Genomic DNA, 115,343 nt, shown 5'->3' on the forward strand with positions numbered 1-115,343 from the left:
TATGAAATGTCAGAATTACCACAGATGGGAATTGCTGTGACACAGTCTGACTGTGAATAGGCCATTTGGGCTATCAATAAAATAAAAAGAAGTAATATTTTTTTCATTGTTAAAACTTTTTTGTTAAACAAACTTGAAATCAATAAATTTTTATCATTATTTGTAAAAGAAAAAGCCGCCAAAGCGGCTTTTTTTATTGTGGAGTTTTTATTCTCTGTTTTTTACAACAATCCAACCTGAAAACTTGAAAGGAGTGTTCTTCTTGTCATTCTCATTCCATGTTACAGAATACCAGTAGGTACCTGTTGGAATATTCTTGCCACCAATTTTGCCATCCCATTTGTAACCGTTGGATTTGTCTCCCTGGTGGATTTTTGTTCCATATCTGTCAAAGATACTCAAAATAAGATTCTGTTTGTCTGCCATAGCAGAATAATCTACTACATCATTCACACCATCTCCGTTTGGAGTAATCATATTGATAAGGTTAGGAACTACTACGTTCACTTCAATAGGCTCGCAGTCGTAAGCATCTTTTACATACACTTTATAAGTTCCTCTTGCTACATTGGAGAATACATTAGACGGCTGCCATAAAATTTTATCCATTGAATACTGATAATCAGGAGTTCCTCCAATAACATTGATTGTCAATGTAGTATTGTTAATATCGATATTGGTTACAACTGGCTGCTCAGAAGGATAAACGGTTACTTTTTGAGTGGCAACACATTCTCCCGTTTTTAATTTTACCCAGTAAACGCCTACTCCTACGTCTTTGATAGACTGTGTTGTAGCTCCGGTACTCCATTCATAGCTTTTGAATCCTGGTCCGGCATCTAAAGTAGTAGTGTCTTCCATACAGATGATTTTGTCTTTCAGAACATTGGATGTTACCGGAGCAATTACTGTTAAGCCGATTTTTACCACAACATAACATCCTCTAGTGTCTGATACTCTTACATATACCAAACCGCTTGGTGCAATATAATTAGCATTTAGGATCTCGTTGGTTCCATCCACTGCGTCAGTCAATGAAGGGAAGTATTTTTTTGTAATACCTGCCTGCGGAGTTATTACAGCAGCATTATCAAGGTTGAATAAAGCTGTGGAAGGATTCGCTTCAATAAAGCATGATCTTAATTCTGCATCTTTTGCAATGATCTGTGGATAGAATTTAAGCGTAATTTCTGCAATATCACTACATCCGAACACAGAAGTTACCTTTACATATATTTTACCTTCAGCAGAAACAAACTGATAGATGTTGGTAATCTCATTAATTGAGTTATTCAGATCATATAAAGTATAATAGTATTTTTTAGTTGCCGTAGGGTCAGCAAAAACCGCTGCAGTGGTAAGGTCGTATGTTGCTGTACCTGCATTGTTATTATTACAGCTTGTTAGTGTAACGTTGGTAGCTTTGATGGTACCATCTTTAAACTTAAATTTACCTGTCTGTCTGCATTTGTTAATCGGGCTGTCAGGATTAGTAGGATCAGTATAGTTGATACTGTAGAAATAAACACCAACAGGAGTAACTGTTTGAGGGCCAACAAGAGGGTTGTTACCGGTTAAAGCATCATTCTGACTTGTGTGGTAGCTAATGTTGAAGTTAGGGTTCCCATTAAGAATTCCTGCAGATAATGATGCAAAATCAAAAGTTGCAGGATTTGAACAGATCACAACTTCTCTCGGGTCAGCAGGGTTAGCGCCCGGAATTCCCGGAGGGATAAATGGATGAGGCTGTATATTCGGATCGGTAAACGGGGATGACAGCGTAGCCGTTCCGCCCCAGGACAATTTAAATCCATTCGCTGTTTCTCTGTGGTTGTTTACGATGATATAGTAAGTCTGGCCAGGCAGTACATCCATGTATTTTACCCATTTGTCTCCTGTAGCGTCTTCACTAAGATCTGTAGCGGTCATATTAAGACCTGTGTTTCCACTTTGTCCTGAGTAAGAACAACGAATCGGAGTTCCCAGGTTTCCACAAGATTTGTTCGGACCATAAACCCCAAAGTCATAATCGTCAGTCTGGTCATTGGGAATAATCTCAAAAGTAAGGGTTCCACCTGTGGCAATGGTAAAAGAATACCATACAGAGTATTTCTCGTCCGAAGTTAAACATCCGCCCAGATCTTCTGCAATGTCTCCATGCCCACCTGGTGTATATGAAATATCAGAGTTACCGCAAACTGCCATTGCGGTACCGCAATCTGATTGTGCAAATAAAATATGTGAAAATATGATTAAGAAAACAAGTAATGTTTTTTTCATGAGAATTAATTTTAAAGACAAATAGTAAAAGTTTTTTTATTACTAAAAAATGCTGCTTGTTATCGATACAAAATAATGTTGCTCTCAACATCAATGAATTTTTGTTTCATATCAAAAAAAAACTGATCGCCCCAATATACTGGGAGATCATGCATTTTCTTACTGTTAATTTGTTCCGATCAGCTGTTTCCCCCAATGAGGTGAAGTGGATGAAGCGTCTGATGTTTCAAATTCTTTGGCTGCTTTTTGATAGAACTTTATAGCTTCTGTCTTGTTTCCTTGCTTTTCAGCTATTTCAGCTTTTAAAAAAGAAAGTCTTGGATTGTTCTTTAAAGTTGTTTCTGCTTTTGCCATAAAACCCGTAGCTGTTTTTAACTCTTTTTGAGGGTCTGCAGCTGTTTTTATCCTTATTTTTTGAAAATGAATAAGAGCAAGAAGAACATTTACTTCTCCGTTATTCTTTTCTGAAGCAAGGGCCTGCATTGCCAGTTTTCTTGCAGACTCATTAGATTCTCCAAGGGGACTGTTCGGGCTGTTCTTTAAAAGAAAATTGGTTTTAAGGTATAAGGCAGCTGCGGCATAATAATTAGCCTGCCATTTTTCTGAAGTTTTAGCTTCTGAAAACTTAGAAAAAAGCATATCATAGTCATTTTCTGTTTGAGCATTATTGAGCTGCAAAACAGTTTGTTGTAGGGTTTGATCTGAAAAAAATTGAGCATTCATCAGAGAACCTGTCATGAGAAAGCTCAAAATTAGTAAAAGTTTAGTCATAGGGGGATATTTTATGAAGCAAATATAAAAAATTATTAACGTTAAATTAAAGATTTTGAGATATATTTAATGAAAGTAATGTATTGGTTTTAAATATTGTATTTTCTTATTTTGGTTGTATTATGTGGAGATCGTAAAGATATTGGTGCTTTTGATGAATATTTAAGGTTTAATTCTTTTATAAATTTTTAAAAAACAGTTATAAAACAAAAATCAGAATAGAAAACGTTCTATTCTGATTTTAAGTATTTCGAATTCTGATTTTTTTTTGTGTCAGATTTTAAATAGGCTGATAAGCAATGAGTTAATATTGCATCTTTCTCAGTTTAGGATTGGTGCTTCCAACAACAAGGGCCACTAAAACGGTCATACAGCCTCCAAATACTACAGAGCGTACAACTCCCAGTAGTTTAGCCATCAGCCCACTTTCGAATTGTCCCATTTCATTGCTGGACATGATGAAAATTGAATTTACACTCAGAACACGCCCTCTGATGTGGTCAGGGGTTTTTAGCTGTACAATGGTGCCCCGGATAACTACGGAAATTCCATCCAGCATTCCGCTCATCACAAGGAACATAAAAGACAGCCAGTATAATTTTGAGAGTCCGAATCCAATAATGCATAGACCGAATCCGGTAACAACAACAAGAAGTATTTTTCCCTGATTTTTGCGAAGCGGAACAATGGATAAAATAGTGATGATACACATGGAGCCGATGTCCGAAGCAGCATTCAGTAAACCGAAACCTTCAGCTCCTGAATTCAGGATGTCTGTTGCAAATACAGGGATCATAGCTACTGCTCCGCCAAAAAGTACTGCAAACATATCAAGGCATAATGCTCCCAGAATTTCTTTGGTTTTAAAAATATAAGAAATTCCTTCGCGCATACTTTCTACTACTTTTACCGTTTCCTTTTTGTATTCTGAATGCTGTTTGTGCAGCTGCCAGAAAAATAATGAAGCAACAAATATTAATGTTAAGATAGCAACCAGAGTCCATTTTACACCGATAAATCCAATAAGAACCCCTCCAATGGCATGTCCGCAAACAGAAGAGATCAGGAAAGTCGCCTGGTTCAGTGTTACGGCATTCGGAAGGTTTTCCTTCTTTACAATTTTAGGAATCATGGAAGGAACAATAGGACCGATAAAGGCTCTTGCTATCCCTGTGAAAAAAATAACTCCATAAATATAATAGGTAATCTGATGACCTGTAAAATGCATTTCCACATTAAAGAATGCGGGAATCAGCAGAAGCCCGATCAGAAAAATATACGCATAATTACAGATAAGGAGCAGTCTCTTTTTTTCATTCATATCAATAACATGCCCGGCATACAGCGCACAGCTTACCGCAGGAATTACCTCTGAAAGTCCGATAAGGCCTATGGAAAAAGGATCTTTTGTTAATTGATATACCCACCATCCAAGTAAAGTGGCAAGCATTCTGAAAGCTAAAACAATAAAAAATCTCCCGGTGAGAAGATTTCTGAACTCAACATTTTGTAATGTTTGTAACGGGGTAAAGGAAATCATGAACAAAAATAGCCCTAAAAATTTATTTAGGGCTATTCATATGACAATTTCTGAAAGATATATTAAATATATTTCAAAAGATAAAATCTATTTTAGTCAGCTCTTGAAGAACTCAACACGATAGCTGCAACACCTGCCGCTCCGATAATCGTAGCTCCTGCTGCAATTCTTGCTTTTCTTCTGTCTTTTACAGCAGCTACATTGGCTTTAGGAATAATTACTTCTGTACTGTCTTTTTTACCGGCTGTGCCTACAATATTTTCACCAACGACGTTTCTGAATAAGATGGTTTGCTTCGGAGACCCGTCTCTCATAGTTACTTTATATATTTTTCCGGCTTCAAGATTAGAGTAGTTGTTTTTTGAAATATCTTCGCTGTATTTTGTAGTAGCACAAGATGTAATAACAAATAAAGATGTTAGTAAAGACGATTTCAACAGTACAGATGCTTTCATTATTTTCTTTTAGTTTTTCAAATTTATAATTTTTTTCGAATATACGTTTTCGGAATTGAAAAAATGTGATTAAAGTTTGTAAATTTCTAAGAGATTTGCAATCTTTCTGTCGTTAGCCAATCTGGGAATCTTGTTTTGGCCTCCCAGTTTTCCCTGGGATTTCGCATATTCATGATAGGCATTTTTTTTAAGCCTTATGATCTGTAGCTTTTGTAAAATATTTCCCGAAATCAGATCATCGTAGTACGTATTTCTTGCCCGAAGCTGTTGATCCAGTTCATCTCTGAATGTTTCCAGATGCTCAGGTTCTTTTTCAAATTCAACCAGCCATTCATGGTAAGGGAGTCCTTCAGCCGGATTTACCTGCGGAGCCAGATGGAATTCTGTAATCTGAGCGGGGTATTTTTCAAGAGTCGCTTTCATAGCTTCCTCCACTTCAAAAGCAATCACGTGTTCTCCAAATGCAGAGGTGAAATGTTTGGTTCTCCCGCTTACCAAAACCCTGTACGGACCTTTACTGATAAATCTTACAACATCTCCAATAGAATAAGCCCATAACCCGGAATTGGTGGTAAGAACCAATGCGTAATCTTTATGAAGCTCTATTTCTCGTAACGTTAATCTTTTTGCATGAGGCTTACCATATTCTTCCAAAGGAATGAATTCGTAGAAAATTCCATGATTGGTCAATAACAGTAATCCTTCTTGAGTATAATCATCCTGGAAAGCAAAAAAACCTTCAGAAGCAGGGAAAGTCTGAACAATATCTACTTTAGCTCCCAATAGCTCCTCCATTTTATCACGGTAAGGTTCGTAATTGACACCTCCGGTAACAATAAGCTGAAGATTGGGAAATAGCTGCTTGATCTTTTTACCGTGCTTTTCTGTCAATTTCTCAAAATACATGATCAGCCATGGGGGAATTCCTGAGATCAGCGTCATGTTTTCATGTTCCGTTTCTTCAATAATTTTATCTACTTTGGCTTCCCAGTCTTCCATAATATTGGTTTCCCAGCTTGGCAGACGGTTTTTCTGAAGATAATTAGGAATATGATGGGCTACAATACCGGAAAGTCTTCCGGTTTTTATCCCAAATACTTCTTCCAGTTCCGGACTGCCCTGAAGGAAAATCATTTTTCCATTCACAAAATCTGCGTTATTCTTTTTACTGATATAATGAAATAAAGCACTTTGAGCTCCCGCAATCTGAAAAGGCATTCCCTCCTTGGAAATCGGAATATATTTAGATCCTGAAGTGGTTCCCGAAGTTTTGGCAAAATACTCCGGAGTTTCTGTCCATAGAATATTGGCCTGTCCTTTTTTTACTCTTTCAATATAAGGTTTCAGATCTTCATAATCGGCTACAGGAACTTTGTCCTGAAATTCCTTTACAGAATGAATGTTTTCAAAATCATGTTCCCGCCCAAAAAGTGTTTTTTGAGCTGTATTCACCAGAGAAAGTAGTAAGTCCTCCTGGTTTTTCTCCGCATTTTTTTTGAAATCCTCTGCTTTTTGAACATGTTTTTTTGCCCAGATCAGCGCTGCATTTTTCTTGAAGAAGTTTAACATGGGTCAAATTTATAAATAAGTAAAGAATCTGGAATCATTTTTTACGAAGCTTCACATAAAAAAACCGATGGAACAGGTTCCACCGGCTTTTCGAAATTTGATTATGAAAATAACAACTATATGTTAATGTTATGCTTATTTGTTGGCTTTGTACCTTTTATCAGGAGTACCGTCTTTTTTCAGATGTTTGTTTTCTTTATATCTCTTATCCGGAGTGCCGTCTTTTTTCATTTTGGCAGCCGGTTGTGCAGGTTTTGCTGCTTTAGCATCCATTGCCGGTTTTGCAGCTTTCACTTCAGCTGGTTTAGCAGCTTTTGCTGTAGTTGCTTTTACAGGCGGGTGTGCAGTAGCACCTGTAGCGGGAGCAGTCTGCTGAGCAGTGGCAAGTCCTAATCCAAGAATCAGAGACATTGCAGATAAGAATTTTTTCATAAGAAGTATTGTTTGTTTTTTGTTGAATAAAGATATACAAAAAGCAGGCTAAAAAAATGGGATTTTCAAACTTAACTAAAGTTTATTACAGCTTAAAAAAAAATTAAAACCGCTTCAGTGCCAATGAAAAAGCCTGTCTCCGGAAAGGGAAACAGGCTTGCATAATATATAAATAGACATGGCTAGCGCGTACAATTGGCTGTCCACGTTTTGCCATCCTTAACGTATAGAATTTTTAAGACATTATTGTCAATTCTGATATAAGAGGTTGCTGTAGAACCAATCATCACCAGCGTATGATCTCCTTCCTGATTAAACTCTATTCCGTTGAGATCCGGTATACTGTTGGAGAATGCGAAATTATATTTGGTGCCGCTGGCAATCTTTGTTACAAACACACTTCCGTCATCTGTGCTGATGTTGGTAGAACCACCATCATTATAAGAAACCTTTCCTTTGTAGGTTCCGGCAAAAAATTCATTGTTTACAGGGTCGTCATCTTTGCTGCATGACGAAAAAGATAATGCTGTGAATACTAACAGCATCATAACTCCTAAGATTTTAATTGCTTTTTTCATAATACTATTCTTAAATGTTTGGTTATGGGTAAATGCCAAACATTATGCCATGGGGAAATAGTTGATTTTTTTTAACAAGTTATTAGATAAAATTGTAAAAAATTAAGAATTATAGTGCTAAGTGCTTCATTTTAAACCTTCAGTCTTTCCCTTTTTCTGAGGAAGAGAAAAATATCCGTACCTTTGTATATCATCAACGGTTTCGGAAAACTCCCGAAATCGCTTTTGTCGTTTATACCTTTACTATTTATGCAGTTAAAATCCATCAATGAAAAGTTCCTTCCAGACCTTATGCAGAAAGAGTTTGGGAAAGAGATTTTTACCCGTTTAGAAAACAATCAGCATATTGCTGTGAAAGGAAGTGCCGGATCCTCAGTTTCTATTTTTGTGGCTGAGCTTTTTTTGGTTCAGAAGAAGAATATTCTTTATCTGGTAGATGATAAGGAAGACGCATTGTACGCCAATACAGAGATGGAAGACCTCTTGGGTAAGGAGAAGGTGCTGTATTTTCCGGCCACCCATCTTGAGCCCTATCAGGTGGAGAAGACTCAAAATGCCAATCTGGTTTTAAGGACGGAGGTTCTTAATAAAATCAATTCCGGAAGATCACCGAAAGTCATTGTGGCTTATGCCGGTGCTTTATCTGAAAAGGTTTTGAAAAAAGAAGATTTTAAAGCAATTTCCCATCATATTAAAGTGGGAGATCAGCTGGATTTTGATTTTGTGGATGAACTGCTTAATCATTATCATTTCCAGCAGGCTGATTTCGTTTCCGAACCGGGAGAGTTTTCTGTGAGAGGGGGAATTGTAGACGTATTTTCCTATTCACACGAAAAGCCATACAGAATTACCTTCTTCGGTAATGAAGTGGAAAGTATTAAAACTTTTGATATCGAAACACAGCTTTCGGTAGATAAAGTAAAAGATTTCCAGCTGGTTTCCAACATGAATTTTTCAGTAACAGGAACAAGGGTTTCTCTGTTGCAGCTATTGCCAGCGGAAAGTTTTGTAGTCTCTAAAAACGGAATGGTCGGAATGCAGAAGATCAGAACATTCTACGAAAAGGCTTTGGAAAAATATGATACATTAAGTAAAGATATTGCCCACAGGACTCCGCAGGAACTTTTTATTTCTGATCAGGAGTTTTTGTTTGATTATAAAAAATTCAAAACAGTTGATTTTGGAGGAGTGATCATTGAAGGGTTGAAAGAAGTAACTGAAGTAAAAATGGAACAGCTTCCGCAACCTTCTTTTCATAAAAACTTTGAACTGCTGATTGAAGATATTGAAGAAAAGCAGAATGGAGGATTTGATACCTGGATTTCTTTTTCAACAGAAAAACAGAAAGAAAGGCTTGAGTCTATCTTTGAAGAGCTTGAACATGAGCTTCCATTTAAGAGCTTTAAATCTGAACTTCATGAAGGATTTGTAGATAATGGGCACAAACTGCTGGTCTATACAGATCATCAGATCTTTGACCGCTATCAAAGATATAAAGCGAAAAATACTTTTGCGAAATCTGAACAGCTTACCCTGAAAGACCTGATGTCTCTGAAAATAGGAGACTATATTGCCCACATCGATCATGGAATAGGGAAGTTTATGGGGCTGGTGAAAGTGAATAATGACGGAAAGATTCAGGAATGTTTCAAACTGACCTATAAAAACGGAGACTTATTATATGTAAGTATTCACTCTTTACATAAAATATCGAAATACAACGGTCCGGATGGAAGAGAGATTGTTCTGAGTAAACTCGGATCACCAACATGGAAATCTTTAAAACAGAAAACCAAAGCGAAGGTTAAACAGATTGCTTTTGACCTTATTCAATTATATGCTCAGAGGAAAACGGCAAAAGGGTTTGCCTATACTCCGGATTCCTACCTGCAGAACGAATTGGAGGCCAGCTTTATTTATGAAGATACTCCGGATCAGGAAAAGGCTACCGTAGATGTAAAGAGAGATATGGAGGCGGATACGGTAATGGACAGGCTTGTTTGCGGTGACGTAGGTTTCGGTAAAACGGAAGTTGCGATCAGAGCGGCATTTAAAGCTGCTACAGATGGAAAGCAGGTTGCCGTATTGGTTCCTACTACTATTCTTGCTTTTCAGCATTACAGAAGTTTTAAAGAAAGACTTAAAGATTTTCCTGTCAATGTCGCTTATGTCAATAGATTCAGAACGACTAAGCAGAAATCAGAAACTTTAGAGGCTTTAAAGAACGGAAAAGTAGATATTATCATTGGAACTCATCAACTGGTAAGCAGTTCTGTGAAGTTTAAAGATCTTGGTTTATTGATTATTGATGAAGAGCATAAGTTCGGGGTTTCAGTAAAAGATAAGTTGAAAACCTTGAAAAATAATGTGGATACCCTTACGCTTACGGCGACTCCTATTCCGAGGACTTTACAGTTCTCGTTAATGGCTGCAAGGGATTTATCCGTTATCAAGACACCACCGCCAAACAGACAGCCTGTAGATACACAGTTAATAGGATTCAATGAAGAAACTCTTCGTGATGCAGTTTCTTATGAGCTTCAGAGAGACGGGCAGGTATATTTTATCAATAACAGAATTGAAAACCTGAAAGATATTGCAGGACTTATCCAGCGATTAGTGCCCGATGCAAGAGTGATTACAGGACATGGGCAAATGGAAGGAAAACAGCTTGAAAAGAATGTTCTGGATTTTATGGAAGGGAAATATGACGTTCTTGTATCCACTACCATAGTAGAAAGTGGGGTAGATGTTCCGAATGCGAATACTATTTTTATCAATGATGCCCAAAGATTCGGGATGGCAGACCTGCATCAGATGAGAGGAAGGGTAGGACGTAGTAACAGAAAAGCATTTTGTTATCTGATTACTCCGCCATATGATATGATGACTTCCGATGCGAGAAAGCGTTTGGAAGCCATTGAGCAGTTTTCAGATCTTGGAAGCGGTTTCCAGATTGCGATGAAAGATCTGGAGATCCGGGGTGCCGGTGATCTTTTGGGTGCTGAACAAAGTGGATTTATCAATGAAATGGGGTTTGAAACCTATCAGAAACTAATGCAGGAAGCTTTAGAAGAGCTAAAAGATGATGCAGATTTTGAAAGCCTTTTTGAAAATGAAGAAGACAGACAGAAGCTTTTCAAATCTGTGAAGGATGTAAATATTGATACTGATTTAGAGTTGATGTTACCGGATTTCTATATTTCCAATACGGAAGAAAGATTATTGCTGTATCAGAAAATTGCTGAAATCACTAATGAAGCAGATCTTCATCAGTTTGAACTTGAGCTGATTGATCGTTTCGGAGCATTGCCGAAAGAAGCTGTCAATCTTTTGAAGAGTGTCTCCTTGAAGTGGCTTGCCGCTGATATTGGCTTTGAAAAGATTGTGATGAAAAACGGTGTGTTTTTAGGATACTTCCCGGGAAATCCTCAGGATAAGTTCTATCAGACAGACAGATTCAGGCATATTATTAATTATCTGACCCGAAATCCGGCTGAAGCCCAGCTTAAAGAAAAGTCAGGAAAAGAAGGTAATCAATTGATGATGAGGAAAGAAAGAGTGAAAAATGTGGATGAGGTGAATCTATTATTAAAGGCAATTATTCATGATTAAATTTTAATTCCTTTTTTATGGAAATAATATCATAAAATTTATTAGAAACGTGTAAAAAGATTAATTTTTACACGTTTTTTTTGTGATTGTTATCATGTTTTTCTTTTGTAATATTCCTGTTGAAGAGAATTAAGGCTGTTTTTGAAGGGCTAAAATCACTTTCCGATGATAAAAAAAAATCTGTAAAACCCCGTACAGTAAGGGTTTGAGACGTTGTATTGTTTTTTTTATAAGTCGAAAGTAGAGTTATGTAGTAATAATTCTACTTTTTGGTATTATTAATTCTATGTTGTAATGTGTTTATTTCTATAGGTTTATAGATGTATAACTGGAATTTTTTGAACTTCGTTGTGTAACTTTGCAGTCCTTAATTATGAAAACAATTATACATTGCTGCGTGGCTGGACTTTTTTCGTTCTACGCCAACGCACAGGTGGGAATAGGTACTGCAAAACCCAAATCTGTTCTTGATGTGAACGGAAAAACCACCTTAAGAAAAGAACTTAGAGTAGGCGGTACGTCAACTCAGGCTGGAGATGCCGGGTTGAATGGCCAGGTGTTGGTTTCCCAGGGCGAGGGTTTGCCTCCTGTATGGAAATCTTTGAATGTTTCCTTTATGGAAGAGGGACAGTATAAGTTGATTAATTCTTATCTGTCATCGGATCAAACGGGTATTATATCACTTACAGATGGTGTTGCCGGTGATGGTATCTATACCAATAAAGTTGGAGATGCTATGACTGATATCACAAAAGGAAATTGGAAAAAGATAGGCGGGCTCGACAATACTTTTACCATCAAAAATGGAAAGAATAGACTTACCTATCAGTTCCAGACCGGAATTGAAATGAAAGCATCCACATCTACCACAATACAAAGTGTCAGATTTGCGTGTGGTGTTTTCAGAAACGGAGCACTGGTAGCGGTACGCCCGGACAGAATTGCTTCCAACAACAACAGTGGAAAAGCTGGTCTTCAGGATTATATCTTTACTCTTAATTATACGGAACAGAACGTTCCTGTAGGAGTTCACAATATTGAAATCGCGTGCAGAAAAATTGACACTTCAAGTTCTACCTCACAATTTTCCATCGGACGTAATGTAGAAGCTTCCAATGGTGCTTCCAGTGCATTTACTCTGGAATCTACGATGAAGATGGATGTTATCGAATACGTGAGCTATAAAAACAACTAATGATGAAAAAACTATTATCAACGCTGCTTCTTAGCATAGGTCTTTTGGCGACAGCTCAGGTAGGAATAAAAACAGAAACTCCCAATGCAAAACTTGATGTAAACGGAGATGTGAATTTCAGAAATAAAATTGCTGTCCTTAATGCTACTGATAACAGCATATTTCAGGGAAATAATGACCAGCTTCTTGTTTCTCAGGGAGAAGGTTTTGCTCCGATCTGGAAATCACTCCGTATTCCTGAATATGAACCCAATAAATTTTATCTGATCTACAACAACTCCTTTTCTGATAAACTGGGAATTACCTTTTCGTCCTCAGAAAACTCTTCAGTAAGCATGACTTCGAGAGGAGGAACCTTTACAAAAGGGAAGGAGTATAGCACCCTTACAAATTTTAAGAAAATAAACGGACTTTCACAAATCATCACCGTTTACAGTACCCAAAGTAAGGCTTATTTTCAGTTTGAAACTGTGGTACAGGCAGATTTTGGGGGAGCAGGAAGTACAGACAATTCCATAGATTATGCATGTGGCATCTTTGTGGATGATAAGCTGGTCAACCTGAGACAGAGAAACCTAAAGGCTATCACCACTTCATATCCTTTCCTTACTCATACCCAGATCGGGATTGTAGATAATCTTTCCCAGGGAAATCATTCGGTTTACGTTGCCTGTACAAGACTGGGCTCTTATGGTGCTTCGGGTGCGGGAAATACCCTTACTATCGGTACTAATGTGTATAGCAATATCAATAGCTTTATATCACAGTCTTCTCTTAAAGTTGATGTATATGAAGTTCCAGAAGTATTTAATACCATTATAAACTAAGACGGATTATGAAAAAAATATTATTTGTAACATCGTTTTTATTAGCTGTTGCAACAAATGCCCAAGTGGGTATTAATACTCCTAATCCGACTAATATGCTGGATGTAAACGGAGATCTTAATATAAGAAAAGAATTAAGAACAGGAGGTACTGATGTACTCAAAGGATCTGCCGGAACAGCGGGAGATATATTTCACAATAACACGGATTTAGGTGCTAATGACTGGAAAGCCATCAAAATTGCCGACGGGCAGGGAAGTATGTCTGTATTTTCCATTAACACCGTTTCAGACAAAACCGGAGTAAGTTTTTCTGGAAGTAGCGGGGCAACTAATCCTTATACTGATGGGGAAGCCCTGACTGGTGGCTGGACTGTAATTCCCGGAACTGTGGATACATTCTCCGTAACCAATGGTACCAATAAGGCCACTTTCTCATTTCAGACAACGATTCAGAAAACAGGAACCAATTCTGCGAGTTTTGCCTGTGGAGTTTTTGTAGATAATGCCCTTAGAGCAGTGAGAACGGATGTATTACTGGGAGACAGTGGTGCGTACAAGATTTTCAATCTTAATGCTACTCTTACAAATCTTACTCCTAAAAATCAATATTCTGTTAAAGTTGCCTGTATAAAAAGAGCCATTGCAGGAACAACTCTCGGGATAGGAAGAGCAGTGGATAGTGCTTTTCTCAACAGTGATATGTCACAGTCTGTTTTGACAACATCTATATTACAACCTTATTAATTTTCGTCATCATACAATAATAGGAAATCTAAAAACGTTATGTTTTTAGATTTTTTTTGTTTATTAACTCTATTTCTTGTGAATTTGTTCAGATAAAGTAAAGTGTATTATCGAAAATTGAATTATATTTGGACAAGCTAAAAAAATTCTATATGGTAAAAAACTATTTTTTAAAAATGTTTGCCGGTATTGCTTTTCTTGGGCTGCTGACAGCATGCACTACTACCTCAGATCCCACAGAATCCATCCCAAATCCGGATGACGGACCACCTCCCAAAAAGATTTTATCAAAGGTTAGTTCGAATAATGTTTCTCAGGAAGAATATGTTACAACAGCTGTAACAGGAGATCTGCAGAGTGCAGTGTCTAAAGACGAGTCTTTTTCCGGGAGTGCTTATTATACGGGAACGGTTACCTATACCAACAAAAATATTACTAAAGTTAAATATGTAAGTTCAGCAGCATCCAGCCTTAGTTATGAATTTAATATTGTTCCTGATGCTACAGGTAAAAAGATTTACAACGCCACTTCTACAGCTACGGGGGCAACTCCATCCGCATCTGTGGTAAGTGACTATGCATTTACCTATGATCCGGTTAACAGTAGACTTAGTAAAATTCTAGAGAAGAGGAAAGAAGGAGGAATCAGTGCTTATAACAGGTTTATTGATTATTCTTTTGTATATAACGGAGAAAATATCATTCAGGTTGTTTGTTCCAAAGGTCTCCTGGATATCAACGGAAACCCGAATATGAGTACGGCAGTAATAAGCAAGTATAGTTTTCAGAACTATGATGCTCAGAAAAGCCCTTATTCTACACTTCCATCAGTATATTTCATCACGCGAAGCCTGATCAATCCTGCTCAATTTTATAAAGTGTCTCCGAACAATCCTACTTCTATGTTTATAGAATTGCCAGCACCAGCGACTCCTGTTAATACTTCTCAAAGTTATTCTTATGATAATCAGGGGTATGTGGTTGCTGAAAAAAATCAGAATGTAACTTTTACCTATAAAAATTTATAGAAGAAATATAGTTATTAATCTTACCGGAATATAAATAATAATATACTTTTTAGGCAAAAAAAAATTATATTTGTCAAAAAAATAATCAATTACAAGGAAATGAAGCAAATTTTCTATTTTATTTTACTCATCGCAGGTTTTTCCTCAATACATTCGTGCAAGGATATGCTGGATGAGGATGGAAATCCATTGTTGGATCTTAACAATACAGGAGGTTTAAGCGGCCCCAGAGCATTATACAGAGAAATTACAGATAAAGATACGATCGCAGAATACCAGTACAGCGGACTTCTTGTGACGAAAGTAATTACAGACAGTGCTTCCATCACAGATATTATGTACAGTGGTGATAAAATCAGCCAGATCAATTTCAATGGTTTCCTTGATCTTGACGGAAACGGAAAACTGGATAAAGACAGTGTATCTTACACACAGTTGTTTACTTATGCAAATAATAACAGACTGCAGCTGATTTCTGAAAACCGTTCTATTTTCAGAAGAACTCCGCCTGTAATACCGGGAGATCCTCCTGGACCACAGACATTACTGAAAAAAGAGAAAACAGCTTATCAGGTTAAATACAGTACTGCTACAGGAAAACTGGATTCAATCATTATGAGAAACGGACCAGATGTTCCGGGAGCTCCTCTTACTTTCACAGATTATTCTAAAACAGCTTATACTTATGTAGGAGACAATGTATCTAAAGTGGTAAGACACTACGGAACAATGACAGGGGGAACCTTTGGTGCTGTTACAGGGAAATACAGCTACGAATATTATGCCTATGATGAGCAGGTAAGCCCGTTCACATTGCTGCCGCATGTATATAAAATTTCAAGACTATTATCTACAGTAATCAATGATAAAGAAAGTCTTATCTTATCTCCGAACAACCCTAAGAGATGGTCGGTAACAGATCTTACACCACCTATTCCAACACCGGTTGTGAAGAGTACCAATTACGTTTATGATCCTCAGACTTACATGACAAAAGGATATGGCGTTAATTACATCTATAAACCACAATAGAAGAATTTTTTTAACAATAATCAAACTCAATCTTTCATAAGATTGAGTTTTTTATTTTTTATACCTTAATTTTGCAAAAAATTTCTGATGAAATATTTAATTGTCGGGCTTGGTAACAAAGGCTCTGAATATGAAAATACACGACATAATATAGGCTTTAAAGTAGCTGAGAAAATAGCGGAAACTCTGGAAGTATCATTCAACACCTCCAATTTTGGCTGGCTGGCTGAAGGAAAGCACAAAGGCAGAAAAGTTTTTATTCTGAAACCGGATACTTACATGAACCTTTCCGGTAATGCAGTGAAATACTGGATGCAGAAAGAAAATATTCCTTTGGAGAATGTTCTTATTATAACTGACGATCTTGCTTTGCCTTTCGGGACTTTAAGATTGAAAGGAAAAGGTTCAGATGCAGGGCATAACGGACTTAAAAATATCAATGAAGTATTACAGACTCAAAATTATGCAAGGCTTCGCTTCGGAATCTCTGCTGATTTTACGGCAGGAAGACAGGTAGATTATGTATTAGGAACGTGGAACGAAGAAGAATCAGAAAAGCTTACAGAAAGAATTGAAACTTTTGCTAAGGCCGGTCTTTCTTTTGTTTTTGCAGGATTGAATAACACAATGTCCACTTTTAACGGGAAATAATTTCAGAAGGGAAAAAACTGCAATTACCATATAGTTTATAGAATAAATGACTGCCTTAAAAATAAGGCAGTCATTTATTTATATGTCTTTTAAAGTTTTTCTGCTGGTTTTATAATTAATTTATCGTCTTTCCTGATAAATAATACCCATATCCAGGGAATGAATGATAATATAAAAGATAGAATACTATTCTTCATAAATATTTCATTTGCTGAGGGGTTGTTTTGAAACTCAAATATCGCTTGATTAATGGTGAGGCCTTGTTTTACCAATAAAGCAATTACCGTGATAACATTGGCTACAAATATGCTTACAATATTTGTGAAGAAGATAATATATCTTGTTAGTTTTCCACGAAATCCTTTGAAATAATCATAGCCTAAAAAACCAACAAGAGCAATGGCAAATGCCATTCCTGAAGAAATTTCTCCTAAATATACAGCAAGTAAGACCCAAAGTATAATGGCAGGAATTGAAAACATAATGGCTCCTAAAAATCCTGTCAGATAGTTTTTCTCTTTTGAAATTCTTTCTAATTCAATTTTATTGAACTTATTATCTATCTGTTTAAAACAATCATCACAAAGGAGTACACCAGTATGGTTCAGGTCGTAATAGGTGATTTTTTCATTTGTTTCACAACTATGACATCTGTTTTGCTCCGGTATGTTTAGTTTTTTTAATAAATCAACCACAAAATCAAAAAGAGCATAAACAGTCTTTATCTTAGTAGGCATTAAATTTTCAGTGAATTTAAAATAAATGGTATTTTCTCTGATTTCGAAGAGAGTGAATTTTAGCCGTTTTTTATTGATGGTTAGTTCTGTTTTGATTTGCTGCCTTTGCTCCTCCGTTACATAGCCGGTTGTTACCGAAACATATTTGAATTGTGGAGTGTGTATGATACTTGCGTCTGAAACGTTGAAAAAATAACCTTTGTAAAGACCAAACACCTTATGATTTGTTTTATACCATCCAAGGTCTCTGCCTATTTTTTTTGCTTTGGGAAAAATCATATTCTTTTGAATTTGTGGTCATGGTTTATTGAATATATTATTTGAATTGCGCCAATATATAATTATTTTCCAATAATGAAAACAAACTCTTTTTAAAATAAATATACTAACTGTTTAAGCCAGTTTATTAACAAGATAGGTTTATAATTATCTTATTTTATGATGATATACGATAAAAAATAAATGCCATCGAAATCCGATGGCATTTTGTGTAAATTATAATTGAATTTTAAAGAGTTGTACTTTTATAACCAGGTTACTGCACCAGTTTCAACATCGTAATTTGCTCCAACGATTTTAATTTTACCCTCGGCTTCCAGGTTTTTAAGTGTTGAACTTTGTTTACGGATATCTTCAATCGCACTTTTTACGTTTTGGTGGTTAAGTCTTTCAAGAAGTGAGCTGTTTTTTGATGAACGTTCTTCATTCTCTTCAATGATCTCATTGATGATCGGGTTGAAGTGATTGATAAGGTGGTTCAAGTTATCCATTCCCAGTCCTTCAATTTGTGCTGCGTCAAGACCTCCTTTCAAGGCTCCGCATTTGGTGTGTCCTAAAACGACAATAAGCTTGGAACCTGCAACATTACAGCCGAATTCCATAGATCCAAGAATGTCCTGGTTCACAAAATTACCGGCAATTCTTATACTGAAAACGTCTCCTAATCCCTGGTCAAAGATAAGTTCTGCTGAAGTGCGGCTGTCTATACAGCTTAAAACTACTGCAAAAGGCCATTGTCCTTCGCGGGTTGCATTCACCTGTTCAAGAAGGTCTCTGTTTGCTTTAAGGTTGTTAACAAATCTCTGGTTTCCCTCTTTTAAGAATTCCAAAGCTTTCTCAGGAGTAATAGTTGACTGTGTTTCGTATGTATGTGCTTTCATATTTTTATTATTTTCGAATTTAAAGTTAAAAAAATTAATTAATTATTGAGATTACATGGCTCTTTTGTGAGTCACCAAAATGTGGGAATCTTCACTTCTTTCGTAATCTCTATATGAAGTTTTAAAGCCTGTAAGCTCTACATTGATATCCTGTTCCTTTGCACGGATATTGGCAAAGTCCTGAATCATTTCCAGTACATCGGTTGCAATGTAGGATGTGTTTCTTGCATCAATGATCACTGTAGAGTTGGGTTTTATATTTTTAAGAGTTTTTTTGATGGCTGCCTTATTTAAAAATGATACTTCTTCAGCAAGCTTGATATTGATTCCATCAGCATCGTCCAGCCTTTCCCTGCTTAAATAATAAGCTCTTTTCATATTTCCCTGAAGAATATAGAAAACGGAGATGGTAAGACCAATTCCTACACCCTTTAACAAATCAGTGGCCACTACCGCTACAACAGTTGCTACAAACGGAATAAACTGGAATTTTCCCAAGTGCCAGAAATGTTTGAACGTAGCCGGCTTTGCCAGTTTATATCCTACTAAAATTAATACCGCAGCCAGTGTCGCTAATGGAATTAAATTGAGAACAACAGGGATAGAAAGAACACAGATCAATAAGAAGACTCCATGAATGATTGCCGAGATTTTTGAGGTGGCCCCCGCATTGGCATTGGCAGAACTTCTTACCACAACAGAAGTCATTGGAAGTCCTCCGATAAAAGAACTTACAAGATTCCCGATTCCCTGGGCCTTAAGCTCAAGATTGGTATCTGTAATTCTTCTCTGTCTGTCTAACCGGTCTGAGGCTTCAATACAAAGTAATGTTTCAATAGAGGCCACAATCGCAATTGTTGCTCCTACAATCCATACTTTTGGATTAGTGAAACCATTAAAGTCCGGAGTCGTGATCAGATTTTTAAAATCATCAAAAGACTGTGGAACCGGCAGAGAAACCAAATGCTGGGTTTCGATAGCCAAAGAGCTTCCGGACATCTTAAAGAGTTGATTCAAAAGAATGCTTACAATAACGGCAACCAACGCTCCCGGAAGCATTTTCATTCTTTTCAGTACGTGGATTTTGTCCCATGCGATAAGGATCGCTACAGAAACCAGCGTAATAACAATGGCTCCCGGATGGATAGCTCCCAATAATTCCGTAAAGTATCCGAAGTTTAAACCATTATCAAAAATAGATTCATGACCTTCATAATCTTTATCGAATCCTAAAGCATGAGGAATCTGTTTTAAAATAATAATGATTCCAATGGCTGCCAGCATTCCTTCAATAACGTTATTCGGGAAATAGTTGGAAATACTTCCGGCTCTTACAAACCCTAAAACCAATTGAATAAGCCCTGCAATAATCCCTGCACAAAGGAAGAGTTCAAATGCGCCAAGATCTGTTATTGCTGTTAAAACGATAGCTGTCAGACCTGCAGCAGGCCCGGAAACTGAAATATTGGAATTACTGATTGTTCCTACTACCAGGCCGCCTACGATACCGGCAATAATACCGGATAATGGTGGAGCACCTGATGCTAAAGCAATTCCTAAACACAACGGAAGTGCTACTAAAAATACCACGAGTCCTGAAGGAAAATTTTCCTTGATTCCTCCTATTAATGATGTCTTTTTCATAATGTGAAGCTGTAAGGTATAGCCGGCTTATTTGTTTTTAAATAAGTCAGTTATAAAAAGTTGAGAAAAAATAATTTTTAATGTACATGAGTCTCCGATATCAAAAAATGATATGGAAATGGTATCAAAAAAATCTAACTATAGGAGTTACGCTTCCGGAGGAGGAGAAAATATAGTAAGTAATGGTGAAAGATGAAAAGAATCATCAATCAGAACAAAAGACATGCCCTGAACATCAGGTTCTGAAAACTTCAGATAATCGAATACATCTAAAGGTTTCGGAATGGTCTTTTCGTAAACAATGAATGAGGATGGGTGAGAATGAGGTTCTTCTTCATTGATTATTACATTCGTTCTTGCAATATCCCAGCCCGCAACCGCAGCAATGCCCGGCAGCGCTGTAAAATTCAGAAAAAACGTTAATACAATAATACTCCAGAATTTCATTTTACCTTCTTTTTAGAAAAACTATTTCGTCTTTCTGCTCATTACCCAATCTGAACCTGTAAGATTATAGATCTTTTGGATGTCTTTTAAGATTTTCTCAAAATCAATTTCCAGATCAATGATTTTACCTGTCCTAAGGTCAAATACCCAGCCGTGAACAATAGGATACTCTTCTAAAATGTATCTTTCCTGTACACAGGCCATTTTGATCACGTTGATGCACTGCTCCTGAACATTAAGTTCTACAAGTCTGTCATAACGCTTGTTTTCGTCCTGAATAGAATCCAGCTCTGCCTGGTGTAATCTGTACACATCACGAATGGTTCTCAGCCATGGATTCAGTAATCCCAGGTCCTGAGGAGTCATCGCTGCTTTTACACCACCACAGTTGTAATGTCCGCAGACAATAATGTGTTTTACTTTCAGATGTTCTACAGCGTATTGAATAACTGCAGTAGAACTCATATCTAAAGTATTGACAACATTGGCAATATTTCTGTAAACAAAGACTTCACCGGGTTTTGCTCCCATTAATTCTTCTGCGGTAGCTCTGCTGTCTGAACATCCTATATACAGATAATCCGGATGCTGAGTTTTGGCAAGTTCATGGAAGAAATTCGGATCTTCAGCTACTTTGGACTCTACCCATTTTTTATTGTTTTCAAAAATAACTTTGTACGATTGTGACATAATTTTTAACTATATAATTATTTATTTCGTTTAAATTATTTCCGAAATCAATAGACTAAATCAATAATTATACAAAAATATAATTTTTGTCAAAGAATTAATCACTTTTAACAAAGTTTAATATTAAAATATGCTTAAAATCATATTTGAGATTCCAATATTCTTTGTATACCATCTATTGAGGAAATCCAAAACGTTTAAAAGATCAGGATAAAATTACGAAGTATAAATCAAAATTTGAGATTCGTGAATTAAAATATTCTTAATTTTTTGCAGTAAAAAGTAAATCCTCCCGGAATCGCCTGAGGATAAACAGTTTCATTATTCCGGAACCTCATCATATTCCATACTTCTCATATTCAGGTTTAAGTATTTATTTTCCTCGTTTTTATAATGCTGAGGAGTCTCAAGACCCATATATTTCATGATCAGAGGATAGATGTAAGTGGTTTGGGTTTGTTTGGATTCATGCCCTGTAATTCTGTAGTTTGCAGGTACTTGATCTCCAAACCAGACAAAAAACGGTACCTGAGTAGATTCTTTAGAGTCTATATGCAGTAATTTGTCGCCCTGTATTTTAAGCCCATGATCTGAGGCATAGATGACAACGGAGTTGGTGTTTTTCAGTGTATTGAAAATATTCTTGAAAACATAATCGGTATATTTGATAGAGCTGTCATAGCAATTCAAACCACCCGAATTCCAGTTGGGAGGAAGTCTGTTACATGGATTAGGGTGGCTTCCCATGATATGAAGAACCACAAATTTATTTTCCCTCTTCTGAATAACATTTTTAAGCTCAGGAACAATTACTTCATCGTAGCCATTGATCCATTTTTTATTTTTAGACATGGAAGCTATGGCGGTAATTCCTCTTGCACTTGCCTGGGTACTCAGCCAGAAAGAATTGTAACCGCTTTGATTTGCCATATTAATGATATTGTAAGACAATTTATCATAACGATATCTGAACTCATCCGGATGGATACTGGATAACATCAGCGGGACACTCAGATTGGTAATTCCTGCGGGAGAAATAGCATGATCAAAAATCATCATATTTCCGGCCTGCTCATCTGTATATGGCGTTGTTTTCTTGTTATAGCCGTATAATGACATATTTTGCTTTCTCTCAGATTCTCCAATGATGAGAATTACATTTTCTATTCCCGGCTGTATTTTTTTGATATTGAAAACCGGAACATTCTTTTTTATTTCATTAATGTCTCTCTGTATATTCAAAGCGGTATTGAAATCGGATAAATGGTAGTACACATTTTTGATCATCCTGCCTCCACCTTTATTGCTTACATAGGTGTGTTTAAGATGGTATCCGAAAGGTAAAATAAGCCACAGTAAGGCAATAAAGATAAATTTGGCATCGGCTTTTACTCCATTTTTCTTAAGGTAATTCACAGAGTACAATACCATTCCCAGAAAAATAAAAAACAAAATGCCCGGAAGAATAAACATATAAGACATGCTCATTGCCTCATCAGGATTGGATTCAAGAATACTGATGGCCATTCCTACATTAAATCCGGAATGATAAATAAGGAAACAGGATACTGATATCAGAAAGTTAATACTTAATAATAAGCAAAGAATGACAGCAATTACAGAGGTATACCTGTTCTTAAAAAGAAGTGCATTGAATACGAGAAAAGAACAAAACATAATTCCATACTCAAAAATATTCCGGATACTATCCAGTTTTTCAGGCCCGAAAAGATTATCAAAGATATAGGGGAATGAAACCAAAAAACCTGTCAGGTATATTATAATGAGGAGGATGGGAACTATTTTTTTGAACATGTTCGTAGATACTTGTGCTGTTAAAATAAATTTTATATCATTTTCTTTACAGTTTTCTGAGTAAGAGCCAACGGACTATCAGAACCGTCGATTGCATGAAAAGAATTAGTAATTCTCCCATGGTAAGGTCAACTCAAAAAAACTTTTGAAGCTAAATTGTTGCGGGTAGCAGCGGTCGTGTTTCCTTTTTATAGAGTTGACTGCGTAGGTAGGAATGGAGATGGTTGGGTTTGTGTTTTTTTCATCAAAATTATTTTTTAATTAATAATAGGCTGGAGTTGTGTTTTTAATATTAAGCGATTTCTTTCAGATCAAGTGTATTGAATTCTGGGATATCATCCGGATATAAAATATGGTATTTTATATAAAATTGAATGATTGTGAAGTTTAAACAATACAATTTTTCAAATGTACAGGAAATTACCGATAAATACAAGTAGAATTTTTACGATAACTGTTGGGTTTACTACACTTTACGGTTGATATAATCTTGTGTTGCATTTTCAGTAGGGATGATTTTTGCGGGATTTCCTATAACGACAGAACCGGAGGGAACATCAAAATTGACATAAGAATTCGGAACAATCAAAACATCATTTCCAATTGTGATATTTCCTACAATAACGGCATTGGTTCCTATCCAGACCTCGTCGCCAATTACAGGATACCCTTCATTTTTTCCGCGGTTTTGCTGGCCTATGGTGACTCCATGAGCAATATTGCAGTTTTTCCCGATCACTGTTTTAGGATTGATGACAAGGCTTCCAAAATGTCCTAAATAAAAACCTTCACCAATCTGGGTTTCAGGATAAATCTGAAAACCGTATTTGATCTGATAATGTCTCAGGACGATTCTCCAGAAAGTATTCAAAAGAGGAGTGTTCTGATACTTCTGCGCTTTTCTCAGAATGTAAACAAAGTGGAGATTGGGATTAATGCATTTTTTCCAGATCTGAAATGTTGAAAGCCACTTTCCGCTTTCCCGGTAAAAGTCTTTTTGAATGATAGAATAATCGGCCATCGTCAATAGGTTTATACTTCGTCAATTATTTTCTGAAGGTGTTCTACAGATTTTTCCAGAACAAACGGAAGCTCTGTTTCCGAGATCTGCTTTTTGTATTCTTCGGTGATATTTTTATCGGTAAGGAACTTTTTCATTCCTTCATAAATCCCTTCTTCGGAATTGGGAGTGATATTCCCGAGTTTTCCATCCTGCAGAAGATCTCTGATGCCGGAAATATCCGTTGCAGAAATAGGTTTATTCAGAATAAGCGCTTCGGCAATAATGGTAGGAAATCCTTCATGGCGTGAAGACATTATATAGAAATCCGCCTTTTTCATATAGGGGTAGGGATTACTGCTGAAACCAAGCATTTTTGCAGTATCCTGAAGACCAAGTGTATTGAGTTGATCCTGAATATTATTAAAATCATACCCGTCGCCGATGATCAGAAGCTGATGTTTCAACCCTTCATCAATAAGTTTTTTATGCACATTAAGCAATCTGTCATATCCTTTCTGAGGATATACGGTTCCTACTGTTACAAAAGTGGGAAGATCACTGTTGAAAGGATAGTCATCTACTTCAATATCCGCCTTTCTTAGCGTATCATTTTTGTCAATCGGATTGAAGATCTTAATTACCGATGCTTTTTCAGCTTCATTTTTAGCCAAATCATGCATTCCTTCCTGAAGTTTATTGGAAATTACCAGAATTCTGTCGAATCTGAAAAACTGTCTGATGACTTCAGGAGTATATTCTTTTAAATTGAAAATATCATTCTGTACCCAAATGATCTTTTTCGAATCTTTTTGAGGACTGGAGAGAATTTCCTGATGCATCGCATGGATGGCAGCAATCTCTACATCGTATTTTTTATTCTTTAAAACAAATTTATAAAGAAGGGAGGGGAACCAAAGAAACATTTTCTGATAGAGAACCCTGTAGGCTTTCACAGGAATATCCTGCGGCCTGTTGGTGGTTATCATTTCTCCTTTTGTCAAATAGTACAGCTTCACCCATGAAGGAACCTCTTTAATGTACAATCCTGAGTAGAGATTTACCAGAAGGTCAACTTCATATTTGTCAGCAGGCAGATTCTTCAAAAAGTTGATTAATACTTTCTCAGCACCACCATGACGTAATGAACCTATACGAATGAGGAGTTTTTTCTTTTTCAATTTGTTTTTTTCTTTTTTATGATTTTACAAGATTAAATTTATTTAATTTTTCTTGCTTTTTTATACTTGTGAGGAAGATTTTCTTTGATATAAGCATCCAGCTTTTTTCTGTCTTTCTCCAATTCACGGGGATATTCCGGGTTGTTTTTAAGAACAATATCTCCATAGTCTTCAATAGTACACAGAAATTGTGCCGGGTTTCCGATAAAGACCGTATTATCCGGCATAGATTGTGACAATACAGAGTTGGCACCCAGAATACAGTTGTTTCCAATTTGTACATCCTGCATAATAACAGCATTCAGTCCAATGGTACAGTTATTTCCGATTTTTATTCTTCCCAGGATTCTTGCATCTTCATAACCGGGAAGTTTTCTAAGCAGCGTGGTTGTTCCACCGTGGTTAACAAACCTTACATCTCCTGCGATATTCACATTATCACCAATTTCAATAAGGTATGGCTCGGTTCCGAAATACACTTTATCAGGCATATTAAAGTTTTTTCCTACTTTCATACCTCTATATTTAGCCACTTCAAGACTGCCCCTGTTCAAAAAAGTATGATAGAGGGAGTCTATTTTTAATAGGATTCTGAATATAAAAATCATCACAAGTGTAAATTTGTTTTCGTTACTTTTGCAAAGAAAGAGAATTTATTAATATGATGAAAATTTCAAAAATAGAATATTATCTGCCTCAGCAGGTGCTCACTAACGAGGACCTTGAAAAGCAGTTCCCTGAGTGGAGTTCCGAACGTATCCAGGAGAAAGTGGGGATTTCCCAGCGCCATATTTCTTCTGACAGCGAAACCGTACTGGATATGGCTGTACAATCTTCAGAAAAAATTTTCGAAAATTATGACAGAAACAGGGTAGATTTTATTTTGTTCTGTACCCAGAGTCCGGAGTATTTTCTTCCTACAACGGCCTGTATTTTGCAGGACAGATTGGGGCTCAGAAAAAATATCGGAGCTATAGATTTCAATCTTGGCTGTTCAGGATTTGTGTATGGATTGGCTTTTGCAAAAGGACTGATTGCCGGTGGAATTGCAAAGAGTATTCTTTTGGTGACTTCAGAAACGTACACCAAACATATTCATCCTGATGATAAGGGAAACCGAAGCATATTCGGAGATGCGTCCGCCTCTGCTATTATTGAAAAAGCTGAAGGTAATGATTATCAGTTCTGTCTGGGAACGGACGGAAGCGGTGCAGAAAATCTTATCGTGAAAAAAGGAGCTTTCAAAAAAGACTTTGAACTGAATCCTGAACACAAATTCAGCCCTGAAAATATTTATATGAATGGCCCTGAAATTTTTAATTTTACGATTGAAAATATTCCGGGACTGGTAAAAGAAACATTGGAGGTGAACGGATTGACTATGGATGATATTGATCACTTTGTCTTTCACCAGGCCAATTCTTTTATGCTGAATTATTTAAGAAAGAAAACAAAAATACCGGCAGAAAACTTTTATATTGACATGGAAAAAACAGGGAATACGGTTTCTGCAACGATTCCTATTGCTCTTAAAAATATGATGGATAAAGGAATGCTGAAAGAAGGAGATAAGGTTTTAATGGCAGGATTCGGTGTTGGATATTCATGGGGAGCTACCATAATGGAAATTTAAAAAACAAACATTTAAAATTATAAAATATGAAAACATCCGTTTTTTTAGAAAAACTACAGGAAGAATTGGAAGAAGATGAAACATTGACTACTGAAACGAACCTGAAATCTTTAGAAAGCTATGACTCTATCAGCCTACTTTCTGTTATTGCGTTTGTAGACGAAAATTTCAGTAAAAAAATTGATACCAAGCATTTTAAGGATGTGGAAACCGTTGCAGATCTGATGAATGTTATAGGAAAAGAAAATTTTGAAGATTAATGGATGCTTTCTCATTAAAAAATAAAATTATTCTCATTACAGGCGCTTCTTCCGGAATCGGGAGAAGCTGTTCTGTAGAATGCAGCCATAGCGGTGCTGATCTGATTCTCGTAGGAAGAAACCAGGAAGAACTGATGAAAACCATTTCTATGCTCAATCCGGAAACAAAAGTTCAAACCATTACTGAAGATATTACCCAATCTGAAAACCTTGAAGCAATGATTGCAGATAAAGTATCAGCTTTAGGGAAAATATCAGGATTTATTCACTGCGCCGGTATTGAAAAAACCTTACCACTAAAAAAGCACAATCCTCAGCTCTATCAGGACATATTTGCTGTAAATGTCATTGCAGGACTTGAAATTGCTAAAATTTTATCTTTAAAGAAATACAAAGACGAAAACTCCAGTTTCGTATTTATTTCTTCTGTTGCAGGAATGGTAGGAGAGGCCGGGAAGGCTGCTTATTCCGCCAGTAAAGGTGCTGTAATTTCCGGAGCCCGTTCTTTGGCTGTGGAGCTTTCACGAAGTAATATTCGGGTCAACAGCATTAGTCCGGCAATGGTTAATACCCCGATTTTAGAGAAAATGTTTGAAAATATCGGAGAAGAAGCTTCTTCAGAAATCATAAAAAAGCATCCGCTGGGAATAGGTGAACCTAAAGATGTAGCGAATGCCTGTATTTTTTTACTGTCTGATGCCTCGAAATGGGTAACAGGGAGCAACCTTGTGATTGACGGTGGATATTCTGCTCAGTAACTTACTTTTTGTGCAGCGTTTCTATAATATTTTCTACGCTGTCAAATATTTTCTTATTATCAAACTGACTTTCAATTGATTTAAGATTCTCTCTGATGTGGAGAACAAGGTCGGGATCGGTAAGGAATGTCTTCATGGCTGAATACATTTGATCTACTTCATAACTGATGAGGTATCCTGTCTCACGGTCTTTGATCATCAATCCTACATCTCCTACTTCTGTGGCAATAATAGGTTTCTGAAGAATTAAAGCTTCAGCAATCACCAATGGCCATGCTTCAGACTCCGAAGGCAGAACAAAATAATCCGCTTTTTTGATATAAGGATAAGGATTCATTTGGTTTCCTACCAGAATAAATGTCTTTTCCACTTTATTAGCGGCTGCCTGATCCTTAAGGTTTTTCATTTCACCACCATCACCTATGACTATGATAGTATGATGGAAACCATCATTGATAAGCCTTGTGTGAGCTTCTATAAGTTTATGATATCCTTTTCTTGAATGAAGCCTTCCTATAGATACAAAGACAGGTCCTTCCGGAAAATCTTCAAGTTTTTCTTCTGCTTTGCGCTTAATTTCTTCGATAGGAATAGGATTGATAATGACACTCTCCGCCGGATAACTGAGATTCGGGTAGTATTCATGCATCATATCCTTTATTTTATGAGAACAGTAGACCATATGATCAAACTGTGGGAAACTTTTTAAAATATTGGGCACCAAAGGCTGAAATTGAGGAACATTGACTTCTGAGTGAAACCATCCGATTTTTTTTGAATTCTTATTGGTTGAATTCAGAATGGCATCATAGTCTCTGTAATCCATCCCGATCTCAACATCAAAAGTATCATTGATAAGATGATCTGCAATGGCAGGTGTATTTTTCAGTTTTCTCAGCTTTATTCTTCTTTTAACGAGCTGAAGTTTCTGTAAGATAGAATTGTGGGAAAAATCTTCTTTTCCGTCTGTAAGGTATATTTTTCTTACATGCTTCGGAAGCTCATCACGCAGTTTCCCCTGATTCAGGGTAAGACATACCGTCATTTCAAATTTGTCAGGATCAAGGTTGTTGAGAAGTCCTAATAGTACTTTTTCTACACCTCCCATTTCCATGGAACGGTGCCTGAACAAAATTTTTATTTTTTTTTCTAACATTATCCGAAGATTGATTGTAACGTAATTTTTATTTTTTTCATGATACGGAAAGGCAACTGATGCTGATACTGCAGCAGACCGAATATTTCATCTGCACCGGTATACTTTTCCGGAACTTTTTTTCCATTGATGGTAGTAAGTCCTCTGCGCTTCATAGTATTGAAAATCACCTGAGCAAAATATTCGTGGGATTTCTTTTTATTGTCATTCTGAGAAATTCCGCCCTGATGCGTTCTGTAAAGATAGTTCGTTTCATTTATAAACTGAACGTTTCCTTTTTCATACATTTTAAGATATAAATCCTGATCTTCCCCTATTTTCAGATTGGGATTCATTTTTTCCGTCTGTTCATAAACTGCTTTTCTGAAGGTTACAAAATGAGCAATCTGAATCGGGAAATTGAAAAAACAAGGATCCCCATTCGGTACCTGCATAGCCGATCTGAACGGCGCTATAGGCTTTAGATTCTGATCACAGGTCATAAACCTTGAATAGGTAAGGACTGTATTTTTTTTAGCCTGAAAAATCTCCATACCTTTTTGAATTGCGGTAGGGGAAATAGCATCATCCGGATCCAGAAAACCACAGATTTCACCTTCGGCCAGTTCAATCAACTTACTTTTTGTAACTCCTACACCGGAATTTTTTTCATTTTCAAAAAACCTGAATCTTTTGTCCTTTGAAATCATTTCCTGTATTATTTTCTTCTCATTTTCAGAAGAGCCATCGTCTAAAATTACAGCTTCCCAGTCTGTATAGGTCTGTTGAAGAATACTTTCAAAGCAATCTTTAAAAAAAATGGCGTTGTTGTAATGGGCAATAAGGATAGAAAACTTCATGAACGTCCCTTGAATATTAGATCCTGATGATTGATAACAGTAGTATCAGACGGAATATCTTTATGAATGACACATCCTGCACCGATGATACAGTTGTCTCCAATAGTAACTCCTTTTAAGACGGTCACATTACTTCCAAGCCAGCAGTTGCTTCCTATTTTGATAGGAGCTGTAGTGAACTCGGAGGAGAACAGCTTAAATTCCGGCTGAGTCTGGTAAGCGTGATTGTGGTCATACAGCTTTACCCCTTCTCCGAATAATGTATTGTCTCCTATTGAAATCCTGTCGAGACAATTGATAGAGCAGAAATTATTCATGAAAAAATGATCTCCGATTTCTAAAGTGGCATTCTGCTGTACAAGAATATGTACATAATTTCTGAAACTCATGGAGTTCCCGAGTGTAACGTTTTTTAGATTTTCGTGCAGAACAAAATGATTGCTGATCCCAAGCTTTATCCCTTTAAAAGAAACATTAGGGTGTTTTTTGAGACGAGAAATCTGGCTTTTCCGTTGAATTTTTGCTAAAATTTCATCAAGCATACCTGAATTTATTTTCACATTTGTAGTTTACAAATATAATTTGTTTTAAATAATTATAATAATAAATCTTATTTTTGTGCCTTAAAAATTAATACTTTATACTTAATACAACAACTTTTCAGGTTGAGGTTGCTGAGTTTAGATAAAGTAAATCATTTGGTGTTCTGTGAAGATAAGTCAGATTACATTTACCCGGTTTGTTGCCGCAATGGCTATTGTAATTTCTCATTTCAATAAAGATCTGTTTTTATATAAGATAGATTATATTTCCAATCTTTTTCTGAGGGCTAACGTAGGAGTAAGCTATTTTTTTATTCTTTCAGGATTTATCATGATCATTGCTTATCACAAGAAAGATAAAATTGATTACCTGGAATTTTACAAAAACAGGTTTGCCAGGATTTATCCACTTTATATGCTGGGACTTTTGCTCTATTTTATCACAAGATATGAGATGTTCGATGGGTATAAACTGCTTTTATATGGATTGGGCATCCAGAGCTGGATACCGGGAGAAGCCATGATCCTGAATTTTCCGGGATGGTCGATTTCTGTAGAGTTCTTCTTTTACCTGCTTTTTCCGTTTTTGTATAATTATTTTTATGCCAGGAAAAACAAAATGATCTGGGTGTTTGCCATTGGTCTCTGGCTGATTACACAGGTGTTTTCTAATCTTTACCCGGTGTATGGAGCTTATGAAGGACCTCATACGAAAAGCCATGAGTTTCTTTACTATTTCCCATTCTGGCATCTTAATGAATTCCTTATCGGAAATCTTGCAGGGATGTTTTTCGTGAAAAATTACAGGCAGAAAAATTATGACCGCCAGGTTATCGTCGTGTTCTTACTGATCCTTGTGTCTCTGATGTTTGTCCCACTTTTCTATCACAATGGGTTAATGGCATTGCTATTTGTCCCGGCTATTCTTTTGATTTCTGCTAATAATGGGAAGATTTCTCGGTTCTTTTCAATGAAGCCACTGGAGTACTTGGGAGAAATAAGTTATGGAATATACATCACCCATATTCCTGTGCTTTACCTTGTAAGGGAGTTTTTGAAATGGCAGGAGTATACCTTCAGCATAGATATCGTATTTTTAATTTATATTATTGTAATGCTGTTGAGTTCCGCCGTTTTTTACCAGTTTATTGAAAAGCCGATGCGAAATCTTTTGAGAAAGATCCATTTTGTAAAGCGTTGATAGATAGGTTTTATTTTGAACTGAATATTTAGTTTGTCGTTAGAATAACTCATTTCTGAAGTTGATATTGTACAACCCTGAGCGTATGCTTTTATAGTCCGTCAACAAATACTTTGTGATCATTCCCCATTTTTTCAGGAGGGGAGCATTGGCAATCTGGAAACTTCTGTATACCCGTTTGATGTGAAGCTTAATATCCTCAGGAATGGTATTTTCATTTTCTGCCCAGTGGTTAACTTCCTTCCACAATACCACTCGTGTGGAAGCCGGTTTCACTTCTCCGGAATCTACTTTGGTAATTCTGTTATTCTCGTGAACACCTCTCACAGCTACAGCTTTGTCAAGGATTCCCGGATACAGATTGAGATAGTAGGAGAGTCTGAACAGGAATTCTGTATCCTGGTGAAGTTTTAAATGGGTTTTGAAAAAATATTCCATATTCTGTAAAGAACTCTTACGGATCGTTAAAGCATCAATACTGAAAAGTCCGAAAGTTCCTCTCATATTCAGCTGTCCCGGAAATACATCTTTAGGCGGATGTTCTTTATAAACGGTGGTAAGGCGGTCTCCAAATACTTTATAATACTGCTCCTTTGCCTTTTCAGAATAATAGTGAACCCCAATAGCGCCATACACTCCATCTACTTCATGATTGATGAAAAGTTTTTTTTCTGCATCAAAACGGTTGGGAAGATAGTAGTCATCTGCATCAAGGAAAGCAATAAAATCTCCTTCAGCTTTTTCCATTCCAAGATTTCTGCTGGCACCTGCCCCATGATTTCCTTTGTCCGGATGCTGAAAGAGTTTTACCCTGGCATTTTTTTCAGCAAGTTCCCGGCATACCTGCAAGGCATTGTCCGGTGATTTGTCTTCTACCAATACCACTTCATATACCTCTTCAAACTGGAGAGCGGATTCTACAGCCTGAGCAACATATTTTTCGGCATTGTAGACGGGAATGATGACTGAAATTTTCATTTTTCGGATTATGCTTTTAATTTAATTTTCAAATAACGGGTAACTCTTTTCTCTACTAAATAGTATAGAAGTGAAGCTACAATAATAACTAAAACAATTTTAAGAAGAAAAAAAGGAATGTTTAAGTAGCCTTCAACTTTAAATCTTTTTAAAATAATTCCTACAAAAGGATGTGACAGGTACAACGAATAGGAAATGTCTCCAAGAAATATTAAGAACTTGTTTCCTTTACAATGGAATATATAGTCAAAAGTGAGGAAGGAAAATACAAACGCGGAGATAATTGCCAGTTTTATCCAATCATTATCTATCGGAATGATACTAAGCAAAACAAGTATAAAGGATGTAATTCCTATTACAGAAATTATCGCTGCCCATTTCTTTGGAACTGTATATTGGTTCAGTAAGAGAGCAAAGAGAATTCCTACAATGAAGTAAAGATTCAGCGAATGGGTTACCATCTTCAGATAAGGGCTTTCAAAATGCATACAATATCCCAAAATGGCAGTCAGAACGAAAAATCCAACGATGAAATAATACCTTTTTTCTTTAAAAAATAATGAGAGACCGAATATGAGATAAAAGAACATCTCAAAATTTAAAGACCAGCCCAGGAAAAGCACTGGAAATTCCTTTTGTGTAGGGAGGAATAATAGTGAATGAATAAGCTCATAAAGTCCCTCCCCATGAAAGTATATGAATAAACCACCACCCGGTATTATGGCAGCAAAGGTCAAAAGATAATAGAGCGGAACAATTCTGATCACCCTTCTTTTATAAAATAAAGTAATCTGCTGAAAAGAATCCTTACTGAAATTTATTTTTTGAGTGGTAAAAGCCATGATAAACCCACTGATAATAAAAAATACGGGAACACCGATACTTCCTTTTTTAAAAAGAATATCACCAAGATTCAGCCCGGGTAAGTTGATCGTTTCACGAAAGTGAAAGCAGCATACCAGTAATGCTGAAATTCCTCTTAATATCTGGAGATTATTAAGCTTCATTACGAATATCTCACTTTATCTTTTAAAAACTTTTTTCAGAATAAGTCCCATTACAAAGGGTACTCTGGCAATATTATGCTGAAGTGTTTTGAAGCGGTCTATTGTAAATTTTGTGTCTTCAGTCATTCCATATTCTGAAAAATCAACCTCAGGAACAGCTTTATGTTTAAAGGTAACATTCATCAGATTGTATTGGTGGATAATCTGTATATACATTTCCTTGCTGTCTTCCACAGAGAAATCCGGATAGTGACGATAACTATTGTGAGCTCTTTCTTTTAACATGGTTTTGAAGTTATCCACACTTTCTGCGAGGCTTACAAATGGATTTACGACCGCATTATATACATTTACGACCGCTTTACGATCAGGAAGCATTGTCAGCTGATATCCTCTTCTTAAGTCAATCACAAGATCATGAATCGGTTTAAAATGTTCCTGAACTGTTTTTACATAGTCCTGATGAAGCATGTCATCATTATCAAGCTCACTGGTGATAACAAATTTTGTGTCAGGAGTGAAGAATTGAGGAATTACTTCTACCGCTTTGGTTTTCATTACATCAAAATCCTCTACGAAAACGGCTCTGAAAACAGGATATTCTGCTTCGATTTCTTTGATGATTTTTCTGAACTTATCAGACGTATTTACATCAAAAAAAGTTAGCCAGATATAGTTTTGATTGGTTTGGTTTTTATAGGAAGGAAGTACGTAAGTTCTGAATAACTTGAACCGGTCATCCAGCCATTCTTCCGTTAGAGGTTTATATCCTGAACGTGTTTCGTTCCAACCTTTTGTGGGAACATTGAATCTTGTCATGATCACGTGTACAAACTGACTCATCTAAATAAATTTTTTAAAAAGTTAAATATTCTGTAAGGTTTACTGTTGTATATATTCTCCAGTTTTTTTTCATAAAATGTTTTTCTGTTTAAAAGGGCTATATAACTGGGGAAAAACTCATGAAACAGTGCTTTGTGTTTTTCATAAACGGCATGGTAGATAAACTCTTTTTTATCATTGCTGCCGGTGATATCTTTTATCATGGAAGTGTCGGGGTGAGACCTGTAATTGAAAACAACGTAATCAATTTTTGTGATGGGCTGGTTTCTGTGTGAAGATATAAGCTGTATCCAAAACTCCCAGTCTTCAAATCCATGTCTTAATTTTTCGTCATAAATAATGCCTTCATCAAAATACTTTTTGGCAAACATGGAGGTACAGTATAATTTATTTCCCAAAAGCAATTCCTTAAGGGTGAATGTTTCCTGTAAATTTGATTTTTTGCTGGTATGCCCAAAAGTAACCGTATCTGAAAAAACGATTAAAGTAGCAGGGTTCTGATCAAATACAGCCACCATCTTTTCTAAAGCAAGCGGATTAAGCGTATCATCTGCATCCAGAGGCAGAATATAATCTCCTATAGCATTTCTGATTCCTGTATTTCTGGCTCCGGAAAGACCTTTGTTTTCCTGATAAACATAGCGTATTTTATCATTTTCAAGTTTTCTGGATACTATTGCAGTATCATCAGTAGAACCGTCATCTACAATAATGCATTCCCAATTGGTGTAAGACTGGCTCATCACAGACTGTATGCATTCTTCCAGATATTTTGCATGATTAAAACAAGGAACAATAATGGAAACTTTATTTGTCATTCGATACGTTTTACTTTATAAATAGGCTGAAAATAATTTTTTTAAATAATCCTCAGAAGAAATTCCCGTGAAAAAAGATTCTGTACGGGGATTGAATTCTATATTATAATAAGAACCTTCGTCAATATTTTCAAATACTGCTTTTTTTCCCAAATGCTGTTCCAGCTGAAACAAAATTTCAGGAAGAGAATACTGATAAGGGTAGGTGAGATTAATAATTTCATTGTTCAGTACATCCATATACTGTTTGGTAAACAGAGCAATATCATCAGTACCAATGAGAATTCTCTTTGCATTGTTGTGTATTGTGAATTGAGTTCCGGCCAGAATTGAGTTCTTAAGGAAGTTAATCAATGTGTTTGGATTTCCCCCACGCCCTACTGCATTTCCAATTCTGAAAATGACAAAGTTTTTGCAGTGTTCTGTAATGAATTTTTCAGCGTTAAGCTTATGATTAACGTATGGACTATCCTTTTTTGTAGGATCATAAATACTGCAGGTTGAAAAGTAAACCAGTTTTTTCTCAGGAAATTCTTCTGTCACTTTTGTTAACAGAGAAATCTCTCTTTCAAATTCTGCAGGGTTCTTTTCCAGAGAATTGGAAACCCCCGATGCAAAAAAAAGGATATCTTCTCTGTCATAAGGTCTTACGGCTGCTGCTAAAATTCCATTGCCAATAATCATATATTTTTATCTAAACGGTTTAAAAAATCTTACAGGTACCTGAAGATTTTAAATAGTCCAAGTTTATTTCCCAGTTTTGCCCATCGTGAATTCTTCACACGGTCCAGTTTATCAAGGGCATATTTGTATTTGTTTTTCGGAATATAGTTTTCCAGAAAAAGATCTTCAATATTGATGTTTCGCCTTTCTGCCATTTTAATAATGGCTACCCAATGCCAGAAGAGTGCTTTTTCTGTATTTTTTGTGGTAGATATTCCATTTTGGTGAATTCTGTACAGGTACAAATCTTCGTCGATATACTGTACCGGAGCTACCTCGCACATTTTCATGTACCAGTCTTTATCTTCAGCTATTTTTAGAAACGGGTCAATACCGGAAGTTTTCTCGTATATCTTTTTTTTGAAAGTAGCAAAATGTGAAATTTCTCCATTAAAGTTATAGTAAGAATGGTCCAACTCTGTAATCTGCTTCGCTTTATGTACTGATTTCGGATTAAGATGTTCATCACAAAATACCAGATTGGAATACACCATACCTGCTTCGGGATATTCGGCATGAGTTTTAATAACAAGCTCCAAGGCATGTTTTGTTAACGCATCATCAGGATCTAAAAAACCGCAAATTTCAGATTCAGCAAGCTGTATTAATCTCTTTTTGGTATATCCGATTCCTCGGTTCTGATCATTTTGATTGATTTTAACCCGCTGATCATTGCCTATAATTTTTCTTATGACTTCAAGAGAATCATCAGTAGAGCCATCGTCCAAAATGACTGCTTCCCAGTCTGTTTCAGTCTGAGCCATTAAACTCTGGTAACACTTTTCAAAAAAGTGACCATTATTATAATTGGCAATAAGTACACTGAATTTACTCATTTCTACTGTGTTTATTCAAGATTTTTTTTAATGCATTCAAATAGCCGAAGCCATTTTTTCTGTCCGGCTCCAGGATGTTTCCTTCTGCCCACTCATTCCAGGATTTAACAATAAGAAACTGCTCTGGATAATTTTTTTTATCTTCGAGATATTCTACCGCTTTCTCAACCTGCTTTTCGAATAGTTCTGGAGAATTATTAGCCAATATGATGCCTCTGTATCCGCTTCTTGGGGTATTGTCCCAATTAGGCAGTATACATGGATAGGTAGGAACATTGCTTTCTTCAAACTTCAAGTCATTTACGACCTCTTGAGCATCCTGAATTCTGACTTTAGGCTGTTCTTTTTTCTTAAATCCGATTAATCCCTTTATTCTATTTTTATAATATTGAGAATGTGAAATGTATTCCTTTTTATTAATATGCGGTACCCAGGCTTTCTGAAAAGCATTGGAAATTTTACTGTCGTATCCCATAGATTGAAAATCAATGGCATCAGAAAGTTTATTGGAAGCCATCACGTACAATCCGTCAAATCCGTTTTCTCTTGCAAGCTCTCTGAACTTTGAGATATAATGGGGATCGCCTTCATTTAAATGGTTGGGATCATAGATGATAAAAAGAGGCTTATTATCCACTTTGATATACCTTTCATCTTTAAAGAAAGGAAGCAGATATTCGAAATGAGCAATTAAATCCTGTTCGTCAGGATAGGTCTGTTCTGCCAGTATTTTCTCTGACAATCCATGCCATATCCCTGACCATGTTTCATTGGCCCAGCAGAAACAGAAAGGGAAATCCGGTTTCCCTGATTTCAGTACATCATTGGCAACGCGTTCCAGCAATTGTTTGCCGCTGCCAAACCAGTAATGATAAAAGATAAACCCATGTACTCCATAATCTTTTGCCATTTGCGCCTGCTGTTCTCTTACTTCAGGAACACGGAGATCATAATATCCAAGATCTGCGGGAAATATGGGCTGTTCATGTCCTTCGAATAAAGGCTTGGCTTTACTTACATTGGTCCATTCTGTAAATCCTTTTCCCCACCATTCGTCATTTTCCGGAACGGGGTGGTATTGAGGGAGATAAAATGCAAGGGGCTTTATTTTTTTCATAATTGATTCAAAAATAGTTTTTTTACAGATTCCAGATATTGTGTTCCAAATTTCTGATCAGGTTCTAAGTGATTTCCTTCAGCCCATTCATTCCATGCATTAATGAAAATAAAATTCTCATCTTCAGAATAAGGATTGAAATCTGACTTAATTTTTGAAAGCCAGTCTCCAAAATACTCAGGTGTAGAGTTCTCAAGTATCAGAGTAGGATTCGTACCTCTTCTGGATGTATTATCCCATCCTGGAACAAGAGAAGGATAAAGTTTGAAATCAAAATCCTTCAGATGCTTTAAATGCTCTCCCATCCATTTATAGGGGACTTTATTGTGGATGTTCTCTATCTTTTTTTCAGTGAAAGTATTCTTTACACGGTCTATAATACCTGGTTTAGGTTTTCTTTTCCTTTCCTGAATCTCTTTGAACACGCTTTTTCTGCGTACACCAAAAGGTTCAAAATCAATTGCAGCATCAAAACCTTCAACTAATTGATCCCAGTCTTTTTGATATGAAAAAACCATATGGCATATATACAGTTCCAAGCCCACTGTTTTTGCTTTTTCCCGCCAACATTTGATTGTTTCCTGTACATTGGGCAAAATATTAGGTTTATAAATGACAATGATAGGTTTATTGTTTACTTTGATATATCTTTCATCCATGAAGATTGGAAGCAAAAAATCGATATGATCTTCGTTGTCATGAACGGAATATTTCTGCTCAATTAAAACTTCCTGATCATTCCCATCCCAGCGTCTGGTCCAGTTTTCATTTGCCCAGCAAAGCATAAAAGGAAGATCTTCTTTAGGATTTTTTAATTTTCTGTCGATAGGTTCATTCATTAATCTTTTACCATTAAACCAGTAATGGTAGTAACAAAACCCATAAATTCCGTATTGCTTAGCCAATAATTCTTGCGCTATTCTTGCCTCTTCAAGTCTTAGATCGTAAAAACCGAGATCTGAAGGCAGGTGCGGCTGATAATGGTTTTCAAATAGTGGTTTTGCTTTTGTGACGTTAGTCCACTCTGTAAAACCTTTTCCCCACCATTCATCATTTTCAGGGAACGGATGAAATTGTGGTAAATGAATGGCGATTGGTCTTATTTTCATATTGATGTGCTTAAATTATCTATTAAATAAATATTTTATCGTTTGTTTCCAGGGTTGAATTTTTACCCATGAGGGATTATCAAAAGATAATGCTATGACTTTTAATTTTGAAAAAAATCCTAGCCGGTTTGTATACGAATAATGATTGGTTAGTTTTGACTCAATAACTGATACTAATTCTTCATCTCTACCATCCACATACTTTTCGTCGTTAGGGAGAGTTCGGATATTATGTTGTTTGTTTTTACAAGAATCCTTAATCTCTGTTAGTTTTTTGTTCCAACCTTGTGATGAATAGTTCTCCTGTAAATATGTTAATTGTTGTCTGGTGATGAGGTTCCTGTAATTTTTATCTGAGATCATCATCTCTACTTCTAACTCCCAGTTTTTCAAATCTTTCGGGTAGAATATTCCTTTTTCCTTATTATCATCAAAAACCTTATATACACTTGCCGGATTATAATGCAGTACAAAAGGAACTCCTGCCATTGCTGGTTCCAGAAGTGATGTGAAAGATGGTATAGGAAAACCTTCTAAATATAAGTCTGCATTTTCAATATATTGGTTAATCTCTCTTGTAGGATGAATGAAAATTAATCGTTCGTGTACATAAATTTTCCTGTTGGGATTATGGAGTTCAATACCTACGATAGTAAAGATAACATGTTCAAATTTTTCTACAATTTTTAATGCTTCCTGATAGAAATTATATTCCTGATTAGGCTCATATTTCGATTCTCTGCCGATTGAAATAATATTGAATGTATTTTTCTCCGTCTTTTTTAATGAATATGATTCATCTACAGGTATTGGCAAGAAGAACTGGTCTTGCACAGGAATATTTCTGTTTTTAGAATCTTTTAAAATATTTGATTCTCTTATCTGAAGCAAAAAATCTGTAACAGGTGCACCCAGCCAATAAGTATGCTCAGCATGATTGAGAAAAAAAACAGGACTTTTTAATTTATTGGAAGAAAAGATCATTGACGGAATTACATCATGCGGATGAATATGCAGAATAATTCTACTGAAATTATTTTCTTTTAAAGTATCTACTATTTTTTGTGATTTTTCAATAATGTTTAGCTTCTGATCATAAGTAAATACATTATTATCTATTTTATATTGATAGGATCTGGCTATTTCAGAAATCTCCTGAAAATTCTGCCAGGTGCTCATCAGATAATGTTTACTGTTTTTATCATTTTCCATCCAGCTGAAAATAAGTTTTGAATGTCCTCCAATATTGCTTATTTCAGAAAAAAGATGCAATGTTTTATCCTCTGTGGTATCTTGAATATGTACGTCCTCAAAATCTAAATTTTTAAGAGCAATATTTCTGATAATTGATTCGAAACAATTAGAGGTGTAATATCCCGGAAAATTATACCATGCTGAATATGATATTTTTTCTATATACATCAAACAATCATTAAACTTCTCTTCGTCAAAAAGAAGTTTAGCAATTTTTAATGTTTTAAGGAAATATTTTTTATTCTCTAATAGTCTTGACATGGACTAAAACTTATTTATAATCTCAATAATTTTATTTATTTCTTCAGTATCCATAACAGGAGAAATTGGTAGACTCAATACTTCAGCATGAATCTTCTCACTGATTGGAAAAGAAAGATCATTCCAGACTTTATATGCTTCTTGCTTATGAGGAGGAATAGGATAATGAATTAGAGTCTGAACTCCATTTTCTGTAAGATAAGACTGCAGTTCATCTCTTCTTTCGGAGCGGATAACAAATACATGCCAAACATGTTCATTTTCATCAACAGGATATTCTGGGAGAATGACTGCTGGGCTTTTTATTTCGTGAATAAAACGTTTTGCAATCTCCCTTCTTATTTTATTTTCGTTGTCAATATACTTTAATTTAATATCCAAAACGGCGGCCTGAATTTCATCAAGTCTGGAATTTAAACCTTTATATATATTTACATATTTTTGATTGGAACCATAATTGGCCAAAGCTCTGATGGCTTTCATCAAATCATCATCATTAGTGGTTACGGCACCTGCATCGCCCAAGGCTCCTAAATTTTTTCCCGGATAAAAGCTGAAACCAGCTGCATCCCCGAGATTCCCCGATTTTATTCCATTCCATTCTGCCCCGATTGCCTGAGCATTATCTTCTATAATTTTTAGATTATGCTTTCTTGCAATTTCTTTAAGTGAATCAGAGAATACAATTCTGCCCTGAAGGTGAACAATAAGAATACCCTTGGTTTTTGCAGTGATTTTTTCTTCAATTTTTGAGATGTCAATATTATATGTGTTAATTTCCGGTTCTACCAAAACAGGAATTAATCCATTATCTGAAATAGCTAAAATAGAAGCAATATAAGTATTGGAGGGAACAATAATTTCATCTCCGATATTTATTACTCCTAATTCTATATAGGCTCTTAAAATGAGCCTTAAAGCATCCAAACCATTGGCAACACCAATAGTATGTTTGACTCCGATATAATCTGAAAGATTTTTTTCGAAGCTTGAAAGCTGACCTCCCATAAGATACCATCCGGAGCGAAAGACTTCTAAAAGTTTGGCTTCTATCTCGTTTTGATATTGTAAGTTTACCTTTTGTAAATCAAGAAATTTAATCATAGTTTAAAGTTTAATTGAATAAAAGTCTAAGGCAATTCCCCTTGCTCCCATGTTTTCTTTCTGCTGAATTAGTCCTTCATTTAAATATTTACCCTGGTTTTCTGTGGAAATTCCAAAACTGTAATATTTTCGGTCGTTGAATTTTTCCAAAAGAAAATGATTGATAAAATCCAATGCGCCTGCTTTCCTTCCTTCTGATGAGGCTGCCATATACTGCGTATGAATGGTATTTCCAAAATCAAAAATAACAATACCAGCCAAAATCCTGCCATCCTGATTGGCTTCGAAAAGTCTTATGTTTTCGGGGAATTTTTCTTTTAAAAGAGTGATTTCCTCTGCTGTATGTACTGGTTTTGTATCAAATTTCTGAAGGACAGAGGAAAGTAAACTCCAATATTCTTCGAAGTTTGTATTTTCTGTAACTCTTACATTATTTTCTTTGCACTTTCTTACGAGTTGTCTTTTTGTTTCTGAAAATCGGATCGGATGAGAAAGATCGATAACAGATGAAATATCTCTTCTGAAAAGATTGGCATCATTCCGAAAAAGTGCATACAAATCTTCTTCAGCAGGATATTTATGAAAAATATGAGGAATCGCCTTGTATATTATTTCATTAAAAGAAAGATCAGAATAGTATTTCTTTATTTCATTAAAAATTTCCAGCACTTCACTGGCTTTTATGGCATATGATACAATTAATGACCCAAAAGTCAAACCACCATGAGAAATAATTTGTCTTTCGGATTCGTTAGCAGGTAGCACTGCTGCAATTTTATTATTTTTAAAAATTAGAAGTGAATGGTCTTTGAAACGATCAGAGTGATACTCCATAAAATCCCTATCAAAAAAGAAAAGTCCGTTTTTACTTTCTATGATGAATTGATTCCATTCATCATAATACTCTTTTCTGTACTTTTTTATTTCAATAGCCATCTTATAAGTTTATGGACATGATTATATTAGAATCTGTAGAATTCTGTTTTACAAAACCTGCTTTCTCATAAGCTTTTATAGCTCTTGTATTTTCTGCTATAACCTTTAGATATAGGCTTTTTAAATTAAACTCTTTCTTAGCAAATTTAAAAATGTGTTTAAAAATTTCAGCACTTAATCCTTTTCCCCAATATTCCTTTTCTCCGATATATCCGAAATACTCGGCAGATCTATCATCAAGATTTATATTTTTAAGTCCGGCAACTCCGATAATAGTATTGTTGTACTGGATGCCTTTGACCCAATATGCAGAATTTTGATTAAGTGAAGCAAACCATTTTTGTTGATCATCTTTTGAAAAATCAGGAGTGCTTGTTAAATGTTTAATTTCCGGTTCATTGAGCCAATCCCAGGATTTATTAAGTATTTCCGGAGTATATTCTACAAGGGTAAGTTGACGAAAACTTAAGAAGTCCTCATAATCTCTTATATAGTCTTTTTCATTATAAGTATGTGAAGCGAGCACAAGACAAATAGCTCCAGAAGAAAAATTAATTTCTGAAGCCCAGATCCCGGGAGGAATATGCAATCCTAAATCAGGACGGTTAAGAAAAACCTGTCGCTTAAATTTTCCATCATCTAAAGAAACTTCAAAACTGCCACTTGCTGCAATCAGGAATTGGTGACATTCTTTGTGGGAATGAGCTCCTCTGCTTTCACCTCCGGCAATATCATATAAATAGAAAACTCTTTTTACATTAAATGGAAAAGATGAATGGTTTTCAACCACTGTAAGGTTCCCTTCATCAAAACTGATTTTTCCTAAATCAATAACATTACAGTCAAATACAGAAATATTATTTTTCATCAGCCAGTATTTTAAATTCTTCGAAATCTCTTATATAATCATTTTCATTGTATTCTCTGTCAGATACAATAAGAGCTAGTGAGTTGGTTGAAAAGTTTTCCAGTCTTCGCCAAAACATTTTAGGAATATATAGACCATAATAAGATCTGTTTAAGGAAAATCTTTGTTCCTCCTTTCCATTATGGATTATAACATCAAAACTTCCTGAAAGCGCAATAATAAATTCCTGCTGTTCTTTGAAGGCATGGCTTCCCCTAACTTCTCCGCCGGGAACATCATATACCCAGTATGTTCTCTTTATTTCAAAAGGCAATTGATTAGGATGTTCAAAAAAGGATAAGTTTCCTCTTTTATCATATATTTTAGGAAGTTCTATTATTTTCGGTATCATGGCGTTTGTACTTTGTATTCAAAAGTGGGTCTTGTTACTCCGGGATAAATATGCATCATTGTTCCAACTTTTACATTTTCTACCTCAAATCCAATAAAGTTGTCAATCCCAAACAAAAGAATTTTTTGATCCTGTCCAAAATAGAGTTTGAAATAATAATTTCCTGCATTTAAAAGTCCGGCAGGTATATCAAATTCTACAATATATTCTCCAATTTTTGAATCACTATTAGAGACAGGGTTTCCAACATGGAAAATTATCAACTCTTCATAATTTTTCAATTCAAATGTTGTATCAAGTGTAATATTGGGGCAATAATTCTGGAATACAAGTTTTACGTGTACTCCGGAATCAATATCTAATAATTCTCCTTTGATAGGAGTTACGAGAAATTCTTTTATTCTGATATTTTCATTACCAATGGCTTCGTCAAGGTTGCCATTGTAAATGTAAGAGCTTTCTGTTGCACTGCTTTTTTGATATTCTATGATAGTACTAAGTATATCACCTTGGTAATTAATCTGACCCTGGTTTAAAAGGATTCCTTTTGAACATAATTCTTTAACGGCAGTCATATTATGACTTACAAAAAGAATAGTTCGTCCTTCTCCTCTCGTTACATCATTCATTTTACCAAGACATTTTTTCTGAAATTCTGAATCTCCCACCGCTAAAACTTCATCTACGATTAGTATTTCAGACTCTAAATGAGCTGCTACTGCAAACGCCAGACGAACATACATTCCTGAAGAATACCTTTTTACAGGAGTATCTATATATCTTTCAACACCGGAAAAATCTACAATCTCATCAAACTTCCTTTTGATCTCCTTTCTTGTCATTCCTAAAATAGCTCCATTAAGGAAAACATTTTCTCTTCCCGTCATTTCAGGGTGAAATCCTGTTCCTACCTCAAGCAGAGATGCTATTCTTCCGTTGGTATATATCTTTCCTGTAGTGGGCTTTGTAACTTTACTTAAAACCTTAAGCAAAGTTGATTTTCCAGCACCATTTCTGCCGATAATTCCGACAGCATCACCTTGTTCGATTTCAAAATCAATATCACGAAGAGACCATACATAGTCTGATAATCCTTTTGTCGTTCTGTCATTGGCCTCCCCAATTTTAAGATAAGGATCTTCTTTTCCTCTTACTTTATGCCAGAACCTGTTAAGGTCATGAGACAGAGTACCTGTCCCGACTTGTCCCAGGCGATATTGTTTGGATATATTTTCTGCTTTTAAAGACAGCATATTCTTAAATGATTTAAAATTAATAAAAAAGTTTACCAACAAAGGTTATACAGTATCCATAAAGGTTTTTTCGACCTTATTGAAAACAACAATTCCTATCATTAAAAGGATAAGAATAATAACCGTACTAATTCCCAGCATGGCAGGAGAAAAGTCTCCAACGCCTATCCAAGCATATTTAAAACATTCAAAAATACCTGTTAAAGGATTATAATAAGCCAGTTTTTTAAAAAATCCCGGTAATGAGGAAACAGGATATATGACTGGAGTTGCATACATATATAAACTTACACCAAAGCCCAATAGCATTGCAAGATCTTTATACTTTGTAGTCAGCGAAGAAAAGATCATCCCAACTCCTAATGCAAAAAGTGCCATTAAGAATATTAGGAAAGGAGTTGCAAGAATCCAGATATTAGGATGAACTTCTCCTTTACTATAATAATATGCCCAGGCAAGAATAAACAAAATAAGCTGTACACCAAACCGCATCAGATTGGAGATGACAATAGATAATGGAGTAACCAGTCTCGGGAAATATACTTTCCCGAAGATTCCTGCATTTCCGGTGAAAGTAGAGGAGGTGGCCAATAATGATGAAGAAAAGTAATTCCAGAGAGTAACTCCAGCCAGATAGAAAAGGAGTGGCGGAGCTCCGTCTGTAGGTAATTTGGCAATCCTTCCAAAAATAACCAGATAGACAATGGTAGTTAAAATGGGATTAATAAAAAACCAGATTGGGCCCAAAATAGTCTGCTTAAAGCTGGATACAAAATCTCTTTTTACAAACATATAAACAAGATCTTTGTATCTCCAGACTTCTTTTAGCTTCAAGTCAAATAACGAATGATCTGCATCAATCGTCTCTGTCCACTTCTGTTGTGGTTCATTCATCTGTGTAAGTTTTTGCAAATTTATAATAATTAATTCTTACCGTATCTCTTAGTTTATGAATTTTCATAGTCAATAAAACTAAAAATCAACAACTAATATATTGATATTTGACGGTATGAACAAAAACTATTGGCCATAAAGCCAATAGTCTATGAATTTTATAAATTATAATTGTTATTTTCCGATAAGTTGTTTCAGATATTCGCCATATCCGCTTTTGCCATATTTGGTAGCAGTTTCAAGAAGTTTTTCTTCATCAATGAATTTGTTTCTGAAGGCAATTTCTTCAATACAGCCAATTTTAAATCCTTGTCTTTTTTCAATAACACTTACAAATTCTGAAGCGTCATGAAGAGAATCAAAAGTTCCTGTATCCAGCCATGCAGTTCCTCTGTTGAGAACAGCTACTTCAAGTTTCCCGCTATTTAAGTAAACATTGTTGATATCTGTGATTTCCAGCTCACCTCTCGCAGAAGGTTTGATATTTTTCGCAATTTCCACTACATTATTATCATAAAAATACAGACCGGGAACAGCATAATTTGACTTAGGATTTAAAGGCTTTTCTTCAATAGAAACGGCTTTCAGGTTTTTGTCAAATTCCACTACACCGTATCTTTCAGGGTCTGCAACGTGATAAGCGAAAACAACTCCTCCTTCCGGATTGGTTTTGTTTTTCAGTAAAGTTCCCATTTCGGAACCATAGAAAATATTATCTCCCAGTACCAGTGCGGCCGGATCGTTGCCAATAAACTGTTCACCAAGGATAAATGCTTGTGCTAACCCATCCGGGCTTGGCTGAACAACATATTCTATATTACAGCCAATTTGTGAGCCGTCGCCCAAAAGCTTGATAAAACCTGCCTGATCATGGGGAGTAGTGATGATCAAAATATCTTTAATTCCCGCTAGAAGCAATGTGGAAAGCGGATAATAGATCATGGGTTTGTCGTAAACAGGCATCAGCTGCTTGCTTACTGCAATGGTAAGAGGGTAAAGTCTTGTTCCGGAACCTCCGGCTAATATTATTCCTTTCATGTTTTGGTGCGTTTTGCGCTTATTTCTTTTGTGTTGTGAGTTGAATTTCTGTTGAGTACAAAGGCTTTTATTTCCCTGTTATCTCAATATATTTAGCTGTACTGCTTGTTGTAGTAATCCTGATAATTTCCTGAAGTTACATTTTCCAGCCATTCCTTGTTTTCCAGATACCAGTCAATGGTTTTTGCTAATCCTTCTTCAAAAGTTACTGAAGGTTTCCAGCCTAAATCTTTATTCAGTTTTGTGGCATCAATGGCGTAACGTTTATCATGGCCAGGTCTGTCTTTTACAAAAGTGATCAGTTTTTCTGAATAACCTTCCGGTCTTTCCAGTTTGGCATCCATTTGTTTGATCAGTTCTTTTACAAGATCAATATTCTGCCACTCGTTGAATCCTCCTATATTATAAGTCTCTCCTGTTTTTGCTTCCTTAAAAATCTGATGAATCGCTTTGGCGTGGTCAATAACAAATAACCAGTCTCTGGTGTATTTTCCGTCACCATAAATAGGAAGAGGTTTCTCATTGATGATATTTGAAATACAAAGGGGAATCAATTTTTCAGGGAAATGATTCGGACCGTAGTTGTTGGAACAGTTAGATACGATGAAAGGCATTCCATAGGTGTTTCCGTAAGCTCTTACCAAATGGTCAGAAGCTGCTTTTGAAGCTGAATACGGAGATTGAGGGTCGTATGATGTGGTTTCCAAAAAGAATCCTGTTTCGCCTAAACTTCCATATACTTCATCCGTGGAAATATGATAGAAAAGATTGTTTCTTTTTTCATCCGGGAATCTGCCGTGAGTGTGATCAGGATTTAACGTCCAGAATTCTTTACAAAGATTCAGAAGATTAGCGGTTCCGTTCACATTCGTGTTGATAAACGCCATTGGATCTGTAATACTTCTGTCTACGTGGCTTTCTGCTGCTAAATGTACAACTGCATCCGGATTATATTTTTCGAAAACTTTTCTAAGTTCTTCCGGTTTTGTGATATCTGCTTTTTCGAAAACATAATTAGGCTCATTTTCAATGTCCTTTAAATTTTCCAGATTTCCGGCATAAGTAAGAGCATCAAGATTGATGATGGTGGTGTCCGGATTGTTTTTTACAAATTCTCTTACAACATGGGAGCCAATAAATCCGGCGCCTCCTGTAATAATAATGTTTTTCATTGATTTATTTTGTGATGATCTTTCTTCCTATACTTTTATAATGAAATCCGTTTTGTTCCGGGATTTCCAGCGGGTACATATTTCTGCCGTCAAAAATGACTTTGTTTTTCATTTTTTTAGCCATCAGTTCAAAATTAGGATTTTTGAATTCCGGCCATTCTGTAGCAATAAATAGTGCGTCCACATCTTCCAGTGCATCATACATTCCTTTGGCGTATTGTATTGTATCACCTAAAAGCTTCTGAACATTCCTTTCTGCAACAGCATCATAAGCAATGATCTCTGCACCTTTCTCCAATAGTAGAGCGATGTTGTCTAAAGATGAAGCTTCTCTGATGTCATCTGTGTTTGCTTTAAAGGCTAGTCCCCACATGGCGATTTTCTTTCCTTTAATACTTCCACCGAAATATTTTTCAATTTCAGACACTAAGATAACTTTCTGGGTAGTATTTACATTTTCAGTAGCTTCCAGGATCTGGAAATTAAAATCTTCCTGTTTTCCGGATTTTATAAGTGCTTTTACATCTTTAGGAAAGCAGCTGCCTCCATATCCGATCCCCGGGAATAAGAATCTGTGCCCGATTCTGTCGTCGCTACCCATTCCCAGTCTTACCTTATCTACGTCCGCGCCTACTTTTTCACAATAGTTGGCAATTTCGTTCATGAAGGTGATTTTTACCGCTAAAAATGAGTTCGCGGCATATTTGGTAAGCTCCGATGATTTCTCATCCATGAAAATGATGGGAATTCCGGTATTGGTAAAAGGCTGGTATATTTTAGACATAATGTCTTTGGCTTTGTCCGAACTTGCCCCTACTACAACTCTTGATGGATTCATTGAATCTTCAACAGCAAACCCTTCTCTTAAAAATTCAGGATTTGAAACCACATCAAAAGGGATGTCTGTTTTGGAAGAAATTGTTTCTCTCACTCTGTCTGCAGTTCCCACAGGAACAGTACTTTTATTGACAATGACTTTGTATTCAGTCATCATTTCACCTATACTATTAGCTACCTGAAGTACATAAGACAGATCCGCAGATCCATCTTCTCCCGGAGGAGTTGGCAACGCCAGGTATATAACTTCGCTTTTGTCTAAAGCCTCTTTAAGATTGGTAGTGAAAAATAATCTTTCAGACTGGATGTTTCTTAAAAACATTTCTTCAAGGTTCGGCTCATAGATGGGAACAATGCCGTTTTTCATACCTTCTACTTTTTTTTCATCAATATCAACACAGTATACTGAATTGCCAAGTTCTGCCAGAGTAGTTCCTGTAACTAATCCCACATAACCTGTTCCTACAATCGTTATATTCAAAATGTCTGTTTTAAAATTCTAGAGACAAAAGTAATAAAAATCCTCCGACATATTCTTTTAATTTATTGTAAATGAATCTGCCCCTATTTACTTGATACTTAAGATTATTTTGCATTTTTAGAAAAAAAGCTTATATTTGCAATGGATTTACGGAAAAAATGGGAAGGCTTCGGAAGAAAGCCTTTTTTCGTACTGTAAATCAAGATAAAAATATATGGAGTTTAGAAAAAGAATTGAAGAATTATTAAATGAATTCCTTGAGACCAGAAAAGATCTGTTTCTTATTGATCTTAAAATTTCTCCAGGGGATGATATTACAGTGATTTTGGATGGTGATAACGGAGTTTCTTTGCAGGACTGCCTTGATGCAAGCCGCGCAATCGAATTTAATATGGATCGTGAAGAGCATGACTTCAGCCTTCAGGTGATGTCTGCCGGACTGAGCGAGCCATTATCCACACCAAGACAGTTCAGTAAAAACATTGGAAGAGAGATTGAGGTGATGCTGGAGGATTCTTCTAAAATTGAAGGGGAATTGTCAAAAGTAGACGATGAGAAGATCACACTTGTTTTACGTTACCGTAAGCCGAAAGATATCGGAAAAGGAAAAGTAGATGTGGAGGAAGAGAAAGAGATTTCTTATCCTGAGATCAAAAAAGCATTAGTAGTAATTAAATTTTAAAAAGAAAAAAGAATAGATGGATAATATAGCGTTGATTGAATCCTTTGGTGATTTTAAAGACGAAAAAGGGATCAGTAAGATTGATCTTATGGCAATTATTGAAGATTCACTGAAGACTCTTTTAAGAAAAAGATTCGATTCAGATGATCATTTTGATGTGATTGTAAACCCGGATAAAGGAGATTTTCAGATATTTTTAAATAAAACAATTGTAGAGGACGAAATGTCTGAAGATGACGATTTGGAAATTGAAATTTCTGAAGCGAAGAAGATTGACCCTACCTTCGAAGTAGGTGAGGACTTTACAATGGAAATTCCTGTTGCACAGTTGGGAAGAAGAAATATTCTTACCCTTAAGCAAATCCTTGCTACAAAACTTCAGGAACACAATAATGCAATGCTGTACGAACAGTTTAGAGATAAAATTGGTGAAATTGTTGTTGGAGAAATCCACCACATCCGTCATAAGCACGTGATTCTGCTGGATGATGAAGGAAATGAATTTATTTTACCAAAAGAAAACCAGATCCCATCCGATTTCTTTAAAAAGGGTGAGAATATCAGAGCTATTGTTGAGACAGTAGATTTTAAAGGTTCTAAACCACAGATTATTATTTCCAGAACTGCACCTAAATTCCTTGAGAAGTTATTAGAGCTGGAAATTCCTGAAATCCAGGACGGAACAATTATCCTGAAAAAGGTAGTGAGAATTCCTGGCGAAAAGGCGAAGATTGCGGTAGATGCTTATGATGACAGAATTGATCCGGTAGGAGCTTGTGTAGGAGTGAAAGGATCCAGAATTCATGGCGTTGTAAGAGAGTTGAGAAATGAAAACATCGATGTTATTCAGTGGTCTAAAAACCCTGAGATTTTGGTGAAGAGAGCATTAGGAAATGTTACAGTCAATAAAATTGACATCAATGAGGATCAAAACTATGCATTAGTATATACTCCTGTTGAAGAGATTTCTAAAGTAATTGGAAAACAAGGTCAGAATATCAGATTGGCTTCTTGGTTGTCAGGATATGAAATTGATGTATACAGAGAGTCCAGCGAGGATGACGATGTTGAATTGAGAGAATTTAACGATGATATCGAGCAGTGGATTTTGGATGAGTTTAAGAAAGTAGGACTTACGACTGCAAAATCAGTATTGGATAAAGAAACTGAAAGTCTTTTAAATATGGTAGACCTTGAAGAAGAAACCATCGAAGAGGTTAAACGTATTCTGAGAGAAGAATTTGAAGATTAAGATTTTAAATAAATTTTAATAAACAGTAAAAAGGAAATACTTTAATTTTAAAAATTAAAAAACAGTAAATAATATAAATGCCAAAAATTAGATTAAATAAAGCGGTTAAGGAATTCAACATTTCGATGTCCAGATTAGTAGAGTTTTTACAATCAAGGGGTTTTGAAGTTGAAAGCAATCCTAACGCTCAATTGGAAGAAGCGGCATATTCTGCATTGGAGGCTGAGTTTGCTAAAGACGGCGAACAAAGAAAGGCTTCCCATGAGGTGGTGATCACTAAAGTTCCGGAAGAAAAGCTGGAAATTGAAGAAAAGAAAACCCCTGAAGTGATAAGAGCTAAAGCAAATAAACCAGAAACTAGAATTTTAGGTAAAATAGACTTAGAACCTAAGAAGCCTGAAGTTGAAGAAGCTCCTGCAGCTCCTGTGGCTCCTGTTGCGACACCGGTTGAAGAAAAGAAAGAAGAAATCGTGAAAGAAGAACAACAGCCGGAAGTTAAAGCAGCGCCAGAAAAGCAGGAATTTAAAGTTTTGGATAAAATTGATTTGTCTCAAATAGAATCTAGAAACAGACCTGTGAAAAAAGACAAACCAAAAATGGAGGAGAAAAAAGAAGAAGTTAAACCTGTGGAACCAATAAAAGAAACTCCAAAACCAGTGGTTGCAGAGGAGAAAAAAGTGGAAACTCCAAAAGCTGAGGCTGAACCTGAATCTCAGGAACCACAAAAAATTGAGACAGTATATCAGAAACTTGACGGTCCTAAGATCGTTGGGGAAAAGATCGATTTGACTCAGTTTGCGCCAAAGCCAGGTGCCGGAGCAAAAAAGAAAAGAAAGAGAATTGAAAAACCTGGTGGCCAGAATAACCAACAAGGTCAGGGGAATAATCAAAACTCTGGAAATAATAACAACAACCAAGGTGGGCAAGGCCAAGGAAACCGTCAGCATAATAACAACGGTGGACAAGGTGGAAACCGCCAAGGTGGTCAGGGAGGACAAGGAAATCGTCCTCAAGGTCAAGGTGGCCAGGGCGGAAACCGTTTTGGAAATAACCAGGGTGGTGGAAACCGTCAAGGTCAAGGTGGTGGCTTCAAAAAAGGAGGTCAGAACAACAGACCTGGGCAAAGAGTTATGCCGGTTGAGCTAACTGATGAGCAAGTTAAGAACCAGATCAAGGAAACATTAGAAAAACTTACTAATAAAGGAGGGAAATCTAAATCTGCAAAACACAGAAAAGACAAGAGAACTTTCCGTAGAGAACAGGATGAGCGTCAGCAGGAGCTTGAAGCACAAGACAGAACTCTTAAAGTAACAGAATTCATCACAGTAGGTGAATTGGCAAGTTTGATGAATGTTTCTCCAACTGAAGTAATTTCTGCTTGTTTCTCATTAGGGGTAATGGTTACGATGAACCAAAGACTTGAAGCTGATACCTTATTATTAGTAGCAGATGAATTCGGTTATAAAATTGAATTCTCAGATGCTGATCTTGAAGATACAGATGCAGAAGATGAAGTAGATACTGAAGAAAGCTTATTGCAGAGAGCTCCTGTAGTTACTGTAATGGGACACGTTGACCACGGTAAGACTTCATTGTTGGACTACATTAGAAAAACAAACGTAATTGCCGGTGAATCCGGAGGGATTACTCAGCACATTGGTGCTTATAACGTGAAACTGGAAAACGGTCAGAGAATTACTTTCTTAGATACACCAGGTCACGAAGCCTTTACGGCGATGAGAGCAAGAGGTGCACAGATTACAGATATTGCCATTATCGTAATTGCTGCCGATGATGATGTGATGCCTCAAACAAAAGAAGCTATTGCCCACGCTCAGGCTGCAGGAGTACCAATGATTATTGCTATCAACAAAGTAGATAAGCCGAACGCAAACCCGGACAACATCCGTCAGCAGTTATCAGGATTAAATCCACCGGTTTTAGTAGAAGAATGGGGTGGAAATGTTCAGGCACAGGAGATTTCAGCTAAATTCGGTAATAACGTAGATGTATTGTTGGAAAAAGTTTTACTACAGGCTGAAATGCTTGAGTTGAAAGCAAATCCGGACCGTGCAGCAAACGGAGTTGTTATTGAAGCATCTTTAGATAAAGGTAGAGGTTATGTAGCAACAATGTTGGTACAGACCGGAACTTTAAGAGTAGGTGATTATGTAGTAGCAGGTAAAAATCACGGTAAAGTAAAAGCTTTGCTTGATGAAAGAGGAAAAAATCTAAAAGAAGCCGGGCCATCAATTCCTGCAACAATTTTAGGTTTGGACGGAGCGCCTACTGCAGGTGATAAATTCCGTGTATATGCTGACGAAAGTGAAGGTAAAGCTATTGCCAATAAAAGGGAACAACTACAAAGAGAATTATCCATCAGAACGAAGAAGCATACGACACTTGAAGAATTGGGTAGACGTATTGCTTTAGGAGAATTCAAAGAACTGAACATTATCCTTAAAGGGGACGTGGATGGTTCCGTAGAAGCTCTTTCTGATCAGTTACAAAGATTATCAACAGAAGAAATCAGTGTTAAAATTCTTCACTCAGGTGTTGGACAGATCACTGAATCTGATATCAACTTAGCGGCAGCATCAGATGCCATCATCATTGGATTCAATGTAAGAGCGGGTGCCAATGCAAAAGAACTTGCAGATCGTGAAGAAATTGAGATCAGAACTTACTCTGTAATCTATAAAGCAATCGATGAAGTAAAAGAAGCGATGGAGGGAATGCTTTCTCCGGAAATTCAGGAACAGGTAATTGGTAATGTTGAAATCCGTGAGGTATTCAAGATTTCTAAAGTAGGAACCATTGCAGGTTGTATGGTTCTTACCGGAAAAGTAACAAGACAATCTAAAGTACGTCTACTAAGAGATGGTATTGTTAAATTCGACGGTGAACTTGAAAGTTTGAAACGTTTCAAAGATGATGTTAAGGAAGTAACGAAAGGTTACGAATGTGGTCTGAATCTGAAAGGTTACAATGATATTGAAATCGGAGATATCCTTGAAGTTTACGAAGAAGTAGCAGTTAAGAAGAAACTGAAATAAATATATCCTAAATATGTGAAAACCACTTTTTTATAAAGTGGTTTTTTTATTTTTCCACCTCTATTAATTTATAATAGTTCTAAATAATTTTTCTTGAATTATTAATAATTTGTTAAAATGAATTTTATTAATGAAAAAAATATTTTTTATTGAATAAAAACTGTCTATTGTTATTGAATCCTATTTGATTTACGCAAATTTTAGATGAAACATTAAAAAAAACAAGCGTTTAAACGTTAGTTTAATTTGTGGATGTTAATATTTATTAACATATTTGCTCATTAAATATATTAAAATTTGTTAATATGAATGTTAAACTAAGTGTATTAACGGCTGGTGTCTTGTTTTTTTCAGGACAAGCTGTATTTGCTCAAACCGACACGACTAAAAATACCAAACAAATTGAGGAGGTAGTTGTTTTAGGGTATAGCAAAAAAAGTACCAAGGCTAAGTCTACTGCTGCATCAGTGACAATTGACTCTAAGGCTCTTGAGAATCGTCCGAATGTTTCGTTTATTAATTCTCTTCAAGGAAATGCTCCTGGTATCAGTATTAATTCAACTTCTGGATCACCAGGTTCTGGAAAGATTAATGTTATGGTGCGTGGTCTGTCTTCCATCAATGCATCGACAGATCCTCTTTACGTTATTGATGGATTAATTACTTCTGCATCCCAATTTAGAAACTTGAATCCAGAGGATATTGATAATATCAGTATTCTGAAGGATGCACAAGCTACTGCAATCTATGGTAACAGAGGGGCGAATGGTGTTGTTGTTATCAATACTAAAAATGCTAAATACAATAGTGGATTAAGAGTAACATACGACATGCTTACTTCATTCTCTGTATTACCTAAAACTAAATACAATATGTTAGGTGCAAAAGATTTATTGAATCTGGAACACCAATATGGAGTTGGAGATGGTGGAGATATGACTCAAGATGAAATTAATGCTTGGAAAACTGATACAGATTGGAATAAGCAATTCTTTCAGACAGCTATGTTACAACAACATACTTTAGGGATTACTGCCGGAGGGAAAAATATTAATAATTATACATCCTTAGGATACTTAAATACTGATGGAACATTCAGATCTACAGACTTCCAAAGATTTACTTTAAGAAATAACTTAACTGGTAAATCAGATAATGGAAAGCTGACTTTCGGAATGCAAATGGCTGTAGGATATTCTAAACGTCATCAGCTAGATCAGGAAACAAACGATAATATTTCTGCAAATATTATTCAAAACCCATTGTTCGGTTCTTTAAGAACACCAGGTTATTTAGAGCCATACCCATTCATTAATGGGCAGGATATGTTTAACCAGATCGGTGGAGCAGGAACAAATTACCCGGGTTGGGTTCTTGCTGATATTGTAAGAGGAGGAATTGTGAATTTATTCACTGAAACTTCAATACTAGCCAATGCGAATGTAAACTATAAAATTACAGATTGGTTATCTGTAGGAAACAGAACAGGTATGGATTTCAGAGAAAGTGACCGTACTTTTGCACGTAACCCTACAGGATATCTTTCCCTTGCAGCCAGAGCGTCAGGAGCTCAATACGGAGGTTTTGAACAGATGACAAATACAAAAGATTTGACATTTAACTCTGTATCTAATATTACTTTTGATAAAAAATTTGGTGAACATTCACTAACAGTTGCTGCTTATTTAGATTATCTGAAAGCTCATTATCTATTTAAGAGTAATACTCAGAATGGTTTAGATCCATTTAACTGGGCATTTGGTGCAGGAACTGGATATATTCCATTTAATCCGGCAACTCCATCTTTATATGTACCACAAGTATCTGCAGGTAAAATTAATGCAGGAACATTGGCTGTAATCGGAACATTAGAATATGATTATGCTGGTAAATATGGGGTAAGTGCAACAGTAAGAAGAGATGGATCTTATAGATTCCCTAAAGAAAACAGATGGGAAACATTCTGGTCAGTAGGAGGACGTTGGAATATTGAGAAAGAAAGCTTCCTTGAGGGGTCTACTGCTGTAAATATGTTAAAGCTTAGAGGATCTTACGGTACTACTGGTAACCAGAACTTAATACAACCAGCGAATAATGGTAACCCTTTATTTGTAGGTACAAACATTTATACTGACTTAATAGCTAGTAATACAGGATATATGAATTCTGTAGGATACAATGCTGTGATAGGTAACCCAAATGTTAAATGGGAAAAAGTAAGCCAGGCCAATATTGGAGTAGATTTTGGTTTGTTTAGAAATTTTGTAGAAGGTACTGTTGATGTTTATAGAAAAAAGACAGAAAGATTATTTAATTCGATCACATTATCTGCTGTTACAGGACAATATACAATCAATGGTAATAATGGAGAACTTGAAAATAAAGGTATTGAAGCTTCTTTAAGATTCAATATTCTGAAAAATCAGGACTACAGTGTTTCTATATTTGCAAACGGTGCTTACAATAAGAACAAGATTTTATCATTCGACGGAGCCGATCTTTCCGATGATAATGTAAATGCTGCAGGAGGTCCTATCGGACAATGGAATCTGTATCATTATGTAGGTGTTAACCCGGCTACTGGAGAGCAGCAATTTATTGGAAAAGATGGACAAGTGACAGAATCTCCTTCTCCAGATGATAAAGTATTGACAGGGAAATCTTATGTTCCTAAATTTACTGGAGGATTTGGTGTAAATGCTAATTACAAAGGATGGTTTGCTGATGTATTGTTTAGCTACCAAGCTGGAGGATGGATGTATGACAACGTTTATTCTTGGTTAATGGATCCTAGTTCATTAGGTACCGGAGCAAACTTTGCTGGGGATATCTTAAACTCTTGGACTCCTGATAATCCAAATACAAATATTCCGTCTATGACTGCAAATAATACAGGATTGGAAGGTTCTTCAGATAGATTCCTTTTCAAAACTGACTTTATTCGTCTGAAGAATATAACTTTTGGATATAACTTTAATAAAGATTTATTGAAAAATCTTCCTATTACAGGAATTAAAGTATTTGTTCAAGGTGAAAATTTAGCAACATTTACAAAGTGGAAAGGGTATGATCCTGAACCAATGTTTGCATATTCATTAGGTGTTTATCCAAATCCAAAAACGATTTCAGTAGGACTTAATGTGCAATTTTAATAATAAGTTGAAATGAAAAAATTAATTTTAAATATATCTATAATTGGTTCTGTTTTAGTTTCTTTAGGGACATTACAGAGCTGTAATGATGCAATTGAGACGAATTTGCAACCAGGAACTGTAGAGGACAATGGTGCTCCGTTTAAAACTACTGATGCCCTATACAATTATATGATGGGGAACGTATATGGGACATTAGAGCCTCAATATCCAATTCATGTTTCTGCAGTGCTTTCAGATGAAGTGAAACCAGGAGCGTCTAGTGGTGGGCAAGAATTTCAGTTACACCGTTACTTCTTAACTTCACAGGAGCCAAGAGTTGCAGAAATTTGGCAAAATAACTATGCTGTAATCAACCACGTTAACCGTTTGATTAGAGGTTCTGCTGGAATTACACCTGTTAGTACAGCAGACGCTACGAGATTAAAGCAAATTGTAGCTCAGGCAAGAGCGATGAGAGCGTATGCTTATCTGCAATTAGAGTCGCTATTTTCTACGAATATGACAGATCCTAATGCATTAGGGGTGATCTTGATTAAAGACGTACCTGAATTAAATACAAAATTACCAAGATCAAAAAATTCAGATATTTATGCATTTATTGAAGAAGATTTAACAGCAGCAAGAAGTGTTCTGACAGCTGAAGGAACTAATCAATATTTTATTGGTAAAAGTGCTGTTAATGCAATTTCTGCTAGATATTTCTTGTATAAAGGAGATTATGCAAAAGCTAAAACTTACGCACAAGCGGTAGTAGACGCAGCTGCCACTGGTGGTTTTCCATTAGCTAAAGCTACTCCTTTTACATTTGGACCTAATCCTGTAACTAGCTCTTACCACTCAGCAAACCCTACAGCGCAACCGAGAGATTATGTGGTTGATGGTCAGGAATTTCCTGCTACTATTACAATTACCGATGCAAATGGTAACCCACTTAATCAAGCTGTGGCAAATAACGGGAATGCATGGAGAAATGCATTTTACGGACAATTATCAACTAATGTAGGTACATCGTTCAATCCTTATCGTCAAATGTGGGTTGATCAGAATAGAGGAGAGTCTATCCTTTCTCTAGGACGTATTGCATTAGGTGGAAATGGGTTGCCTATTGGTGCTGTTTGGAATACGAATAGTTCTTCCCTTTCAGGTGCACCAATGTGGTTCTGGGGTCGTAACTTATATAACTTATTCCTAGAAGGCTACGGAGATGTAACAGGAGCAAATGTTGGTGCTAAAGGAGATATACGATTCCTTACTAATAGGGATCCTACTACTTCTCCTAATCCGAACTATGCAGCTTTATATCCTAATAACTTAGGTCAGACTAGATCTACCGATCGTTTAGTAGTTGATAAATATCCGGGTAAAGCAGGAACGAACACTAGAAATGATATTAAGCTTTTCAGACTTTCAGAAATGTACTTTATATTAGCTGAATGTGCAGTTAATGATGGTCAGCTTTCAACTGCTGCTAATTATATCAAAACTGTAAGAGACGCAAGAAACTTTAGAGGTACAACTACTGCTCCGACTTATGCTAGTGCACAAGCTGCATGGGCTGATGTCTTAAAAGAAAGACGTATAGAGCTTGCTCTTGAAGGGCATCGTTATATTGACCTTAAGCGTCTGGCGGTTAAAGCTGGTACAAAAATGGATAGAAACAATACAGATGATATTGTATTAACTTCTAATCTGGAGAACGGTGATTACAGATATACACTACCAGTGCCATTATCTGAGATTTCTGCAAATCCAAATGCACAACAAAACCCTGGTTATTAATCATACAATAATCATATTATACAGAACCCCTGCTCAAAGCAGGGGTTTTTTATGTCCTTTTATTTCTTATTTTTGCTGTACAATAATGAATAATGAAGTACATCCTTTTCATACTCTTCTCTTTAGGTTTTGCAGCCAAGGCTCAGGTCGTGAATAAAGCAGAGACTAAACCTCAATCCCAAAAAGAAGACACTCTTGTGATAGATTCCGGGAAAAAAGATTCCCTGAAAATTTTCAAACCTACTATTAATGATTACCAGTATCAGACCCAGTTTTCTGAAAAGAAAGTTTTTGATACGGTAATGACTTTTGATAAAACCTATATCTTTTCACAGCAAAATAATAAAGACAATTTCGGAAGAATACAGCCTGCCAATATTGGATCAGGATTTAATCCCCTTGTATTCGAAGTCAATGCGGAGGAAAATCTTTCCCTATTGCCATCCAATAAATCTTACATGATTATTGGAGCCAATGATGTGAAATACTATGATGTAAAAACACCTACTGCATCATTTATTTATCATAATGCTATGCGAAACGGGGCTGCTTTAAAGTCTACCTATACTCAGAATATCGGAAAAAGATTCAATTTTGCTTTAGAATATATGGGGCTTCGTTCGCAGGGACTTTACAGAAATTCCTTGTCAGCGAATAACAATACTTTATTTTCGGGACACTATGTTTCCAAAAGTGGGAATTATGAACTTTTTGCCCATTATCTTCATCAGAATGTAAATAATCAGGAAAGTGGAGGGATTACCGAAGATAATCTGTTTCAAAGTGGAGACAGCAATTATAGCAACAGACAAAATGCGCAGGTAAATCTCGCATCTTCAAGCTCTCAGTTTTCTTACAGAAGATACTATCTGAGTCATCAGTTTACGCCCTTTAATTCTGAGAAATTTCCTTTTAGTATAAGACATATTCTTTCTCATCAGGGAAACAAATATTACTATAACCAAACTGCTTTGGAGCCTTATTGGTATGATGATCCTGCTGAATTGGTAAATGGCTTTCCACTGACAACCAAAAAATACTCCGAGAATTTCAGTAATACCGTAAGCTTGATTTTTAATAATGAAAAATTCAAACTGGATGCCGGGGTACGTTATCAGATAATCAAATTCGGAATAAGAGATGTTGTTGCACTCAACAATGTACCTTTTCCGGGTGAGCTGAAAGAAAACAGAATCGGAGCTGTAGGAAACCTGCAGGTAAAACTTTGGGATAAAATTCAATTGAATTCATTCCTTGAGTTTTCAAACGGAAGTCAGTTTAAAAGTTATCTGAAGACAACCAATAATCTGAAGTTTGAGCCTATCAAAGATTATTTCGTGAATGCAAAGGTAAACTTCCAAAGTGCATATCCTTCATTCAATTATCTATTGAATACTTCTGTTTATAATAACTTCAATTATTATCTTGAAAATGCAAAAAACCAGTCTGTAATGGAAGTGGGAGGAAGCATTAATCTGAAATGGTTTAAAACTGAAATTTTCGCCAATTATTTCAGAATCGATAACTATACATACTTTGACAGCAATGGAAGCCCGAAACAAAGTGACAATTCAGTGAATATTTCTCAGATTGGAGGTGATGCTACATTCAGCTTCAACAAATTCCATCTGAATACAAGAGTGCATTTCCAGAATACCTTAACGAACAAAGATCTGCTTCCAATGCCAGGTTTCATCGGGAGAGCCAATTTCTTCTATCAGACCCAGGCTTTCAAAAAAGCAGCAGAAATTCAGGCAGGTGTTAAAGTATACTATTTCTCTAAGTTTGCATCAAGAGACTATTTCCCTGTTCTTAATGAATATATCCTTCCAAGAGCAGATTCATTTTCAATTGGAGGACAGCCTATTGCCGATATTTATATTAATATGAAAGTGAAAAAAATGTTCTTTTTCATAGAAGGACAGCAGATAGGAACTGTTATTTCCAATAATAAAGCATATGCATTTCCACATTATCCGGTGTATGATTTCAGATTGAATATCGGAATCGTGTGGTATTTGTTCAACTAAAAACGATACAGGTTGAAAACAATTAATAAAATATCATTTAACGATATAGAAAGTATTCCTCAGCTGGTAAAAGATTTTTTAAATCAGAAAATTGAGGGTTTTGAAAATAATACATTTTCCTTAGAACATTTCAGACAGCAGATTCATCTGAAGAAAGATTCTTTCACCTCTGAAAAAAGAAGCATTTTAGCTGATGTGTTTGAAGGACAATCAGAAAACTTTTCTCTTTCTTCAAAGCAGAGAGAAAATCTTGAGAATCTTAAACTGCCTAACACATTTACGATAACAACAGGACATCAGTTGAACCTGTTTTCAGGGCCTGTTTTCTTTGTGTATAAAATTCTTCAGACCATAAAGACATGTACCTATCTGAAGGAAAACTTTCCGGATTTTAATTTTGTTCCGGTGTATTGGATGGCTTCAGAGGATCATGACTTTGCGGAGATCAATCATTTTAAAACCGAAAATAACTATTACGAAACCAACGAAAAATCCGGAGGTCCTGTAGGGAGAATTGAAATCAGTGACACCTATTTTATTTCGGAATTTGAAAAAGAATTCAAAGATTCTATTTTCGGTACAGAGCTGATCTTAATGATGAAGGAAGCTTATAAAGCTGGAAACACTTTAACGCAAGCTATTAAGATTCTTGTCAACCGTCTTTTCTCAGAATTCGGACTTTTGATTCTGGATGGAGATTCTAAAGAACTTAAAAACCTGATGAAGGAGATTTTTAAAGATGAACTTCTTCATTGCAGCTTACAGAAAACTTCTGAAGATAAAGTAAAGTTTCTTACAGAAAAATATGGAAAAGTTCAGGTAAACCCACGTGAAATAAATCTTTTCTACCTTTCTGAAACGAGAGACAGAATAGAATTTAACGGACAGAAGTATAGTATTGTAGATAAGCCTATCCAGTTTACAGAAGAAGAAATTCTTGCAGAATTGGAAAACCACCCTGAGAAATTCAGTCCAAATGCATTGATGCGCCCGGTATATCAGGAAAATGTACTTCCTAATTTAGCCTATATCGGTGGCAATGCTGAAATCATGTACTGGCTGGAATTGAAAGATTATTTCTCAAAAATTAATATCCCGTTCCCAATTCTGATTCCCAGAAACTCTATGCTTTTTCTGAAAGAAAAAACATTGGGAAAAATTGAGAAACTTGATCTTAAAATTGAAGATTTTTTTCAGAACTTCACCGTACTTACCAATCAGAAGATTTTGAAAGATAGCCCAATTTTACAATTATTGGATGAGAAAGAAGAATTATTGATCAACAATTTTTCTGCATTGAGAGCTTCAGCAGAAACCACTGAGAAATCTTTCGGGAACATGGTGAAGGCGGAAGAAGTACGACAATTAAAATCATTTAAAAGAATGAAAAAACGTCTGCTTCATGCTGAAAAAATAAAACAAAATGAATTGCTGGAACGGCTTGAAAATCTGTTTTTAGATGTTCATCCCGCAAAAACATGGCAGGAGAGAGTCTATAACTTTAGTGTATTCTTTTCAGATTATGGCTATTCGTGGCTTGAAAATTGTTTGGAAGAAATGGTGGTTCAAGATTCAAAATTAATAATTGTTGCCATTTAATTTTAAAGAAGTATTTTTGTAAATTATAATTATCGAATATGATAAAGAGGTTTTTTATTCTATCCAGTTTATGTATGGTTTTGGGAGTTTCAGCCCAGAAATCACATACGGTTGTGCAAGGTGATAATCCTTACAATATTGCCAAAAAGTATGGAATGACTGTAGATGAATTGCTGAAGCTAAACCCAAAACATAAAGATGGCAAACTGGCGATCGGTGATGTTTTAACTATAAAATCAGATAAAGCTGCCACTCCGGTTGTAACAAAAGCAGTTCCGGTAGAAAAAGCAACTTCAACAACAAGTGCTTCTTCTTTGGGTAAAATTGTTTTACTGCCAAAACAAACGATCTATGGCATTACAAAACAATACAGAATTTCTGAAACTGATTTAAGAAAGCTGAATCCAGAACTGGATTCTCACATGAAAATCGGAGACGAAATTACCTTACCTCTTGCCAGCATTAAAAAATATGGTGGTGAGCAACAGGCTGTGACGGCAGAAAAACATACCGAACCCGCTGTAGAAAAAAACACAACTACGATGAACCCTACAACGGTTACCCCTGCTGTAGAAGGAGAGTCTTATGTGATTCAGGCGAAAGATAATTATTACAGAATTACAAAACAGTTTGGCATCAGCCAGCAGGACCTTTATGCTTTAAATCCGGGATTGGAAGAAAAAGGACTGAAACCTGGGGATACCATTAAAATAAAAAGAACAAATACAACTGCCAATACTGATGCCGTTGCAGAAACTACCAATCCAAAAGCAAAAATGGATTCCGGGAACGAAAAATCAACAGCTGCCTCCAATGTTGCAGTAGGTGATGATTATGTAACCTACACCGTTCAGCAGGGAGATACAGTATTCTCTATTGTTAATAAATTCGGTGTTTCTATTGATGAACTTATAGCACTGAATCCGGATCTCTCACACGGTTTGAAAACCGGGATGGTTCTAAAAATCAAAAAGCAGGATGCAGCATACGTGAAGAAAAACGGTGATGCTCTAAGTGTGATCTTAATGCTTCCTTTTGGGTACAGTACCAACGAAACCCAATACAGAGGAATGGCACTCGACTTTTTGACAGGAGCTAAACTGGCGATTGAAAGAAATGCAAGAGGAGGACAAAAGCTGGATATCAAAGTTGTAGATTCAGGAAATGAAGCTTCGTTCAAAAACTCTTTAACGCAGATCAATCCTGATAATACAGATCTTATTATCGGACCTTTCTTTAAGTCCAATGTCATTGATGTTCTTGATTTTACCAAAAATCAGAAAATTCCGGTTGTAGCACCATTTGCCAACTCTCCGGAACTCTATAACTACAGTAACCTTATTATCGTAGAAACAAACAATCAGACATATGCTGATAAGATTGTAGAAGAAGTAAAAGGAATTTATTCAGATCAGAAAATATATATAGTGGCAGATGCTAAAAAAGAAGATGCCAATTATATCAAAGCCGGCCTTGAAAAAGCGGTGAAAAACCCTAATATTATAATTGTTAATTCCCCGGCAGATATTCAGCCGGATCAGAATATGATGACAGGGCAGTCTGCACCGGTTATTGCTATTTTAGCGAATGACGATAACGCTGCAGGAGATGCTTTTGCCAACAGAATGATTGCGATGTCCAAAGAAGTTCAGGGAATAAAAGCCTTTAGTATGTTCTATTCTCCTGTTTTTGAAAAGAAAGTGGATGAGCTGAGCCAGGCAAGTCTTGTATATCTGATGGATAGAAAGATTAACACCGACGGTAGCTTTGAGAAAGAAATTCTGGCAGCTTATAAAACTAAATACTGCAAAACTCCACCTAAATACGCGATCGTAGGTTTTGATGTGGTAAATGACATGTTAACCAGAGAAAATAAAAAAGGAGAAATCTTTAAACAAATGAATAAAGTTCAGACTCAGCTTGCTACCAAATTTGAGTTTGTAAAATCCAAAGCTAACGGTGCTTATGTAAATACCGGTTACAGAGTAATCAGGTTAGTACCTTAAATGATTTATAGCTATTTAAAAGAATATTGTTAACATTATAGTTATATTTGCATAATATTTAATTCAATACATGAAAGCACTTGTATTTCCAGGGCAGGGTTCTCAGTTCGTAGGAATGGGAAAAGAATTGTATGATTCTAGAAAAGATATTAAAGATCTGATGGAATCTGCCAATGAAATTTTAGGTTTCGACATTCTTTCCATTATGTTTAACGGTACGGATGCGGATCTTAAGAAAACAGAGGTTACCCAGCCTTCAATATTTATACATTCAGTAGCAGCATTAAAAGCCGTAAATGGTCTTGGTGCTGAAATGGTAGCAGGACACTCTTTAGGAGAGTTTTCAGCTTTAGTTGCCAATGGAGTTTTATCCTTTGATGACGGTTTGAAATTAGTTTCTGAAAGAGCAAAAGCGATGCAGGAAGCTTGTGATGCCAATCCAAGTTCTATGGCAGCTATCTTAGGATTAGACGATGCTAAGGTTGAAGAAATCTGTGCACAGATCAGCGGAATTGTTGTTCCTGCAAATTATAACTGCCCGGGGCAATTGGTTATCTCAGGAGAAACTCCTGCAGTAGAAGAAGCTTGCGCAAAACTGAAAGAAGCAGGAGCGAAGAGAGCATTATTATTACCCGTAAACGGAGCTTTCCACTCACCTTTAATGCAGCCTGCACAGGAAAGACTGGCCGCAGCTATTGAAAAAACAAAATTCAGAAAAGCAACTATTCCTGTATACCAGAATATCACGACAACAGCGGTAACCAATCCTGATGAGATCAAACAAAACCTGATCGCTCAGCTTACCGGTCCTGTAAAATGGACACAGTCTGTTCAGAATATGATTAAAGATGGTGCTTCTAATTTCGTAGAAGTAGGACCAGGAAAAACCCTTCAGGGATTGATCAAGAAAATTGACGGATCAGTAGAAGCTACTTCTGCAATCTAAACAAAAAATATGAACGCGATATTTTCACCGGGAAAGCTTATGCTTACTTCAGAATATTTCGCAATAGATGGAGCTCTTGTCTTAGCGGTACCTACCAGGCTGGGACAAGAGTTTTTCTTTGAAGAAAAAGAAGATGGAAAATCTCTTATTCTTTGGGAGGCCTATCATCAGAATACCCTATGGTTGAAGGCTGTCATTGATTATAAAACCTGGCAGATCTTAGAAACCAATATTCCATCAAGCGCTGAATTTATTACCAAAACATTACTAAATGTTCAGCAGCTTTCTAATAGTAAATTCAAAACCAACCTTACTTATCATTTAAAAACCAATCTTCAGTTTCCAGCAGACTATGGGCTCGGAAGCAGTTCTACCCTGATGAACAATCTTGCAGAATGGGCCGGAATAGATCCTTTTTACCTTAATACAATCAGTTTGGGTGGCAGCGGATACGATATCGCTGTGGCAAAAGAAAAATCTGCCATACTTTTTCAAAGTAAACCTGAGATAAAATATGAGAAAGTAGATTTTAATCCTTCTTTTAAAAATGAACTGATTTTTATTCATTTAAACCAGAAGCAGGATAGTAGAGAAGGAATCAATTTTTACAAGTCCAAAAAGAAGTCTCCGGAATTGGTTAATGAATTTTCAGATCTCACAAAAAAAATATTATTATGCAATGAATTGGAAAATTTTTCCGAATTAATGATGATTCATGAGCATAAAATAGCCGATTTTCTTGAAATTCTCACAGTTAAGGAAAGATTATTCCCAGATTGCCCTTCATTTGTTAAAAGTTTAGGTGCATGGGGTGGAGATTTTGTAATGAGTGCCAAATTTGGGGACTATAAGAACTATTTTTGGGAGAAAGGTTTTCCCACTGTTTTGGAATGGGAAAATATAATTAGCTTGTAATCAGACATTTGCAATCCTGTTTTTTTATTTGTCATTCTGACTTATATCAGTATATTTAAACCACCTTTAACAAATAATTAATATTATTTTTGTTGAAAGCAATAAAGAAATAGAAAATATAAGTAAAATGAAAAACACTAAAATCATCCAGGATTTAGAGAAATTACGGATTAAAGGAAACTATGAAGTAGTGTATAATCCTTCTTACGAAGAATTATATCAGGCTGAAGTTTCTCCTGAAAATCAGGGGTTTGAGAAAGCTGAGCTTACAGAATCAGGCGCAGTATCAGTAAAAACAGGAATTTTCACAGGTCGTTCACCTAAAGACAGATATATTGTTCAGGATGATGTTACAAGAGATACAATTTTCTGGGATGGTAAAGTAAACTTACCTACAACAGCAGAAATTTTCGGTTCTTGTAAAGAACTAGTGATGAACCAGCTTTCTGAAGCTAAGAAGATTTATGTAGTAGATGCATTCTGTGGTACAAATGCAGATACAAGACTTAAAGTAAGATTTATTGTTGAAGTTGCATGGCAGGCACATTTTGTGACGAACATGTTTATCCGTCCTTCTCACTATGAACTGGAAAACTTTGGTGAGCCGGATTTCACAGTAATCAACGGATCAAAAACTACCAACCCGAACTGGGAAGCTCAGGGGTTACACTCTGAAAACTTTATCATGTTCAACCTTACTGAAAAACTACAGATCATCGGAGGTACCTGGTACGGAGGTGAGATGAAGAAAGGAATGTTTGCGATGATGAACTATTACCTTCCATTAAAAGGGATGGCTTCTATGCACTGTTCTGCCAACGTAGGAGAAAAAGGGGATGTTGCTTTATTCTTTGGTCTTTCAGGAACAGGTAAAACTACTTTATCGGCAGATCCTAAAAGATACCTTATCGGTGACGATGAGCACGGATGGGATCATAACGGAGTATTCAACTATGAAGGAGGATGCTACGCTAAAGTAATTGACTTATCAGAAGAAAAAGAACCGGATATTTTCAGAGCGATCAAAAGAGATGCACTTCTTGAAAACGTTGTTATTAACAATGGAGTAGCAGATTATACGGATGGATCTATCACAGAAAATACAAGAGTTTCTTATCCAATCTATCATATCAACAAAATTGTATTGCCTTCTAAAGCAGGTCATGCCAAGAAGATTGTTTATCTTTCAGCGGATGCATTCGGAGTACTTCCTCCGGTTTCTATCCTGAATGAAGATCAGGCTCAGTACCACTTCCTTTGCGGTTATACCTCAAAATTAGCCGGAACTGAAAGAGGAATTACAGAACCACAACCATCTTTCTCACCTGCATTTGGAGAAGCATTCCTTACATTACACCCAACAATGTATTCTAAAACATTGATCGGAAAAATGCAGGAGCACGGAGCTAAAGCATATTTGGTGAACACAGGTTGGAATGGTACTGGAAAGAGAATTTCTCTTAAAGATACCAGAGCAATCATTGATGCCATCATTGACGGTTCTATTGACAATGCTCCTAAAACTCAGGTTCCAATTATGAATCTTGAGATTCCTACTGAATTGCCAAACGTTTCTACAGGTATTTTAGATCCTAGACATACGTATGAGAATGCTTCAGAATGGGAAGAAAAAGCAAAAGATCTTGCTTCAAGATACATCAAGAACTTTGAGCAGTATTGTGATACTGAAGAAGGTAAGAAATTAGTAGCTTCGGGACCTCAATTACAGGAACAAACTATCTAATAGTTACCTATCAACATACAAAAAGCCTCATCATCGATGAGGCTTTTTTATTTTTTCTCTTAGAGGAATTATTGTATGATTCCCTGTTTACATTTACACAAAAAAATCTGTGAAATCGGTGTGATCTGCGGGAAAATATAAGTTAAAAATTACTTCAAGCTCAATAAAGCCAATCTATAACCATCCATTCCAAAACCAGATAAAACCGCATCTGTATTGGCTGCCGTCACAGATTTCTGTCGGAATTCTTCTCTTTTATAAATGTTACTGATATGTACTTCTACTTTTGGCTTTCGAATATTTTTCAAGCAATCAGCAATAGCGTAAGAATAATGAGTAAAAGCTCCCGGGTTAATTACTACGGCATCAAAATCATCCTCCTGAAGTCTGTTGATAAGTTCTCCCTCAATATTAGACTGATAATATGTTAATTCATGAGTCTGAAACTCGGATCTTAAATTTTCCAAATAGCTTTCCATAGAGACATTTCCATAGATTTCCGGTTCTCTTGTGCCCAACAGATTAAGGTTAGGGCCATTGATGATTAAAACTTTCATTCTATAAAATTAAAAAGTTTTTTTAATTAATTACATAAAAAATAAGTGATGCTGAATTTTTATTCCATTGAATTATTGATAATGATATTTATCATGTGTGAGAAAATGATAATAGTCGCAACTCCTTATTGTAATGGGTTTTATTAAAATTTTATGTTAATTATTAAAATATTATCATGAAAAATAAATAAGTCTACTTGTTTTGTAGACTAAAAGTTTTTAGCTTTGCAACCATATTTCGATCGGCTTATAAAGAAAGATGGAGGGAACTGACCCTGTGAAATCTTAACAACCTACCCGTGGGGCAAGGTGTTACGTTCAGCCTTTTAAGGAAAAATAAGCATTTGGTTTATCGTATTTATCGATGCCCTTTGCTGACTTTTTTGCAAAGGGCAAAATTTTAGTATATGATAAACAAAATTGATTATGATTAGTAAAAAATTATTTAGTGCACAGGTATGGATTCCTCCGGTTGCTGCTTTCTTTCTGGGAGTCACAAGTGTAAATGCACAGAATTCCAGACTGAAAAAAGATAGCCTTCATGAAAAGGAACTTGATGAAGTCGTAGTGGTAGCTTACGGAAAAGCTAAAAGAAATAGCTACACCGGTTCGGTTGCTACCATTTCCAGCGATAAAATCAATAACAGACCTGTCACCAATATTACCAAAGCATTGGAAGGGCAGGTCGCAGGGATTCAGACGACCAGTGCATCAGGGCAGCCAGGTGCCGTTTCTACCATTCGAATCAGGGGAATTGGCTCCATCAGTGCTTCCAGTGATCCTTTATATGTAGTAGACGGAATTCCTTTCGATGGAAATCTAAACTCTATCAGCCCAAGCGATATTGAATCCATCAGTGTTCTGAAAGATGCTACAGCAAGTGCTTTATATGGTTCAAGAGGAGCAAACGGGATCATCATCATTACTACAAAATCAGGTAAAAAAGGAGAAGCCAGAGTTAATTTTAATATCAGTCAGGGATTCTCCGGAAGAGCTGTAAAAGACTATGAACAGGTAAACACAGATCAGTACTTTCAATTATACTGGGAAGCATTAAGAAACGGATATCAGTCCGGGAAAGTTTCTTCCCAGCAGGCTGCACAAATGGCAACGGATAATCTTGTTTCTACCCTTGGAATCAATCCCTATGGAACAGCTTATCCAAAACCTGTAGGAACAGATGGAAAACTATTGCCTGGTGCTTCACCACTCTGGAATGACGACTGGAGAGATATTTTACAGAGAGTGGCCTCAAGAAACCAGGTGGATCTTGATATCAGCGGAGGAAGTGATAAAAGTAATTACTTCTTTTCCCTTGGTTATCTGGACGACAAAGGTATGGCTATTGAGTCTGGTTTTAAAAGATATAATACAAGGCTTAAAATTAATTCCGAAGTAAAAAAATGGCTGAATGTTGGAGTCAACTTAAACTATACCAATAGTATTCAGCAGGCACCAACTTCTTCAGATTCCAAGGCGAGTAATATCATCAATGCCGCAAGGTTTATTCCTTCATTCTATCCTTATTATGAAAGAAATGCTGACGGAACTTATGTTTTGGATGCCGACGGAAATCCTATTTATGATTTTGGAAAGTACAGGCCAACGAATGCGCTTCAAAATCAAAATGCTGCAGCAACTTTGCCATTAGATAAAAACGAAAATAAAGAAGATAACTTTTCAGGAAAAGGATTCATGGAATTCATTTTCTTGCCGGAGTTAAAATTCAAGACAAGCTTTTCTGTTGATTTGGTGAATTATAACGGACATTATTATTCAAATCCATTACTAGGACAAGGCGCGGAAATTGGAGGTTCAGTGACGAAAACGAATACCAGAACACTTTCCTATACAACCAGCAATATTCTGACGTACGATAAAAAGTTTGGAAAACACCATGTGAATGCATTGGCAGGGCATGAATTTTATAAATACGATTATCAGACCATTTCAGGAACAAGAAGCCAGTTTTCACTGCCTTATTATTATGAGCCGGATGCGGCTTCTTTACTAGGAAGTTTCAGCGGGAACAGTAATAAATTAAGCTTATTGAGTTTTCTGGGAAAAGTAGAGTATGATTATAACAATACTTACTTCTTATCTGCTTCAGGAAGGGCGGACAGCTCTTCTAGATTTGAAAAAGATAACAGGTGGGGAAGATTCTGGTCAGTAGGAGGTTCATGGAAAATTTCGAACGAGGAATTTATTAAAAACCTGAATGTTTTCAATCAATTGACATTGCGTGCCAGTTATGGAGGTCAGGGGAATGATAAATTACTTAGGCCCAACGGACAACCGCTTTATTACGCGTATCAGGAACTATACAGATTTATCAGTCTTGGTGGAGAACCGGGAACAACCCTTGAAAAAACATCAACCAATAACGTGAAGTGGGAAACCAACCTTAATTTAAACGTAGGATTGGAATTCGCTGTTCTGAATAACAGGATTAAAGGTAATATTGAATATTTCAAAAGACAAAGCCAGGATCTTCTGTTTAACATGCCGGTGGCACCATCATTGGGAATCAGTGATTACCCTGCTAATATCGGAACGATTCAGAATACAGGATTTGAATTTTCATTATTTACAACACCGGTTAAGAATGATAATTTCCAATGGAATGTAGATGTGAACTTAAGTACTTTAAACAATAAAGTAACAAAATTACCTGGTGGTTCTCTTGTGGTAGGAACTAAGCTGTTAACGGTAGGAGGTTCTGTGTACGATTTCTTTATTCCGGAATGGGTTGGAGTAGACCCAAGCAATGGAAAGCCATTGTGGAAAACAGTTTCTACCGATGCCAACGGAAATTCAGTGGAAGGAACGACTTCGGAATATTCAAAAGCTACAAAACTGTTACAGGGTTCCGCGTTGCCTAAACTTACAGGAGGAATCAGCACAAGCATCACCTATAAGAATTTTGATTTTTCAGGATTATTGACATTTAAAATCGGAGGTAAAATTTTAGATACCGATTATACTTCCATCATGCATAACGGAAGTGCCGGAGGACGTGCATGGAGTTCTGAAATACTGAACAGATGGACACCGGATAATCCGTATACAGATGTTCCTGCATTAAGTACCACAACGAATAACTGGACATCAACCTCTTCAAGATTCCTTTACTCCGGAACGTATGCAAGGCTTAAAAATGTAAGCTTAGGATATACACTTCCTGAGGATTATTTTGAGAAAATAGGACTGAAAAAATTCAGAATTTATATCCAGGCAGAAAACCTTCTGACCTTCTATAAACATAAAGGAATGGATCCTGAGCAGGCTTTGGACGGAACCACGTATTACAGATATCCTGCGATGAGAACGATCACTTTTGGTCTTCAGGCAACGCTTTAACCTTTAAAATTGAAACAATGAAAAAATTAAAATACATATCGTTTGCACTCATTGGATTTTTGTCAGTGATAAGCTGTGAAAATGATTTGGATACTGCACCCACTGATCAGGCCAACAGCGTGGAGGTTTTTAAAACCGCAGAAAGTGCAGAAACAGTGGTGAATGGCACTTGGGCAAAATTTAATAATGACGGAACAACGTACGCCAATATCGGTTATTCCACTGTTTTAAGAGCAAGTGATGCTATGGGTAGTGATGTGGCAGTACTGACCAATAAATATGGTTTTGCTTCCACTTATGCTTTCACCGAAATGGTAAACAGTACGGCAAGCAGACCTTTATTTATCTGGACGATGTTATATTCCACCATCAATAATATGAATAATGTGATTACAAGAATTGATGGTACAGAAGGCAATCAGGAGAAAAAGAATCAGGTGAAAGGCCAGGCAAAAGCATTACGTGCTTTCTGTTATCTGAATCTGGCGAGCTTTTACCAGTTCAGCTACCTGAAAGACAAGTCTGTTTTGACGGCTCCCATTTACACTGAACCTTCCACAACAAGTACGGTAGGGAAGAAAAGAGCAAGTCTTGAAGAAATCTATACTTTGATTAAAAGTGATCTTACGGATGCTGATAACCTGTTGAAAAATTATACAAGAAATAATAAGGATAAGATCAACCGTGCTGTAGTGAACGGACTTTTAGCAAGAACTTACCTGAATACAGGTGAATGGAGTAAAGCTTCAGCATCTGCGAAAATTGCAAGAGAAGGTTTCCCTTTGATGGCTCCGGAAAAATATAAGGATGGCTTCAATGATATCAACAATGCAGAATGGATCTGGGGACACGGACAGACTCAGGAGCAGTCGGATGCGAGTTATGCCTTCCACTATCTGGATGTATCATCATCAGGAAGTTATTATTACAGCTTTATGGCGGATCCTTATTTTAAAGACCTTTTTGATACTAATGATATCAGATACCAGTTGTTTTCATGGGATGGACAGAAAGGAAGAGAAGGATTGCTGAGGTATGCAAAGTTTAAATTTAAGCCAACTCTTATTGCAGACATTGTTTACATGAGAGCTGCAGAAATGTATCTGATCGAAGCTGAGGCCGAAGCCAGAAATGGAAATGTTCCTCAGGCAGTCGCAGTATTGAATCAGTTGAAATCTGCAAGAAATGCTAATATTTATTCTGGATCATTATCACAGAATGCGGTAGTAGATGCAGTTTTGATTGAAAGAAGAAAAGAATTATTCGGAGAAGGATTCTCTCTTTCAGATATCATCAGAACGCAGGGTACAGTAGTAAGAAAACCGTTTGTAGATGCAGATGGAAAACCCATAAAAGTTCAGATAACCACACCGGACGGTACCGTGAAAACCGTAGATGGTAAAGGGCATTCTGTTCTTGATTTCCCGGATAAATCTGCTTTTGTACCGAATAGCAATTATTATTTATTCAGTATTCCACAAAGAGAGTTTGAGAATAACCCGAATTTATAAGATATAGTCCATAATTAGATTGATTTTTTTTTAAGCCACTGCCTTTGCGGTGGTTTTTTGTGAGTGTTATTTATTAAAAATCCCCCGATTTTTCAGGGGATTGAATTATTGATTATTATATACTTTATATATTAAAGGGATCTTATTTGAAAATATCTGACCAGTAAATATTATGGGCTCCAGTTCTTTATTTTTGTTTTGTAGTACTTTGTAATATTTAGAAATAAGTTCCTGTGGGCTTTGTAAGCTTACTTGGAAATAATAATCTTTGGAATTCTCCATGTTAAAATATCTTCCCATATAACTTGGAAAATTAACTTTAGTACTGAAGATTTTCTTTTCTTTGGATTTTATTATGATAATTTTTTTTGAAATTCTATACGCAATCTTCATCTCGAATTCATCGTATTCTTTTAAAAACTGCTTTCTAAATTTTTGAAATTCTTTTGAGCTTAGATCAAATTGAGGATGACTATTGGTGTTACTGGCTCCAAAAGAAAACATTGGTGATAAAAGTTTATTTTTTTCATAAAGATAATAGTCTGGTAATCCAATGAAAAAGGGTTCTACTGCATATTCAGGGTCTTCATTGAATTCTGCAGCATCCAAAATTAATAAATAATTTTTTTCTGAATTATTAGTTATGTTATAAACGATATTATTTTGATCAAAATAGGAGACCTTTTTTATAGTATCATTTACAATTCTTATTTCGAGGTCATTTTGTCCCAAACAATAATTTGAAGCGATGGAGAGTAATATGATTAATGTATTTTTCATAAGTATTTTAGTAAAATCTATTAGACTTATATTCAATATTATAAGTGCTTTTGAGTATGCTTTGATATTTAGCTAATCCTGCCTTACCATGAATAGTATTTCCCATTTCAATTTCCCAACTATATGCTTCAATTTCAGAAATATCAAACCCGGCTCTCCAGCTTTTTTTTGTAAACCCTCTTATTTTTGAGGTCAGATAAACATTGTGATAAACATGAATCATTTCGTGTCCTAATGTGATGGCTAAATCCCAATTAGTTAAATTTAAACTTTTAGATATAAGTACATTATTCCCTTTGGTTAATCCCATGTCTCGACTTCGAGTATTCAGATCTTCTCCTGGAATATATTCAATAGCTCTTATTACAGCTGTTTTGCCACCAAGTTCGAATAGTCTTCTTAACTCAGGAACTGTATCAATCATTTTCTTTATTGCTTCATCAGAAAAATCTGGTTTATAATCTAGTTTATATCCGGCTTTATCTAATTGTTCTTTTAGATTAGTTTGGAATATTTCCTTATGTGCTAAGAAATTAAAAGCAGTAACCATCAATCCCTGTCCTGCTCCCATCCAGAAATTTCCACCTCCTAAACCTACAGAAACATTAACACCCGACCACGATCTTTTAGATAAATCAAACATTGATTTAAAGCCGAATTTATCAGCTTCATAATTTTTTGGTGACCAGAAAGTGCTTGCTCCAACATTATTAATCTTTTTTACATCACTAGAAACCAAAAATGAGTATCCGGTATAGTCACTAAATTTTAAGTTGGCATCATCAAAATAATCTCCCAAAATACCATAAACACTATATTGTCCAGCAATACCAACATTTCCTCTTTCTGCGGTAAAAGTACTCCAACTACCTGCGTTTACACCATCAAGGAAAAATACGAACTCCAATGATTTTCCTCCTCCCATTGCGAAAGTAAAGTCCCCCCCCCCAATACCAATTCCTACTACATCTATGTCTGGTAGAGCTTTATACATTTCGTTCAAATTTAACGCCTTTCCTACAGATTTATATGGAACTTTAATAGCTGCATTATATTTTTTTGTATGCGTTTTTTTTGTGGAATTTGGAAATCACATTATTTCATATAAAGATGTTTATGCTTTCTGAAAAATTTGTCAATATTTATTTTTATTTTATTTGAATTTATCTTAGGAGTTATTATTTGAACATTTTTAGATTCTAACGAATCCTTGACATATTTAGGAATATATTCTGTAGAAAATACAGTTGATATAGTGAGAAAATATGATTTTGCAGAATCTAATTTATAAGCCATCTTGTAGTTTCTGTTAATAATTGGTAGATTTACATCCATAGCTATATTAGGCATAATTAAAGTGTATTTTTTTCTATAATGAAGATAAACTACAGCATCATGAAAAGATATAGAATATTTTTTCATTGTTTTGTTTATTAAGTTTTTACTGTAATCAAATTGATAGTCTAAATAATCTTCTCCAGAAAACATACTCGTGATCTCTCCAATATTTTCTACCCCATTTTCATCTACTATTTTTAAGATGCTTTCAAAGTCTCCATTATAAAAAATTAATGTCTTTTTACTATTGTTTTTAATATTCACTTTTAAATATTGATTTTCAACGATTTTTGTAATTATTTGTAAATCATAGCAGTCTGATTTTGTAGTCACTGCTAATAGGATAATTAAAATTATATTTTTCATCTTTTATGGTCTTAAAAATGAAGATAATGATTGAATATATAATGATGGATAGTACCTACTAAATGCCAGAGAGGATGTCATACTTAGACCAGACATAGCATCTGTCATACTATGTGCATAAAATTCAGTAATTCTTATTGCTTCTTTTGCTCCATATCTTATTTTCCAACTTCCAAATATTCCTGTGATAAGATGCAATGAATGAACTCCTTCATGATACCAAGTTGCTGCAAATCCTAATGCAGTTCTCATTCTATGTGGAGAAATCAAAACCCTTCCATCTTTCATAGATGTTATGCCATTTATATTTTCTCCATTACCATTATCACTGACTATTGTTTTGCCAATAAGCGCATAATCTTCTCCTGTGCTTTCATTAAATTGTTTTAAATTTTCTTCATTTGCAATAGCAAAGTTCTTAGCACTAAGTTCGTAAATTTCTGGGAAAATTTTTGGTAGATCATTTAAAAAGTCATCATTTACTGAAGCATCTGCCACAGACGTGTTATTACAATATTTATTAATTCTATTTCGTATTTTATTATCACTCTCCATTTTATGAGCAAGAAAATTAAAAGCCGTAACCATTAATCCTTGCCCTGCACCCATCCAGAAGTTTCCGCCTCCAAGTACAGAACCAACACCACCACTGACTGCTCCATTGAAGAGGGCAAAACCGTCGCTTCTTAGTATATTATTTTCTCCTACATGTTTTACAGCCAGATCTAACAAATCATTAGATGCGCTTGCAAAGGCTCCGCTTAAAACTCCACTCCAGAAGTTTCCACCCTGCATATAGGAAAGTGTTCCCTGGGTTATAGCATGGGCTCCGGCTCTAGCAATAATCAGGCTTGTCTGGCTTAACGAATTTGCTATCTGTCCTCCTGCTCTAAAAAGTTCACCGACACCAAATGTTAAATAAGAGGTCATAGCGGCAAGAGTTACTGATTGATATAGACTTCCAATATTAACTGGCCTGTTCATGATATAATCACCGGTGATGGAAGTAACAATTGCGGCGGCAAATGCAACAAGCATAGCTGCAGGAAGTGCGTACTCGCCATTAGGGTCATTAAACATTAATGGATTATTCATTACATATCCATATTTGTTATAACTCTGTGTATTGTAAGCGTCCTGAATATTTTCATCTGCATTTAAGAATCTCCTCAATAACGGATCATATAATCTTCCATTCATATGAATGATTCCAACTTCCATGAAGTGCTCATGAGATGTATAACCTCTTTCCAATAGGAGCCCTCCCGCATTTACAATTTCCTGTATTTTATTTACATCAGTTATGATCTGTCCGTTGCCAATCTGAAGATGAGTTAGGTTACCCCAGGCATCAAAGTGTCTTTGTTCCAGCTTGTTTCCTGCTTCATCACTAATGGCTAAGATACTACCTAAATAATCCTTGTGCAAGAATTTATAGGAAGCTGATGTTTCATTATAATTCTTAACATAAATAATAGAGCTTTCATAAGGTGATCCACCAATATAAAGAATATGTTTTTCTTTACCTGTGATATTGTCTTTTGTTACCTCGAAACTTCCGTCTTCACTATAAAATTTAGTGAATTTTCCATTTCCGTCAGCATTAAAATTGCCCCCGTAAGTAACTCTTTGTCTCATTGCAGTCAGTCCATATTGGAAGGCTGCATCACCCTTCAATCCATCAATGAACACAGGATCATTGTTTTCATTATAAGTGATCGTTTGAATTAGGTCATTATTATAATTTTGTTCTCCTGCAGCGTTTAAGATCATTCCTGTTGGTTGGTAGATCTTAGTAGAATTTTCAAATTTGATTTTTCCTACCTGATTATTTTCTAAGATTCTTCCTTTTGCATCATAAGTATTCAGGATTGCATTTTGTGTTTTAGTTCCGGTCACAGGGTTACTCCAATTGATTAGCCTGTTGTTGTCATCATAGTCAAATGATTCCGGGATATAAAAATCTCCTCCTGTACTCCTTGTTTCCAACTCATTTTTAATAGGATTAAAAGTGTATGAAAGTCTTAAAATATGTTGTTTAACTGCCGATCCATGATTTACCTGACTTAAGGTTCCATCAGGTTCATAGGTTTGATTAATCTCAGCAGCTCCCAGTTTAGCCTTGAGAACATGTCCTTTTGCATCTAAATTTTTAAGTTCCCATAAAATTTTCCCTGAGTTTTTATCCTTGATCTGATATAAATCTCCATTCCAGGCACTGTAAACATTTTCTATCTGGACTTTAGTTAATACTCCGCCAGAGAATAGTTGCTTTTCATAAGACGTAACTCTTAATTTATCATCATAAGTGATTCCTTTCTCAATAAAATACCTTTCATTACTGCTTTCAGATGATGATAAGATTCTGCCTTGTGGATCGTAAGTAATATTCGAACTGTATGTTTTTCCATTGGATGTTCCTGATTTTGAAGTTAACCTTCCTTTGTCATCATATACAAAAGATATTATTTTATTGGTAGCTTGCCCGCCATCTACTGTAGAGATCTCTTTCTGGGAGATTAATTGTCCCAGATTATTATAAATATATTCTTTTGTTCCTTTAGGACTGGTAACCTTTTTAGGTTGTCCAAATCCATCATATTCATATTTATAATTTCCATTGGAAGGATCGTTGAATTCTGACTTTCTTCCCCATGTATCATATTTGGTTGTAACAATATTTTCAGCATATTGAGCTTTGATTTGTTCGCCTGCTGCATTATAGGAAAAGATGATACTTCCTCCTGTATCTGTTGTGGATGTGGTATTTCCCAAAGCATCCGTGGTTTTGTATGTAATCCTATTATATCCATTAAGTTCAGTGGAGGTCGTTATAGTTCCTGAAACAAATGTTTCGATTTGTTTTCCGGAAAAAGAAGAAATTTGTCCCCAATTATTAAGCGATGCCAATGCTGTAGTTTTAACCTTGGGAGGATAGAATGAATCATTATATTCTATAACGTTCCACTGCCATGGGCTCAATCCTTCGCCATACGGTTCGCTTTCAGCTTTTTTCCTTCCCAAGACATCATATTGAGTATCTGTAGAAATATAATATCCTTGCTCAAATGCTTTTGTACTTGTTCTGTACTCCTGACCCCATTTGTTGGTGTATTTCTTTGAAATATTTCCGTCAGGATCATACTGCGTTATTATGGAGTTATATTGCTGATCTTTTTTATACTCATTTGTGGTGGTTCCTCCTAAATTCGTTTTTGATTTTAAGATTTTCCCCCAACCATCATATTCATTTATTAAGATATTTCCAAGAGGATCGGTTTGTTTTGTAACTAGCCCCCAATCATTGTAAATAATATTAGTTTGTAAACCTAGATTATCTATTTTCTTAGTAACAAATCTTCCTTTGTCATCATAATTATTACTGCTGGTTTGAGTTTGAGCATCTATACTGTTGCTTATTGTTTTTTCTGTAATATTTCCAAATTCATCATAATTATATGAATCTAACAGGTATGCTGTGTTATCTCTATTCCAGACTTTAAGCGTTTTTAGAAGGTTGTTTTCATAAGTATATTCTTCTTTGGTAGACTTGGTATCTCCATAAGCCTGATTGATATCTATCTTATTTTTCGGTTTACCAATACTATAATTGTTTCCCGGAGTTGTATTGGGAGGATAATACTCCAGCTGGGTTGTTAAAACAGCATAGCCATCATTGATAGTTTTTACAGATTTTTTTGGAAAATATAAATTGTCATATTCTTCTACCTTATGAACTGTTTTAATATCTCTTAAAAAGTCTTTTGAAACTGTAATGTATGGGTTGATTGCAGTAACAACTTTAGGTTTGTTGGCGGGGGCTATTGTATTTGTAACTACAGTACCATTTAAGAGCTTGTCGATCTTGTAATCATATTGCTTGAAAGATAACAATTGATAATTATTCAGTGAAATGTCATCTGGGAATATTTTGTTTTCATCTGTAGTTCTGATAGACCAGTCTTTATATGGAAGACCTTCATTTAATGGGTTAATTTCAGAACCATTCCATATTTTGGTGGTTATGAATAGGTCAGTGAAAAAAGTAGACCTTGCTGTTTGTCTAAAACCTTTAATTCCTCTGCCATTAAGATGTCCAATAAGATCTCTGTATCTGAATTCTTGTCGTCTTTCTCCCTGAGTAATTGTAGAGACCACATAGTAGTTGAAGTTTTGAATAATATTTGCGTATGGGTAAAAAACTGGGGCTGTACTGTAGTAAGATTTATATACATTACCATTGATTAAATTTGAATAATCAATTTGAGTTTTAATTCCACTTTGGCTGATTGACTTTATTCTCGAAATAACATCTGTTTTTATATCTAAGTTCCATGTAATTAATTTAGTCTTATGTAAAATAATAAACTCAGTGTTTAATTTCGATAACCTGAAAGATCCAAACATAGGAGTATAATGTTCTCCATATTTTGAATAGTTAATGTCTTCGTCTTCAATATTTCCTGCATCTGTTGCTTCCTTAGGATTGAGGTTATAATTAAATGTAAAAGTTGGCTTACCTGTAGAATCTACACCAGTATTTCTAAAATAATTAAATCCGTAGCTTGAATCAGGATTATTTACGCATGTTGGGCAATCTCTAAACCATTTCTGTGATTCAAATACTAAAAAATCACTTTTTCCATCTTTATTTAAATCCGGAGCCCAATAGGACCTTAAAGTATTTCTGAATTTTCTTCCGGCACCAGTATCTTCCGGCTTATATAGAAAAAGATTTGAATAATATTGTTGAACAAATCCTTTCCCCGAGGAAATATACATATTCCAATCAGAAGAATCTTCTGCTACAGGAACTAAAATGTCTGTTTTTCCATCACCATTATAATCTCCTATGATTGGAGGAAGGCTGCCATTAAATCCGCTATTTCCAGCTTGGATGTCAGGATATATTTTCTCAAACTTAGAATTTTGAATATTGAATGTTAAAAATGTTAAGATACCAGGTAATCTATGAAGCAGCTCGGTTTTTCCATCACCATCAAGATCTATATTTAGAGTTTTTTTATAATCAACATAAAAATTAGTATCATCAATAAGAGAAAATATATTATTTTTAAAATCAACATAAAAATTCATATCTACACCCGTAGTTTCCGGCCATGTATAGCTGGAATTATAATCCTGACAAGTCCACATATGTTCATTTTTGATCATGAGAATTAACTCAGATATGCCATCACCATTGAAATCTACTTCTTTTGCATCTATTCTATTGGTACTACCGTCAAAATGGCATCTAAGCTCATCTGGGTCTACTGCTTCAAAAAGCTGAGGATAAGCGCTCAGATCAATTTCTTTGGTTGCTACATTAGCAAAAGCATTATTAACATATTTATAAAAGTAAATAATACCTTTCTTTAAATTTCTGTTTATAGTCCCTGTTATCAATACCTGATCACTAAATGGTGTATTAGCATCAGCATATGTTCCTATGGATAATGCTGTTCCAATGTAATTAACATTTACAAAATTACCAGTTCCGTCTAATCTTCCCAGCATTAAAGTTTTTCCATTAAGGAAATCTAATTTACCGTCTCCATTAAAATCTCCGGAAAGAACATCGTCGCCTCTAATGTTATCAAATCTATCATCTTGCCTGAATAGATTGCTATTAACTCCAGTTGGGTCAGACTCGTTTTCAAAAATTATAGGATTTGCCGGCTCATTATTTGAATTGTATTCAGTTATTTTATTGGCAAATAGATAATTTGTATTGTTATTAACATACTCGATCTTGTACCTTTTAAACTGGTTGCCATTTGAAGTTACTTTAATTTCTTTTAATAAGTTATTCTGTATAAGACTTATTCCATTTACATAAGATTGTTCCCTTAAAGATCTATTGATATAGGTAAACTCGATTGTGTTAAAATGAGGTTTATTTAAATTCTCATTTCCTCCCCATGCAATGCTGTGTATCGTAGTGACTCCATTTCCCTGCAAGTAATTATAAGAGATATAATTCCCTTGAATGTCCTTCCAGATATTAATGTTATATTCAAGTGCAGTTCTTGCGTCTGCATTAAGACCATATAGGGCTTGAGAGCCATCTTCAAATGTTACTTCAAAATAAAGGGGGCCGGTTTGTCCGGAATTTTGCCCTATTGATTTTATTTTTATGTTAGAATATTTCTCTGTTACATATTCTGCGCCATCTTTTCCATATTCTCCTGATTTTAGAATCAGTCTTTGACCATTAAAACTGTAATAATCCGAATAATTTAATTGGATTCCTTTGGTTTCTCCATCTTGCTCAATATTCTTTCCGATTCGTGATATGGCTGTAATTCCAGAGATATTCCATCCGTATCCGGCAATCCCATTGCTGGAACCGCTGGTATACATTAGATTAACTTGTGGCGCTACGTTTTTTATACCAGGTGGTAGAGCTATTGGTAGTGTAAATTGTAGCTGACCTGCCTGGTTTACTTCTATATTTCCCTTAGTATCATGAAATTTAATGCTATCGGCAACAATTGTTCCGGAAGGATTATTAGCTCCTGCATTTGAGTCGGTGGGTCCTCCGCCAGGATTCTCTGTCGCAGGTCCTATTTTGGCTATAAAAGGATTTGAAATAGTTGCTTTAGCCTGAAATCCTTGAGCAAGAACTACAGTTTGTGGATCCTGAACGGTGCGGGAAGTACTTTCTGTCTGATACAGTATGGTCTGTGAAAAGCCCAATACCGAACATAAGGACAGTATGAATGATGAAAATACTTGTATTTTCTTATCGTAAAGTTTCATGGTTATCTATCGTTTGGTGATGTTTTTACTAAAAACTCTGCCGTCTTTTAGGGTAAAGCGCACAACATACACTCCCCAGTCATAACCCGTCATGTTGATCTTAACCTGACGGTTTAAGTCTGGGATATTCTGTTGCTGAAATTTCCAATGAACAGTACTGTGCTGATACAGTGAGACGGATTCTATAAGTTGGTCCACTTCTTCTGTCCAGTCTATCGTAAGATAATCATTGACAGGAACCGGGTAGAGGCGTATTTGTTTCAGGAATGCTTTCTCATCAATAACAGGAGTTTGTCTGGTAACAGCTGCTACCTTTGACTCTTTTGAAACCATTTCTGCAGCTTGTTTACCAGCAGCGTTGATTCCTCTGTATCTTTGATTTCCAGCTTCGTCATATTTAAAATAAACTTCGGTTTGGGAAAAGCCGAAGAATCCTATCATCAGTGATGATAGTGAGAGTAATTTTCTTTTCATTTGTGGTTACTTTTGTGTTGATAAGAGTTGCTGAACCTGACTTTTTAGTTTTTGAAGCTCTTCTGATTGTTTTCTCAACATCTTAATTTCCTCTGTTTGAAACTTTAATTGCTTATTTTGTTCAATAGAGTATAATGTCAATTCTTCAATTTTCTCAAGCAGCTTAGAATTCATCTCAGCAACATTAATTCCGTTTTCCAGTACTTCCTGAGCAGTGGGAATGTTTGGCAAATGCCCTTTTTCAATAATATGTTTTTCAACATCCTCTAAAGATTTCAGCTGATATTCTTTTTTAAAGACATAATCTGCCCATACATTGGTTTTTACTTCAACTTCTTTAGCCTTAATCTTACCGTCAAATCTGGCAATAGCATTGTTGAAAAACTTGACCCATGTTCCGTTATAAGCATCCTGAATACCAAAATAAGTGGAACCGTCATTACCATCATTAGGTTGGGCTATAATGATATTGTGGCTTGTTCCTTTATTTCTAAGAACTGTATCTCCGATTTGCCCACCCCAGCAGCCATTACATCCTGATTTTCCGATCTGGAATGATCCCAAAGAATTAGCGATCTCAAAAGCCGGATTGTCTTCCTTATAGATTCTGAAATATGCTTCATCACTTCCTCCCGGATCATTAATTCCTACTTTTACTACACCATTGGGAAGAACGTTCATCACTTTTGTATTGTTCGTTTTAAAAATCAGAGGTTGATTATCCGTAGTTCCAATAAAATTATTGGATGGATTAGTTCCTGAATTTCCTGTTGTGCCCCAACTTTGTGCAAATGTAAATGATGACACTAAGAATGCCATCGAAAATAATTGAGTTTTCATTTAGTGTTTTTTTATTAGATGTTTATGTTTTAAATAAATATTTTTTCTCTTGTATATTTAAAAATCAAAAACAGAACCTCTACCATTACAATTATTTATAATGCTATGAAAGATCGATCTTTCTGATAGGTTCCCTTTCCGAATCAGACAATGTATTTCTATTTGTATTTCCATGTGAATCATTAAAAAACTAACTACAAATCATATTGTAGATTATTTTTTTATTACCCACACATCTTGAGATATATCACTTTTAGCTAGATCGTCAGAATAAACAATATGGTTAAGTATAGTGAAATCTTTAAATAAGTATTTTACATATGTTTCCGGATGGAAAGCAGAATACATCCTATGTCCTTCTTTCGTATTGCCCCGTACAACAAGTTTTCCATTAGTAAATTCTTTTAACTCAGAGGACGTAAGCTTTGACTTAAAATTGTTTCCCTGCAGACTTACAATTAAGATCCCGTCTTTTTTTAAAACTCTTCTAAGTTCATTGATCCACTCAGTATGCATTTTTTCAGATAAATGAGTAAAAATTGAAATCCCATAAATTATATCAAAAAAATCATTTTCATAGTGTAATGGTGGAGATAGGTGATTTGTTTTAAAATCAATATGATCTATATTTTTTGAACACCAATCTATTGACTCTTCATTATAATCTGTTGCAAAAAATTGGTTAGTCTCTTCCAAAAGAGTGGGCATATGTCTACTTACTCTCCCCGGGCCACATCCCCAATCTAAAATTTTTTTATATTTAATCTCTTTATGATTTCTAATTAAACCTATAATCCATTCTGCTGTTACTTTCCCTCCATTATAATAGCTGTCATAATCTAATAAGAAAGATTCATACATTAGATAATCTTCAGGGAGTTTAGTATCTGGATGAATTGACCGGAATTTCTTGTTTTTTTTATACATTTTTAACCAGGTATAATAAAACCTAATTTGGTCAGCGAAACGGAGTAATTTTAGTTTTCTTAAATACTTGGATAACTTACTTTTTATTTTCATTTTGTGTTTTCTATGCCAAAACTATTTATATTTTATATGGATTCAAAGTACCTTTTCGTAATTACGAATATCTCTCTAAAAGTTTCTGAAACGGGCTGATGATGTACAAAAATATAAGCGTTTTGTAGTTTTTTTTAAACGAGATTAGTGTGTTTGCAATTTGTGTATCTGTCTGAATTACAATTTGAAATAAATCCTCTATCGTTTATACTTCTTTTTTAAGTATATAAGTTTTTTTTAAGCTAAAAATTCATTCGATCAAATAAACTGGATTTAAAACTATATTTTTATAATCCAGTTATATAAAGAAAAGCTTCACCTTTACAAAAAATCTCTACCTTTGTACCCATGAACCTCTTAAGATGGATACTGGCAATTTATTTCATGGCGCTATCATTGATGCCATGTGCTGATGTGTCTCATCCACAGAATTCCGGGAATACAATAGTTTCCCTGAGTGTTCAGGAAAACCATTCAAAAGAAAAAGGAGATATCTGTTCTCCACTGTGTGCATGCAGCTGTTGTCAGATAACAGTTTCAGCATTTAAAATGGATCCCTTATTGGAAATTCCCGAGCAGATTCCTGCTTACTTTTCAAAGAAGATCCTGTTCCATAAAAACGACTTTGCCTATCAGGTTTATGACCCAATCTGGCAACCTCCTAAAATTTAATTTTTATTGACTTTTAGAAAGCCTATGCTTTCTGATACTTAACAGTGCTTGAAACTTTGCAATACCATTGCAGAGGTTTTCAGGATATTTTTGCTGCAGTATTTTATACTGTGAGCATTTACTTTTCAATAAAAATTAAATATCAATCGTGTTAGATAAAATCATAAAATTCAGTATCAAAAACAAGGTGATCATTGGTTTGATGACGTTGGTGCTGATCATCTGGGGAACATGGAGTGCCACCAGATTACCTATAGATGCTGTGCCGGATATTACCAACAATCAGGTGCAGATCATTACCGTATGTCCTACGCTGGCGGGACAAGAAGTAGAACAGTTGGTTACCTTTCCCATTGAACAGAGTATTGCCAATGTTCCCGATATTCAGGAGACAAGAAGTATTTCAAGATTCGGGCTTTCTGTGATTACAGTAGTGTTCAAAGAAAATGTAGATGTCTATTTTGCAAGACAGCTCATTAATGAACAGCTGAAAAATGCCGTAGAAGAAATTCCAAAAGGAGTAGGAACTCCCGAGCTGGCTCCTGTAAGTACAGGTCTTGGAGAAGTGTATCAGTATATTCTCCATCCTAAAAAAGGAAGTGAAAAGAATTACAATGCCAAAGAACTCCGCACCATGCAGGACTGGATCGTGCGAAGACAGCTGAATGGAACACCAGGAGTTGCGGAAATCAACAGTTTTGGAGGTGAATTAAAACAATATGAAGTAGCTATTGATCCCAATCGTTTAAAAGCAATGGGAACAAGCATCACTGAAATATTTACAGCCCTTGAAAAAAATAATCAGAATACCGGAGGAGCTTATATTGATAAAAAACCGAACGCGTATTTTATCCGTGGAATTGGCCTGGTGACTTCTTTGGAAGATATCAGAAATATTGCGGTTAAAAACGAAACAGGAAGCGTTCCGATCTTTATAAAAGATGTTGCCGATGTTCGTTTGGGAAGTGCCGTTCGTTACGGAGCGTTAACCTATGATGGAAAAGTAGATGCTGTAGGTGGAGTCGTGATGATGCTGAAAGGAGCCAACAGTAATGAAGTGGTAAGCAATATCAAAGCAAAAATTCCGACCATTCAGAAATCTCTTCCCGATGACGTTATCATTGAACCGTTTCTGGACAGAACAGACCTTGTAGACAGAGCCATCAATACCGTACAGAAAAACCTCATCGAAGGAGCTCTGATCGTTATTTTCGTTCTTGTGATTTTCCTGGGAAATCTGAGAGCCGGACTTATCGTTGCTTCGGCCATTCCACTTTCCTTATTGTTTGCATTAGGAATGATGAATGTTTTCGGAGTGAGTGCCAATCTGATGAGCCTTGGAGCGATAGACTTCGGGCTGATTGTAGATGGTGCTGTAATTATTGTAGAAGCTACGCTGCACCATTTAGGTATACGAAAATCTACCCGTGCTTTGACACAGTCTGAAATGGATGAAGAAGTATTCCTTTCTGCCTCAAAAATCAGAAGCAGTGCAGCTTTCGGAGAAATCATCATTCTTATCGTATATATCCCGATTCTTACCCTGGCAGGCGTAGAAGGAAAAATGTTTACCCCAATGGCAAAAACAGTAGGATTCGCCATTCTTGGAGCATTGATTCTGTCGTTAACATATATTCCGATGATGAGCGCTTTGTTTTTATCTAAGAAAATATCCCACAAAGAAACCTTCTCTGATAAAATGATGAACCGTCTTCAAAAGGTATATCAGCCATTATTACAGAAAGCAATCAAGGTAAAATATATCATTGTTTCTGCGACAGCTGTAGTATTCCTTATCTCTGCTTTTATTTTTAAAAATATGGGTGGTGAATTTATTCCTCAGCTGCAGGAAGGAGATTTTGCCTTCCATTGTATTTTACCACAGGGAAGTTCACTCAGTCAGAGTATAGAAACCTCCATGCAGGCCTCGAGAATTATCAAACAGTTTGATGAGGTGAAAATGGTCGTTGGGAAAACTGGTTCTGCTGAGGTTCCTACAGATCCAATGCCACCTGAAGCAACTGATATGATCGTGGTATTGAAACCACAAAGCGAATGGAAAACCAAAAAATCCTACAATGAGCTTGCTGATGAGATCAGTGAAAAACTGGAAACAATTCCTGGGGTATTCTTTGAGAAAAACCAGCCTATTCAGATGCGTTTTAATGAGCTGATGACGGGAATCAGACAGGATGTGGCGGTGAAAATCTTTGGTGAAAATCTGGATTCTTTAGCGGTATATGCGGATAAAGTTGGAAAAATCATTCAGACAGTAGATGGAGCTACGGCACCTCAGATCGAAAGAGTAAGTGGTCTTCCGCAGATCAATGTTCAGTATGACAGAACGAGAATCGCCAATTATGGATTAAATATTGAAGATGTCAACAATGCTGTAAGCACGGCCTTTGCAGGAAAAGCTGCAGGACAGGTGTTTGAAAATGAAAGACGTTTTGATCTGGTTGTGCGCCTGGACAGTCTTCACAGAACAGATATTTCAGATGTGAATAATCTGATGATCACTTCTGCTACCGGAGCTCAGATTCCATTGTCACAGGTTGCTAATATCAGTTACAAACTTGGACCGGCACAGATCAGCCGTGAGCAGGGGAAACGTAGAATTGTAATTGGTTTCAATGTAAAGGATCGTGATGTGGAAAGTGTAGTAAAAGACATTCAGGCAAAACTGGAGAAAGTGAAGCTGCCTTCAGGATACTACTTTACTTACGGAGGCCAGTTTGAAAACCTGCAGGAAGCAAGCCAACGTCTGATGATCGCTGTTCCGGTATCATTGCTTCTGATTTTTATGCTTCTGTATTTTACTTTCCGTTCATTCAAACAGGCTGCATTGATTTTTACTGCCATTCCTATGAGTGCCATTGGCGGTGTATTTGCGCTTTTAGTGAGAGATATGCCGTTCAGTATCAGTGCCGGAATTGGATTTATTGCCCTGTTTGGAGTAGCAGTTCTTAACGGAATTGTTTTGATCGGAACATTCAATCAATTAGAAAAAGAAGGCGAAACCGATATTCTGAAAAGAGTATTTGAAGGTACAAAAACCAGATTAAGACCTGTGCTGATGACGGCTACCGTAGCTTCATTAGGATTTTTACCAATGGCTATTTCCACCGGAGCCGGAGCTGAAGTACAGAAACCTTTGGCAACAGTAGTGATTGGAGGTTTGGTAACCGCAACATTCCTTACACTATTCGTTTTACCGATGTTGTATATTATTTTTAACACAAAGATTTTGAAAAGAAAAAATAATAATACGGGAATAATTACGGCTGTTTTGGTTGTAGGATTCATGATGTTGGGACAAACTTTTAGTGCACAGTCCAGACCGATTTCTGTAGAACAGGCGGTAGAGCAGGCAGTGAATAATAATTTAACGCTGCAGTCAAAAGACTTAAGCATTAAATCCGCCGAAGCATTGAGGGCAACTGCAAAAGAGCTCCCGAAATTAAGTTTTGAAGCACAACTTGGACAATACAATAGTCCGAAGTTTGACCAGTCGTTTGCGATCTCACAAAGCATTCCTTTTCCGACATTATTTAAAGCAAGAAAAGATTTAATCAATGAGAATATTAAAAGCAAGCAGATTGATAAGGAAATTACAGCTAATGAACTGATAAAACAGGTTCGTACCTATTACTATCAGATTGAATATCTTCAGTATAATAAAGCTCAGCTGACCAGTCTGGATCAATATTATGAAGAGTTTATCCGAATTGCAACCGTAAGATTCAAAGCAGGAGATATCAAGAAAATAGAAATCAGTACTGCAGAAACCCAGAAGGGGGAAATTGATCTGCTGCTCAGACAAAATGAAGTCTTTCTGAACAACGCCTACAAGAATTTAAAAACGCTGATGAATACGTCAGAAGATCTTGAAGTTCCGTTTAACAAAGATTATGCTCCTTTAAAAGCAGAAAATGTACTCGACAGTACTGTGGTTGCCAACAACCCTACGGTAAAAGCTTTTTACCAGGAAATGGAAATTGCAGAAAAAAACAAGAAAGTTGAAAAGTCCCTTGGGCTGCCTGATTTTAGTTTAGGATATACCAACCAGTCTTTGATAGGCCTTCATACCATCAATGGGCAGGAGAATTTTTATAACTCAGGAAAGCGTTTTCAGTCGGCAACAGTAGGAGTAGCGATTCCATTAACATTTGGAGCGACGAAAGCAAGAATCCAGGCGCTGGAATATGAAAAGCAGGTCGCCGAAACCAATGCTAGAATGCAGCAGAAACAGCTTTCTGCTCAGTTGGAAAATGCTTTCAGCCAGTATCAGCAGGATTTACAGCAATATGATTACTATACAAGCCAGGCATTGCCTAACGCAGAGAAAATTGTAAAAGCAGCTCAGCTAGGATATAAAACAGGAGAAATTTCCTATGTGGAATATCTTTTTGCCCTGCAGACTGCCACAAATATCCAGTTGAAATATCTGGAATCTATCCAGCAGGTGAACCAATCTGTAGTTACTATTAACTCCATCATAAACAAATAATATGAAACCGCTGTTTATAAAAATTTCTGCCAGATCAATGAAAATGAAGGCATACAGCATCAGACAAAATACATTTTTACTTATGAAACTCAAATATAATATCATCCCTCTCGCCCTGATCTCAATCTTACTAACAAGCTGTGGAAAAAAAGAAGCTTCGGAAGAAAAAGCTCCTGAAAAAACAGAACAGAAAGAACAGGCTCACGAAGAAGCTCCAGAAACAATAGCTTCCCTTACAGAAGAGCAGATGAAGTCTGTAGGAGTGGCTTTAGGAAATGTAGAAATGAAAGAGTTGACATCCACGATAAAAGCCAATGGTTTGCTGAGTGTACCCAACAGCAATAAAGCAACCATCACTTCCCTGTACGGAGGAATCATTAAAACCATCAATATACAGGTAGGAAGTATCGTGAAAAAAGGACAGGTCATTGCAACGATTGCCAATCCGGAATACATCCAGCTTCAGGAAGATTATCTGACTACCAATAGCAGAATAACCTATGCAGAACAGGAATACAGAAGACAAAGAGAACTTTTTGATAATGATGCAGGTGCCAAGAAAAATCTTCAGAGTGCAGATGCTGAGCTTAAAACCTTAAGAACAAAAAGAGCTTCCCTTTTGAAACAGCTTCAGATGATGGGAATAAGCCCGGGAAAAGTAAGCAATGGAAATATGAAATCCGGTTTGGTGATTACAGCACCCATCAGCGGAACAATCAGCAGTATTACAGCACAGATCGGAAGTTATGTAGATATTTCTTCTCCCGTTGCTACTGTAATTGATAACGGTTCTATTCATCTGGATCTTCAGGTATTTGAAAAAGATCTTCCTAAAATGAGAGTCGGGCAGATTGTTCATTTTAAACTGACCAACAATCCGGAAACCGAATATGACGCAAGAATTTACAGCATAGGATCTTCTTTTGAAAATGAAAGTAAAACCATCTCTATGCATTGCGAAGTAATTGGAAACAAATCCGGTTTGATTGACGGAATGAATATCACCGGAATTGTCAGCCTTGATAAAAGCACAACTCCTGCAGTGCCTACAGAAGCTATTGTAGAAGCAGACGGGAAATATTACGTGTTTATTCAGACTGATAAAAAGGTGGAAGAAGAACATGAAGAAAAAGGGAAACCTCATCCGAAAACCTTAAACTTTGAGAAAATAGAAGTGGTGAAAGGAACTTCTGATATGGGATACACTGCGATAACTCCCGTTGGAAATATTCCAGACAATGCAAAAATCGTAGTGAAAGGCGCATTTTTCGTGAATGCCAAACTGGTGAATTCAGGAGAGCACGAACATTAATGAAGGCAGCCGGAATCAGTAAAAGTCGATTTTAATCCTTACATTAGAGCTGTTTACGGAGTTTTTATTGATGAAAGCGGCAGAAAAAAGTAAAGATTATCTCACCGAATTTTTAATAAATGACCTGATTATGTTACTAAACAAAAAAATATCAGTCTGGTATTTCATCCGTGAAATAAAAAACCAAATTCTGTTCATCGGAATATTTGCTATCGCTATTGGTCTTTTGGACGAATTACCATGGTTTCGCAAGATCTCACTGCCTTTGAATATTCCTGCATTATTGGGTACAGCTGTATCATTGCTGCTGGCATTCCGTACTTCCCAGTCCTATGAAAGATGGTGGGAAGCAAGAACAGTTTGGGGCGCTATTGTCAATGATTCCAGAACTTTTGTGAGGCTGATCATTCAGTTTATGCCGGCAGGAGAAGACAAAGCAATAAAAGAATTTGCCGAAAGACAGATCATCTGGACCTATGCCCTTGGAGAATCATTGAGAAAACTGCCGTTTTCTGAAAAAGTTCAGCAGTATTTGGATCAACATCAGATCAAAGCAGCCAATATTCCCAACGCCATTCTGGACGAACACTCCAGGCAGCTGAAAGAAATTGCATTCTCAAAAGGACTGACCGATTTTCAGCAGATGCAGCTGAATGATATCATCACAAGGCTCTGCGACAGTATGGGAAAATGTGAAAGACTGAAGAATACTGTTTTTCCACGTTCTTATAGTGTTTTAGTACATATTCTGATTTATGTTTTTGCGGCTATCCTTCCGTTTGGGCTTGACGATTCCCAGCTGTTGGTAGAAATTGCCATTACTTTCCTGGTTCCGGTGACATTCATTGCTATTGAAAAAACATCCATCATCATGCAGGATCCGTTTGAAAATGGACCTGTAGATACACCCATGACTTCTCTGGCACAGACCATAGAGATCAATATCAGACAGATGATCGGTGAGCAGAATGTTCCCCCTAAAAAAGAAAATACATCTTATTATGAAATGTAATTAAACCATACAATATGGAAAGCACACCAACACAAACCGTTTCTGCAGGAAGCAGACATAAAAAGAACCTTCTGATTGTTCTGTGCCTTAGCGGAACCTATCTCATTGCTGAGGTAATAGGAGGAATAATTACCAATAGTCTTGCACTATTAGCGGATGCAGCCCATATGCTGACCGATGTGGTAGGATTATTGCTGGCATTTATTGCCATTAAAATAGGAGAAAGAAAAGCAGATCCTTCCAGAACATATGGTTATTATCGGACAGAAATATTAGCAGCTGTTATCAATGCAGTGGTGTTACTGGCCATTTCGATCTATGTTTTGTTTGAAGCTTATCAGCGTTTTCAGAATCCGCCCGAAGTACAAAGTAAATCAATGTTGATTGTAGCCGGAATCGGATTGATCGTCAATATTGTCGGAATGATGATTCTCAGAAAAGACTCAGAAGGCAGTCTCAATATGAAAGGAGCCTATTTCGAAGTTCTTTCAGACATGCTTACTTCTGTAGGAGTCATGATCGCAGGAGTAATTATGCTGACCACGGGCTGGTACTATGCCGATCCGTTGATTTCAGCGGCAATAGGACTGTTGATCTTTCCAAGAACATGGAGACTGTTGAAAGAAGCCATTAATGTTTTGCTGGAAGGAACCCCTAAAGATGTGGATATTTATGCCCTTCGTCAATCATTGGAGAATACTCCGGGAGTGAAAGATGTTCATGATCTGCATGTGTGGTCACTGACATCCAGTGTTAATGCGATGAGCGCACACGTTGTAAAAGAGAATGGGTATTCCCAGAATCAATTATTAAAAACATTGACAGATACAACGATGGCTGATTTTAAAATCAGTCATACCACTTTTCAGATCGAAGAGGAAGGCTATGAAGAAAATGAAGTCCATCTGTAACCATTTAAAAGCGTATAATGAAAAAAGATATCGAACACAAACTTATTGATAAAAATACCAAACCTACCAGTATGAGGATTTTGGTATATGATTTCTTAAGCTCTCAGGAAGCGGCTTTATCCCTTTCTGAAATAGAAAATCATTTTGACAATGCTGACAGAATCACCATCTACAGGACATTGAAAACCTTTGAAGAAAAAGGAATTGTTCACAGCATTCAGGAAAATACAACCACGAAATACAAACTATGCGAAGACGATTGTGATGAAAAGACACATAAAGACTGGCATCTTCATTTTTACTGTAAAATATGCAAGCAGACTACCTGCAAAGAAGATATTTCCTTCCCGGAAAACATCCAGACCAATTTCAGGATTGATGAAATAAGGTTGTTTGCCAAAGGAATCTGTGAAAACTGTCTTGAAAGTTTGCAATAGCATTGCATCAGTCTCATCTTTACATTTGTATAAAAATATTCAGTTATGGAAAAATGCTGTAGTACAACCCCGGAAAAACCTGATACAAAAGGACACAAACATAACCATGCAGAAGGAGACGGACATGATCACTCTCACGACTCAGGAGATCAGACGGTCTTTCAGATGTTTCTGCCGGCCATTATATCCTTTATCATTTTATTGTTAGGAATTGCCTTTGACAACTATATAAAACCTGCTTGGTTTACAGGCTGGGTACGTTTGGTATGGTTCCTTGCCGCATATATTCCTGTGGGATTTCCTGTATTAAAAGATGCTTATAAAAGTATCATCAAAGGAGATGTGTTTTCAGAATTCTTTCTGATGAGTATCGCAACCATTGGTGCTTTTGCTATCGGAGAATATCCTGAGGGTGTAGCAGTAATGCTGTTTTATGCCGTAGGAGAAGTATTCCAGTCTATGGCGGTAACAAGAGCTAAGGGAAATATAAAAGCTTTATTGGATCAGCGTCCCGATGAGGTAACGATTATGGAAAATAATCAGCCCAAGACCATGAAGGCCAAAGAAGCTAAAATTGGAGATGTCATCCAGCTGAAACCCGGTGAAAAACTGGCCCTGGATGGGGAATTGCTTTCAGATTCCGCTTCATTCAATACCGCAGCTTTAACGGGAGAAAGTAAACCCGATACCAAAAATAAAGGCGAAGTGGTTCTGGCCGGAATGATCAATATGAACAGTATTGCTCTGGTAAAAGTAAATACGGCTTATGAAGACAGTAAACTGAGCAAAATCCTGGAACTGGTTCAGAATGCTACGGCTCAAAAAGCCCCTACTGAATTATTCATCAGAAAATTTGCTAAAGTATACACGCCCATCGTTGTATTTCTTGCCATAGGAATCTGTTTACTGCCTTACTTCTTTGTAAGCGATTATCAGTTCAGAGACTGGCTGTACAGAGCATTGATTTTCCTTGTGATTTCCTGCCCTTGTGCCCTTGTGATTTCAATTCCGTTAGGATATTTTGGAGGAATCGGTGCCGCTAGCCGAAACGGAATCTTGTTCAAAGGAAGTAACTTCCTGGACAGTATTGCAGAGATTCAAAATGTAGTGATGGATAAAACAGGAACCATGACAGAAGGGGTATTCAAGGTTCAGGAAGTAAGTATAAGTCCTGAATTTAATAAAGAAGAAATTCTTCAAATGGTTAATGTTCTCGAAAGTAAAAGTACCCATCCGGTGGCAACAGCAATTCACAATTATGTTGGAGAAATCAATCACAGCATTCCTTTAGAAAATGTAGAAGAAATTGCAGGTCACGGACTGAATGCCACGGTTAACGGAAAAGAACTTCTGGTTGGGAATTTTAAACTGATGGATAAGTTCAACATCAGTTATGATCTTAATCACGCCAATATTGTGTACACGGTGATTGCAGTCGCTTATGATAAAAAGTTTGCAGGCTATATCACCATTGCAGACAGTATAAAAGAAGATGCAAAGCAAACCGTAGACAACCTGCATAAAATGAATGTAAAAGCTACGATGTTAAGCGGTGATAAAAGTACTGTTGTTAAATATGTAGCAGATCAGCTGGGTATAGACAATGCATTCGGAGATCTGTTGCCTGAAGACAAAGTAAACAAGGTTAAAGAAATCAAAGCCAGAAACCAGACGGTAGCTTTCGTAGGAGACGGAGTGAATGATGCTCCGGTAGTTGCTTTAAGCGATGTAGGAATTGCAATGGGAGGTTTGGGAAGTGATGCGACTATTGAAACGGCAGATGTAGTAATTCAGGATGATAAACCGAGTAAAATCCCGATGGCCATCAATATTGGAAAGCAAACGAAAAAGATCGTTTGGCAGAATATCATCCTTGCCTTTGCCGTAAAAGCTGTTGTTCTCATCCTGGGAGCAGGTGGGCTGGCAACCATGTGGGAAGCTGTTTTTGCGGATGTAGGAGTAGCATTGCTGGCTATTTTAAATGCAGTGAGAATTCAGAGAATGAAATTTTAAGAAGCAAATAATAAACACAACTCAATTATATTCAATAAAAGCTCTGCTGAATTTCAGTAGGGCTTTTGTTTTTTTATATATTATGCTAATCATTCCGCAGATACTACAAATATGCAATATGTTATTTTTGTTAATCTAAGTAAAAGTGTGTTTAAATTAGAGTTTTTTCCCTATTGGCATGATCGTTCAGGAATTGGTAATTTCAATTAAAAGTCAATTGATAACACTTACTCATGTTTATAGGTTCTTATTTTCATACTTCATCCAATTTTACTCCAAAAAAATAATAGTTGAAAATTAATATATGTAAAATTTAATAATTTGCTAAATGGTATTTTGAGAATATTTTATTGTAAAACAAAATTTTTATTGAATTTTCAAACAAAATATATTTTTGATGATTATTATATTTAAATTGACGGGTAAAACAATCAAATATGAAAAATATTAAACTATCTGTTCTGGCTACCGCATTTGTAGCTTTTCCATCCTTACATTTATTTTCTCAGGATAATGAAAAACTAATCAGAGATTATATTTCACAAAATAAGATTAGAGAATATAAAAAAACAGATCTCACCAATTTTATTATTGATAATACAGATGTATCAAAATCATTAAATGGTGATTTGGTGAAGTTTCAGCAGGTTTATAATGGATTTCCGGTTTATAATTCTGTTGGGACAGCACTTATTCAAAATAATAAGATTGTTTATTACACAGATAATTTTGTGAAAAATTATACGCAGTCAACCTCTAATTTTGCAGGAATTAGTAAACCTATTATTCTTCAAAAAATAGCAGACGCAATTGGAAATCAGGAAATTCAAGCTTATCCTATTCTTGGTTTTTCAGATGCTGAACCCGAGAATGGTAATAATACAGCTAAACAAAGATTAGTATATGCAGAACATAATGGTGATTTAGTGCTGGCGTACGAATTCTCAATTAGGGAGCCAAAATCTTCCAATTTCTGGGATATTCTGGTTAATGCCCAAACTGGAGAAATTATAAGTAAGAAAAATTTGACTTTGTCCTGTAATTTCAATACAAATGCCTATCATCATGATATATCTCACCTTGGAAATTCAGAAGAAAATAGGAGTAGTGAAGTCCCGGATTTGAGAAATCAACAGCAGGTCTCTTCTTTTTTAGTTCCGGATAATGCTTCCTATAATATATTTCCGTTACCTACTGAAGCCCCTACATTTGGTTCAAGATCAATTGTTTCAAATCCTTGGATTTTAGCTTCTTCTCCGGAAGGATGGCATTCTGACGGCACCAATCACTACACTATTACCAGAGGTAATAATGTACATGCCTACGAAGATACCGCAAATGCAAATGCCCCGGGATTTTCTCCTGATGGTGGGGTTAACAGAAATTTTAATTTTCCTTATAGTACAAACGGAACTCCTGCAGCTAATCAAAGCGCTGCTATTACCAATTTATTCTATATGAATAATAAGGTGCATGACATATTTTACAAATTTGGTTTTACAGAATCTGCAAGAAATTTTCAACAAAATAATTTTGGCCTTGGAGGTGTTGGAAATGACTATGTAAAAGCTGAAGCTCAAGATGGAGGAGGAACAAATAATGCCAATTTCGCAACTCTTCCGGATGGGAACAGCGGAAGGATGCAGATGTACTTATGGTCAGCCCTTAACAGAATGTTTTTTTATAATGCACCCGATGTCGCTGTTCCACGACAACCGGCTGTTGCGACAGCACAGTTTGGCCCAGTCTTAAATGCAGCAGGAGTTACAGGAAATGTACAATTATCATCAGTTCTGGATGGATGCTCTGCTCTGCCAGCCGGCTCACTTACCGGGAAAATAGGATTATTAGAAAGAGGAACCTGTACTTTTGCGGTTAAAGTAAAAAATGCTCAAAATGCGGGCGCAATGGCAGCTATCATTTATAATACGCCAACATCTACTCCAACTAGCCAGATGGGGGGAACAGACGCTACTATTACAATTCCTTCTGTTTTAATTGATAATACTGAAGGAGAATATATTAAAAATTTGCTTTCTGCTTCAACGGTTGTAAATGTTACCTTAAAAAATGATCCTGAAACCGGAACAACCCCTGATGGAGATTTTGATAATGGCGTTATTACCCACGAATACGGACATGGAATTTCCACCAGACTGACGGGGGATGGATATTCCTGTTTAGACCCATCAGTCAATACAGAGCAAATGGGAGAAGGATGGTCTGACTTCTTTGCCATTATGCTAACCAATAAAGTGGGAGATAATGCTTCTGTGCCGAGAGGAATGGGAACATATGTAATAGGACAACCTATTACAGGTGCGGGAATAAGACCTGCAAAATATTCACCGGATTTTGCTATAAACGATTATACATATGGAAATACTAATGGAATGGAATCAAGTTCCAATGGTAGTCCTGATGTTCATTCCATAGGTTTTGTCTGGGCAACCATGTTATGGGATCTGCATTGGAAATATGTTGAAAAATATGGTTATTCTTCAGATGTAACAGCTAATATGACCAATGGCAGTTCAAGAGTACTGCAAATAGTTACGGATGCATTAAAGCTTCAGGCTTGTAATCCTACATTTATTGACGGAAGAAATGCTATTTTGGCAGCAGATTTAGCTGCTACAGGAGGTTTGGATAAATGTATGATCTGGAATACATTTGCTAAAAGAGGGCTGGGAGTTAATGCTTCTGCGGGCAGTAAAACTGATATTAATGATCAGGTTGAGGATTTTACGGTTCCTGCAGAATGTACACTTGCTGCAAACGATGTAAAGATTGCTAAAAATTCAATTTCAATTTATCCCAATCCTGCTAAAAATGAATTTTACATTAATTTCCCAAATAATATTTTAGGAAAAGTAAGTGTTGATATTTACGATATGTCTGGAAAATTAATTTTTTCGGAAGGAAAAATATCAACAAATGCTAAAAAATCAATTTCCACTGATCAATTAACAAATGGGGTGTATATGGTAAAAATAAAAGGGCTTGGAATTGATACGGTTTCCAAGCTTATCGTAGAAAAGTAAATGACTCACTCATCAATATTATCTCACTCCAGGTTTTTCCTGGAGTGATTTTTATTTTCTAAAAGTAATAAGAGATTGAATAGAAAAACGATTTTTTAGCAAAGATGTGTTAGCTTTGATCTTGGTTCAAAAATATAAAATTGGAGTACAGCTTTTTGAAAGATTGACACAAAACAGTGATGCTCATTATGTGGTGGTAAATAGTTGTGTTTAAAAAAAACTCTGCCAAAAATATCAGCAGAGTTTTTATTAACAAGATTAAATTGTATATAAAGAACTAAATTTTCAGATCTTAACCTACTCAAAGTTCGGGATAATATGATGATAGTAACAGCCACAGTTTTGTAAATTTTAAAGGTAACAGATAAAAACTTTCCAATGACATTCATCATAAATCATCCAGAAAACAGTTTTGAAGTAGTATATTTGTAACAGAGAACAAAATCGTTGAGGTTATTTATTTCCATATTCGTCATCTTTACCGTTGCATTACGTCCCGTTTTGCCATTGGTAAATTATGCGATGAACTATGATTATATTGTGAAAAACCTTTGTGAGAACAGAAATGTACCACAATCAACCTGTAAAGGAAAATGCTATGTGGAAAAAGAACTGGCCAAAACAGAAAAACAGTCCAATAGCTCCCAAACCATAAAGATTGCAAGCTTGGATGTTTTTATTGCTCATGATATCCTTTCCTTTTCCTCTCAACTGAACTCGGAATTGCTTACTGAAATTCCCGATTCAAGTTATTTTAATTCTCATTCTTCAGAATACTTTTCCAGGATATTCCATCCTCCATTGGCTTAATTTTTTTTAAACTAAATTGTTAGTTTAAAAAAACGAAGTTTGCAAAGGCTTTCATTACAAGCCATTAAAGATACATGCTGCAATAAAAATCAACTATTGTAACCAATAAGAGATCCATCGGTTCTTCTTGAGGAATGCTGTGCTTTTTCAGACTTGTTTATTGTATCATAACTTTATTTAACATTATTAATTTCAATTTAACATTAAAATGAAATCTCCTATTATTTTGACTGCCCTGTTGTCAATATCATTACTGTCGTGTGCCAAAGAAACTCCTCAGGTAAAGCATGCAAGCCATATGGACTCTTCGGGAAAGAAAATAGAAAATGTACAGGTAGTAAATGAAGAAGACCCTGTCTGCCACATGAAAACGGCAGGATCTATTAACGATACAGCCGTATATAAAAATAAAACGTATGGTTTTTGCAGTGTATCCTGCAAACATGAATTCAAAAAAAGCCCTGAGAAATATGCCCAAAAATAAAAAGAACAATAATAAAAGTAAAGTGATTATACCCATCGCTTTATTTGCATTGCTTTTCCTTGGAATAGGGGTAGGAATGGGGTATTTTAAAAAGAATCTTTATACCGTCATGAAAGTTCCTGATTTTGAACTTACAGATCAGAACAGTAAAAAAATCACCAATAAGGATATGTTGGGAAAGGTATATCTTGTGGAATTTTTCTTTAGCAAATGCCCTACTATATGCCCGGTGATGAATACTAATATGAAGGCGATTCAGAACCAGATTAATGATCCGGACTTCGGGATTATCTCTATCAGTATCGATCCGGAAAATGATACTCCGGAAGCCTTGAAAGAACATGCTCAAAGAATAGGGGCAAAATCTCCGAACTGGCATTTCCTGACCGGTGATCGTGCCTATATTGGAAATCTTGCTAATCAATTTAATATCTACGTAGGTGATAAAGAAGATGAAGGAGAAAGCCTGAACCACAGCGGAATGATTGCGCTGGTAGATCAGGAAGGAAATATCCGATGCAGATACAATAAAGAAAACATGCCTATTCTGTATTATTCAGGATTGAATTACGAAGATCCGGAAGGTAAAACACCCATGCTGACAGGAAAATATCACCCGGACAGAGAAATCCTGATCGAGGATATTAAGAAATTATTGAAATAGAGAGGAGGGGAGCTGGATGCTAGGATCTGGAAGTTATTCCGGACGGTGAAGCTCTAGCAGTTTTTTGAGATGGCTATAAAAGCAAATAGAAGTTGAAGAAGTTAGGTTATGACATCAGTAACTTCCAGCTTCCATCACCCATCCTCCCGCTTAATAAGAAAACATTGTTCAACCATAAACAAAGAAATTATGAAGATTTTGAAAATAGCTGCTCTAAGTGCAGTTTTCGCGGCTCAGTTTACACTGGCTCAGTTTAAGCAAACGCCTCTGCCATATGCTTATAATGCTCTGGAAGGAAATATTGATGCCCAAACGATGGAAATTCACTATTCAAAACATGGAGCGGCTTATGCCACCAATTTGAATAAGGCCATTGCAGGAACTCCACAGGAAAAAGAAACTTTGTTTCAGATTCTTTCCAATGCTTCAAAACTGCCTGCTGCTGTAAGAAATAACGCAGGAGGACATTACAACCACGAATTGTTCTGGACGGTTCTTACGCCTCAGAAAAACACGCAGCCTTCAGCAAAATTAGCAAAGGCCATCACTGAAACTTTCGGAAGCATGGATGCTTTTAAAGAAAAAATGAGCAAAGCAGGAGCAGACCGTTTTGGTTCCGGATGGGCCTGGCTTTCTGTAGGAAAAGATGGGAAATTGTTTGTTTCCTCTACTCCTAACCAGGACAATCCTTTAATGGATGTAGTAGAAGAAAAGGGAACTCCTATCTTCGGAATTGATGTATGGGAGCATGCTTATTATTTGAAATATCAGAATAAAAGAGCAGATTATCTTACCGCGATCTGGAATGTGACCAACTGGAAAGAAATCAGCAGAAGATATGACGAAGCGATAAGCAAGAAATAATCTGATGAAAATATTGTACAGCATACTTTTTACCTTCTATATGGTGCTAAGACCTTTAGTACCTATGGTAGAGTATGCTGTAAATTATGATTATATTGTTAAAGTTCTCTGTATTAATAAATCCAGGCCAGAGATTCACTGTAACGGAAAATGTTACCTGAGTAAAGAACTGTCCAAAACCTATGATTCTGAATCTTCACCTTTTCAGAAACTCAAAAACTCAGGACAGAAAGTTCTCGATACCTATATTCTGCCGGAGACTACAGAGATCAACACTACTGGAAAAATTTCGTTTTTCAATTTCAATTTTACCTACGAAACAGCTTATTCTTTTCTGTTTCTTACCCATATTTTCAAACCACCGGTTTTTTAAGTTAAACGATCACGATTCAAGTACAAAAGTCACAAAAGCATTGACAAATAAAAAGGCTTAAGTGTTCTTATTGTGCATAAAACTTACCACTTGATCAACTTAAGTGTAAAAACTTTTGTGTCTTTTGTGGTAAAAAAGCCATTCAAATTATAATTCAACTTAAAAAATCAACAATGAAAATTTATAAATTTTTATCACTATTCTTTATTGCCTTTACTTTATTCTCTTTTGTAGCCTGCGAAAGCAGCAGGGATGACGAAAATCCCCAGGATACTACCCCTGGGAAACTTCAGATCAAATTTGAAAACGGATTTAATAATGTAGGAGACATCGTTTTGAATCAGACGGTTCAGACCTCTTCCAACGGACAAAAGCATAACTTTTCTGCCTTAAAATATGTCATCAGTAATATTGCATTGATCGACGAAAACGGAAATGAGTTTAAATACAATGAAAACAACCCTGATAAAGGTGCTTTTATCGTAGATCAGGCAGATGCTGTAGCCGGAATTGTTTATCTTAATCTGGATGGCGTTCCGAAAAACAACTACAAAAAAATAAGATTCGGATTAGGTGTGAGTCAAAAAGCGTACTTGCTGGGACAGGACGGGCAGGCTGAATTCTGGACAAAAGCCAAGCAGAAGGGAATGTCATGGTCATGGGCAGCGGGTTATGTTTTTGTAAAACTGGAAGGGAAATACGGGAATGATACCCCTTCAAAAGAATTCATGAACCATACCGGCAATATGGGAAATGTTACTGCTAATCAGCAGCCTGATTTATACCGTGAAATCACATTGAATCTTCCGACAACGGCAAGGGTGACGGCAAAAATTCGTCCTTCTGTTCATATTCTGGCAGACCTGAACCAATTTTTGAGCGGAGATAAAGCGCTTACTCTTACTACAGCTAATGACATGCTGATGGGCTCCAACCAACACCTGGTGGATGTTACCAACAATCTCACAAAAATGTTTAAAGTAGACCACGTTCACAATGATTAATTTCTTTTTAAAAACATTATTGGTTCTGTTTGTATTGGTATTAAGCTGTATTTCCTGTTCTGATGAGGTGATACAGCCACTGGAAAAAGATGAAGCCTATAACCTGCAGCTTCCCTCTTATTTTCCGGAAATGACTTTTGATAAATCGATCAATCCGGTGACTAAAAACGGCGTGGAGCTGGGAAGAAAATTATTCTATGAAGGCAGACTTTCAAGAAATAATACCATTTCATGCGGTTTCTGTCATATTCAGGAAAATGCTTTTACCCATCATGGTCATACGGTGAGCCATGGTGTGGATGACAGAATAGGAATAAGAAATGCACCACCCCTCCAGAATATGGCTTTTTTGAAAAGATATATGTGGGACGGAGTGATTCATAATCTGAATGAACAACCCATCAGCCCGATTACCGACGTCAATGAAATGGATAGCTCCATACCGGAAGCTATTTCGAAAATAAAAGATGATCATAAGTATAAAAAACTGTTCAGAGAAGCTTATGGAGACGAAACCATTACCGGCGAAAGAATTTTAAAAGCATTATCACAGTTTATGGCTTCTTTAATTTCTGCAGATTCAAAATATGACAGATTCAGACAGGGAAAAGAACAGTTGACTTCGGCAGAATCTCAGGGAATGGCATTATTCAATCAGAAATGTGCTTCCTGTCATAGCGGAGAATTATTTACTGATGAGAGTTTCAGAAACACAGGAATGTATTATAATACGGAATTCAAAGATGCCGGGCGATACAGAGTTACTCTCAACCAGGTCGACTGGATGAAATTCCGTGTTCCCAGTTTAAGAAATGTGGAATATACCGCACCTTATATGCATGACGGAAGGTTTTACACCTTAGAGGCAGTACTTAACTTCTATTCAGATCAGGTGGAAGATAATGCCAATCTTGATCCTCAGCTTAAGCAGAACGGCCATGTGGGAATTGCCATGAGCAGTCAGGAAAAACAATCTATCATTGCGTTCCTGAAAACATTATCAGATAAAAGTTTTATATCCAATCCAAAATTTGCAGAATAATTTATAGAAGACATGAAGAAGATTATAGTGATACTAAGTTTGATCCTGTTGAATCAGTATCAGGCAAAAACCATCAGAGACAGTGCTTATGTTGCTCCCGAAACGCTTAACAGATTCGATTTTGATGATGATTGTGATGCCTGTGGCTGTGCAGCAGGAAACGGATCTTCCGGGTTTGAATCTTTACTGAACCCGCAGTTTATCGGAATCAAATACTTTGCCCAGCATTATAAAGCGAAAGAGAACTTATTTGTAAAAGACCTTACCCAGGATCAGTATTTCAATACGCTTCAGCTGTGGGGAAAAATTCCATTGACTAAAAAGCTGAGTGTGTATGCGAGCCTTCCATTCCATTTTCATGAAAAGAAAACCCTCCAGGGTGATATCAGAATCAATGGAATAGGAGATCTGAACCTGATGGGAATTTACCAGCTGATGAGCTCTAAAGATAATTTCCATCACCTTAGCGGAGGTTTGGGCGTGAAAATTCCACTTGGGAAGTTTGATGAAAAAGGAGCATCCGGAGTGAATCCGAGTTTTCAGCTGGGAACCGGAAGCTGGGATTATCAGGCAGCTTTGAATTATAAATTTCAGAAAAATAAAGTAGCCGTATTGGTCAATACAGACTATACGATCAAAACAGAGAATAAAAAAAATTACCGTTTTGGAAACCAATGGAACTATGCTGCAACGGGTTTTTATCAGGTTGCAGGAAATGAGAAATCTATTTTTTCTGTAAAAACGGGAGTTCAGGGTGAAGTCTACGCTCAGAACAAACAATTTGATGAAGCCCTGCCCAATACTGCAGGAAGTGCTTTGTATGGAAAGCTGGGATTTGAAGCCTCTTATAAAAAGCTGAGCCTGGGAAGTGAAATCATGCTTCCCATGTACACTCATCTGGCGGGAGGAGATATTGAAGCTAAATCGAGATTCAGTGTTTTCCTGAATATTGGAATTTAAAGTGGCACCCCAATAAATGATGTTAAAGCTCCTTCGGGAGCTTTAATTGTTTATGAATCATGATTTTAATTGGGGATTAGGAATAATTATCTATCTTTGCCGAAATTTGGTGAGCCCTAAAAAGCTCTTAAAAGGGAATCCGGTGAAAATCCGGAACAGACCCGCTGCTGTAAGCTCCGAACCAAAGTTTTTGAAAAATATATCCACTGTTTTTTAATGGGAAGGATTTCAAAAATGGAGTAAGTCAGAAGACCTGCCAGAAAATAATCGTTTGACGCTTTCGTGGAATAAAGCTTAGGACATCAATGATTCTGTGCAGTGACAGCTGTGCTTTGTCGTTGTATTCTTATACCCCATTAGCGTCTTCATTACCCTAAATGAGCTAATGGCGACAAAACTAACTACTTCTGCAATTCATAAAGCTGTTTTCACAATATTGGTGATCACATCTCAACTTTTGTCTTCTCAAAACAGGAAAAAAGACAGCCTTCAGGAAGAGACTATTAAAGGAATCAATCTTTACAAAAAGAATTTTAAAGAAATCCTCCCGGCACAAATCCTACAGGGTGAGCAGTTGGAAAGACTGAACAGTCATTCCGTTGCAGATGCTTTACGATATTTTTCAGGTGTTCAGATTAAAGATTACGGCGGATTGGGTGGTTTGAAAACTATTAATATCCGAAGCATGGGAAGCCAGCATGTAGGGGTTTTCTATGATGGAATTCAATTAGGAAATGCCCAAAATGGGCTGGTGGATCTTGGACGATATTCTTTAGACGATCTGGAAGAAATATCATTGTACAACGGTCAGAAAAGTGAAATTTTTCAGCCGGCAAAAGACTTTGGTTCTTCGGGTTCTATTTATTTACAGCCTAAAACACCTGTGTTTAAAGGAAATAGAAAAACCAATCTCGTGATAAGGGCAAAAAGCGCATCTATTGATCTCTTTAATCCGTCATTCCGATTGGAACAGAAGATTTCTGACAGGATTTCTGCCAGCTTCAGTGGAGAATTTATGCAGAGTGATGGAATTTACAGATTTCGTTATGCCAAGAAATATCCTGATGGACAACAGGCTTATGATACCATTGCAAAGAGACATGATTCAGATATTCGGGCAAAACGTTTTGAAACCTCTCTCAACGGAACTTTAAATAACGGAAGCTGGAATATCCGTGGCTACGGTTATATTTCAAACCGCGGAATGCCGGCACCTATTGTGAATGGACGTTTCGGAGGAAGAGGAGCGAGGCTTTCCGATGAAAATTATTTTGTACAGGCTAATCTGAGAAAAAAACTGTTCCCGAAATTTGAAACTCAGCTGAAAGCAAAATTCGCTTATGATTATACCCATTTTATGGATACGGTTCGTTCGCAGTCTATTATTTATACCGATAATACCTATATCCAACGAGAACTCTATCTTTCCTCATCCAATATTTACTCAATCACGCCCAATTGGGATGTCAGCCTGAGTGGTGATTTTCAGTATAATAATCTGGATGCGAATCTGGATAACTTTTCTTATCCTACCCGCTACACTACATTGGTAGCATTAGCGACAACCTATCAGTGGAACAGATTCAAAATTCTGGGAAGCCTTTTAGGAACCTTTACATTTGAAGAAGTTAGAAAAAATAAAAGACCGGGAGATGCCAGAGAGTGGACGCCTGCTGTTTTTATGAGCTATCAGCCGGAAAAAATTCCGGAGCTTACTCTAAGGGCTTTCTATAAAAGAATTTTCAGACTTCCGACCTTCAATGATTTGTATTATACCAATATCGGAAATACCTACCTGAAACCGGAATTCACCAATCAATATGATGTAGGATTTACTTATCAGAAGAATTATAACAACCGTCTTTTTAAAACTTTTTATGCTAAAGTAGACGGTTATTACAATAAAGTACAGGACAAAATTGTAGCTGCTCCAAACGGAAGCATGTTCCGCTGGCTGATGATGAACCTTGGATTGGTTGAAATCATTGGAGCTGATGTGAATGTACAGACTGAAATGCAGCTTGGAAAAGTAACCCTCCGACCTTTGCTTTCTTATACATACCAAAGTGCGAGAGATATCAGTGATCCGGAAGATACTTTCTACCGCAATCAGATTCCTTATACCCCATGGCACAGTGGATCTTTCAGTCTGATGGCGGATTATAAAGACTGGAGTTTCAATTACAGTGCGATGTACGTAGGAGAAAGATATGATGTGAATCAGGATAACATTCAATACAATTATGTTCAGCCCTGGTATACGCACGATCTCTCTGTTCAGAAAAAATTCAACTGGGCAAATCATCAATTTAAAGTAAGCCTTGAGATGAATAATATTTTCAATCAATACTATGATGTTGTCCTCAATTATCCGATGCCCGGAAGAAATTTTAAACTTATTCTAAACTTCACCCTATGAGAAAACTAAACTTTTATTTTTTATTTCTGGTATTAGCTTTTCTTGCCTCATGCCGTACAGATGAAATTATTGTCCGTCAGGAAGTGGTGGAAGGACTCCCTTCAGAAAATACAGCAATAAAAGGCTTTTATATGCTCAATGAAGGAAACATGGGAAGTAATAAATGTACCCTGGATTTTTTTGATTATACCAAAGGAACCTATTACCGGAATATTTACGCAGAAATCAACCCCAATGTCGTAAAAGAGTTGGGAGATGTAGGAAATGATATCAAAGTGTACGGAAGCAAACTTTATATCGTTGTCAATGTTTCCAATAAAATTGAAGTGCTGGATGCCAAAACAGCCAAACGTATTACTTCTATTCCATTACAAAACTGCAGATATCTGGCTTTCAAAGACGGGAAAGCTTATGCCAGCAGTTATGCCGGACCAGTAGCCATTAACCCCAAAGCCCCTAAAGGAAAAGTAGTTGAAATTGATACCACTTCTCTTTCCATCCAGCGTGAAGTGGTGGTAGGATATCAGCCGGAAGAAATGGAAATTGTGGGTAATCAATTGTTTGTTGCCAACTCCGGAGGATATAAAGCTCCCGATTACGACAATACAGTTTCCGTCATCGATCTAAATACTTTTACAGAACTTAAAAAAATAAATGTTGCCATCAATCTTCACCATATTAAAAAAGATAATTACGGTGATCTCTATGTAACCTCAAGAGGAGATTATTATAATGTTCCTTCCAGTTTGTATTTAATAGATGCAGCTACAGGAACTGTGAAGAAAAATTTCAATCTCTCTGTGAGCGAAATGACGATCGTGAATGATAAACTGTATTTCTATGGGAATGAATTCAATTACAATACCCACAGTTATAAAAAAACATTTGGAATCATTGATGTGAAAACAGAACAGATCATCGCCAACAGAATTTTTGATAAAGAATATGAAGATGCCATTAAAACCCCTTATGGAATTGCTGTAAACCCCATCACAGAAGATATCTACATGACAGATGCCAGAAATTATGTATCCATGGGATTTGTGTATTGCTTCGATAAAAACGGACACTTTAAATGGAAAACGGAGGGCGGAAATATCCCTGCCCACTTCGCTTTTTTATACAAATAACCAAACTTTAAGAAATGAACAGAAATAGCTTTACCTATTTGAAAATCGGATTTCTATCCTGCTTCCTTGTAGGAGTGATAGCCTGTAAACATGATGATGAAGATGAATTTACATTTAATGGGCTTGATGATTCCTATACCATTGAACGTTTAAAGGTTTTGAGTATTCCTACCAATGCCTCAGGATCGGTTACATGGAGTATTAATGATTCTATTATCTCTCAAAATTCAGAACTTGAATTCATCAGTCCTACTGCAGATGCGTATCCTTTGACTTTAAAGATTAACAATAAAGGAAACGAGCAGATTTTTCATTCTAAAATCATTGTTACCAAAGAAAAAACACCTTATAGTAAATATATTTCCAAAGTATTGGAGTTCCGCCCTGCTGTAGGGCAGTTCATGAACGAAATTCCGGAATATTTACCTGGAAATACCACAGCGAATATGCTTCAAAAAGCCAACGAATCGTTGGTAGGAGGGAACTCTACCATGATCAGTCTGGGTGGATATGGCGGATATGTAGTGTTCGGTTTTGATCACACCATTCCCAATCTGAATGGACGTGATTTTAAAGTACTGGGAAATGCATTCTTTGGAAATGATGCCGCAGATCAACGTTCAGGATCTTGTGAACCGGGAATTATTATGGTGGCCTACGACAGAAATAAAAATGGGAAGCCGGATAATGATGAATGGTATGAAATTGCAGGCAGCGAGTATTTCAAAAATGCTACAGTTAAAGACTACAGCATCACCTATCATAAACCTAACGAAAATAAAGCACCTGTACCCGGAACTGAATTCTGGCAGACCGACGTGGAGTATATCAAATGGAATGACAATCTGGGAAATCAGGGGTTTAAAACAAAGAATACTTTTCACGCCCAGAGCTATTATCCTTTATGGTTTACAGATGCTTCTTACAGCTTTTCAGGAACCAGACTGGCAAATAATTTTTACGATCAGAACGGTGACGGGTCGTATTGGGTAGGAAAATCATATGAGTTCGGATATGCAGACAATGCTCCGAATAATGATGAAGCCTCTAATATTGATATTTCCTGGGCGGTAGACAGAAACGGAAAATATGTGAAACTTCCGGGAGTAGACTTTATGAAAATATATACAGGAGTCAATCAGGAAGCAGGATGGCTGGGAGAAGTTTCTACAGAAGTAGCGGGAGCTTACGATCTGCATTTTAAATAATAATTCAATAATACAATCTATTTAAATTAATAAAAAATGAAAAAGTTTTATCTTTTTATGATGCTTTTTCTGTTTGCATGCGTATCGAATGCACAGATAAAAGTTCAGGGTGTGCCCAGAAATGATATTTCAGGGATCAGCAAACTTAATACTACGACTATCAGTTTTTCTGATATTCAGTATTGGGTAGGATCAGGAACCAATCAGGCTGCTTTTGTAGTACAGTGGAACGACAGTAAAAACCCTGATGCCATGGTTTGGGGATTCAAATGGAACGGAAATGCTACCGGAGAAGACATGCTGAAAGCTATTGCTAAAGCAGATCACAGATTATATACACTCTTGTATCAGGGAACACAGTTTGGATCAGCTGTCGGAGGAATTGGTTTTGACCTTAACGGTCAGGGAACCAATGCACTGATCAAAAGCGGAAATACTACGTATCCGTTATATCCGGTAAATGGTTTTGTCAATACGACAGCTTATGATTTTGACAGCTACACGATTGTAGATGCGGCCAACGACCACTGGCAGTCCGGATGGACGGTTAACGGGTACTGGTCATATTGGGTAAAGAATCCTGCAGATGCTGATTTCGGATATTCCAATGTTGGAGCTTCTTCACGTGTATTGGAAAACGGTTCCTGGGATGTCTGGAATTTCAATGTAGGATTTAATGAGACACCTGTTTCTTCTACCATGACTCCGGTTTCTCCATATGTAGCTTCTACAAACTATACCAACGGATATTTTATGGTGAACGAAGAATGGTTTGGCCATACCAACGGTTCCGTAAACTTCATTGATAATAACGGACAGATCAATTACCGTGTGTACAGTAATGCCAATAATAATCAGGCTTTCGGTGCAACTACACAATACGGAACGATCTATGGTGATAAATTCTATTTCGTTTCAAAACAAGCTGCTGATGGAGGAGATACTCAATATACTCCTGGAGGTAGATTGGTCGTAGCCAATGCGCAGACCATGCAGAAACTTGCGGGTTTCAATACTATCGGAGGTGGTGATGGTAGATCATTTGTAGGAGTAAATGAACATAAAGGATATATCGGAACTTCCACTGGAATTGTTACTTTCAATATTGATAATTTACAGGTAGGTTCTCTAATTACCGGTACAGGTGGAAACGGGCAGATCGGAAATATGATCCGTACTTCACAATATGTTTTTGCTGTGAAGCAAGGAGTAGGAATTTTAGTAATTAATCCTAATACAGATACGATTGTGAGTACTGTTGCCGGAGGTTTCTATTCAGTTGCTCAGGCTAAAGACGGAAGTGTATGGGGAATTCAGGATCAGAAACTGATCAGTATCAATCCTACCACTTTTGCAACACAGATTTACAATATCCCAACTACAAAGTATATCGGAGACTGGGGAGCATGGAATGCTGGTAAATTTTCAGCAAGTGGTAAAGAGAATGCTTTATACTGGATCAATTCGATCAACAGCTGGAGCTCAGGAACACAGATCGTAAGATTCGATGTAACAACGAAAACATTTAATGAAAACTTTGCTGCCATTCCTGGACAAACAGGTCAGTTTAAACAAATTCCGTACGGAGCAGCTCTTCGTGTAAACCCTATTACCGGAGAATTGGTTCTGAATACCACAGAAAGCGGATATGGAGCACACTATCAGAAAAACTGGATTCATACCTATGATATGACTGGTGCGCTTATCAATACGAAAACTCTGAACGACTACTATTGGTTCCCTTCGCTGACGGTATTTACCAATAATTCAGTTCCTGTTGTAAGTAACGTTTTACCTTCACAGGTTACTGCCGGAAACACAACAACGATTGATCTGAAATCAGTAGTTTCTGATGCTGATAATCTGGCTGTGTCAGTAGTAAAGTCAATCAAATCAAACAGCAATCCTACAATCGTTTCTGCTGTGATTAATGAGAATGATGAACTGGTTCTGACACCACTTGTTTCAGGGACATCTGATATTGTGATCAGTTTTAACTCAAATGGTAAGCTTGTGGAAAAAACACTTACAGTAAACAGTACGGCTTCCACTTTGGCGACTGCTGAGGTGAAGAAACTGGAATTCAGCATTTATCCGAATCCGGTTACTGATATTCTTACCATTAAAACTCAGGAGAAAATCCAGAATGTTTCTATTTATGATGCATCAGGTAGAGTAGTTAATGCTCAGCTGAACAACGGGCAGATTAACGTAACTGCGCTTCCAAAGGGTATTTATATTTTAAAGGCTGTTACAGAAAAAGCAGTATACCAGCAAAAATTAATCAAAAACTAATACTATTGCAGATAGTAATCTTGTTAATAAAGCCTCTGGTCAATTTTGATCAGAGGTTTTTTTGATCCTCAATATGATTTTATATGGGATATGCTAATCCATGGGAAAATAAAAACCCGGCAAGCTTGTAAAGCTTGCCGGGTTCAATGTGTTATGTATCTTTTTTATTTAATAATCACTTTTTTAGAGTATGTTTTTCCTTCTTTTGTCTGAAGTTTCATAATATATACTCCTTGCGGCTGTTTGGTTTCAAAAGAATTTGATGTCAGCTTGGAGCGGTATACTTCTTTTCCTGAGGTATTGGTAAGAGTTACCTCTGACCCTTCAGCAGAAACATTTTTATCCAGAGTAAACTGTCCATCCTTGCTGTGCGCCATGAAATTGATAAAAGGATCTTTGTATTGGTAAGCATAATATACTCTAAGCTCTCCGCCAATATTCAATAATCCTGAGTTAACATTAATTTTGATGCGGTCAAAAGGAATGTTCATCGTCATCTCAATTTCACCTTTGCTTGGATCTCCAGCTCCAAGGTTGATCAGCTTTGTGGCAAGACTTGTGTAATCGTTATTGGAAACATCTCCATTAAATGTTTCAATAGAGGCTCCGCCCAATACCTGAGCAGATAGTGGAGTTCCGTTGGAACCAATAGCAAGAACAAGTTTGTTGGTATTGTTTGCAATATTGGTAGTTGGGAAGATTAGTGTCTGCTCCGTTCTTGCAAGAAGACCCACTGAAACCTGCAACGTAGAATAGTCATTTTCGTTGCTTCCAACAGCATTCTCAGGATTCAATACACCACAACCTAAACAAACTCCAAGAACCTGGCTGGTCTGGCTGCTTGCATAGGTTTTGACAATCTGAGCAAAAGACATTGTGCTGGTTAAAAATAAGGATGATGCCAGAATTGCAGCTTTGATCGTGCGTTGGCTAAGTAATAAATAAGTTTTCATATGTAGAAAAATTTTGGTTTTAGCTTTTTTTGTAAATTTATAAATAAAATAATTATGTTGCTTATTTTATTTCATAATTATGTGAATTGTTAATAATTTATTGATATTTACAATTAATAATTTATTATTATTTAAGGCGAGGTCTGGTTTCTATCGGTTTGAAAATGAATGAAAAAAATACGGCAAGCTTGAGATGTCTGCCGTATTTATCTTATCAATGATTCAATTATTTGATTACAATTTTTCTGGAATAGGTTTTACCTTCTTTCGTTTGTACATTCATGATGTAAACGCCTTCCGGTTGTTTGGGCTCAAATGTATTTGATCTCAATTCAGAGCGGAATACTTCTTTTCCTGAAGTATTGAACAGAGTAACTTCCGATCCTTCTAGAGGAACATTTCCACCAAGGGTAATTTGTCCGTTTTGACTGTGAGCCATAATGTTCATCAATGGATCCTGATAAGCATAGTAAATTCTGAAACCACCACCAAGACTGAGAACACCGCCAGTTAATCCGATTCTTATCCCATCATAAGGTTTTGCAGGTTTGAATTCTACTGTACCTCTGTTAGGAGTTGCGCCCAGTTTTAGTAGACTTACATCGATTGTTCTGCGGTCGTCATTAGACATGCCGCCATTCATCGTTTCAAGCGTTACTCCGCTCAGTAGCTGTACAGATAAAGGGATGTTGTCTGTTCCGATTCCTACTACCAGCCTTGTGTCTGATCTCAGATCCGGGAAAATCAACGTTTGCTGAATTCCTCCCAAAAGCACTGTTCCCAATACCATTGTTGAATAGTCATCTTCATTATCACCTACAGCATTAAGGGGATTGTCTATACGGCATCCCAGGCAGGCTACTCCGAAGACCCCGGAGCTTTGTGCGTGTGCATAAATTCTGTTTTGTGCTAATGACATGGTGCTGGCAGAAAATAAAAATAAAGCCATCAATCCGGCCTTTAATGAGGATGGGCTTCCCGAAAATAAATTGAATTTCATGTTATATATTTTAAAATGAATAGTTTTATTCAAATTTAAGCATTAATGGATGAAGTATAAAATAATATTTCCATAAATGGTGATATTTTTAATGAAATTTAATATGACATTTCTGTTGGGGTGAAAATTGTACAAGAAGTCAGTTGGGTAGGCTATTGTATCTGAAGAAATTATCGCTTAGTTCCTTAGGGTAGGAATAATGAAACTATAGAAAGCTTAAACCTTGGGAAGAATTCCCCGAAATCTGTATATAGAAACGAAAAAAGGACTTTCGAAAAAGTCCTTTTGTAGCCCGTAGGGGAATCGAACCCCTCTTACCAGAATGAAAATCTGAGGTCCTAACCGATAG

General features: G+C 36.3%; 92 protein-coding genes, 1 tRNA gene and 2 riboswitches (2 of these 95 cut by a window edge). Of the genes, 44 read left to right on the forward strand and 49 right to left on the reverse strand.

What is annotated here, in order from left to right; translation table 11 throughout:
• The 8 genes from DDF69_RS05140 to DDF69_RS05175 all read right to left on the reverse strand — a co-directional run.
• On the reverse strand, window positions 1-107 hold the 5' portion of the coding sequence (locus DDF69_RS05140) for a T9SS type B sorting domain-containing protein (RefSeq protein ID WP_228411925.1). Its footprint begins 2,041 nt before the window's first position; the window shows 107 of its 2,148 coding nt (coding positions 1-107); its start codon is at window positions 105-107; its stop codon lies beyond the left edge, outside the window.
• 100 nt (window positions 108-207) lie between these two features.
• Window positions 208-2,280: a T9SS type B sorting domain-containing protein gene (locus DDF69_RS05145; protein WP_114819836.1), complete on the reverse strand. Its 2,073-nt coding sequence runs from the start codon at window positions 2,278-2,280 to the stop codon at window positions 208-210.
• A 165-nt stretch (window positions 2,281-2,445) separates the two neighbouring features.
• On the reverse strand, window positions 2,446-3,051 hold the full coding sequence (locus DDF69_RS05150; RefSeq protein WP_162800875.1) for a tetratricopeptide repeat protein: 606 nt from the start codon (window positions 3,049-3,051) through the stop codon (window positions 2,446-2,448).
• A gap of 304 nt (window positions 3,052-3,355) precedes the next feature.
• Entirely contained in the window at window positions 3,356-4,591 is a 1,236-nt protein-coding gene (locus DDF69_RS05155; protein ID WP_114819838.1) for an MFS transporter, read from the reverse strand.
• A 92-nt stretch (window positions 4,592-4,683) separates the two neighbouring features.
• Window positions 4,684-5,046 carry a hypothetical protein gene (locus tag DDF69_RS05160; protein WP_114819839.1) on the reverse strand — a complete coding sequence of 121 codons (363 nt, stop codon included), beginning with the start codon at window positions 5,044-5,046 and terminating at the stop codon, window positions 4,684-4,686.
• Window positions 5,047-5,115: 69 nt separating this feature from the next.
• On the reverse strand, window positions 5,116-6,615 hold the full coding sequence (locus DDF69_RS05165; RefSeq protein WP_114819840.1) for a GH3 auxin-responsive promoter family protein: 1,500 nt from the start codon (window positions 6,613-6,615) through the stop codon (window positions 5,116-5,118).
• A 135-nt stretch (window positions 6,616-6,750) separates the two neighbouring features.
• Window positions 6,751-7,047 (reverse strand): hypothetical protein, encoded by a 297-nt coding sequence (locus DDF69_RS05170; protein WP_114819841.1) that lies wholly within the window; start codon window positions 7,045-7,047, stop codon window positions 6,751-6,753.
• 182 nt (window positions 7,048-7,229) lie between these two features.
• Window positions 7,230-7,625 (reverse strand): hypothetical protein, encoded by a 396-nt coding sequence (locus DDF69_RS05175; RefSeq protein WP_062673364.1) that lies wholly within the window; start codon window positions 7,623-7,625, stop codon window positions 7,230-7,232.
• Window positions 7,626-7,874: 249 nt separating this feature from the next.
• On the opposite strand from DDF69_RS05175, the gene mfd reads away from it, so the two are divergent.
• From mfd to pth, 7 genes are all read left to right on the forward strand, one after another.
• Complete coding sequence (mfd, locus tag DDF69_RS05180; RefSeq protein ID WP_114819842.1) at window positions 7,875-11,240, forward strand: transcription-repair coupling factor; 3,366 nt, start codon at window positions 7,875-7,877, stop codon at window positions 11,238-11,240.
• 373 nt (window positions 11,241-11,613) lie between these two features.
• Entirely contained in the window at window positions 11,614-12,435 is an 822-nt protein-coding gene (locus tag DDF69_RS05185) for a hypothetical protein (protein ID WP_114819843.1), read from the forward strand.
• Window positions 12,436-12,437: 2 nt separating this feature from the next.
• Entirely contained in the window at window positions 12,438-13,262 is an 825-nt protein-coding gene (locus DDF69_RS05190) for a hypothetical protein (protein WP_228411926.1), read from the forward strand.
• A gap of 8 nt (window positions 13,263-13,270) precedes the next feature.
• Window positions 13,271-14,008, forward strand: coding sequence for a hypothetical protein (locus DDF69_RS05195; RefSeq protein ID WP_114819845.1), 738 nt, complete (start codon window positions 13,271-13,273; stop codon window positions 14,006-14,008).
• A gap of 152 nt (window positions 14,009-14,160) precedes the next feature.
• A complete protein-coding gene (locus DDF69_RS05200) occupies window positions 14,161-15,036 on the forward strand; it encodes a hypothetical protein (RefSeq protein ID WP_114819846.1) in 876 nt (291 codons plus the stop codon).
• A 99-nt stretch (window positions 15,037-15,135) separates the two neighbouring features.
• The gene (locus DDF69_RS05205; RefSeq protein WP_114819847.1) at window positions 15,136-16,068 is read left to right on the forward strand and encodes a hypothetical protein; all 933 of its coding nucleotides are present in this window, start codon (window positions 15,136-15,138) and stop codon (window positions 16,066-16,068) included.
• A gap of 87 nt (window positions 16,069-16,155) precedes the next feature.
• Window positions 16,156-16,719: an aminoacyl-tRNA hydrolase gene (gene pth / locus DDF69_RS05210; protein ID WP_114819848.1), complete on the forward strand. Its 564-nt coding sequence runs from the start codon at window positions 16,156-16,158 to the stop codon at window positions 16,717-16,719.
• A gap of 89 nt (window positions 16,720-16,808) precedes the next feature.
• On the opposite strand, the gene DDF69_RS05215 is transcribed toward pth, so the two are convergent.
• The 9 genes from DDF69_RS05215 to DDF69_RS05255 all read right to left on the reverse strand — a co-directional run bounded on the left by DDF69_RS05215 (window position 16,809) and on the right by DDF69_RS05255 (window position 25,908).
• Window positions 16,809-17,456, reverse strand: coding sequence for a hypothetical protein (locus DDF69_RS05215; RefSeq protein WP_162800876.1), 648 nt, complete (start codon window positions 17,454-17,456; stop codon window positions 16,809-16,811).
• A 524-nt stretch (window positions 17,457-17,980) separates the two neighbouring features.
• Window positions 17,981-18,616, reverse strand: a complete 636-nt coding sequence (locus tag DDF69_RS05220; protein WP_034691487.1) for a carbonic anhydrase — start codon at window positions 18,614-18,616, stop codon at window positions 17,981-17,983.
• A gap of 51 nt (window positions 18,617-18,667) precedes the next feature.
• Complete coding sequence (locus tag DDF69_RS05225; protein ID WP_114819850.1) at window positions 18,668-20,260, reverse strand: SulP family inorganic anion transporter; 1,593 nt, start codon at window positions 20,258-20,260, stop codon at window positions 18,668-18,670.
• Between the two features lie 147 nt (window positions 20,261-20,407).
• Window positions 20,408-20,707 carry a hypothetical protein gene (locus tag DDF69_RS05230; RefSeq protein ID WP_076595975.1) on the reverse strand — a complete coding sequence of 100 codons (300 nt, stop codon included), beginning with the start codon at window positions 20,705-20,707 and terminating at the stop codon, window positions 20,408-20,410.
• A gap of 21 nt (window positions 20,708-20,728) precedes the next feature.
• Window positions 20,729-21,397, reverse strand: coding sequence for a carbonic anhydrase (locus DDF69_RS05235; protein WP_114819851.1), 669 nt, complete (start codon window positions 21,395-21,397; stop codon window positions 20,729-20,731).
• A 321-nt stretch (window positions 21,398-21,718) separates the two neighbouring features.
• Window positions 21,719-23,212, reverse strand: a complete 1,494-nt coding sequence (locus DDF69_RS05240; RefSeq protein ID WP_114819852.1) for a phosphoethanolamine transferase — start codon at window positions 23,210-23,212, stop codon at window positions 21,719-21,721.
• A gap of 466 nt (window positions 23,213-23,678) precedes the next feature.
• The gene (locus DDF69_RS05245; protein ID WP_114819853.1) at window positions 23,679-24,233 is read right to left on the reverse strand and encodes a serine O-acetyltransferase; all 555 of its coding nucleotides are present in this window, start codon (window positions 24,231-24,233) and stop codon (window positions 23,679-23,681) included.
• An 11-nt stretch (window positions 24,234-24,244) separates the two neighbouring features.
• Window positions 24,245-25,393 (reverse strand): glycosyltransferase, encoded by a 1,149-nt coding sequence (locus DDF69_RS05250; protein ID WP_114819854.1) that lies wholly within the window; start codon window positions 25,391-25,393, stop codon window positions 24,245-24,247.
• 38 nt (window positions 25,394-25,431) lie between these two features.
• Window positions 25,432-25,908, reverse strand: coding sequence for an acyltransferase (locus DDF69_RS05255; protein WP_227941083.1), 477 nt, complete (start codon window positions 25,906-25,908; stop codon window positions 25,432-25,434).
• A gap of 146 nt (window positions 25,909-26,054) precedes the next feature.
• Between DDF69_RS05255 and DDF69_RS05260 the strand changes: the two genes are divergently transcribed.
• From DDF69_RS05260 to DDF69_RS05270, 3 genes are read left to right on the forward strand one after another with little or no spacing between them, the layout of a single operon-like run.
• Entirely contained in the window at window positions 26,055-27,026 is a 972-nt protein-coding gene (locus DDF69_RS05260; RefSeq protein WP_114819855.1) for a 3-oxoacyl-ACP synthase III family protein, read from the forward strand.
• 26 nt (window positions 27,027-27,052) lie between these two features.
• Window positions 27,053-27,286 (forward strand): phosphopantetheine-binding protein, encoded by a 234-nt coding sequence (locus tag DDF69_RS05265; RefSeq protein WP_114819856.1) that lies wholly within the window; start codon window positions 27,053-27,055, stop codon window positions 27,284-27,286.
• Window positions 27,286-28,044, forward strand: a complete 759-nt coding sequence (locus DDF69_RS05270; protein ID WP_114819857.1) for an SDR family NAD(P)-dependent oxidoreductase — start codon at window positions 27,286-27,288, stop codon at window positions 28,042-28,044. The genes DDF69_RS05265 and DDF69_RS05270 overlap by 1 nt, the downstream gene beginning before the upstream one ends.
• Window position 28,045: 1 nt before the next feature.
• Here the strand turns inward: DDF69_RS05270 and DDF69_RS05275 are convergent, their stop codons facing one another.
• The 3 genes from DDF69_RS05275 to DDF69_RS05285 are packed head-to-tail and all read right to left on the reverse strand — an operon-like array spanning window position 28,046 to window position 30,599.
• Window positions 28,046-29,200, reverse strand: a complete 1,155-nt coding sequence (locus DDF69_RS05275) for a glycosyltransferase (protein ID WP_114819858.1) — start codon at window positions 29,198-29,200, stop codon at window positions 28,046-28,048.
• Window positions 29,200-30,039 carry a glycosyltransferase family 2 protein gene (locus tag DDF69_RS05280; RefSeq protein ID WP_114819859.1) on the reverse strand — a complete coding sequence of 280 codons (840 nt, stop codon included), beginning with the start codon at window positions 30,037-30,039 and terminating at the stop codon, window positions 29,200-29,202. Before DDF69_RS05280 ends, DDF69_RS05275 begins: the two co-directional genes overlap by 1 nt.
• Window positions 30,036-30,599, reverse strand: a complete 564-nt coding sequence (locus DDF69_RS05285; RefSeq protein WP_228411927.1) for an acyltransferase — start codon at window positions 30,597-30,599, stop codon at window positions 30,036-30,038. The genes DDF69_RS05280 and DDF69_RS05285 overlap by 4 nt, the downstream gene beginning before the upstream one ends.
• A gap of 148 nt (window positions 30,600-30,747) precedes the next feature.
• Between DDF69_RS05285 and DDF69_RS05290 the strand changes: the two genes are divergently transcribed.
• On the forward strand, window positions 30,748-31,782 hold the full coding sequence (locus tag DDF69_RS05290; protein WP_162800877.1) for an acyltransferase family protein: 1,035 nt from the start codon (window positions 30,748-30,750) through the stop codon (window positions 31,780-31,782).
• 39 nt (window positions 31,783-31,821) lie between these two features.
• Here the strand turns inward: DDF69_RS05290 and DDF69_RS05295 are convergent, their stop codons facing one another.
• From DDF69_RS05295 to DDF69_RS05380, 18 genes are all read right to left on the reverse strand, one after another.
• Window positions 31,822-32,760, reverse strand: coding sequence for a glycosyltransferase family 2 protein (locus DDF69_RS05295; protein ID WP_114819862.1), 939 nt, complete (start codon window positions 32,758-32,760; stop codon window positions 31,822-31,824).
• Window positions 32,761-32,768: 8 nt separating this feature from the next.
• Window positions 32,769-33,767: an acyltransferase family protein gene (locus tag DDF69_RS05300; protein WP_114819863.1), complete on the reverse strand. Its 999-nt coding sequence runs from the start codon at window positions 33,765-33,767 to the stop codon at window positions 32,769-32,771.
• A gap of 15 nt (window positions 33,768-33,782) precedes the next feature.
• Window positions 33,783-34,610 carry a glycosyltransferase gene (locus DDF69_RS05305; protein WP_114819864.1) on the reverse strand — a complete coding sequence of 276 codons (828 nt, stop codon included), beginning with the start codon at window positions 34,608-34,610 and terminating at the stop codon, window positions 33,783-33,785.
• Window positions 34,607-35,428, reverse strand: a complete 822-nt coding sequence (locus tag DDF69_RS05310) for a glycosyltransferase family 2 protein (protein WP_114819865.1) — start codon at window positions 35,426-35,428, stop codon at window positions 34,607-34,609. The genes DDF69_RS05305 and DDF69_RS05310 overlap by 4 nt, the downstream gene beginning before the upstream one ends.
• Window positions 35,429-35,443: 15 nt before the next feature.
• On the reverse strand, window positions 35,444-36,112 hold the full coding sequence (locus DDF69_RS05315) for a hypothetical protein (protein WP_114819866.1): 669 nt from the start codon (window positions 36,110-36,112) through the stop codon (window positions 35,444-35,446).
• Between the two features lie 29 nt (window positions 36,113-36,141).
• The gene (locus DDF69_RS05320) at window positions 36,142-36,987 is read right to left on the reverse strand and encodes a glycosyltransferase family 2 protein (RefSeq protein WP_114819867.1); all 846 of its coding nucleotides are present in this window, start codon (window positions 36,985-36,987) and stop codon (window positions 36,142-36,144) included.
• Window positions 36,980-38,104: a glycoside hydrolase family 99-like domain-containing protein gene (locus DDF69_RS05325; protein WP_114819868.1), complete on the reverse strand. Its 1,125-nt coding sequence runs from the start codon at window positions 38,102-38,104 to the stop codon at window positions 36,980-36,982. Before DDF69_RS05325 ends, DDF69_RS05320 begins: the two co-directional genes overlap by 8 nt.
• On the reverse strand, window positions 38,101-39,213 hold the full coding sequence (locus tag DDF69_RS05330; protein ID WP_114819869.1) for a glycoside hydrolase family 99-like domain-containing protein: 1,113 nt from the start codon (window positions 39,211-39,213) through the stop codon (window positions 38,101-38,103). The genes DDF69_RS05325 and DDF69_RS05330 overlap by 4 nt, the downstream gene beginning before the upstream one ends.
• 15 nt (window positions 39,214-39,228) lie before the next feature.
• On the reverse strand, window positions 39,229-40,728 hold the full coding sequence (locus tag DDF69_RS05335) for a glycosyltransferase family 4 protein (RefSeq protein ID WP_114819870.1): 1,500 nt from the start codon (window positions 40,726-40,728) through the stop codon (window positions 39,229-39,231).
• Window positions 40,729-40,731: 3 nt separating this feature from the next.
• A complete protein-coding gene (locus DDF69_RS05340) occupies window positions 40,732-41,832 on the reverse strand; it encodes a DegT/DnrJ/EryC1/StrS family aminotransferase (RefSeq protein ID WP_114819871.1) in 1,101 nt (366 codons plus the stop codon).
• A gap of 3 nt (window positions 41,833-41,835) precedes the next feature.
• The gene (locus DDF69_RS05345; protein WP_114819872.1) at window positions 41,836-42,768 is read right to left on the reverse strand and encodes a GNAT family N-acetyltransferase; all 933 of its coding nucleotides are present in this window, start codon (window positions 42,766-42,768) and stop codon (window positions 41,836-41,838) included.
• A gap of 1 nt (window position 42,769) precedes the next feature.
• A complete protein-coding gene (locus DDF69_RS05350) occupies window positions 42,770-43,636 on the reverse strand; it encodes a GNAT family N-acetyltransferase (RefSeq protein WP_114819873.1) in 867 nt (288 codons plus the stop codon).
• Window positions 43,626-44,027: a sugar 3,4-ketoisomerase gene (locus tag DDF69_RS05355; protein ID WP_114819874.1), complete on the reverse strand. Its 402-nt coding sequence runs from the start codon at window positions 44,025-44,027 to the stop codon at window positions 43,626-43,628. Before DDF69_RS05355 ends, DDF69_RS05350 begins: the two co-directional genes overlap by 11 nt.
• Entirely contained in the window at window positions 44,024-45,280 is a 1,257-nt protein-coding gene (locus DDF69_RS05360) for a polysaccharide ABC transporter ATP-binding protein (protein ID WP_114819875.1), read from the reverse strand. Before DDF69_RS05360 ends, DDF69_RS05355 begins: the two co-directional genes overlap by 4 nt.
• Before the next feature lie 45 nt (window positions 45,281-45,325).
• Entirely contained in the window at window positions 45,326-46,174 is an 849-nt protein-coding gene (locus DDF69_RS05365) for an ABC transporter permease (RefSeq protein WP_114819876.1), read from the reverse strand.
• A 174-nt stretch (window positions 46,175-46,348) separates the two neighbouring features.
• Window positions 46,349-47,212 (reverse strand): glucose-1-phosphate thymidylyltransferase RfbA, encoded by an 864-nt coding sequence (gene rfbA, locus DDF69_RS05370; RefSeq protein WP_114819877.1) that lies wholly within the window; start codon window positions 47,210-47,212, stop codon window positions 46,349-46,351.
• A 92-nt stretch (window positions 47,213-47,304) separates the two neighbouring features.
• Complete coding sequence (gene rfbB, locus DDF69_RS05375; protein ID WP_110008472.1) at window positions 47,305-48,384, reverse strand: dTDP-glucose 4,6-dehydratase; 1,080 nt, start codon at window positions 48,382-48,384, stop codon at window positions 47,305-47,307.
• 4 nt (window positions 48,385-48,388) lie between these two features.
• Window positions 48,389-49,702, reverse strand: a complete 1,314-nt coding sequence (locus DDF69_RS05380; RefSeq protein WP_114819878.1) for a UDP-glucose dehydrogenase family protein — start codon at window positions 49,700-49,702, stop codon at window positions 48,389-48,391.
• Window positions 49,703-49,916: 214 nt separating this feature from the next.
• Between DDF69_RS05380 and rimP the strand changes: the two genes are divergently transcribed.
• From rimP to pckA, 11 genes are all read left to right on the forward strand, one after another.
• Complete coding sequence (gene rimP, locus DDF69_RS05385) at window positions 49,917-50,384, forward strand: ribosome assembly cofactor RimP (protein WP_114819879.1); 468 nt, start codon at window positions 49,917-49,919, stop codon at window positions 50,382-50,384.
• Window positions 50,385-50,400: 16 nt separating this feature from the next.
• Window positions 50,401-51,636 carry a transcription termination factor NusA gene (gene nusA, locus DDF69_RS05390; protein ID WP_034691439.1) on the forward strand — a complete coding sequence of 412 codons (1,236 nt, stop codon included), beginning with the start codon at window positions 50,401-50,403 and terminating at the stop codon, window positions 51,634-51,636.
• Window positions 51,637-51,713: 77 nt separating this feature from the next.
• A complete protein-coding gene (gene infB / locus DDF69_RS05395) occupies window positions 51,714-54,692 on the forward strand; it encodes a translation initiation factor IF-2 (protein WP_114819880.1) in 2,979 nt (992 codons plus the stop codon).
• A gap of 305 nt (window positions 54,693-54,997) precedes the next feature.
• Window positions 54,998-57,844: a SusC/RagA family TonB-linked outer membrane protein gene (locus DDF69_RS05400; RefSeq protein WP_114819881.1), complete on the forward strand. Its 2,847-nt coding sequence runs from the start codon at window positions 54,998-55,000 to the stop codon at window positions 57,842-57,844.
• Window positions 57,845-57,856: 12 nt separating this feature from the next.
• Window positions 57,857-59,626, forward strand: a complete 1,770-nt coding sequence (locus DDF69_RS05405) for a RagB/SusD family nutrient uptake outer membrane protein (RefSeq protein ID WP_114819882.1) — start codon at window positions 57,857-57,859, stop codon at window positions 59,624-59,626.
• Window positions 59,627-59,718: 92 nt separating this feature from the next.
• A complete protein-coding gene (locus DDF69_RS05410) occupies window positions 59,719-61,656 on the forward strand; it encodes a putative porin (protein WP_114819883.1) in 1,938 nt (645 codons plus the stop codon).
• A 12-nt stretch (window positions 61,657-61,668) separates the two neighbouring features.
• Window positions 61,669-63,255: a bacillithiol biosynthesis cysteine-adding enzyme BshC gene (gene bshC, locus DDF69_RS05415; RefSeq protein WP_114819884.1), complete on the forward strand. Its 1,587-nt coding sequence runs from the start codon at window positions 61,669-61,671 to the stop codon at window positions 63,253-63,255.
• A 38-nt stretch (window positions 63,256-63,293) separates the two neighbouring features.
• Complete coding sequence (locus tag DDF69_RS05420) at window positions 63,294-65,261, forward strand: LysM peptidoglycan-binding domain-containing protein (protein ID WP_228411928.1); 1,968 nt, start codon at window positions 63,294-63,296, stop codon at window positions 65,259-65,261.
• A 70-nt stretch (window positions 65,262-65,331) separates the two neighbouring features.
• Window positions 65,332-66,207, forward strand: a complete 876-nt coding sequence (fabD, locus tag DDF69_RS05425; protein WP_079240177.1) for an ACP S-malonyltransferase — start codon at window positions 65,332-65,334, stop codon at window positions 66,205-66,207.
• Between the two features lie 9 nt (window positions 66,208-66,216).
• Window positions 66,217-67,122 (forward strand): GYDIA family GHMP kinase, encoded by a 906-nt coding sequence (locus tag DDF69_RS05430; RefSeq protein WP_114819886.1) that lies wholly within the window; start codon window positions 66,217-66,219, stop codon window positions 67,120-67,122.
• A 127-nt stretch (window positions 67,123-67,249) separates the two neighbouring features.
• Window positions 67,250-68,866, forward strand: a complete 1,617-nt coding sequence (gene pckA / locus DDF69_RS05435; protein WP_114819887.1) for a phosphoenolpyruvate carboxykinase (ATP) — start codon at window positions 67,250-67,252, stop codon at window positions 68,864-68,866.
• 149 nt (window positions 68,867-69,015) lie between these two features.
• On the opposite strand, the gene DDF69_RS05440 is transcribed toward pckA, so the two are convergent.
• On the reverse strand, window positions 69,016-69,423 hold the full coding sequence (locus tag DDF69_RS05440) for a type II 3-dehydroquinate dehydratase (protein WP_114819888.1): 408 nt from the start codon (window positions 69,421-69,423) through the stop codon (window positions 69,016-69,018).
• A 244-nt stretch (window positions 69,424-69,667) separates the two neighbouring features.
• A riboswitch (SAM riboswitch) is annotated at window positions 69,668-69,766 on the forward strand.
• An 83-nt stretch (window positions 69,767-69,849) separates the two neighbouring features.
• Here DDF69_RS05440 and DDF69_RS05445 point away from each other — a divergent pair.
• Both DDF69_RS05445 and DDF69_RS05450 read left to right on the forward strand, forming a co-directional pair.
• Window positions 69,850-72,783, forward strand: a complete 2,934-nt coding sequence (locus tag DDF69_RS05445) for a SusC/RagA family TonB-linked outer membrane protein (protein WP_114819889.1) — start codon at window positions 69,850-69,852, stop codon at window positions 72,781-72,783.
• A gap of 17 nt (window positions 72,784-72,800) precedes the next feature.
• On the forward strand, window positions 72,801-74,294 hold the full coding sequence (locus DDF69_RS05450; RefSeq protein WP_114819890.1) for a RagB/SusD family nutrient uptake outer membrane protein: 1,494 nt from the start codon (window positions 72,801-72,803) through the stop codon (window positions 74,292-74,294).
• 105 nt (window positions 74,295-74,399) lie between these two features.
• On the opposite strand, the gene DDF69_RS05455 is transcribed toward DDF69_RS05450, so the two are convergent.
• The 7 genes from DDF69_RS05455 to DDF69_RS05485 all read right to left on the reverse strand — a co-directional run bounded on the left by DDF69_RS05455 (window position 74,400) and on the right by DDF69_RS05485 (window position 85,877).
• Window positions 74,400-75,074, reverse strand: coding sequence for a hypothetical protein (locus DDF69_RS05455; protein ID WP_162800878.1), 675 nt, complete (start codon window positions 75,072-75,074; stop codon window positions 74,400-74,402).
• A 7-nt stretch (window positions 75,075-75,081) separates the two neighbouring features.
• Entirely contained in the window at window positions 75,082-76,068 is a 987-nt protein-coding gene (locus tag DDF69_RS05460; protein ID WP_114819892.1) for a hypothetical protein, read from the reverse strand.
• Window positions 76,069-76,169: 101 nt separating this feature from the next.
• Window positions 76,170-76,778: a hypothetical protein gene (locus tag DDF69_RS05465; protein WP_114819893.1), complete on the reverse strand. Its 609-nt coding sequence runs from the start codon at window positions 76,776-76,778 to the stop codon at window positions 76,170-76,172.
• A 3-nt stretch (window positions 76,779-76,781) separates the two neighbouring features.
• The gene (locus DDF69_RS05470; RefSeq protein ID WP_114819894.1) at window positions 76,782-83,543 is read right to left on the reverse strand and encodes an RHS repeat-associated core domain-containing protein; all 6,762 of its coding nucleotides are present in this window, start codon (window positions 83,541-83,543) and stop codon (window positions 76,782-76,784) included.
• A gap of 6 nt (window positions 83,544-83,549) precedes the next feature.
• Entirely contained in the window at window positions 83,550-84,017 is a 468-nt protein-coding gene (locus tag DDF69_RS05475) for a hypothetical protein (RefSeq protein ID WP_185144313.1), read from the reverse strand.
• A 6-nt stretch (window positions 84,018-84,023) separates the two neighbouring features.
• Window positions 84,024-84,857, reverse strand: a complete 834-nt coding sequence (locus tag DDF69_RS05480) for a cell wall anchor protein (protein ID WP_114819896.1) — start codon at window positions 84,855-84,857, stop codon at window positions 84,024-84,026.
• 213 nt (window positions 84,858-85,070) lie between these two features.
• Complete coding sequence (locus DDF69_RS05485; RefSeq protein WP_114819897.1) at window positions 85,071-85,877, reverse strand: class I SAM-dependent methyltransferase; 807 nt, start codon at window positions 85,875-85,877, stop codon at window positions 85,071-85,073.
• Window positions 85,878-86,225: 348 nt separating this feature from the next.
• On the opposite strand from DDF69_RS05485, the gene DDF69_RS05490 reads away from it, so the two are divergent.
• The 20 genes from DDF69_RS05490 (at window position 86,226) to DDF69_RS05585 (ending at window position 113,041) form a co-directional block, all read left to right on the forward strand.
• Complete coding sequence (locus DDF69_RS05490; RefSeq protein ID WP_114819898.1) at window positions 86,226-86,549, forward strand: DUF6660 family protein; 324 nt, start codon at window positions 86,226-86,228, stop codon at window positions 86,547-86,549.
• Window positions 86,550-86,697: 148 nt separating this feature from the next.
• On the forward strand, window positions 86,698-91,059 hold the full coding sequence (locus tag DDF69_RS05495) for a CusA/CzcA family heavy metal efflux RND transporter (RefSeq protein ID WP_114819899.1): 4,362 nt from the start codon (window positions 86,698-86,700) through the stop codon (window positions 91,057-91,059).
• Between the two features lie 82 nt (window positions 91,060-91,141).
• Window positions 91,142-92,371: an efflux RND transporter periplasmic adaptor subunit gene (locus DDF69_RS05500; protein WP_114820014.1), complete on the forward strand. Its 1,230-nt coding sequence runs from the start codon at window positions 91,142-91,144 to the stop codon at window positions 92,369-92,371.
• 130 nt (window positions 92,372-92,501) lie between these two features.
• Window positions 92,502-93,383, forward strand: a complete 882-nt coding sequence (locus tag DDF69_RS05505) for a bestrophin family protein (protein ID WP_114820015.1) — start codon at window positions 92,502-92,504, stop codon at window positions 93,381-93,383.
• A gap of 14 nt (window positions 93,384-93,397) precedes the next feature.
• Window positions 93,398-94,294 (forward strand): cation diffusion facilitator family transporter, encoded by an 897-nt coding sequence (locus tag DDF69_RS05510; protein ID WP_114819900.1) that lies wholly within the window; start codon window positions 93,398-93,400, stop codon window positions 94,292-94,294.
• A 17-nt stretch (window positions 94,295-94,311) separates the two neighbouring features.
• Window positions 94,312-94,731 carry a Fur family transcriptional regulator gene (locus DDF69_RS05515; protein WP_002983024.1) on the forward strand — a complete coding sequence of 140 codons (420 nt, stop codon included), beginning with the start codon at window positions 94,312-94,314 and terminating at the stop codon, window positions 94,729-94,731.
• Window positions 94,732-94,776: 45 nt separating this feature from the next.
• Entirely contained in the window at window positions 94,777-96,744 is a 1,968-nt protein-coding gene (locus DDF69_RS05520; RefSeq protein WP_114819901.1) for a heavy metal translocating P-type ATPase, read from the forward strand.
• 437 nt (window positions 96,745-97,181) lie between these two features.
• Entirely contained in the window at window positions 97,182-99,788 is a 2,607-nt protein-coding gene (locus DDF69_RS05525) for a T9SS-dependent M36 family metallopeptidase (RefSeq protein WP_114819902.1), read from the forward strand.
• A 447-nt stretch (window positions 99,789-100,235) separates the two neighbouring features.
• Window positions 100,236-100,598, forward strand: coding sequence for a hypothetical protein (locus DDF69_RS05530; RefSeq protein WP_114819903.1), 363 nt, complete (start codon window positions 100,236-100,238; stop codon window positions 100,596-100,598).
• A gap of 208 nt (window positions 100,599-100,806) precedes the next feature.
• Window positions 100,807-101,082 (forward strand): YHS domain-containing protein, encoded by a 276-nt coding sequence (locus DDF69_RS22165; RefSeq protein WP_185144314.1) that lies wholly within the window; start codon window positions 100,807-100,809, stop codon window positions 101,080-101,082.
• Window positions 101,069-101,746 carry an SCO family protein gene (locus tag DDF69_RS05540; RefSeq protein ID WP_185144315.1) on the forward strand — a complete coding sequence of 226 codons (678 nt, stop codon included), beginning with the start codon at window positions 101,069-101,071 and terminating at the stop codon, window positions 101,744-101,746. The genes DDF69_RS22165 and DDF69_RS05540 overlap by 14 nt, the downstream gene beginning before the upstream one ends.
• Before the next feature lie 189 nt (window positions 101,747-101,935).
• Window positions 101,936-102,610: a superoxide dismutase gene (locus DDF69_RS05545; protein WP_114819904.1), complete on the forward strand. Its 675-nt coding sequence runs from the start codon at window positions 101,936-101,938 to the stop codon at window positions 102,608-102,610.
• A gap of 4 nt (window positions 102,611-102,614) precedes the next feature.
• Window positions 102,615-102,983, forward strand: coding sequence for a hypothetical protein (locus DDF69_RS05550; protein ID WP_228411929.1), 369 nt, complete (start codon window positions 102,615-102,617; stop codon window positions 102,981-102,983).
• 173 nt (window positions 102,984-103,156) lie between these two features.
• Window positions 103,157-103,987 (forward strand): MbnP family protein, encoded by an 831-nt coding sequence (locus tag DDF69_RS05555; protein ID WP_114819906.1) that lies wholly within the window; start codon window positions 103,157-103,159, stop codon window positions 103,985-103,987.
• The gene (locus DDF69_RS05560; RefSeq protein ID WP_114819907.1) at window positions 103,980-105,029 is read left to right on the forward strand and encodes a cytochrome-c peroxidase; all 1,050 of its coding nucleotides are present in this window, start codon (window positions 103,980-103,982) and stop codon (window positions 105,027-105,029) included. The genes DDF69_RS05555 and DDF69_RS05560 overlap by 8 nt, the downstream gene beginning before the upstream one ends.
• Window positions 105,030-105,041: 12 nt before the next feature.
• Window positions 105,042-105,989, forward strand: coding sequence for a transporter (locus DDF69_RS05565; RefSeq protein ID WP_114819908.1), 948 nt, complete (start codon window positions 105,042-105,044; stop codon window positions 105,987-105,989).
• A gap of 90 nt (window positions 105,990-106,079) precedes the next feature.
• Window positions 106,080-106,265, forward strand: a riboswitch (cobalamin riboswitch).
• Window positions 106,266-106,374: 109 nt separating this feature from the next.
• Window positions 106,375-108,408, forward strand: coding sequence for a TonB-dependent receptor plug domain-containing protein (locus DDF69_RS05570; RefSeq protein ID WP_114819909.1), 2,034 nt, complete (start codon window positions 106,375-106,377; stop codon window positions 108,406-108,408).
• The gene (locus DDF69_RS05575; protein WP_114819910.1) at window positions 108,405-109,538 is read left to right on the forward strand and encodes a YncE family protein; all 1,134 of its coding nucleotides are present in this window, start codon (window positions 108,405-108,407) and stop codon (window positions 109,536-109,538) included. Before DDF69_RS05570 ends, DDF69_RS05575 begins: the two co-directional genes overlap by 4 nt.
• 14 nt (window positions 109,539-109,552) lie before the next feature.
• A complete protein-coding gene (locus DDF69_RS05580; RefSeq protein WP_114819911.1) occupies window positions 109,553-110,746 on the forward strand; it encodes a cell surface protein in 1,194 nt (397 codons plus the stop codon).
• A 36-nt stretch (window positions 110,747-110,782) separates the two neighbouring features.
• Window positions 110,783-113,041, forward strand: coding sequence for a DUF5074 domain-containing protein (locus tag DDF69_RS05585; RefSeq protein ID WP_114819912.1), 2,259 nt, complete (start codon window positions 110,783-110,785; stop codon window positions 113,039-113,041).
• 164 nt (window positions 113,042-113,205) lie between these two features.
• Here DDF69_RS05585 and DDF69_RS05590 read toward each other — a convergent pair whose 3' ends face one another.
• From DDF69_RS05590 to DDF69_RS05600, 3 genes are all read right to left on the reverse strand, one after another.
• Window positions 113,206-113,994: a T9SS type A sorting domain-containing protein gene (locus DDF69_RS05590; RefSeq protein ID WP_114819913.1), complete on the reverse strand. Its 789-nt coding sequence runs from the start codon at window positions 113,992-113,994 to the stop codon at window positions 113,206-113,208.
• A 226-nt stretch (window positions 113,995-114,220) separates the two neighbouring features.
• Window positions 114,221-114,994, reverse strand: a complete 774-nt coding sequence (locus DDF69_RS05595) for a T9SS type A sorting domain-containing protein (RefSeq protein ID WP_114819914.1) — start codon at window positions 114,992-114,994, stop codon at window positions 114,221-114,223.
• 288 nt (window positions 114,995-115,282) lie between these two features.
• Window positions 115,283-115,343: transfer RNA gene (locus tag DDF69_RS05600), tRNA-Glu, on the reverse strand; it runs 11 nt beyond the window's last position.

The organism is Chryseobacterium sp. KLBC 52, from assembly GCF_003347605.1.
Taxonomy (GTDB): domain Bacteria; phylum Bacteroidota; class Bacteroidia; order Flavobacteriales; family Weeksellaceae; genus Chryseobacterium.

Coding starts and splice junctions, on each gene's coding strand:
- DDF69_RS05145 (WP_114819836.1), bottom strand. CDS start 2,280: ATGAAAAAAACATTACTTGTTTTCTTAATCATATTTTCACATATTTTA.
- DDF69_RS05150 (WP_162800875.1), bottom strand. CDS start 3,051: ATGACTAAACTTTTACTAATTTTGAGCTTTCTCATGACAGGTTCTCTG.
- DDF69_RS05155 (WP_114819838.1), bottom strand. CDS start 4,591: ATGATTTCCTTTACCCCGTTACAAACATTACAAAATGTTGAGTTCAGA.
- DDF69_RS05160 (WP_114819839.1), bottom strand. CDS start 5,046: ATGAAAGCATCTGTACTGTTGAAATCGTCTTTACTAACATCTTTATTT.
- DDF69_RS05165 (WP_114819840.1), bottom strand. CDS start 6,615: ATGTTAAACTTCTTCAAGAAAAATGCAGCGCTGATCTGGGCAAAAAAA.
- DDF69_RS05170 (WP_114819841.1), bottom strand. CDS start 7,047: ATGAAAAAATTCTTATCTGCAATGTCTCTGATTCTTGGATTAGGACTT.
- DDF69_RS05175 (WP_062673364.1), bottom strand. CDS start 7,625: ATGAAAAAAGCAATTAAAATCTTAGGAGTTATGATGCTGTTAGTATTC.
- mfd (WP_114819842.1), top strand. CDS start 7,875: ATGCAGTTAAAATCCATCAATGAAAAGTTCCTTCCAGACCTTATGCAG.
- DDF69_RS05185 (WP_114819843.1), top strand. CDS start 11,614: ATGAAAACAATTATACATTGCTGCGTGGCTGGACTTTTTTCGTTCTAC.
- DDF69_RS05190 (WP_228411926.1), top strand. CDS start 12,438: ATGAAAAAACTATTATCAACGCTGCTTCTTAGCATAGGTCTTTTGGCG.
- DDF69_RS05195 (WP_114819845.1), top strand. CDS start 13,271: ATGAAAAAAATATTATTTGTAACATCGTTTTTATTAGCTGTTGCAACA.
- DDF69_RS05200 (WP_114819846.1), top strand. CDS start 14,161: ATGGTAAAAAACTATTTTTTAAAAATGTTTGCCGGTATTGCTTTTCTT.
- DDF69_RS05205 (WP_114819847.1), top strand. CDS start 15,136: ATGAAGCAAATTTTCTATTTTATTTTACTCATCGCAGGTTTTTCCTCA.
- pth (WP_114819848.1), top strand. CDS start 16,156: ATGAAATATTTAATTGTCGGGCTTGGTAACAAAGGCTCTGAATATGAA.
- DDF69_RS05215 (WP_162800876.1), bottom strand. CDS start 17,456: ATGCCTACTAAGATAAAGACTGTTTATGCTCTTTTTGATTTTGTGGTT.
- DDF69_RS05220 (WP_034691487.1), bottom strand. CDS start 18,616: ATGAAAGCACATACATACGAAACACAGTCAACTATTACTCCTGAGAAA.
- DDF69_RS05225 (WP_114819850.1), bottom strand. CDS start 20,260: ATGAAAAAGACATCATTAATAGGAGGAATCAAGGAAAATTTTCCTTCA.
- DDF69_RS05230 (WP_076595975.1), bottom strand. CDS start 20,707: ATGAAATTCTGGAGTATTATTGTATTAACGTTTTTTCTGAATTTTACA.
- DDF69_RS05235 (WP_114819851.1), bottom strand. CDS start 21,397: ATGTCACAATCGTACAAAGTTATTTTTGAAAACAATAAAAAATGGGTA.
- DDF69_RS05240 (WP_114819852.1), bottom strand. CDS start 23,212: ATGTTCAAAAAAATAGTTCCCATCCTCCTCATTATAATATACCTGACA.
- DDF69_RS05245 (WP_114819853.1), bottom strand. CDS start 24,233: ATGGCCGATTATTCTATCATTCAAAAAGACTTTTACCGGGAAAGCGGA.
- DDF69_RS05255 (WP_227941083.1), bottom strand. CDS start 25,908: ATGAAAGTAGGAAAAAACTTTAATATGCCTGATAAAGTGTATTTCGGA.
- DDF69_RS05260 (WP_114819855.1), top strand. CDS start 26,055: ATGATGAAAATTTCAAAAATAGAATATTATCTGCCTCAGCAGGTGCTC.
- DDF69_RS05265 (WP_114819856.1), top strand. CDS start 27,053: ATGAAAACATCCGTTTTTTTAGAAAAACTACAGGAAGAATTGGAAGAA.
- DDF69_RS05270 (WP_114819857.1), top strand. CDS start 27,286: ATGGATGCTTTCTCATTAAAAAATAAAATTATTCTCATTACAGGCGCT.
- DDF69_RS05275 (WP_114819858.1), bottom strand. CDS start 29,200: ATGTTAGAAAAAAAAATAAAAATTTTGTTCAGGCACCGTTCCATGGAA.
- DDF69_RS05280 (WP_114819859.1), bottom strand. CDS start 30,039: ATGAAGTTTTCTATCCTTATTGCCCATTACAACAACGCCATTTTTTTT.
- DDF69_RS05295 (WP_114819862.1), bottom strand. CDS start 32,760: ATGAAAATTTCAGTCATCATTCCCGTCTACAATGCCGAAAAATATGTT.
- DDF69_RS05300 (WP_114819863.1), bottom strand. CDS start 33,767: ATGAAGCTTAATAATCTCCAGATATTAAGAGGAATTTCAGCATTACTG.
- DDF69_RS05305 (WP_114819864.1), bottom strand. CDS start 34,610: ATGAGTCAGTTTGTACACGTGATCATGACAAGATTCAATGTTCCCACA.
- DDF69_RS05310 (WP_114819865.1), bottom strand. CDS start 35,428: ATGACAAATAAAGTTTCCATTATTGTTCCTTGTTTTAATCATGCAAAA.
- DDF69_RS05315 (WP_114819866.1), bottom strand. CDS start 36,112: ATGATTATTGGCAATGGAATTTTAGCAGCAGCCGTAAGACCTTATGAC.
- DDF69_RS05320 (WP_114819867.1), bottom strand. CDS start 36,987: ATGAGTAAATTCAGTGTACTTATTGCCAATTATAATAATGGTCACTTT.
- DDF69_RS05325 (WP_114819868.1), bottom strand. CDS start 38,104: ATGAAAAAAATAAAGCCCCTTGCATTTTATCTCCCTCAATACCACCCC.
- DDF69_RS05330 (WP_114819869.1), bottom strand. CDS start 39,213: ATGAAAATAAGACCAATCGCCATTCATTTACCACAATTTCATCCGTTC.
- DDF69_RS05335 (WP_114819870.1), bottom strand. CDS start 40,728: ATGTCAAGACTATTAGAGAATAAAAAATATTTCCTTAAAACATTAAAA.
- DDF69_RS05340 (WP_114819871.1), bottom strand. CDS start 41,832: ATGATTAAATTTCTTGATTTACAAAAGGTAAACTTACAATATCAAAAC.
- DDF69_RS05345 (WP_114819872.1), bottom strand. CDS start 42,768: ATGGCTATTGAAATAAAAAAGTACAGAAAAGAGTATTATGATGAATGG.
- DDF69_RS05350 (WP_114819873.1), bottom strand. CDS start 43,636: ATGAAAAATAATATTTCTGTATTTGACTGTAATGTTATTGATTTAGGA.
- DDF69_RS05355 (WP_114819874.1), bottom strand. CDS start 44,027: ATGATACCGAAAATAATAGAACTTCCTAAAATATATGATAAAAGAGGA.
- DDF69_RS05360 (WP_114819875.1), bottom strand. CDS start 45,280: ATGCTGTCTTTAAAAGCAGAAAATATATCCAAACAATATCGCCTGGGA.
- DDF69_RS05365 (WP_114819876.1), bottom strand. CDS start 46,174: ATGAATGAACCACAACAGAAGTGGACAGAGACGATTGATGCAGATCAT.
- rfbA (WP_114819877.1), bottom strand. CDS start 47,212: ATGAAAGGAATAATATTAGCCGGAGGTTCCGGAACAAGACTTTACCCT.
- rfbB (WP_110008472.1), bottom strand. CDS start 48,384: ATGAAAAACATTATTATTACAGGAGGCGCCGGATTTATTGGCTCCCAT.
- rimP (WP_114819879.1), top strand. CDS start 49,917: ATGGAGTTTAGAAAAAGAATTGAAGAATTATTAAATGAATTCCTTGAG.
- nusA (WP_034691439.1), top strand. CDS start 50,401: ATGGATAATATAGCGTTGATTGAATCCTTTGGTGATTTTAAAGACGAA.
- infB (WP_114819880.1), top strand. CDS start 51,714: ATGCCAAAAATTAGATTAAATAAAGCGGTTAAGGAATTCAACATTTCG.
- DDF69_RS05400 (WP_114819881.1), top strand. CDS start 54,998: ATGAATGTTAAACTAAGTGTATTAACGGCTGGTGTCTTGTTTTTTTCA.
- DDF69_RS05405 (WP_114819882.1), top strand. CDS start 57,857: ATGAAAAAATTAATTTTAAATATATCTATAATTGGTTCTGTTTTAGTT.
- DDF69_RS05410 (WP_114819883.1), top strand. CDS start 59,719: ATGAAGTACATCCTTTTCATACTCTTCTCTTTAGGTTTTGCAGCCAAG.
- DDF69_RS05420 (WP_228411928.1), top strand. CDS start 63,294: ATGATAAAGAGGTTTTTTATTCTATCCAGTTTATGTATGGTTTTGGGA.
- fabD (WP_079240177.1), top strand. CDS start 65,332: ATGAAAGCACTTGTATTTCCAGGGCAGGGTTCTCAGTTCGTAGGAATG.
- DDF69_RS05430 (WP_114819886.1), top strand. CDS start 66,217: ATGAACGCGATATTTTCACCGGGAAAGCTTATGCTTACTTCAGAATAT.
- pckA (WP_114819887.1), top strand. CDS start 67,250: ATGAAAAACACTAAAATCATCCAGGATTTAGAGAAATTACGGATTAAA.
- DDF69_RS05440 (WP_114819888.1), bottom strand. CDS start 69,423: ATGAAAGTTTTAATCATCAATGGCCCTAACCTTAATCTGTTGGGCACA.
- DDF69_RS05445 (WP_114819889.1), top strand. CDS start 69,850: ATGATTAGTAAAAAATTATTTAGTGCACAGGTATGGATTCCTCCGGTT.
- DDF69_RS05450 (WP_114819890.1), top strand. CDS start 72,801: ATGAAAAAATTAAAATACATATCGTTTGCACTCATTGGATTTTTGTCA.
- DDF69_RS05455 (WP_162800878.1), bottom strand. CDS start 75,074: ATGAAAAATACATTAATCATATTACTCTCCATCGCTTCAAATTATTGT.
- DDF69_RS05460 (WP_114819892.1), bottom strand. CDS start 76,068: ATGTATAAAGCTCTACCAGACATAGATGTAGTAGGAATTGGTATTGGG.
- DDF69_RS05465 (WP_114819893.1), bottom strand. CDS start 76,778: ATGAAAAATATAATTTTAATTATCCTATTAGCAGTGACTACAAAATCA.
- DDF69_RS05470 (WP_114819894.1), bottom strand. CDS start 83,543: ATGAAACTTTACGATAAGAAAATACAAGTATTTTCATCATTCATACTG.
- DDF69_RS05475 (WP_185144313.1), bottom strand. CDS start 84,017: ATGAAAAGAAAATTACTCTCACTATCATCACTGATGATAGGATTCTTC.
- DDF69_RS05480 (WP_114819896.1), bottom strand. CDS start 84,857: ATGAAAACTCAATTATTTTCGATGGCATTCTTAGTGTCATCATTTACA.
- DDF69_RS05485 (WP_114819897.1), bottom strand. CDS start 85,877: ATGAAAATAAAAAGTAAGTTATCCAAGTATTTAAGAAAACTAAAATTA.
- DDF69_RS05490 (WP_114819898.1), top strand. CDS start 86,226: ATGAACCTCTTAAGATGGATACTGGCAATTTATTTCATGGCGCTATCA.
- DDF69_RS05500 (WP_114820014.1), top strand. CDS start 91,142: ATGAAACTCAAATATAATATCATCCCTCTCGCCCTGATCTCAATCTTA.
- DDF69_RS05505 (WP_114820015.1), top strand. CDS start 92,502: ATGTTACTAAACAAAAAAATATCAGTCTGGTATTTCATCCGTGAAATA.
- DDF69_RS05510 (WP_114819900.1), top strand. CDS start 93,398: ATGGAAAGCACACCAACACAAACCGTTTCTGCAGGAAGCAGACATAAA.
- DDF69_RS05515 (WP_002983024.1), top strand. CDS start 94,312: ATGAAAAAAGATATCGAACACAAACTTATTGATAAAAATACCAAACCT.
- DDF69_RS05520 (WP_114819901.1), top strand. CDS start 94,777: ATGGAAAAATGCTGTAGTACAACCCCGGAAAAACCTGATACAAAAGGA.
- DDF69_RS05525 (WP_114819902.1), top strand. CDS start 97,182: ATGAAAAATATTAAACTATCTGTTCTGGCTACCGCATTTGTAGCTTTT.
- DDF69_RS22165 (WP_185144314.1), top strand. CDS start 100,807: ATGAAATCTCCTATTATTTTGACTGCCCTGTTGTCAATATCATTACTG.
- DDF69_RS05540 (WP_185144315.1), top strand. CDS start 101,069: ATGCCCAAAAATAAAAAGAACAATAATAAAAGTAAAGTGATTATACCC.
- DDF69_RS05545 (WP_114819904.1), top strand. CDS start 101,936: ATGAAGATTTTGAAAATAGCTGCTCTAAGTGCAGTTTTCGCGGCTCAG.
- DDF69_RS05550 (WP_228411929.1), top strand. CDS start 102,615: ATGAAAATATTGTACAGCATACTTTTTACCTTCTATATGGTGCTAAGA.
- DDF69_RS05555 (WP_114819906.1), top strand. CDS start 103,157: ATGAAAATTTATAAATTTTTATCACTATTCTTTATTGCCTTTACTTTA.
- DDF69_RS05560 (WP_114819907.1), top strand. CDS start 103,980: ATGATTAATTTCTTTTTAAAAACATTATTGGTTCTGTTTGTATTGGTA.
- DDF69_RS05565 (WP_114819908.1), top strand. CDS start 105,042: ATGAAGAAGATTATAGTGATACTAAGTTTGATCCTGTTGAATCAGTAT.
- DDF69_RS05570 (WP_114819909.1), top strand. CDS start 106,375: ATGGCGACAAAACTAACTACTTCTGCAATTCATAAAGCTGTTTTCACA.
- DDF69_RS05575 (WP_114819910.1), top strand. CDS start 108,405: ATGAGAAAACTAAACTTTTATTTTTTATTTCTGGTATTAGCTTTTCTT.
- DDF69_RS05580 (WP_114819911.1), top strand. CDS start 109,553: ATGAACAGAAATAGCTTTACCTATTTGAAAATCGGATTTCTATCCTGC.
- DDF69_RS05585 (WP_114819912.1), top strand. CDS start 110,783: ATGAAAAAGTTTTATCTTTTTATGATGCTTTTTCTGTTTGCATGCGTA.
- DDF69_RS05590 (WP_114819913.1), bottom strand. CDS start 113,994: ATGAAAACTTATTTATTACTTAGCCAACGCACGATCAAAGCTGCAATT.
- DDF69_RS05595 (WP_114819914.1), bottom strand. CDS start 114,994: ATGAAATTCAATTTATTTTCGGGAAGCCCATCCTCATTAAAGGCCGGA.